Source organism: Shewanella sp. Iso12, assembly GCF_012030025.1.
GTDB classification, from domain to species: Bacteria; Pseudomonadota; Gammaproteobacteria; order Enterobacterales; family Shewanellaceae; genus Shewanella; species Shewanella algae.
Window position 1 is genome coordinate 230687 of sequence record NZ_JAAUHW010000002.1, and the last position, 115343, is coordinate 346029.

The 115343-nt window shown below is 53.9% G+C and carries 97 protein-coding genes, 10 tRNA genes and 1 pseudogene (2 of these 108 running past the window's edge); 64 read left to right on the plus strand and 44 right to left on the minus strand.

From position 1 onward, the window contains the following. Positions 1-276, plus strand: the 3' end of a protein-coding gene (locus HCX89_RS05005) for a sodium ion-translocating decarboxylase subunit beta (protein ID WP_028781526.1). The gene continues 858 nt to the left of window position 1, outside the view; 276 of the gene's 1134 nt are visible here — the last part of the coding sequence; its start codon lies off the left edge, out of view; it ends in the stop codon at positions 274-276. A gap of 173 nt (positions 277-449) precedes the next feature. Here the strand turns inward: HCX89_RS05005 and HCX89_RS05010 are convergent, their stop codons facing one another. Both HCX89_RS05010 and HCX89_RS05015 read right to left on the minus strand, forming a co-directional pair. Further along, entirely contained in the window at positions 450-617 is a 168-nt protein-coding gene (locus HCX89_RS05010; protein ID WP_025010950.1) for a hypothetical protein, read from the minus strand. A 49-nt stretch (positions 618-666) separates the two neighbouring features. Next, complete coding sequence (locus HCX89_RS05015; RefSeq protein ID WP_174840027.1) at positions 667-1632, minus strand: PD-(D/E)XK nuclease superfamily protein; 966 nt, start codon at positions 1630-1632, stop codon at positions 667-669. 202 nt (positions 1633-1834) lie between these two features. Between HCX89_RS05015 and HCX89_RS05020 the strand changes: the two genes are divergently transcribed. From HCX89_RS05020 to HCX89_RS05040, 5 genes are all read left to right on the plus strand, one after another. Further along, positions 1835-2260 carry a YqaA family protein gene (locus HCX89_RS05020; protein ID WP_167715276.1) on the plus strand — a complete coding sequence of 142 codons (426 nt, stop codon included), beginning with the start codon at positions 1835-1837 and terminating at the stop codon, positions 2258-2260. Between the two features lie 38 nt (positions 2261-2298). Further along, positions 2299-5154, plus strand: a complete 2856-nt coding sequence (locus HCX89_RS05025) for a pitrilysin family protein (RefSeq protein WP_167715278.1) — start codon at positions 2299-2301, stop codon at positions 5152-5154. Positions 5155-5453: 299 nt separating this feature from the next. Beyond that, positions 5454-7019 (plus strand): glutamate--cysteine ligase, encoded by a 1566-nt coding sequence (gene gshA, locus HCX89_RS05030; RefSeq protein WP_167715422.1) that lies wholly within the window; start codon positions 5454-5456, stop codon positions 7017-7019. Continuing rightward, entirely contained in the window at positions 7016-7441 is a 426-nt protein-coding gene (locus tag HCX89_RS05035) for a hypothetical protein (protein WP_044734843.1), read from the plus strand. Before gshA ends, HCX89_RS05035 begins: the two co-directional genes overlap by 4 nt. A gap of 103 nt (positions 7442-7544) precedes the next feature. Next, positions 7545-8177 (plus strand): hypothetical protein, encoded by a 633-nt coding sequence (locus tag HCX89_RS05040; RefSeq protein ID WP_028781530.1) that lies wholly within the window; start codon positions 7545-7547, stop codon positions 8175-8177. Between the two features lie 86 nt (positions 8178-8263). Here HCX89_RS05040 and HCX89_RS05045 read toward each other — a convergent pair whose 3' ends face one another. The 8 genes from HCX89_RS05045 to dauA all read right to left on the minus strand — a co-directional run bounded on the left by HCX89_RS05045 (position 8264) and on the right by dauA (position 19508). Then, the gene (locus HCX89_RS05045; protein ID WP_306440265.1) at positions 8264-10552 is read right to left on the minus strand and encodes a toxin-antitoxin system YwqK family antitoxin; all 2289 of its coding nucleotides are present in this window, start codon (positions 10550-10552) and stop codon (positions 8264-8266) included. 74 nt (positions 10553-10626) lie between these two features. Next, the gene (locus tag HCX89_RS05050) at positions 10627-11847 is read right to left on the minus strand and encodes a sensor domain-containing diguanylate cyclase (protein WP_045282616.1); all 1221 of its coding nucleotides are present in this window, start codon (positions 11845-11847) and stop codon (positions 10627-10629) included. A gap of 67 nt (positions 11848-11914) precedes the next feature. Further along, positions 11915-12994 (minus strand): 5-(carboxyamino)imidazole ribonucleotide synthase, encoded by a 1080-nt coding sequence (purK, locus tag HCX89_RS05055; protein WP_071239233.1) that lies wholly within the window; start codon positions 12992-12994, stop codon positions 11915-11917. A 1-nt stretch (position 12995) separates the two neighbouring features. Beyond that, positions 12996-13487, minus strand: coding sequence for a 5-(carboxyamino)imidazole ribonucleotide mutase (gene purE / locus HCX89_RS05060; protein ID WP_028781534.1), 492 nt, complete (start codon positions 13485-13487; stop codon positions 12996-12998). 241 nt (positions 13488-13728) lie between these two features. Next, the gene (locus HCX89_RS05065; RefSeq protein ID WP_167715280.1) at positions 13729-14895 is read right to left on the minus strand and encodes a sorbosone dehydrogenase family protein; all 1167 of its coding nucleotides are present in this window, start codon (positions 14893-14895) and stop codon (positions 13729-13731) included. Positions 14896-14993: 98 nt separating this feature from the next. Further along, positions 14994-16385, minus strand: a complete 1392-nt coding sequence (locus HCX89_RS05070; protein WP_167715283.1) for an SPFH domain-containing protein — start codon at positions 16383-16385, stop codon at positions 14994-14996. Positions 16386-16395: 10 nt separating this feature from the next. Further along, positions 16396-17481 carry an alpha/beta hydrolase gene (locus HCX89_RS05075; protein ID WP_167715285.1) on the minus strand — a complete coding sequence of 362 codons (1086 nt, stop codon included), beginning with the start codon at positions 17479-17481 and terminating at the stop codon, positions 16396-16398. 230 nt (positions 17482-17711) lie between these two features. Continuing rightward, positions 17712-19508 (minus strand): C4-dicarboxylic acid transporter DauA, encoded by a 1797-nt coding sequence (gene dauA / locus HCX89_RS05080; RefSeq protein ID WP_044734838.1) that lies wholly within the window; start codon positions 19506-19508, stop codon positions 17712-17714. Between the two features lie 371 nt (positions 19509-19879). Between dauA and HCX89_RS05085 the strand changes: the two genes are divergently transcribed. From HCX89_RS05085 to HCX89_RS05105, 5 genes are all read left to right on the plus strand, one after another. Beyond that, positions 19880-21781: a VWA domain-containing protein gene (locus HCX89_RS05085; RefSeq protein WP_167715287.1), complete on the plus strand. Its 1902-nt coding sequence runs from the start codon at positions 19880-19882 to the stop codon at positions 21779-21781. A gap of 140 nt (positions 21782-21921) precedes the next feature. Continuing rightward, complete coding sequence (locus tag HCX89_RS05090) at positions 21922-22500, plus strand: sigma-70 family RNA polymerase sigma factor (RefSeq protein WP_071239230.1); 579 nt, start codon at positions 21922-21924, stop codon at positions 22498-22500. Beyond that, positions 22497-23342 carry a hypothetical protein gene (locus tag HCX89_RS05095; protein ID WP_167715289.1) on the plus strand — a complete coding sequence of 282 codons (846 nt, stop codon included), beginning with the start codon at positions 22497-22499 and terminating at the stop codon, positions 23340-23342. The genes HCX89_RS05090 and HCX89_RS05095 overlap by 4 nt, the downstream gene beginning before the upstream one ends. A 104-nt stretch (positions 23343-23446) precedes the next feature. After that, positions 23447-23917: a cupin domain-containing protein gene (locus HCX89_RS05100; RefSeq protein ID WP_167715291.1), complete on the plus strand. Its 471-nt coding sequence runs from the start codon at positions 23447-23449 to the stop codon at positions 23915-23917. 271 nt (positions 23918-24188) lie between these two features. After that, positions 24189-25022, plus strand: coding sequence for an ABC transporter substrate-binding protein (locus HCX89_RS05105; RefSeq protein WP_157824673.1), 834 nt, complete (start codon positions 24189-24191; stop codon positions 25020-25022). On the opposite strand, the gene HCX89_RS05110 is transcribed toward HCX89_RS05105, so the two are convergent. Together HCX89_RS05110 and HCX89_RS05115 are read right to left on the minus strand one after the other, a co-directional pair. Continuing rightward, positions 24961-25425 carry a DUF2809 domain-containing protein gene (locus tag HCX89_RS05110; RefSeq protein ID WP_071239226.1) on the minus strand — a complete coding sequence of 155 codons (465 nt, stop codon included), beginning with the start codon at positions 25423-25425 and terminating at the stop codon, positions 24961-24963. The genes HCX89_RS05105 and HCX89_RS05110 overlap by 62 nt on opposite strands. Beyond that, positions 25422-25760, minus strand: coding sequence for a helix-turn-helix domain-containing protein (locus HCX89_RS05115; protein WP_071239225.1), 339 nt, complete (start codon positions 25758-25760; stop codon positions 25422-25424). The genes HCX89_RS05110 and HCX89_RS05115 overlap by 4 nt, the downstream gene beginning before the upstream one ends. 206 nt (positions 25761-25966) lie before the next feature. On the opposite strand from HCX89_RS05115, the gene HCX89_RS05120 reads away from it, so the two are divergent. Together HCX89_RS05120 and HCX89_RS05125 are read left to right on the plus strand one after the other, a co-directional pair. After that, a complete protein-coding gene (locus HCX89_RS05120) occupies positions 25967-26281 on the plus strand; it encodes a monooxygenase (protein WP_025010933.1) in 315 nt (104 codons plus the stop codon). A 134-nt stretch (positions 26282-26415) separates the two neighbouring features. Further along, positions 26416-29682, plus strand: coding sequence for a S41 family peptidase (locus HCX89_RS05125; protein ID WP_071239224.1), 3267 nt, complete (start codon positions 26416-26418; stop codon positions 29680-29682). A 101-nt stretch (positions 29683-29783) separates the two neighbouring features. Here the strand turns inward: HCX89_RS05125 and HCX89_RS05130 are convergent, their stop codons facing one another. Continuing rightward, positions 29784-30227, minus strand: a complete 444-nt coding sequence (locus HCX89_RS05130) for an OsmC family protein (protein WP_045282626.1) — start codon at positions 30225-30227, stop codon at positions 29784-29786. Positions 30228-30569: 342 nt separating this feature from the next. On the opposite strand from HCX89_RS05130, the gene HCX89_RS05135 reads away from it, so the two are divergent. Then, positions 30570-32132, plus strand: coding sequence for a S8 family serine peptidase (locus HCX89_RS05135; RefSeq protein ID WP_167715293.1), 1563 nt, complete (start codon positions 30570-30572; stop codon positions 32130-32132). A gap of 82 nt (positions 32133-32214) precedes the next feature. Here HCX89_RS05135 and HCX89_RS05140 read toward each other — a convergent pair whose 3' ends face one another. From HCX89_RS05140 to HCX89_RS05150, 3 genes are read right to left on the minus strand one after another with little or no spacing between them, the layout of a single operon-like run. After that, positions 32215-32538: a DUF3325 domain-containing protein gene (locus tag HCX89_RS05140; protein ID WP_167715295.1), complete on the minus strand. Its 324-nt coding sequence runs from the start codon at positions 32536-32538 to the stop codon at positions 32215-32217. Continuing rightward, positions 32535-34142, minus strand: coding sequence for a PepSY domain-containing protein (locus HCX89_RS05145; RefSeq protein WP_167715297.1), 1608 nt, complete (start codon positions 34140-34142; stop codon positions 32535-32537). Before HCX89_RS05145 ends, HCX89_RS05140 begins: the two co-directional genes overlap by 4 nt. Before the next feature lies 1 nt (position 34143). Beyond that, positions 34144-34446, minus strand: a complete 303-nt coding sequence (locus HCX89_RS05150; RefSeq protein ID WP_025010929.1) for a hypothetical protein — start codon at positions 34444-34446, stop codon at positions 34144-34146. A gap of 350 nt (positions 34447-34796) precedes the next feature. Here HCX89_RS05150 and raiA point away from each other — a divergent pair, with 350 nt between their 5' ends. Next, the gene (gene raiA / locus HCX89_RS05155) at positions 34797-35153 is read left to right on the plus strand and encodes a ribosome-associated translation inhibitor RaiA (protein WP_025010928.1); all 357 of its coding nucleotides are present in this window, start codon (positions 34797-34799) and stop codon (positions 35151-35153) included. Between the two features lie 74 nt (positions 35154-35227). Here raiA and HCX89_RS05160 read toward each other — a convergent pair whose 3' ends face one another. Then, the gene (locus HCX89_RS05160) at positions 35228-35950 is read right to left on the minus strand and encodes a YebC/PmpR family DNA-binding transcriptional regulator (RefSeq protein ID WP_025010927.1); all 723 of its coding nucleotides are present in this window, start codon (positions 35948-35950) and stop codon (positions 35228-35230) included. A 263-nt stretch (positions 35951-36213) separates the two neighbouring features. On the opposite strand from HCX89_RS05160, the gene HCX89_RS05165 reads away from it, so the two are divergent. Further along, on the plus strand, positions 36214-37788 hold the full coding sequence (locus HCX89_RS05165; RefSeq protein ID WP_254428353.1) for a methyl-accepting chemotaxis protein: 1575 nt from the start codon (positions 36214-36216) through the stop codon (positions 37786-37788). 43 nt (positions 37789-37831) lie between these two features. Here HCX89_RS05165 and HCX89_RS05170 read toward each other — a convergent pair whose 3' ends face one another. Continuing rightward, positions 37832-38413, minus strand: a complete 582-nt coding sequence (locus HCX89_RS05170) for a TetR/AcrR family transcriptional regulator (protein WP_167715299.1) — start codon at positions 38411-38413, stop codon at positions 37832-37834. Positions 38414-38596: 183 nt separating this feature from the next. Between HCX89_RS05170 and HCX89_RS05175 the strand changes: the two genes are divergently transcribed. Beyond that, on the plus strand, positions 38597-39640 hold the full coding sequence (locus HCX89_RS05175) for an alkene reductase (protein WP_167715302.1): 1044 nt from the start codon (positions 38597-38599) through the stop codon (positions 39638-39640). Here the strand turns inward: HCX89_RS05175 and HCX89_RS05180 are convergent. Further along, positions 39558-40496 carry an ABC transporter substrate-binding protein gene (locus HCX89_RS05180; RefSeq protein WP_052658093.1) on the minus strand — a complete coding sequence of 313 codons (939 nt, stop codon included), beginning with the start codon at positions 40494-40496 and terminating at the stop codon, positions 39558-39560. The two genes, HCX89_RS05175 and HCX89_RS05180, sit on opposite strands and share 83 nt — an antisense overlap. A gap of 189 nt (positions 40497-40685) precedes the next feature. On the opposite strand from HCX89_RS05180, the gene HCX89_RS05185 reads away from it, so the two are divergent. Continuing rightward, positions 40686-45635, plus strand: coding sequence for a S8 family serine peptidase (locus HCX89_RS05185; protein ID WP_167715304.1), 4950 nt, complete (start codon positions 40686-40688; stop codon positions 45633-45635). A 300-nt stretch (positions 45636-45935) separates the two neighbouring features. Here HCX89_RS05185 and HCX89_RS05190 read toward each other — a convergent pair whose 3' ends face one another. From HCX89_RS05190 to HCX89_RS05200, 3 genes are all read right to left on the minus strand, one after another. Then, positions 45936-47129: a porin gene (locus HCX89_RS05190; protein WP_045282632.1), complete on the minus strand. Its 1194-nt coding sequence runs from the start codon at positions 47127-47129 to the stop codon at positions 45936-45938. 64 nt (positions 47130-47193) lie between these two features. After that, on the minus strand, positions 47194-49062 hold the full coding sequence (locus HCX89_RS05195) for a methyl-accepting chemotaxis protein (protein ID WP_044734824.1): 1869 nt from the start codon (positions 49060-49062) through the stop codon (positions 47194-47196). 246 nt (positions 49063-49308) lie between these two features. Then, positions 49309-51096 carry a flavocytochrome c gene (locus HCX89_RS05200; protein ID WP_167715306.1) on the minus strand — a complete coding sequence of 596 codons (1788 nt, stop codon included), beginning with the start codon at positions 51094-51096 and terminating at the stop codon, positions 49309-49311. A 116-nt stretch (positions 51097-51212) separates the two neighbouring features. On the opposite strand from HCX89_RS05200, the gene HCX89_RS05205 reads away from it, so the two are divergent. Beyond that, positions 51213-52166, plus strand: coding sequence for a LysR substrate-binding domain-containing protein (locus HCX89_RS05205; protein WP_167715308.1), 954 nt, complete (start codon positions 51213-51215; stop codon positions 52164-52166). A 43-nt stretch (positions 52167-52209) separates the two neighbouring features. On the opposite strand, the gene HCX89_RS05210 is transcribed toward HCX89_RS05205, so the two are convergent. Beyond that, the gene (locus HCX89_RS05210) at positions 52210-54588 is read right to left on the minus strand and encodes a Lon protease family protein (protein ID WP_071239211.1); all 2379 of its coding nucleotides are present in this window, start codon (positions 54586-54588) and stop codon (positions 52210-52212) included. Positions 54589-54815: 227 nt separating this feature from the next. Between HCX89_RS05210 and HCX89_RS05215 the strand changes: the two genes are divergently transcribed. The 8 genes from HCX89_RS05215 (at position 54816) to HCX89_RS05250 (ending at position 63067) form a co-directional block, all read left to right on the plus strand. Beyond that, a complete protein-coding gene (locus HCX89_RS05215; protein WP_071239210.1) occupies positions 54816-56039 on the plus strand; it encodes a DEAD/DEAH box helicase in 1224 nt (407 codons plus the stop codon). Positions 56040-56155: 116 nt separating this feature from the next. Next, positions 56156-57268: a nuclease-related domain-containing protein gene (locus tag HCX89_RS05220; RefSeq protein ID WP_071239209.1), complete on the plus strand. Its 1113-nt coding sequence runs from the start codon at positions 56156-56158 to the stop codon at positions 57266-57268. Between the two features lie 103 nt (positions 57269-57371). Continuing rightward, on the plus strand, positions 57372-58133 hold the full coding sequence (locus HCX89_RS05225; protein WP_025010914.1) for a phosphatase: 762 nt from the start codon (positions 57372-57374) through the stop codon (positions 58131-58133). A gap of 68 nt (positions 58134-58201) precedes the next feature. After that, a complete protein-coding gene (locus HCX89_RS05230) occupies positions 58202-59476 on the plus strand; it encodes a sugar nucleotide-binding protein (protein ID WP_167715310.1) in 1275 nt (424 codons plus the stop codon). Positions 59477-59664: 188 nt separating this feature from the next. Continuing rightward, positions 59665-60426, plus strand: coding sequence for a 3'(2'),5'-bisphosphate nucleotidase CysQ (gene cysQ / locus HCX89_RS05235; RefSeq protein ID WP_167715426.1), 762 nt, complete (start codon positions 59665-59667; stop codon positions 60424-60426). Positions 60427-60454: 28 nt separating this feature from the next. Then, complete coding sequence (mak, locus tag HCX89_RS05240) at positions 60455-61357, plus strand: fructokinase (RefSeq protein WP_028781561.1); 903 nt, start codon at positions 60455-60457, stop codon at positions 61355-61357. Positions 61358-61544: 187 nt separating this feature from the next. After that, entirely contained in the window at positions 61545-62324 is a 780-nt protein-coding gene (locus HCX89_RS05245) for a YdcF family protein (RefSeq protein ID WP_337587090.1), read from the plus strand. A gap of 68 nt (positions 62325-62392) precedes the next feature. Next, positions 62393-63067 (plus strand): DUF2982 domain-containing protein, encoded by a 675-nt coding sequence (locus tag HCX89_RS05250; protein WP_025888336.1) that lies wholly within the window; start codon positions 62393-62395, stop codon positions 63065-63067. Positions 63068-63173: 106 nt separating this feature from the next. Here HCX89_RS05250 and HCX89_RS05255 read toward each other — a convergent pair whose 3' ends face one another. The 6 genes from HCX89_RS05255 to galU form a co-directional block, all read right to left on the minus strand. Next, a complete protein-coding gene (locus HCX89_RS05255) occupies positions 63174-65441 on the minus strand; it encodes an OmcA/MtrC family decaheme c-type cytochrome (protein ID WP_071239205.1) in 2268 nt (755 codons plus the stop codon). Positions 65442-65727: 286 nt separating this feature from the next. Beyond that, the gene (locus HCX89_RS05260) at positions 65728-66702 is read right to left on the minus strand and encodes a LysR family transcriptional regulator (protein ID WP_045282639.1); all 975 of its coding nucleotides are present in this window, start codon (positions 66700-66702) and stop codon (positions 65728-65730) included. Between the two features lie 154 nt (positions 66703-66856). Continuing rightward, on the minus strand, positions 66857-67261 hold the full coding sequence (locus HCX89_RS05265) for a polymer-forming cytoskeletal protein (RefSeq protein WP_025010908.1): 405 nt from the start codon (positions 67259-67261) through the stop codon (positions 66857-66859). 117 nt (positions 67262-67378) lie between these two features. Then, positions 67379-67858: a ferredoxin-type protein NapF gene (gene napF / locus HCX89_RS05270; protein WP_071239204.1), complete on the minus strand. Its 480-nt coding sequence runs from the start codon at positions 67856-67858 to the stop codon at positions 67379-67381. 2 nt (positions 67859-67860) lie between these two features. After that, entirely contained in the window at positions 67861-68874 is a 1014-nt protein-coding gene (galE, locus tag HCX89_RS05275; protein WP_025010906.1) for a UDP-glucose 4-epimerase GalE, read from the minus strand. Continuing rightward, a complete protein-coding gene (gene galU, locus HCX89_RS05280) occupies positions 68871-69782 on the minus strand; it encodes a UTP--glucose-1-phosphate uridylyltransferase GalU (RefSeq protein WP_025010905.1) in 912 nt (303 codons plus the stop codon). The genes galE and galU overlap by 4 nt, the downstream gene beginning before the upstream one ends. A gap of 286 nt (positions 69783-70068) precedes the next feature. Here galU and phhA point away from each other — a divergent pair, with 286 nt between their 5' ends. The 7 genes from phhA to HCX89_RS05315 all read left to right on the plus strand — a co-directional run bounded on the left by phhA (position 70069) and on the right by HCX89_RS05315 (position 78108). After that, entirely contained in the window at positions 70069-70860 is a 792-nt protein-coding gene (gene phhA, locus HCX89_RS05285; protein ID WP_025888339.1) for a phenylalanine 4-monooxygenase, read from the plus strand. A gap of 54 nt (positions 70861-70914) precedes the next feature. Next, complete coding sequence (locus HCX89_RS05290) at positions 70915-71253, plus strand: 4a-hydroxytetrahydrobiopterin dehydratase (protein WP_025010903.1); 339 nt, start codon at positions 70915-70917, stop codon at positions 71251-71253. A 198-nt stretch (positions 71254-71451) separates the two neighbouring features. Beyond that, a complete protein-coding gene (gene tyrR, locus HCX89_RS05295; RefSeq protein ID WP_045282641.1) occupies positions 71452-72990 on the plus strand; it encodes a transcriptional regulator TyrR in 1539 nt (512 codons plus the stop codon). Positions 72991-73251: 261 nt separating this feature from the next. Then, positions 73252-74241: a fumarylacetoacetate hydrolase family protein gene (locus HCX89_RS05300; RefSeq protein WP_025010901.1), complete on the plus strand. Its 990-nt coding sequence runs from the start codon at positions 73252-73254 to the stop codon at positions 74239-74241. 157 nt (positions 74242-74398) lie between these two features. Further along, entirely contained in the window at positions 74399-75058 is a 660-nt protein-coding gene (gene maiA / locus HCX89_RS05305) for a maleylacetoacetate isomerase (RefSeq protein ID WP_025010900.1), read from the plus strand. 460 nt (positions 75059-75518) lie between these two features. After that, positions 75519-77636, plus strand: a complete 2118-nt coding sequence (locus tag HCX89_RS05310; protein WP_115390149.1) for a S8 family serine peptidase — start codon at positions 75519-75521, stop codon at positions 77634-77636. 10 nt (positions 77637-77646) lie between these two features. After that, positions 77647-78108 carry a hypothetical protein gene (locus HCX89_RS05315; protein ID WP_025010899.1) on the plus strand — a complete coding sequence of 154 codons (462 nt, stop codon included), beginning with the start codon at positions 77647-77649 and terminating at the stop codon, positions 78106-78108. A gap of 56 nt (positions 78109-78164) precedes the next feature. Here HCX89_RS05315 and HCX89_RS05320 read toward each other — a convergent pair. Together HCX89_RS05320 and HCX89_RS05325 are read right to left on the minus strand one after the other, a co-directional pair. Beyond that, positions 78165-78329, minus strand: a pseudogene (locus HCX89_RS05320) (IS4 family transposase); the annotation flags it as partial. A gap of 109 nt (positions 78330-78438) precedes the next feature. Then, positions 78439-79320 carry a LysR family transcriptional regulator gene (locus tag HCX89_RS05325; protein ID WP_028781271.1) on the minus strand — a complete coding sequence of 294 codons (882 nt, stop codon included), beginning with the start codon at positions 79318-79320 and terminating at the stop codon, positions 78439-78441. 148 nt (positions 79321-79468) lie between these two features. On the opposite strand from HCX89_RS05325, the gene HCX89_RS05330 reads away from it, so the two are divergent. Further along, positions 79469-80731 (plus strand): MFS transporter, encoded by a 1263-nt coding sequence (locus HCX89_RS05330; protein WP_045282643.1) that lies wholly within the window; start codon positions 79469-79471, stop codon positions 80729-80731. Here HCX89_RS05330 and HCX89_RS05335 read toward each other — a convergent pair. The 6 genes from HCX89_RS05335 to HCX89_RS05360 form a co-directional block, all read right to left on the minus strand. After that, positions 80710-82077 carry a sigma-54 dependent transcriptional regulator gene (locus tag HCX89_RS05335; protein ID WP_096142300.1) on the minus strand — a complete coding sequence of 456 codons (1368 nt, stop codon included), beginning with the start codon at positions 82075-82077 and terminating at the stop codon, positions 80710-80712. The genes HCX89_RS05330 and HCX89_RS05335 overlap by 22 nt on opposite strands. Next, on the minus strand, positions 82074-83870 hold the full coding sequence (locus HCX89_RS05340; protein WP_167715313.1) for an ATP-binding protein: 1797 nt from the start codon (positions 83868-83870) through the stop codon (positions 82074-82076). Before HCX89_RS05340 ends, HCX89_RS05335 begins: the two co-directional genes overlap by 4 nt. A gap of 87 nt (positions 83871-83957) precedes the next feature. Next, positions 83958-85355: a TRAP transporter large permease gene (locus tag HCX89_RS05345; RefSeq protein WP_144132365.1), complete on the minus strand. Its 1398-nt coding sequence runs from the start codon at positions 85353-85355 to the stop codon at positions 83958-83960. Positions 85356-85363: 8 nt separating this feature from the next. Further along, positions 85364-86002: a TRAP transporter small permease gene (locus HCX89_RS05350; protein ID WP_144133698.1), complete on the minus strand. Its 639-nt coding sequence runs from the start codon at positions 86000-86002 to the stop codon at positions 85364-85366. Between the two features lie 45 nt (positions 86003-86047). Next, positions 86048-87067 (minus strand): TRAP transporter substrate-binding protein, encoded by a 1020-nt coding sequence (locus HCX89_RS05355; protein WP_028781275.1) that lies wholly within the window; start codon positions 87065-87067, stop codon positions 86048-86050. 261 nt (positions 87068-87328) lie between these two features. Continuing rightward, positions 87329-87556, minus strand: coding sequence for a hypothetical protein (locus tag HCX89_RS05360; RefSeq protein ID WP_025890110.1), 228 nt, complete (start codon positions 87554-87556; stop codon positions 87329-87331). Positions 87557-87821: 265 nt separating this feature from the next. On the opposite strand from HCX89_RS05360, the gene gltX reads away from it, so the two are divergent. From gltX to HCX89_RS05415, 11 genes are all read left to right on the plus strand, one after another. Further along, on the plus strand, positions 87822-89231 hold the full coding sequence (gene gltX / locus HCX89_RS05365) for a glutamate--tRNA ligase (RefSeq protein WP_167715315.1): 1410 nt from the start codon (positions 87822-87824) through the stop codon (positions 89229-89231). Between the two features lie 106 nt (positions 89232-89337). Further along, a tRNA-Ala gene (locus HCX89_RS05370) sits at positions 89338-89413 on the plus strand. A 51-nt stretch (positions 89414-89464) separates the two neighbouring features. Continuing rightward, positions 89465-89540: transfer RNA gene (locus tag HCX89_RS05375), tRNA-Glu, on the plus strand. 61 nt (positions 89541-89601) lie between these two features. Continuing rightward, positions 89602-89677, plus strand: a tRNA-Glu gene (locus HCX89_RS05380). Positions 89678-89889: 212 nt separating this feature from the next. Continuing rightward, positions 89890-89965: transfer RNA gene (locus HCX89_RS05385), tRNA-Glu, on the plus strand. A gap of 35 nt (positions 89966-90000) precedes the next feature. Then, positions 90001-90076 (plus strand) — tRNA-Ala (locus tag HCX89_RS05390). A gap of 37 nt (positions 90077-90113) precedes the next feature. Then, positions 90114-90189, plus strand: a tRNA-Glu gene (locus tag HCX89_RS05395). A 61-nt stretch (positions 90190-90250) separates the two neighbouring features. Further along, positions 90251-90326 (plus strand) — tRNA-Glu (locus tag HCX89_RS05400). 35 nt (positions 90327-90361) lie between these two features. Then, positions 90362-90437 (plus strand) — tRNA-Ala (locus HCX89_RS05405). 37 nt (positions 90438-90474) lie between these two features. After that, positions 90475-90550 (plus strand) — tRNA-Glu (locus tag HCX89_RS05410). Positions 90551-90585: 35 nt separating this feature from the next. Continuing rightward, positions 90586-90661 (plus strand) — tRNA-Ala (locus HCX89_RS05415). Positions 90662-91049: 388 nt separating this feature from the next. Here HCX89_RS05415 and HCX89_RS05420 read toward each other — a convergent pair. Next, complete coding sequence (locus HCX89_RS05420; RefSeq protein WP_167715428.1) at positions 91050-92879, minus strand: ABC transporter ATP-binding protein; 1830 nt, start codon at positions 92877-92879, stop codon at positions 91050-91052. A gap of 278 nt (positions 92880-93157) precedes the next feature. Between HCX89_RS05420 and HCX89_RS05425 the strand changes: the two genes are divergently transcribed. The 7 genes from HCX89_RS05425 to HCX89_RS05455 all read left to right on the plus strand — a co-directional run bounded on the left by HCX89_RS05425 (position 93158) and on the right by HCX89_RS05455 (position 100907). Continuing rightward, positions 93158-94771, plus strand: coding sequence for a DNA-3-methyladenine glycosylase 2 family protein (locus tag HCX89_RS05425; RefSeq protein ID WP_167715317.1), 1614 nt, complete (start codon positions 93158-93160; stop codon positions 94769-94771). A gap of 193 nt (positions 94772-94964) precedes the next feature. Then, complete coding sequence (locus tag HCX89_RS05430; RefSeq protein ID WP_167715430.1) at positions 94965-95447, plus strand: methylated-DNA--[protein]-cysteine S-methyltransferase; 483 nt, start codon at positions 94965-94967, stop codon at positions 95445-95447. Positions 95448-95535: 88 nt separating this feature from the next. Then, the gene (locus tag HCX89_RS05435) at positions 95536-95997 is read left to right on the plus strand and encodes a dual specificity protein phosphatase family protein (RefSeq protein ID WP_025889437.1); all 462 of its coding nucleotides are present in this window, start codon (positions 95536-95538) and stop codon (positions 95995-95997) included. Between the two features lie 84 nt (positions 95998-96081). After that, positions 96082-97599 carry a phospholipase D family protein gene (locus HCX89_RS05440; protein WP_167715319.1) on the plus strand — a complete coding sequence of 506 codons (1518 nt, stop codon included), beginning with the start codon at positions 96082-96084 and terminating at the stop codon, positions 97597-97599. A 75-nt stretch (positions 97600-97674) separates the two neighbouring features. After that, the gene (locus HCX89_RS05445; protein WP_028781045.1) at positions 97675-98571 is read left to right on the plus strand and encodes a chemotaxis protein; all 897 of its coding nucleotides are present in this window, start codon (positions 97675-97677) and stop codon (positions 98569-98571) included. 141 nt (positions 98572-98712) lie between these two features. Then, positions 98713-99933 carry a serine/threonine transporter SstT gene (gene sstT, locus HCX89_RS05450; protein WP_025012087.1) on the plus strand — a complete coding sequence of 407 codons (1221 nt, stop codon included), beginning with the start codon at positions 98713-98715 and terminating at the stop codon, positions 99931-99933. 638 nt (positions 99934-100571) lie between these two features. Beyond that, complete coding sequence (locus HCX89_RS05455; RefSeq protein ID WP_232786082.1) at positions 100572-100907, plus strand: hypothetical protein; 336 nt, start codon at positions 100572-100574, stop codon at positions 100905-100907. 97 nt (positions 100908-101004) lie between these two features. Here HCX89_RS05455 and HCX89_RS05460 read toward each other — a convergent pair whose 3' ends face one another. Both HCX89_RS05460 and HCX89_RS05465 read right to left on the minus strand, forming a co-directional pair. Continuing rightward, positions 101005-101658, minus strand: coding sequence for an RluA family pseudouridine synthase (locus tag HCX89_RS05460; protein ID WP_167715321.1), 654 nt, complete (start codon positions 101656-101658; stop codon positions 101005-101007). Between the two features lie 99 nt (positions 101659-101757). Continuing rightward, the gene (locus HCX89_RS05465; RefSeq protein ID WP_028781043.1) at positions 101758-102351 is read right to left on the minus strand and encodes an ACP phosphodiesterase; all 594 of its coding nucleotides are present in this window, start codon (positions 102349-102351) and stop codon (positions 101758-101760) included. A gap of 146 nt (positions 102352-102497) precedes the next feature. Here HCX89_RS05465 and HCX89_RS05470 point away from each other — a divergent pair, with 146 nt between their 5' ends. The 10 genes from HCX89_RS05470 (at position 102498) to HCX89_RS05515 (ending at position 110689) form a co-directional block, all read left to right on the plus strand. Continuing rightward, entirely contained in the window at positions 102498-102659 is a 162-nt protein-coding gene (locus HCX89_RS05470; RefSeq protein WP_156029248.1) for a hypothetical protein, read from the plus strand. Between the two features lie 58 nt (positions 102660-102717). After that, the gene (queA, locus tag HCX89_RS05475) at positions 102718-103755 is read left to right on the plus strand and encodes a tRNA preQ1(34) S-adenosylmethionine ribosyltransferase-isomerase QueA (RefSeq protein WP_044734801.1); all 1038 of its coding nucleotides are present in this window, start codon (positions 102718-102720) and stop codon (positions 103753-103755) included. A gap of 149 nt (positions 103756-103904) precedes the next feature. Beyond that, complete coding sequence (gene tgt / locus HCX89_RS05480; RefSeq protein WP_028781041.1) at positions 103905-105029, plus strand: tRNA guanosine(34) transglycosylase Tgt; 1125 nt, start codon at positions 103905-103907, stop codon at positions 105027-105029. A gap of 28 nt (positions 105030-105057) precedes the next feature. Next, complete coding sequence (yajC, locus tag HCX89_RS05485) at positions 105058-105390, plus strand: preprotein translocase subunit YajC (protein WP_025011473.1); 333 nt, start codon at positions 105058-105060, stop codon at positions 105388-105390. Between the two features lie 17 nt (positions 105391-105407). Then, positions 105408-107258 carry a protein translocase subunit SecD gene (gene secD, locus HCX89_RS05490; protein WP_044734800.1) on the plus strand — a complete coding sequence of 617 codons (1851 nt, stop codon included), beginning with the start codon at positions 105408-105410 and terminating at the stop codon, positions 107256-107258. Between the two features lie 11 nt (positions 107259-107269). Then, the gene (gene secF, locus HCX89_RS05495; RefSeq protein WP_096142294.1) at positions 107270-108217 is read left to right on the plus strand and encodes a protein translocase subunit SecF; all 948 of its coding nucleotides are present in this window, start codon (positions 107270-107272) and stop codon (positions 108215-108217) included. A 249-nt stretch (positions 108218-108466) separates the two neighbouring features. Continuing rightward, positions 108467-108784, plus strand: coding sequence for a DUF2007 domain-containing protein (locus tag HCX89_RS05500; RefSeq protein WP_025011475.1), 318 nt, complete (start codon positions 108467-108469; stop codon positions 108782-108784). Between the two features lie 30 nt (positions 108785-108814). Continuing rightward, entirely contained in the window at positions 108815-109174 is a 360-nt protein-coding gene (locus HCX89_RS05505) for a rhodanese-like domain-containing protein (protein ID WP_167715324.1), read from the plus strand. Then, positions 109174-110085 carry a bifunctional precorrin-2 dehydrogenase/sirohydrochlorin ferrochelatase gene (locus tag HCX89_RS05510; RefSeq protein ID WP_167715326.1) on the plus strand — a complete coding sequence of 304 codons (912 nt, stop codon included), beginning with the start codon at positions 109174-109176 and terminating at the stop codon, positions 110083-110085. Before HCX89_RS05505 ends, HCX89_RS05510 begins: the two co-directional genes overlap by 1 nt. Before the next feature lie 55 nt (positions 110086-110140). Beyond that, a complete protein-coding gene (locus HCX89_RS05515) occupies positions 110141-110689 on the plus strand; it encodes a YaeQ family protein (RefSeq protein WP_167715328.1) in 549 nt (182 codons plus the stop codon). A gap of 82 nt (positions 110690-110771) precedes the next feature. Here HCX89_RS05515 and HCX89_RS05520 read toward each other — a convergent pair whose 3' ends face one another. The 3 genes from HCX89_RS05520 to HCX89_RS05530 form a co-directional block, all read right to left on the minus strand. Then, entirely contained in the window at positions 110772-112214 is a 1443-nt protein-coding gene (locus tag HCX89_RS05520) for a carbon starvation protein A (protein WP_167715330.1), read from the minus strand. 134 nt (positions 112215-112348) lie between these two features. After that, a complete protein-coding gene (gene btsR, locus HCX89_RS05525) occupies positions 112349-113059 on the minus strand; it encodes a two-component system response regulator BtsR (RefSeq protein WP_025889454.1) in 711 nt (236 codons plus the stop codon). Continuing rightward, a complete protein-coding gene (locus HCX89_RS05530) occupies positions 113056-114732 on the minus strand; it encodes a sensor histidine kinase (protein ID WP_167715332.1) in 1677 nt (558 codons plus the stop codon). Before HCX89_RS05530 ends, btsR begins: the two co-directional genes overlap by 4 nt. Before the next feature lie 121 nt (positions 114733-114853). Here HCX89_RS05530 and HCX89_RS05535 point away from each other — a divergent pair, with 121 nt between their 5' ends. Further along, positions 114854-115096 (plus strand): YecH family metal-binding protein, encoded by a 243-nt coding sequence (locus tag HCX89_RS05535; protein ID WP_025011482.1) that lies wholly within the window; start codon positions 114854-114856, stop codon positions 115094-115096. On the opposite strand, the gene HCX89_RS05540 is transcribed toward HCX89_RS05535, so the two are convergent. Beyond that, on the minus strand, positions 115090-115343 hold the 3' portion of the coding sequence (locus tag HCX89_RS05540) for a hypothetical protein (RefSeq protein WP_025011483.1). Its footprint extends 97 nt past the window's final position; the window shows 254 of its 351 coding nt (coding positions 98-351); its start codon lies off the right edge, out of view — the gene reads right to left on this strand; the stop codon is at positions 115090-115092. The two genes, HCX89_RS05535 and HCX89_RS05540, sit on opposite strands and share 7 nt — an antisense overlap.

A 115343-nucleotide genomic window follows, 5' to 3' on the forward strand; every position in this document is an offset into this window, starting at 1 on the left:
ATCTTGCTGCTCGGGGCGGTGGCTTTCAGCATTGGCACCGCTGCCGGGGTCTTGATGGCCAAGCTCATGTGTAAACTCAGTGGTGGCAAGGTCAACCCCTTGATTGGTGCCGCCGGGGTCTCGGCCGTTCCCATGGCCGCCAGGGTGGTGAATAAGGTGGGGCTAGAGGCCAATCAGCAAAACTTCCTGTTGATGCACGCCATGGGCCCCAATGTGGCCGGGGTGCTGGGCAGTGCGGTCGCTGCCGGTATTCTGCTGGCGGTATTGGGGAACTGAGCGCTTTGCGCGCTGAATCGCTGAGAGCCATGACGTTCAAAAATAACCGGCGTAGCCAGTGTGCCGCGCCGGTTATCGGTTTTAAGGTTTGCTGGAGGGCAATCTGCAACGCGCGGGTTTTGGTACACTCTGAGTCGATTCAAGCATTCATTTCAAAGGCTCATATCAAAAGCTTAGGCCGTCAGCCAGATGGCCAGTGACAGCAGGGCAATCAAGGCACCACTGACGCCTATTATCCAAATAAAACCGCGTTTCCCCTGCGCCAAAGGGACATTGTTGAAGTGTAAAAACGCTATCCAGAACAGGGAAAGGATAATAGGTAGAAACAAAAGACGGGCCATGATTGCTCACTATTCAAAGAGATATGGCTTAATCATAGACCGGGGTTCTTCAAGAGTACCAGTCAGATGCTTGAATATTGCTCGCTGCAATTCCTTTATCCGCCAGCACCTGAATTAACATCTGTCTCAGTTTCTTGGCTTGGGCAATGGATTGTTGCACTTGCGGTTGGACATCTTCGAATTTGTCTTTAAAAGGGTCAATGGGCGGCGTAGGCAGTTCCATCACGACAGACTTGCCGGAGCGTTTGATCATGAGTCCTGTGCTTGCATAAGCACCGAAGGCTTGCGTGAGTATATCAAGCTGCTCGGCTGCTCCCAGAAACATGATTTTGACCAGGCTTCCTGCCAATTGATGAACGATGCGGATTTGCTTATTGGGCAGTAGCGGGTAGAAATGCAGCCAGGAATGTCCGGCGGCGCGGTTTTTGGGTGTTTCCGGGTTCAACTCCGGGTGATGTCTTTTCGCAAACTCAAGATAACACCTGGCAAACTCTGTGACTTCGGGGCTAATGCTGGGAAGGTATCCACGTCTTTGCTTGTTGATGCTCTCGGCCATAAGCCGTGCCCGGTACCATGCCCCTTGGGCGACAAAGTACGCCATGAGTTCCTCATAGGCGATGGTTTTATCATAGGGCTCATTGTTGGATGCCAGGTATTTTTGCGGAGCCAACAGACAGGTGCGAAAATCGACCCAATAGCCCTGTTCTATCCCATGTTCGCCGCGGTAGCGATACCTTAACCCTTGTTGCTGTTGTGGCGTTGCATCTATCTTGTTTTCGATAAGAATGGCTTGATGGGAGCCGTCATTGGCCTTGAAAATCACCACGAGATCCGACTCACCGTATTGATTGTGAATGACAGAATGCCAGGCGCCGATAAACTCTACGGAGTGGGGGAATTCATATACCCGGGAAACCAACCAATTGCAGAAGGCCATTGAAGTGTGGCACTCCTCCAGCAACATCAAATCAATATCCCGCTCCTGAACAGATTGAATAAAGTTCAGCTCCTGCATTTATGACTCCTTTCCTTGTCCATTTAAGGGCTGGTTTTAACCCCTGGTTTTGTGGCTTTCTATCGCGATTGTATGATTTAAACTCTTGAGACTTAGCTGGGCAATGACATTGTTTTCTTATATCTTTCAGCGCTAAAAACTATTTATCTTTGAACTTGCCTGGACGGGCCTTTGATTCAGGCAGTATGCAGGAAGGTATCTTATGTGGGAACTCTGGCTGATGTTCAGCGGCGCTTTTTTGGCGGCGACATTGCTGCCTGGAGGCTCGGAAGTCTTGTTGCTGGCTTTGCTGGACAAGCAGCCGGAGATGGCATTGTCGCTGCTGCTTAGCGCCACTATAGGTAACACCTTGGGGGCATTGAGCAGTTATCTACTTGGGCTTTTGGGGCGCAAGGCGGTCACGCCCGAGCAACTCGACAGCGGTCGTCACAAGCAGGCGCTGGCGCTGCTGAAGCGCTACGGTTATTGGGCCTTGTTACTTTCCTGGATGCCGCTGATCGGCGATATTCTGTGCCTTTTAGCAGGTTGGATGAAACTTCCTCTTACAAAATCCACTCTGATGATTTTGACAGGCAAGGGCCTGCGCTATTTGATAATTGTGTTGTTGGCTTTAGAGTGGCTGCAATGAGTTATTGGGTTTCAGTCTCTGGTTGAAGGAGTAACGTTTTGAAGAAATGGTTATTGGCGGCGGCAATTTCGGCCGCATTGGCGGGTTGCTCAGTGCAGACCGACACAGGATTGGCTGAGGTTTCCTCGGTACAACTGCCGGCAGGCGTGACTCTCATCGAGTCGGTCACCCCCAAGGCCGGTGAAGTCGGTATCCCTTACAGCAAGTATCGCTTGGCCAACGGCCTGACAGTGATACTGCATCAGGACAATTCTGATCCTCTGGTGCATGTGGATGTAACCTATCATGTGGGCTCGGCCAGAGAGCAGGCGGGGCGCAGTGGTTTTGCCCATCTGTTTGAACACATGATGTTCCAGGGCTCCGAGCATGTGGCCGATGAACAGCATTTCAAGATAGTCACCGAAGCCGGCGGCACCTTGAATGGCACCACCAACACTGATCGCACCAACTATTTCGAAACCGTTCCCAGTAATCAGTTGGAAAAAATGCTTTGGTTGGAGTCGGACCGCATGGGTTATCTGCTTCCGGCCCTGACCGACAAGAAATTTGAAGTGCAGCGGGAAACCGTGAAAAACGAACGGGCCCAGCGCATCGATAACCGTCCTTATGGGCGGATGAATGAACGTTTCAATCAGGCGTTTTATCCCGCCGGTCATCCTTATTCCTGGCCTGTGATAGGTTGGCCCGAGGATCTCGACCGTGCCACGCCCGATGATGTAAGACACTTCTTCCAACGCTGGTACGGCCCCAACAATGCCACCCTGACCATAGGCGGTGATATCGATACCGCGCAGACGCTGGCCTGGGTCAGCAAGTACTTTGGCGATATTCCCAAGGGGCCTGAGGTGGCGACCGATGCCAAACCTCTGGTAACGCTGGACAAGAGCCGCTATATCTCGATGGAAGACAATGTCCATCTGCCACTCATCCGTATTGCTTTCCCAACCGTTTACGCCCGTCATCAGGATGAGGCCGCGCTGGATCTGCTGGCCAATATTCTCGGCGGCGGCAAGACCTCGCTGGTTTACAAGAATCTGGTGAAAGATGGTTATGCGGTGCAGGCCGGGGTCAGTCATCCTTGCCAGGAGCTGGCCTGTCAAATGTCTATCTACGCCTTGGCCAATCCGGCCAAGGGCGGAGCACTGGCGCCGATAGAGGCCAAGATCCGCGAATCGATCGCCGAATTTGAACAGCGGGGCGTCACAGATGAAGATCTGCAGAAGGTCAAGGTGCAGTTCCGCGCAGACAGTATCTTCTCGCTGCAGAGTGTCTCGGGCAAGGTGTCCAACTTGGCCTATAACCAGACATTCGCCGGTGATCCCAATCAGATAGCCAAAGATTTGGCCCGCTATGATGCTGTGACCAAAGAAGATGTGATGCGGGTATTCAAGCGCTACATCAAGGATAAGCCCAGCGTAGTGATGAGCGTTGTGCCCATGGGCGCCAAGGCGCTGGTGGCCAAGGCCGATAACTTTACCCCGCCTGAACCAAGGGTTGCCGCCAACGCCGTTGCCGGGTTGCAGCAGGTCGTAAGTGCCAACAGCAGTTTCGATCGCAGTAAGATCCCCGCTGCCGGCAAGGCGCCCTCCATGCAGGTGCCCAAGCTTTGGTCTGCCCAACTGAACAACGGTATCAGTGTCATGGGCACTGAAAGCCATGAAACGCCTACTACCGAGCTGGTCATCTACCTCAACGGCGGTCACAGACTGGTGCCGGTGGAAAAGGCCGGGCTCGCCGGTTTGACGGCGGCCATGCTCAATGAGTCCAGCGCCAAACGCAGCAGTGAAGAACTAGCCCAGGCGCTGGAGCTGCTGGGATCTTCCGTGGTGTTCGACAGCAGCGGCTATCAAAGCAGCATCCGGATCTCGGCCTTGACCGAAAACCTGGATAAGACCCTGGCAATAGTCGAAGAAAGGCTGTTTGAGCCAGGCTTCAAGGAAACCGATTTCGAGCGGGTAAAACAGCAGCAGTTGCAAAGCCTGCAACATCTGGCCTCGGATCCCAACTATCTGGCCGAAGAGGGTTTCAGCAAGTTGCTGTTTGGCAGCCAAACCAGTCTCGGTGTCAATGATAACGGTACGCTTGAGAGTGTCAGCCAACTGACGCTCGATGATATCAAGGCTTTCTATAAGGAGCAGTATCGCGCCGGCAACGCCCAACTGGTGGCGGTAACCGATCTGCCCCGCGATCAGCTAATCGGCAAGCTAAAAGGATTGGAGCCTTGGGGCGGCCAGGCTGTGTCTCTGCCGACCTTGGGTGAGATGCCCGAGGGTAAACCCGGTGTGGTGTTCCTTATCGATAAGCCGGGAGCGGCCCAGTCGGTTATCAGCATAGGCAAGCGCGCCCTGCCTTACGATGCCACGGGCGACTTCTTCAAGGCTTACCTGATGAACTATCCCTTGGGCGGCGCCTTCAACAGCCGCATCAACCTTAATCTCAGGGAAGACAAGGGCTACACCTATGGTGCCCGCAGCTTCTTCAGTGGTGGTATTGAGCAGGGGTACTTCAAGGCGGGCGCCAGCGTTCGCAGTGATGTCACCGCCAAGGCGCTGGCCGAGTTTATCAAGGAGCTCAAGGCTTATCATGATAAGGGGATGACGACACAAGAGCTTAGCTTTATGCGGGCCTCAATTTCGCAGGGTAAAGCACTGGATTATGAAACGCCTTACCAAAAGGCCGGCTTTATCCGAATGATCCAGAAGTACGGTCTGAGCGATGATTTTACTGCCCGTCAGGATGAGATTATCAACCAAACCAGTATTGATACGCTAAATGAACTGGCTAAAGAGTGGTTGGATCCTGCCAGCATGCAAATATTGGTGGTCGGGGATAAAAATCTTATCGAGCCCGGGATTAAGGCAATGGGTTATTCAGTGATCAATCTGCCCTTGTAAAACGGCCACTTTGACCCCATATTGATCTTAACCGCGGCGGGTTACGACTCGCTTGCCACTATGCAAGGCGGTGATGCTTCAAGGAGCATCACCGCCTGTCTCTTTTAAATTACACTTGCCTGAAAGGCCGCTTAGGCTTTATTTTGGGCAGCAGTCACACAGAGCAGTCCTGTGCCTTTTGGTGATGAATCACCAAGAGATGAAAGCGGAGCAGGTATGCCCGGGTCTATTGGCCAGATAAAGGCCTAGGCCGCCAAGCAGAGAAAAAGAATTTGAAGTCATTTACCGAATCTGTCGCAATGCTCAAAGGAGCCGAAGGACGCGCCGCACTCAAGGATATGCGCCGTGGGATTGAGCGAGAAGCCTTGAGAATTGATGCCAGCGGGCACCTGGCTATGGATGGTCATCCCAAAACCTTGGGCTCGGCCCTGACCCACTCGAGGATCACTACCGATTACAGTGAGGCGTTGCTCGAGTTCATAACGCCTGTTACCCACAGCATAGATGAGCTGCTGACCGGTCTCACCGAGACTCATGCCTTTACCCTCAATCAGCTTAAAGGACAAAAGCTTTGGCCCGTGAGCATGCCTTGTTATGTTGGCGACGAGAAGGATATTCCCATCGCCCAATACGGCAGCTCCAACTCAGGGCGGATGAAGACCCTCTATCGCAAGGGCCTGACCTACAGATACGGCGCTTTGATGCAGATCATCTCAGGAGTGCACTTTAACTTCTCGGTTTCTGACGAGCTTTGGGATCTGCTCTATGCCCAGAGCGACAAGTCGGTTTCCCGCTGTGACTTTATCTCGGAGCGCTACTTTGGCCTTATCCGCAACTACCGCCGCTTGGTGTGGGTGTTGCCTTATCTGTTTGGCGCTTCACCGGCGCTGTGCGGCTCTTTCATCAAAGAGCAGCAGACAGAACTGGATTTTGAAAAGATGGGCCGCGGCACCCTGTATCTGCCTTGGGCCACCTCACTGAGAATGAGTGACCTGGGTTACACCAACAAGGAGCAGGAGCGGCTCAGTATCAGCTATAACTCGCTGGCGGATTATCTCAAGGGGATCCGCGCCGCCATCAAGTTGCCTTCGGACAACTTTGCCAACATAGGGGTGAAGGTTGATGGCGAATATCGCCAGCTCAACGCCAATGTGTTGCAGATAGAAAATGAGTTTTATGCCCCCATTCGCGCCAAGCGTGTGACCCGCAGCGGTGAAAAGCCTTCCGAGGCACTGGCACGCGCCGGGGTGGAATATATCGAAGTGCGGGCGTTGGATGTAAACCCCTTCAGTGCCATAGGCATAGAGGCCTCTCAGGTGCGCTTCCTGGATCTGTTCCTGCTTCATTGTTTGTTGAGTCCATCGGCGACGACCGATAGCACAGGTGAGCAGGAGATAGCTGCCAACCTCAAGGCCGTGGTGTTGGAAGGGCGTAAGCCCGGCTTAATGCTGAGCCAAAATGGCGAGCCTGTGGCGCGTGAGCAGTGGATGCTGGCACTGTTTGCCGAGCTGCAGCAGTTGGCCACGCTGCTCGATGGAAAGGATGATGACCAGTATCAGCTGGCACTGGCCAAGTGGCATCAAGCCGTTATCGACCCGAATGAGACGCTGTCAGGGCAGGTGATGAAGACTCTGGCAGACAAGGGGCTGGATCACGGCGCCTGGGTGATGGCATTGGCGAAAGAGTATCAGCAGCAGCTGCTGAATTATCCGCTGAGTGCCGCAGCGCTGGCTTCCTTTGAAGCCGAAGCCCAGGCCTCAATCGAGAGTCAGTTGCAGATGGAAGCCGCTGATCGTTTGAATTTTGATGATTTTCTGGTTCAGTACTTTGCCGATGAACCAGCCAAGGAAGCAGTCAGTCAGTGAAGTCTTTGTTGTTAATCTCGGCCGCAGCCCTGTTGCTATCGGCCTGCGCCAGTGCTCCCGAGCCCGGGCGCGAATGTGGTACGGTTTCAGGTTATCTGGAGCCGGATCGGGAGCAGCAGTTTTATCGCTTGGTGGTCACCCATCTCGATGGCCAACCCGTGATTTCCAAACCCAACTATCAGTTGCCACCGGGTGAACACAGCTTTACCGTCTCTGAGCTGATAGATTCACCTGAGCTCAAAGTGCGATTGTCGGCCCGCACGCCCAAGGAGCTGAAGTTGCTGGTGGAAGCCGGGCAACGTTATCACCTGGCGGCCAAGTTCAATACCGACAGGCGCTATACCGGCAAGGATACCGGTTACTGGGAACCTGTGGTCTGGCAGCAGGAAGTTCATGAATGCGAGCTGCCGGAGCCGCAATAAAGCTCACTTTTTCAGAGGCTCAGGTTGCATTTGATGTTTGACTCGGGCGACACTGAGTCCAAGTTCAACCAAAGGCCTGGCCTTTGAAAGCCGTGAGATTTTCGTGAAGCGACAGTTTCTATCCAAATTTGCCCCGGCGCTTGCTGTTTCCGCCTCCCTGTTTTTGGGTGGCTGCGCCACTTCACCTCCCAAAGAGCCCGACAATATCTGTTCCATCTTCAAAGAGCACAGATCTTGGTACAACGCTGCCAAGGATGCCCGTGAAAAGTGGGGCGTTCCCGTGCATGTGCCCTTGGCCATGATGTATCAGGAGAGCTCCTTCAAGCATAATGCGGCGCCACCTATGGAGTATTTCTTGTGGATCATTCCCATAGGACGCGCCAGTGATGCTTATGGTTATGCCCAGGCCAAGACCATGACCTGGGATGATTATGTGCGTGAGACCGGCAACAGCTGGGCCAGTCGCAGCGATTTTGATGATGCAATGGATTTTATGGGCTGGTTTATCTACAAGAGCCATAAGATCAATGGTGTGTCCAAGTGGGATGCCCGCAACCAGTATCTCAATTATCACGAAGGCTGGGGCGGCTACAAACGCGGCAGTTACCGCAGCAAGGCCTGGTTGGTAAGGGTGGCCGACAAGGTGGACAATCGTTCCCGCCGTTATGCGGCGCAATATAATCAGTGCAAGGAAGACCTGGACGCCTCTTGGCTCTGGCGTTTGTTCTTTGGCTAGGGAAGGGGAAACTAAGCTGTTCCTCGGTAAAAGCGCACCCTTAAGGTGCGCTTTTTGGGTTCTCTACAGATGAGCCAGCCGTTTTATCAGCCGTGGTGTTCTGTCTTTATCAGCTTGCCGAACTGGTCGTAGAAGTTCCAGTCGCCGGATTCACGATTGCTGATATAGCTGCCTTCGGTACGCTTCTCGCCATTGGTCCAGAAAGTCTGCCACAGCCCCTCTTTTCTGTCCCTGAGGAAGGTGCCTTTCTCGGCCAGCTTGCCGTTGTTGTGGAAGTAACTGGCTTCACCCTCTTTCTGGCCCTTGACCCACTGCTCATGGCTCTGTGGTTTGCCATTTTGGAAGTACTGGCTCAGTTTGCCATCGAGTTTTCCCTGCCAGTAGTTGGCCTGCTGTTTTAACTGGCCGTTACTGTAGTACTGCTCAGATTTGCCGTGCAGTACATCGTCCTTGAATTCTTGACTGGCGGCGAGCATGCCATCTTCAAACCAGCTTTGCCACTGGCCGGTTTTGGCCCCTTTTAACAACTCACCGGCCAGTTTCTGCTGCCCATTGTCGACATAGTATTCGCTATAGCTGCCGGTCTTATCGCCATTGTCATAGGTTTCCTTGCGATAAAGGATGCCCTTGAAGCTGTAGTGCTCGCGTGCACCATGTAACTTACCCTGTTGCCACAGGCTCTTGATCCTGATATTGCCTTCTGGGATGGTGCCGAAGGTAGGATCGTCCTCTTCGTAGCGGTAGTCTATCCAGGTACCTGTCTTCTTATTGTCCAGGTATTCCCCAGTAACCCGGCGGCGGCCATGGTAATACTCGGCATATTTGCCATTGAGTTTGCCTTTGACAAAGGTCTGCTCCCGGCTCTTGACCCCTTCGCGATACTGAATCCAGAGCCCGTCCTTGTCGCCGTTGAGATATGCGCCTTCCTCATTGGGATCGCCGTTGGCGTACCAGCGCTTGAAGGCACCATCGAGCGGATAACGATAATCCTTGGCGGCCTTGTCTTTGGCATAGTGGGCCAACTCCCTGGGCTTGCCATTGTCGTAGAAGCTCTCATATTTGCCGACCCACTTGCCTTCAATGACATCGCCCTGCTCCTGCACAGTGCCATCTTCAAAGTAGCGGATGGATTTTCCGGTTTGCTTGTCGTGCTGGTATTGGTTCAGGCTGCGTTTTTTACCGTTCGGGAAGTAACGGATAAAGTCGCCGTGACGCTCACCCTGCTGCCATTGGCTGGACTCTTGTAAAACACCGGCGCTGAAACGCTGATGCAAACCATCCAGCAGGCCCATGGCAAACTGGGACTTCTCCAGTGGCTTGCCGTCGATATCGAAACGCTCATACTTGCCATGGCGGGGATATTGACCGTTGTCACTCAATTGGCTGTCGTGGAAGGTTTCCAGCTCAGCCAACTGGCCATTGGGGTGAAAACGCTTCTGTACACCGGTTTGCAGGCCGTTTTTGTAGTGCTGTTCTATGACCAGCTTGCCTTCACTGTTGAAGTACTCCTGGGTGCCATCTCTTTCGCCGTCACTGAAATGCTCATTGCCCAGCAGTATCCCTTTGTCGTCAAACGTCTGACATTGGCCCTGGCGCTTACCCGCGCGGTAAGCACATTTGACTGCCAGTTCGCCGCTTGGGTGATATTTCAGGCTTTCGCCGTCCCGCTCGCCGGCACTGAAGCTTATCTCACTCTCTTTGCTGCCATCATCAAAAAAGCTCTGCCAGACGCCCTGACGTTGGCCATTGGCATCGAATTTGCCCTTGACCTTGATTACCCCCTGGGCGTTTTGCTCCAGATAGTCGCCTGACAGTTGGTTGTTGGCGTATTGCTGGCTTTGGGCCAGGGTGCCGTTTTCATAGAAGCTCTGCCACTGACCATGGCGCAGGTTGTCGGTATAGGTTTCGCTGGCCTTGAGTTTACCACTGGCGTAGAAACGCTTGACCTGCTCTTTGTTACCGTCGCGGTAGAAGACGCTTTCACTGAGACGGCCTTTAGTGTCGAAGGTTTGCCATTCCCCTTCCGGCACGCCCTTGTTGAACACCTGCAATTCGGTCATCTGGCCGCTGATGTCATACATGCGCCAACTGCCATTTTGATAGCCCTGGAAATATTGGCCCTCAATCAATTTGGCATTGTTGGAGTGAAATACCTGCCAGCGCCCATGGGGCACGCCCTGGGAGAACTCCGCCAGGGTATAGCCTTGATTGTCCCGGACGATGGATATTTCACCATTGAGGGGCATACCACTGGCCAGATTGTAATAATGGGGGATACCATCCTGCTGGCGAACTTCCACCATTAAGGAAGAGAGGTTTTGTGCCGCCTGCGCCTGTTGCAGCACGGGTAGAGTGCTTGCGGCCAGCGCCGCCATAATTATGAGCTGTTTGTGCATCGGTTCTCCTTGTCACCTACTGCAGCAATCCCGTCATTGGGAGCCAGGTTTCTTTATTCGTGCCCACCCTTGCGGGCTCTTTTCTGCCGGTACATCTGGCTGTCTGCCAGTTTCAGGCTGTACTCCATATCGCCGTTGAAAGGCGCGATGCCGGCACTGAAATAAACGGCAACCTCATCGGCTGCAAGCCTGGCCTCGGCCTGCTGTAAACGTTCTCTGAGCCAGCTTTCACTGCCGTAGCAGAGCAGCACAAATTCGTCGCCGCCAAATCGGCTCACCAGGGCCGGTGGCGGGCAGCTGCGTTTCAGCTCGGTTGCCAGACGCTTGAGGGCAAAGTCACCGGCACCGTGCCCCAGGTTGTCGTTGATCTTTTTCAGGTTATCCATATCCAGCAGCACCAGCATGCTTTCCAGCTTGGTCTTGGGCTGCCATTTTTGCGCCTGTTCTTCAAAATACTTGCGATTGGCCAGTCCGGTCAGGCAGTCAAAATTAGCCAACTGGTGGATCTGGCGGGACTTTTGATACAGGGCAATGGCATTGGCAGCTTCACGGGTCAAAATAGCCACCAGATCCCTGTCATAGGTGCTGAAACAGGCCAGCAGTGAGCTGTCTAGGTTGAGCATGGCATAGAGCTGACCATCGATATGGATTGGGCTGGACAGGGTGGCCCGAATGGGAATGCTGGCGGCACTCAGCAGCAGGGCCTGATCTTCGGCGCTCAGGCTACTCTGGGCGTTGATTTTGCGCATATCGTTGACCACGACTACCCGGTTGCAGCGGCCATCGGTCAACCTGTATTCGAAAGACTGCTCCAGGGTCATATTCAGCTGTTGCAGCTTGGCCAGATCCAGCCCGAGTGCAGATTCAAAATGCAGCTTATTGCTGCCGGGTTCCACCAGTATGATGGAGCCCATTTCGGCGCCATCAACCATGGCGACTGCCTTACCGAGCAGGGCGTTGAGAAAGGCGTGTTCGGTTTCGTATTGACTGGAAAGATGCACTAATTCGAAGGTGGCTTCGTTGATCCCCAGCACCTGCTCCAGGTGTTGCCACAGTCGGCCCAAGCGCCCTTGATGGACAAAATAACCCAGGCTGTAGGCCAGGAAATAGATGATAGAAACCCCACCCCACTGCAGCCAGGGAAGCTCACCGGCCGGGCTGGTGACCCAGAACAGTAAGGCTATCAGCAGCAGAGGCAGTAACAGAAGCAGCAGATGATAGCGCAGATCCAATGTGTCTATCTTCTGCTTTCTGAGTCCGTTCTGATCCAACAAATCCTGAGAATCCTAAAGTTATACCTTGAATCAAGGTCAGAGGCGGGCGAGGGGGCCCGCCCGTTTGTCAGCCAAACTCCGCCAGTATCCACATAAGTGGCGCCTGATATTGCGCCGGCATCCACTGCTGAAGCCTGGCAATGCTGTCGGCCAACGCGTTTTTATCCAGTACCGACAGGTTCAGGTGGCCTACCTTGCGGCCGGGGCGCACCTCTTTGTCGTACCAGAATAGCTCGGCATTGGCCAGGCTCAGCCAACGGTCGTCCTTATCTATGCCTATCAGGTTGACCATCACACATTGGAAGTTAACCTGAGGCGTCATCAGTGGCAAATCGCACAGGGCCCGCAGGTGCAACTGGAACTGATCCATATGGGTGCCTGCCTGAGTCCAGTGCCCTGAGTTGTGCACTCTGGGCGCCAGCTCATTGACCAGCAGGTGATCGCCCACCCGGAAACATTCCATCGCCATCACCCCCACATACTCAAGCTCATGCATTATGCTGCTGAGCATAGTCTCGGCCTCGGCCTGCAGTGGCTGCAGACGCGCCAGGGGGGCTATTGATGCCATCAGAATGCCATCCTGATGCAGATTGAGTGTCAAGGGATAAAAGAAGCACTCGCCGCTGCGGCTGCGAACCCCAACCAGAGACACCTCTTCATCGAAGGGGATCGCCTGTTCGGCAATCGCTTGATTGCGCCAATCGGCCGGGATAGTGGTCGACTCGGCTTGTTTCAGCCAGTGCTGACCCTTGCCATCATAGCCGCCGGTGCGGCGTTTCAGTAGAACTCTTTCACCGTATTTGTGATAAAGATCATTAGCTTGGGTGTTATCGTCCAGCAGTTCCCAAGGCGCAGTGGCCACCTTGAGCTGATCCAGCAGGGATTTTTGGGTGTATCTGTCGGCGAGGCGGCCAAATACCGGGCCATTGATGAAATGACAGTGCTGCGACAACTGCAGGCTCAGAGGGGACTCCGGCCACTGCTCACGCTCGGCGGTAATAATATCTGTGTCTGTCAGCGGCAACTTTTCATCGCTTGGTGCCATGATATCCACGGGGCGGACATCTATGGCCAGCGGTTGGCCGGCATGACGCAACATGGCACCCAGTTGGCCATCGCCCAGTACCCAAACTCTCTTGTCAGCCATCTCAGTCTTCCCTCGGATCCGGATTATCGAGTACCGCGCGGGTCTGAGCTTCGCGGAAGGCTTCAAGGCGCTCGGCCAGTTGAGAGTCTTGAGTTGCCAGCATCTGGCAGGCCAGTAGCCCGGCGTTGAATGCCCCGGCTGTACCTATGGCCAGCGTTCCCACGGCAATACCCTTGGGCATCTGCACTATCGACAACAGGCTGTCCATGCCGCTGAGAGCCTTGCTTTGTACCGGCACGCCCAGTACAGGCAAGCGGGTCTTGGAAGCTATCATACCCGGCAGGTGAGCGGCGCCGCCGGCACCGCCTATGATGACCTTGTATCCTTTGTCTGCTGCTGATGCGGCAAATTCCATCAATTTGTCTGGGGTTCTATGGGCCGAAACCACTTCGACATGGTAGGGCACCTTGAGATAATCCATGATCTCTGCGGCCGCTTCCATGGTGGGCCAATCACTCTTGGAACCCATTACAACAGCAACGAGGGCTTGCATGATAACTCCTTAACTACTGATTTTATTTATAATATTTTGCCTGTTTCCAGGTCGGGTACAGTAACGGAAGGTGCAAACCAGTCCCATGCGTGCTCTGCGTTGGCTTACAGACCTGGATGCAAGGCGTGGTTCGCAGCTTCCTTAACCCGGCGTTGTTCCCAAGGCCGGGCGATAATGGCTGCAGATAATATCATGACAGGACGGCGCGCGCTGCCCTTGAACACTGTGTTTCGGACAAAAATCAGCCCGAGTAAAAGATGCGATAGAGGCGGCCTTGGGCATCATCGGCTATCAGCAAGGAACCATCCGGTAACTGCAGCACATCGGCGGGGCGTCCGGATACGGTTTCGCCCTTGAGCCAGCCTTCGGCAAACACCTGAGGTTCACCGGCCTTGCCCTGTTTTAACGGCACGAAACGCACTCGATATCCCACCTTGCTGGACCGGTTCCAGGAGCCGTGCTCGGCAATAAAAATGCCGCCGTGATAGGCCTTGGGGAAGCTGTCGCCGCGATAGAAGGTCATCCCCAGCGCCGCTACATGGGCGCCCAGCTTGACTTCAGGAGGGCTGAAATCGGCAGGCTGCTTACCTTTGCCGAATTCAGGATCCAGGGTATCCCCTTGATGAACGTAGGGATAACCAAAATGTTGGCCGCGCTGACTCAAATGATTGAGTTCATCGGCTGGCATATCGTCTCCCATCATGTCGCGGCCATTGTCGGTAAACCACAGCTGGCCACTGACAGGGTCGAAGTCGAAACCGACACTGTTGCGCACACCGGCGGCTTCGAGCCTTGGTTGTTTGCTTTGGAGGTCCAGGCTGATTATTTTGCTGTAGTCGCTGCCGGCATCACAGGTATTGCAAGGCGCGCCTATGGGTATATACAGGCGACCGTCGGCGGCAAACTTGAGGTATTTCCAGCCGTGATGCTTATCTGAAGGTAAGTCATCATAAAAGATTCGATAACTCGGGGAAGCACTCTGGCTCAGCTGCTGCTCGATATTGTCAAAGGCGAGAATTTGGCTCACGGCGCCCACATAGAGAGTCTGGTCCCGAAAGGCTAGCCCGGAAGGCATATTGAGCCCAGAGGCGATCACTTTGACCTTGTCGTGGCGGCCATCGGCATCTGTATCTATTGCCGCATAGACTTTACCTTCGCCGCGACTGCCGATAAAGAGTGTGCCCTGGCTGCCAAGCGCCATCTGGCGGGCATTGGCGACATTATCCAGATAGACTTCTATCTCAAAGCCCTGGGGCAGGCGGATATCCTTCAGTACCGATGGCGCTGAATTTTCAGCCAGTGCAGAGCCACTCACAGTAGCTGTCAGCAAAGCCGCCGTCGAGAGAGCCGCTGCAAGCGAGATAGAGCGGCGCAGCGGGCGCAGTGAAAGGGATGAATGCTTAGACATAAGGCCTCCTTGCGGTTGGGCATATCAGTATGACCTGAAATGAAGGCGAATAAAAAGGGAGGCTAAGCCTCCCTTCAATTTACCTTCTAACCAGCTCGTTATTTGGCGGATGCTTTGCTGCCAAGGGCGGTGCTTTTTTCCATCATCCCCAACGCCGACAAGCCGGTGATCACGTCCAAATTGGAGGTCATGCCGTTGCCGCCACTGCCGTTGATATAGTTCTTCGGCATATCCACCTTGAAGTTGGGCAGGTTCTGATACAGGGAGTTGGCCACATCCCGGTTCAGCTCGGCCAGATACACCTTCTCATGGGCACCCAGGGCCTTGTATTTCGCCGCCAGTACGTCGGCTTCGGCGATCCCTTTTTCACGGATCGCCTTGGCCTCAAACATGGCCGAGGCCGAGTTGGCTTTCTGGATCTCCAGGTTGGCCTGGGCGATTTCCAGCTCTTTGGCCTTGCTCAGGGTGGCGATATCTTTCTTCTTGCGTTCTTCCACCAGTTCACGCTCGGCGATTTGCCGCGCCACTTCAACCTCTTTTTGCTGGGCAATAACCGCCAGCTCCTTGGCACGTTGGGCATCCTGTACTTCGCGGGTACGCTGGATCTCTTTGCGCAGCTGCTCTGTCTTGGCCTGGGCCTTGGAGGTTTCCTGCTCCTGAATGGTGCGGATCCGCTCGGCAACCAGTTTTTTCTTATCAGTCAATAGCTTGTCAAGCTGATCTTCCGGCTTGGGATCGCCGATAGTGACCTGGGTGACCGTGATGCCATAATGTTTGAGCGGGTTATCCTGACGTACCGGATTACCGCTCTTGTCGGTAATAGGTACTGTCTTCCACACCAATTGTTTGGTGGCTTGCAGCTTGTTGGAATCTTCCTGATCGAAGCCAACCGGCACCAGATCCACCTGCTCGACTTCAACCTGGCGCCGCTCAGTGGTGTAGATACCGTTGCTGAGCTGATCTGACAATTGTGCCTTGAACTGATTGAGGCCGCCCTGGAAAAACTCCTCGCCGGTATATTGGGTCGAGGTGATCACAGTGACGTTGCGGGCGTTCTTGATCAACATGGTGTCAATCAGGTTGTCGTTGGAGCGAAACTCCCGATGCATCGTCTTGAGCTGCTCGGGATCATAAGACAGCTTGAAGCGGAAAGTGGCCGGTACCTGGCCTGTGTAGGTATCGGCAAAACGTACCTGCAGCGCCGGCAGACGTTGGTAGAATACCTCGCCCTGGTTGTTGCCAAAGGAGACGGTAACGACCTGATCATAGCGGGTTATTTTCGACAGAAACGGCATGCGAAAGTGGATGCCGGGCTCGGTGAACACATCCAAAGAGCCGGTAACATTGTTCTGATGCACATAGGTGTAACCGGCATCAGTCATCAATACTGAGCTTTGGGCAATACCCAGGGCCGCCAAAACGCCCACCCCAATCAGAATGCGCTTGGGGGTAAAATAGGATTTAAAACCTGAGGCACTTTTCAGTTCCATCTAATCTTCCTTAATTGAGTTCCAATACGAAATTGACATAATCCGGGTATTTCTGCTGCCAGGCATCATCAAAGAAATGCCCTCCCTGATGCGGTTTGACCTGCAGTTGATTACCCGGGCTAAAAAATTGTTCCAGCTGTTTATCCAGCGCCAGATTACTGCTGTGCTCCTGTTCGCCGTATGAGATAACCAGTCGCTTACCGGCGGGCGCCGAAGCCTTGATTTCGGTTTGCATACCGCCTGCAGACAGCAGCAGGGCGCCGACATAATCATTCGGGTGTTTGGCCAGCAGGTGAGCGCTGTGAAGGGCACCCTGGGAAAAGCCCATCAGTGCCACTTTCTGCTTGTTGACAGGGCTGTTCTTTGCCGCCTTGGCCAAAGCCTGCTGCACTGCCTGATGACTGGACTCGGTTTCGGTTCTGGCCCAGCGGAAGCTGTGCTCATTGAGTTTTTCCGTGCCGTTGATCCCGATAAATATTGCCCGTTCACTTGTCAGCAGTTTGGCCATATGGGCGCTGTCACTGCCTTCTGTGCCATAGCCGGATAACCAGACCAGCACAGGCCAGCCACCTTCAGGGGCAGCCCCCTGAGGGCGGTAGATATAAGCTGTACCGGCATCTTTTGCATGCTGAGGATAACGGCGTTTAACCTTATCCAACACGGCGCGGTATTCATCCGAGTCCTTTATGCCGGCAAGTTCGTCGTCTTCCTCAAGCATTATCTGTTGCCACAGGCCGCGGCTGTCGGCCAACTGCAGCATTTCGATTGCCTGGTCTTTAAGTTCCAACATTGCCAGAGTACCGGCGGCTTGATAGGGCGCCCAGATATTGCTGCTATCGCGCTCTGTGGCCATCAGGTAATAGGCGAGGGCGCCAGCGTAGTTGTCGTAGCGGTTTTTTTCTTCATCCCCCCTGGCGATAAAGTCTTCCGCATTGGCGTGACTCAGATACAGGTTGGCTATCGGGCTCAACGCCTGCCAGCGGATCTCCGCTTCCGTTTTACCCTCATCAGCCTGCGCCAATTGGCTCATGCAGAGCAGTCCCAGCCCGGCACCCAGCTTCAACAGGTTACAGAGCTTTGTTTGTTTGGCTTGCATCCCCAGTCCTTTGCAATGTATGGCGGCAATTCAATATTGCGCCTTTTTTATCCTGTGCTTTTTAATCAGCGCCCTTTTCATCAGCGCGCATACTAGCAGATTAACTTTAGTGGGGGGATAGCCAATTTCTTACAGTTGTGTCAGTCAGTTGTGATTGAAACTGCTGACGGGATAAACAAGCGCCCGGATAACTCCGGGCGCAGGCAGAAAAAGAGCTCGGCGTTGCCAAATTATTGGGCGGGTTTCTCCTTGGCGGTAGCGCTTGAGTCCGGTGCCGTGGAATCGACGGTTATCTGTGGTACCTGCTCTTCAATCAGCTCTCTCAAGGTGGGATAGAACTTGAGCACACCTTCGATAGGCTGAACCTTGGCCTTGGCCAGTGTTCTAATGGGCTGGAACTGCAGATCGGCAACCAGCAGACGGGTATTGTTGCTCTGGCATTTGCGTATCAATTTATTCAACGCGGCCATACCACCGGCATCGAGAATGGACACTCCATCCATATAGAGCACTATGACTTGCTTATCCTGGGTCATCTGCGCGATTTCAGCGAAAATGCGCTCAGCGGCGGCAAAAAACAGTGGCCCGTTGATCTTCAGTACTACCCAGTCGTCCGGTAGTGGCCGGTCGATGTAGCGCTTATTGTTGCTGATATCGTAGAGACGGGTCATCTCGGCGATCTCTTTCATAAACAGCAGGGCCGCCAGCATGATCCCGAAGGAGATGGCGATCACCATGTCGAACACCACAGTCAGGAAAAAACAGCTTAAGAATACCCAGATATCGCTGCGCGGCGCGGTTTTCAGCAGTTGCCAGGCCTTGGGGGCTTCGCTCATGTTCCAGGCTACAACCAGCAGCAAGGCCGCCATGGCAGCCATCGGCAGGAAGGACAGTAAGCCGGCCAGTGCCACCAGCCCCAGGAGTACCACCAGGGAGTGGATAATCGCCGATACCGGGCTAAAGGCACCGGCCTTGACGTTGGCCGCACTGCGGGCAATGGCAGCTGTAGCCGTGATACCGCCAAAGAATGGGGCTACTATATTACCTATCCCCTGGCCAAGCAATTCGCTGTTGGCGCTGTGACGCTTGCCAGTCATGCCATCAAGCACTACGGCGCAAAGCAGGGATTCGATGGCGCCCAACATGGCGATGGCAAAGGCAGCCGGAGCCAGCGCTTTTACCATCTGCCAGGAAAGCCCCAGAGGTTCGCCATCCGGCCCAGGTTGCAACCAAGGCCACTCAAAGCTCGGCAGGAAGGGGGGAATACCATTGCCCTGGCTACCATCTGGCAACAGATAATGGAAGCGGCTGCCTATGGTTTCTACTTCTTGCCCCAAATTGCCGAGCAGCAAAGCCAGTAGACTGCCGACAATGATGGCCGGCAGATGCGCCGGCACCGGCAATTTCAGTTTTGGCCACAGCAGCATGACAGCCAGAGTGACCAATGCCACCACTAAGCTGGGAAAATCGGTTTGTGGCAGCGCCAGTGCCAGCACCTGCAGTTTTTCACCGAACTGCTCCGGCATGCTGTCTATGGGCAGACCGAAAAAATCTTTCAGCTGCAAAACTGCGATGACCACACCTATCCCGGCGGTAAAGCCCAGCGTCACCGACTGGGGAATATATTGGATCAGGCGACCAAGGCGCAGCAGCGCCATGGCTATCAGGATAACGCCTGACATCATCCCCGCCATCAACAGGCCGGCGAGGCCAAACTCCTGGGCTATGGGATAGAGCAGCACCACAAAGGCGGCGGTCGGGCCAGAGATTGAGTAGCGTGAGCCGCCGGTGATGGCGATGATAAAGCCGGCTATGATAGCGGTGTAGAGACCATATTGAGGGGCTACGCCACTGGCGATAGCCAATGCCATGGCCAATGGAATGGCGATAATCCCCACAGTGACCCCGGCCATCAGATCCTGGCCAAAGTGCTTTCCACTATAGCCTTCCTTGGCGATGACTTCACGCAGGGCATGGCCCAGGCGCAAAGAAAAGAGTTGGGTTCTGAAATTGCTTATGTGAGGCACGTCGACAGGGCTCCAGAAAATCAAACCGGCTAAAGGCCGGGAAAAAGAGCCGCTATTTTAGGCTTCTGCAAACTCGCCTTGTGTGATGCGTGACTCAAAAGCTAAATTTTAAGCTTTTTTTTGAGCCAAAAGTGTGTTTGGTCGAGGCGGTTGTGCTTCTCACGTTTCCCCATCTCTTTTTCTCTGTCTTGGTCGCTTGGTGTTTCTCCGCCATCATCCAACGGCGCTTTGGCTTATTTGCAAGATTTGTTGGGGACTCAATAACCCTTTTGCTTCTGCTGCCCGTTTGCAATAACAACAGCCGAATAAGGAGAAGTGTTATGAAGGCGATAATGTTGCCTGGCAAGTGCAAGGTAAATCAGAAAGGGAAGATGAGGATAAATCAAAGCGCCGCCATTGCCGGGCGCCGCTATCATCTTAGCCTGTTGGCCATCTTAGTTGGCAGTTTGGGGTTGGCCGCTTGCCAGCCACTGCAGTCCCATGAGCCACCCAAGGTCGCCAATCAAGCGAGCGAGGCTCAATTCCCTGAGGTTGAAACAGAGGTACTGCCAAGCAAAGACCCCGGGCAGGATATGGCGAACGCTGTCACCCATGCGCAAGCCCAGAAGTTAGCCGTCAGCGCTGCTGCATCGCCGCGGGCTTTGTACAAGCCGAGTGTCCAGCCAAGAAGCTTGAGCGTGCCCTCTGAATTGACTCTGGCGGATGTGAATTATCCCAGCGCCACAGTGCTTGCCAATGGCTCGGAGGTGTATATCGCCAACGGCATCATGGTGGCGGGCGAAACGCCGTTATCGACCTTTTCCGTCGACGTGGACAGCGGCAGTTACAGCCTGATGCGGCGCAGTATCAACCTGGGAATATTGCCCCCCAAAGGCACAGTGAGAGTCGAGGAGTTGATTAACTATTTCGACTACAACTACCCACAGCCGGACAAAGGCGAGCCTTTCTCCGTCAGTACTGAGCTGGCACCGTCACCTTACAATGAAGGCAAGATGCTGCTGCGTATCGGGCTTAAGGGCTATGAAGTGCCGGCCAGTCAGATAGGCGCCGCCAACCTGGTGTTCTTGCTGGATGTTTCCGGCTCCATGTCATCGCAGGACAAGTTGCCGCTGCTGAAATCGGCCATCAAAATGCTCAGCGATACGCTCACCTCGCAGGACAAGGTGTCGATAGTCGTCTACGCCGGTGAGGCCGGCGTAGTACTGGACGGTATCAATGGCGCCGATAGCGAGAGCTTAGACGCCGCTTTGGCTGAGCTTAAGGCCGCCGGTGGCACCAACGGCGGTGAAGGCATCCAAACAGCTTACCGTTTGGCCCGCAAGCACTTTATCAGTGGCGGGGTAAATCGAGTTCTGCTGGCCACCGACGGCGACTTCAATGTGGGCCTGACCAGCAGGCAGGAGCTGCTGGCGCTGGTTGAACAACAAAAGCAGCATGGGATTGGCCTGACGACTCTGGGGTTTGGCCTAGGCAACTACCGCGACAGCATGTTGGAGCAGTTGGCGGATAAGGGTAATGGCCAATACGCTTATATCGATACCCTGAACGAGGCCCGCAAAATCCTGGTGGAGCAGCGTAGCGGCACCCTGCTGACCATAGCGTCGGATGTCAAAGTGCAGCTTGAGTTCAACCCGGCGCTGGTGGCCGAGTATCGCCTCATCGGCTATGAAAACCGCGCCCTCAAGCGGGAGGATTTCAACAACGATAAGGTCGACGCCGCCGAAATGGGCGCAGGGCATGTGGTGACGGCCCTGTATGAGCTCAGCCTTACGGATTCAAATAATCTGGCCAACGATGCATTGCGCTATGGTCGCGACCCTGTCAGCGGCAAGGAAAAATATAGCCGTGAAGAGCTTGGCTATCTGAAACTGCGAGCTAAACCACCCTTGAGTGACAGCAGCAAAGACAGCAAGAGTCAGCTTTATACTCATGCCATTCGCCTGGACTCGGCCCAAAAGTCGCTTGCGCTCGCCAGTGATGATCTGCGCTTTGCCGCGGCGGTAGCCGGGCTTGGGCAACTGCTTAACGGCTCAGTGTATCTGCATGACTTTGACTGGCGTCAGGTCGCCGAGCTTGCCGATTCGGCCAAGGGCGAGGACCCATACGGTTATCGACATGAGTTTGTCAGCCTGGCTCGCAGCGCCGCACTCTTGGCCGAGCAAGGCGCGCTTAAACCCGGACGCAAAACCGTGGCAGATAAACTCAGCGCCGAACCTATGTCCGAACCCATGCTTGAACTTATGCCGGCCTCCGGATTTAAGCCGCTGGAATAGGGGCATAGGCAAAACTGAGACCCAGAGTCACGCCATTGGGGTTTACAGTCCAATGGCGTGGGGGCAAACTCTCATCCCAATAGCCAATATATAGGCCCGGCCAGGGGAGAGAAAATTTGGAACAGCAAAGGCAAACGGGAATGCCAAATGGAGAGGATGAGACCTGGATGCTGGCTTATGCCGCCGGAGATGCTCAAGCCTTTGAGCGCCTCTATCTTAAACACAAGGGCGGACTCTACCGGTATTTTGTCCGCCAGTTAAGCGATATGACCTTGGCTGAAGACTTGTATCAGGAAACCTGGAGCCGGGTGATCAAGGCGGCGCAGAGTTATCAACCCAGTGCCAAGTTTACCACCTGGTTGTACCGGATAGCCCACAACCTGCTGATTGACCATGTGCGGGCGGTTAAACCGGTCGACAGTCTCAGCATAGATGAGGATGAGCCCGATGCGCAGGCCAATCTGCTGGGTCCACAAACCGCCGAGCCGGATAGCGAGCTGCTGCGAAATCGTCAGGTCGCCTGGCTCAAGGAGTGCATCGGCCTCTTGCCCCAAGTGCAGAAGGAAGCCTTCTTGCTGAATCAGGAGTCCGGGCTGACGGCGCAACTGATCAGCGAAGTGGCCGGGGTGACGCTGGAGGCCACCAAGAGCCGGATACGTTATGCCTATCAGAGCCTGCGTGACTGTTTGGGGCGCAAGACCCAGGAGAGCATTGAATGACAGAGAACAAACGCGATGATGCTGCCACGTCAGAGTCGCAGATAGATGCGCTCTATCGTGAAGGTGCTGTCGAGCAGCCGCCCCAGGCCTTGGATCAGCAAATTCTGCAGCAGGCGAGGGACAACTGCCGCCAAGCACCAGAGGTGATCCGTCCGGCGCCCGGTTTCTGGCAAAAGCACAGATATGGCCTATCCGCCGCGGCTTCTGTGATGCTGGTGGCAGGGCTGTTTATTCTTAATCCCGAACTGCGAAACTCATCGCCGCCGCAGCTTAGTGCTCCGGCCAGTCTGGAAATCAGCCCGCAGGCAGATAGCGCTGAACATGCGGCGCAGCCCGCCAGGCTGCAACCTATGGCGCCGCCGCAGCCCATGACCGCCAAGCGAGCGGCACCTCAGGAACAAGCTGTTCAGCAACAGGATATGCCTCCTCAAGAAAGTGCTGCAAAGAATCGCGCCGTGGCAGAGGACACTGTGCAGCAAAGAGCGAGAATGGCCCCCAGGCAGCAACAAGCTCTGGCTGCGTTGCCAAGGGATATCGACGGCCGTTTGGATCTGCTGACAAGTGCCATCGAAGTCGGTGAACTTGAGCAGGCGGCAGTGCTGGTACGAGGCATAGCCGCAGATTATCAACTGACGCTGCCGGATACCTTGGCCAAGATCTTGAGCCCAAACGAATCGGCCCTGGTGGAAGAGGCGGCCCAGTTGCAACTGAAGCAGCAGTCCTTTATCCATCAGGATACGGCGCCCGAGAATGCGCAAGCGCTTAATAAGGAGCAGAGCGAGCGCTGGCAAGCCTTGCTTGAGCGTCTCGAGCAGAGTCTCGAAGCCAAAGAGAATCACTGAGGCTAAAGACTGAGCTTAACTTCAAAAGAGTTATCGGGAAGCCAGTCAGTTTCAATCCATCACGGGGCAGGGAGCCTGCCCTCATTTTAATAACAGGAGTTTTTATGTTGACCGCCGATGATGTTATCCAGGCACTCGAGCTTGAGCCCCATGTTGAGGGCGGGTATTTCGGTCGTTCATTCGTCTCGGACAGCCGCTATGATGACAGCCGTAACCTGTGGACCAGTATCTACTTTATGCTCAAGACGGGGGAAGTGTCCCACCTGCATCAACTGACGGCCGATGAGATGTGGTATTTCCACAGCGGTGAGTCGCTGACCATCTATATGCTCTCCGAGCAGGGTGAGCTGACCGAGGCGCAACTCGGGATGGACTTGGCCAAAGGTGAGCGGCCACAGGTCTTGGTGCCCAAAGGCACTATTTTTGGTTCGGCAATGAATAATCCAGGTTATTCGCTGGTAGGTTGTATGGTGGCACCAGGCTTTACCTTCGATGACTTCAAGCTGTTCGACCGTGATGAACTGCTTGAGCGTTTCCCTGAGCATCAGGCGTTGATAAACCGCCTGACCCGCTAACGGGCGTTACAAGGTTAAGCTTATTTTGAGCCGTAACCTTTAAACCGCTATTTTTGAACCGTCAAATCCCCGGGGGCAGGTGCCAACCTGCTCCCTGTCATCTTGCGCCTATACTTGAAACATGAGTTGCAGCATAAGTGCTACATGCCCATTGCATAGGTGCTGACTCAAACCTATGTATCTATGGTCATCACTTGTATCTACGGTCGTCACTGTTCGGCTCAAAGGCTTGGACCGACTCAAGTGCTTGGATTGTCCGAAGGGGGTCTGCGTGCGCTGTCTGTGTTGTCTGCTGTTGTTGCTGTTTGCCCTCCCGACATGGGCTAAAGAGTGCCAGCAAGGCCTGACACTGGCCTACAATGATTGGCCTCCTTACGCCTGGACAGACGCTTTTGGCCAGCCGCAGGGACTGGACATTGAGGCCAGCCGTTTGATCAGCGGCAAGGTGGGGTGTCCGCTGAGTATAGAGGCGATACCGGCCAAGCGGGCACATCAGATGTTGAAATCCGGCCGTATTGATCTGCTTGCCGGGGCCACCAAATTGCCACAGCGGCAGCTTTATGCTCACTTCAGCCTGGCTTATCGAAGTGAAGAGGTGCGTATCTTCGTCAAACAGGGGCACCAAGCCGTCACCCAGGTGCGGCAATGGCAGGACGTGTTCTCGCAAAGGCTCAGGCTTATTCTGCCCGGTAACGGTTGGTATGGCGCCGACTATCAGGCATCCAAGCAGCGTTTGAGTCAGGCTTCGCTGTTAATCATCAGCCCCAACGCTTCCCAGGCGGTACAGATGTTGGCCTACGACAGGGGCGATGCAGTAGTGGGTGACTCTCTCTCAGTACCTTTTATTGCCGGTGAGCAGGAAAAACTGCGGTTGGAGGCGCTGCAACCTGTGTTGGCGCAGGACGGGATCCATCTGATGTTGAGCAAGGTCTCGGTTGATGAAACCTTGCTCGAGCGTTTCAATCTGGCCATTGAGGCACTGGAGGCCGATGGCTCTCTGCCGGCGCTGCGGCGTAAGTGGCAGCAGATCTCCTACGCCAGACTCAGCCTGACGCCGAGCGTCGAGAGCGATCTTCATTTTGGGGATTATCCCCGGGCCCCTTGATCTTGGCTCTTCCCGGAAAAGACAGCGCCATGGAACCCGGGAGTAACAGCAAACAACCCAGGCTGTATGCAAGCAGATCCAGCCAGTCGAAGTGGCTGCCGATAACGATTCGTGCCAGGCGAATATGGCCCAGTCCCAGCTTATCCACTAAGCCAAAGGCCTGGCCAAACTCTATGGCGAAGGCAAATGCCAGTACCAAGGGAAGCAGCAGCCGACTTGCCCAGGGGCTCACGGTTTTAAGGGCGAAAAACATCAATATCACTACCAGCAGATCGCCGATAAACCCGCGGATGAAGCCGGGCGGGGCGTAGCGGGCTATCAATACTTCAATACCGAACAATAAAACTGTGGCCAAGGCAAAATGCCAGCGCTTCAAACCATCGAACCAGGGCACAGGTTTCATTGGGGCTCTCCCGTCAGCAAGTCGGCGTTTTGCTCGGCAAAAAGGTGCATCTGCTCCAGCAGCGGCAACAGTGCCATTCCAAGCGCGCTGAGACGATAGTCGACTCTGGGTGGCACTTCAGGGTAGAGAGTACGGGTAAGTACGCCGTCTTGCTCCAGCTCCTTTAGCTGAGCGGTCAGCACTTTTTGACTGACACCGGGTAGATGCCGTTTTAGGTAGCTGAAGCGCTGTGGCTGCTGTTGCAGCAAGAACAGGATGGCGGGCTTCCATTTGCCGCAGATCAGCCGCAGAACCTGATAGGCCGGGCAGAGAGGGGCTTGCTGATTGAGTGTCATAAGGCTGGGCGCAAGTTACTTTGGGGTAACTATGCCACCAATTTGTGCCTCCTTGTAGCGAACGCGCAGCAGTTTTATGATTTTATCAGGAAGGTCCTCACGGCGCTCTCTTGAAAGAGAGCGGCTAAAACAGTGACAGGCGTTCAAGGCCTATGACTTGTTTGCATCTTCCCTGACATTAATCCGCAAACCAAGGGGAGGGTTGAATGACCACTCTATTGCAAATTGATTTTGAATTTCCCGCCGAAATGATGGGCGATGCCCTGACTGAGCAGGCCAAACCTCTGGCCGAGTCCATTACCCGGGAGCCGGGTTTCATTGCCAAAATCTGGACCGAAAACCCACGCAGCGGCGAGGCCGGTGGCATTTATCTGTTTGAAGATGAAGCCAGCGCCGAAGCTTACGCCTGTATGCACTCACAACGAGTGGCGGCCATGGGCGCCCACAACATACGCATAAGGCTGTTCGATGTGAATGAATCCTTGAGCAAAATTACCCACGGCTGGCCGCTATCAGTTTGATTTTTCAGTATGCCTGCCGACACATTTGCTAAAACTTCTGTCGTCGGCAACAGCTGAATCCCGCTGCTTTCTCTGCTAACTTGTTGGACTCGCAAAACCGCGCTAACAGACTAATAACAGAGATAGAGGCATTCATGAAACTTCGTCACTCCGTGGCCTGCTGTATGCTGGCATTGGGAACTTTGGGCAGTGCAGCCGCCTACGCCGCAGAAGCGGGCCAAGGCTATTACCGTTCGCCAGCGATTCATGACAACACCCTGGTGTTTACTGCCGAAGGGGATATCTGGACTCAGAAGCTCGGGCAGGACAAGGCCGCCCGTTTGACCAGCCTGCCTGCCGAAGAGTTGAATGCCAAGATCTCTGCCGATGGAAAATCGCTGGCGTTTACCGCCAACTATGACGGTGCCCAGGAAGTCTATGTGATCCCCATGAGCGGCGGAATAGCCAAGCGCGTCAGCTTCGAAAACAGCCAGGTACGGCTGCAGGGCTGGACCGCAAATGGCGAAATTCTCTATGCCACAGACAATGCCCAAGGGCCGGCGAATTACTGGGTGCTGCGTTCGGTAAACCCGGATACCCTGACAACCCGTGATCTGCCGCTGGCCGATGCCATAGAAGGCGTGGTTGACCCACAAGGCGAGTATGTCTACTTCACCCGCTTTGGGCTGCAAACCACAGGGGATAATGCCAAGGTGTACCGCGGCGGTGCCATGGGCGAACTGTGGCGTTATCAACTGGGGCAGGACAAAGAGGCCGTGCGGCTGGGCAAAGAGCATCAGGGCTCTCTGCGTCATCCCATGCTGTGGCAGGGGCGGGTCTATTTTGTCTCGGATGCCGATGGCAATGCCAACATCTGGTCTATGGCCAGCGATGGCTCAGATCTTAAACAGTTGACTCAATATCGTGATTTCGAAGTGCGCAGCCCCTATCTGGACGGCGGGCGCATAGTGTTCCAGCTGGGCGCCGATATTCACATGTGGGACCTGGCTTCCGGGCAGGAGCAGAAGCTGGATCTGCGTCTGGCCTCCGACTTCCCCGAGCGGCGTGAACATTGGGTTAAAGATCCGCTCGATTTTGCCACCAGTGCCAGGCTGGCCCCGGCAGGAGACAAGGTGGTCATCACTGCCCGCAGCCATGTGGCGCTGGCGACTACAGATGGTTCCCGCCTGGTAGAGCTGGACTCGGACGGCAAGCATAGAATGCGCAACGCACTGATGAGTCATGACGGCCGTTGGGTCTATGCCATCTCGGATGCTTCCGGTGAGCAGGAGATCTGGCGTTATCCCGCCGATGGCAGCGCTGGCGCCAAGCAGCTGACCCAAGATGGCAACACATTGAGAATGAGCCTGGAGCTGTCGCCCAATGGGCGTTATTTGGCACATGATGACTATGCCGGTAATTTATGGTTGCTGGATCTCAAAGACGGCAGTAACAAGAAGATAGTGACCAACAACGAAGGTCTTGGCCCCTATGCCGATATCCGTTGGTCGCCGGATAGCCGCTTCCTGGCCTTGACTCGCTCGGAAGTCGGTGCCCAACGAAGCCAAGTGATGCTTTACTCGCTGGAATCCGCCAAGGGCGAGATGCTGACCAGCGACAAATACGAGTCTTTCTCGCCCAGCTTCAGCCCGGATGGTCAGTGGCTCTATTTCCTGTCAAACCGTGAGTTCCAGGCCACCCCTTCTTCGCCTTGGGGCGATCGCAACATGGGCCCCGTATTTGACAAGCGTAGCCAAATATTTGCCCTGGCATTGAGTCAGGATGCTCGTTTCCCATTCCAACGTCCCAACGAGCTGCAAGGCGTTGCTGCCGGTGATGAAAAGGCCGCTGACGATAAGCTGAAAGTGGATTGGAAAGGCCTGAAGTCGCGGCTGTGGCAAGTCCCCATCGAGGCGGGCAATTACCAGAAACTGCAGGTGTTGGGCCCGGGCCTCTATCTGCTCGATAGGGATATCACAGGCAAACAGTCGGCGCTCAAGCTGGTGAAGTTTGACCCTTTGAGCCCCAAGTTGGAAACCTTCGCTGATGATGTGCGCGATTATCAACTCTCGGCCGATCAGAGCAAGGTATTGCTGCGTAAGCAGAGCAATCCCAAAGAGATGGTGATAGTGCCAGTGGGTGACAAACTGCCGGGCGATCTCAGCAATGCCGTGGTGCAAACATCCCAGTGGCAACTCGCCATTCAACCGCGTCAGGAGTGGCAACAGATCTTTGAAGATGCCTGGCTGATGCACAGAGACTCCTTCTTCGACAAGAAGATGCGCGGTGTCGATTGGCAAGCCGCCAAGGCCAAATATCAGCCATTGCTGGACCGGCTCACCGACAGACATGAGCTGAATGACATCTTTACTCAGATGATGGGTGAGCTCGATGCGCTGCACTCTCAAGTGCGCGGCGGTGACTTTGCCAAGGATCCCGACATGCCCAAGGCCGCCGAGCTGGGTGCACGTCTGAGTCAGGTGAAAGATGGTGTCAAGGTCAGTCATATCTATCGCACCGACCCTGAATTGCCGATGCAGGCCTCACCGCTGGCGCGCCCCGGGGTCGATGTCCGTGATGGCGACATCATCACCCATATCAATGGCCGTAAGTTGGCTACCCTGGCGCAGCTCACCTCCATGCTGCGTAATCAGGCCGACAAACAGGTGCTTTTGGGACTCAAGCGCGGCAGCAAGCAGCACAAGGTAATAGTGCAGGCTATCAGCAACCGTGACAATGCCAAACTCAGGTATCTCGATTGGGTCAATGCCAATGCCGATAAGGTGGCCAAGGCCAGCGATGGCAAGATAGGTTATCTGCATCTGTATGCCATGGGCAGTGGTGATATTGAGAGCTTTGCCCGCGAGTTTTACGCCAACTACGACAAGGATGGCCTGGTTATCGATGTGCGCCGCAATCGTGGCGGTAATATCGACAGCTGGATCATTGAAAAGCTGCTGCGTAAGGCATGGGCCTTCTGGCAACCCACAACAGGCGCGCCTTATGTCAACATGCAGCAGACGTTCCGCGGCCACCTGGTGGTACTGACAGATCAGTTGACCTATTCTGATGGTGAAACCTTCTCTGCCGGCATAAAGGCGCTGGGACTGGCGCCCTTGGTGGGTAAACAGACGGCGGGCGCCGGGGTTTGGCTCTCGGGGCGCAACAGCCTCACCGACTGGGGCATGGCTCGGGTTGCCGAGTATCCTCAGTATGCCATCGATGGTCGCTGGGTGCTTGAAGGCCGAGGTGTCAGCCCGGATATCGAGGTAGACAACCTGCCACTGGCAACCTTCAAAGGCAAAGACGCCCAGCTCGAGCGGGCTATCAGTTATCTCAAGGATGAACTGGTACGCGAACCCATACCGGCATTGAATGCTCGCCCCATGCCTCCCAAGGGTGAAGCGGACGATATTAAGTAAGCAGTGATAAAAAACAGGGGATGCATTTTGCATCCCCTGTGCAGGTGTTAGGGTGTTATCGGCCACGTGGTTCCCAGGCCGGTAGCACCCGTTTTTATTGCTCAGAAATTAATTTCCACTTCGGTATCGGCCGCCAGTGAGTTGGCGATAAAGCAGTTGGCATGCGCCTTTTCGTGGATCTTTTCCAGCGTTTCCCTATCTATCTCAGTGCCTTCGGCAAAACTGACTTCAGGGTTGAGGCTCATGCGGGTCACGGCAATTTTACCAGACTCCTTCTTGCCGATTTCTGCGGTGGCGTTATCCCGGTAGCTCTCTACCGGTAAGCGCTTCAAGTGAGCTATGGTCAGGAAGGTCAGCATATGGCAGGACGATAATGCCGCCAGCAGACTCTCTTCCGGATTGACCTTGGCTTCATTGCCTTTGTATTCGAGGGCTGCTGATGCCAGCAGTTGTTGGCCTGTACCAAAGTCTATTTGATGATCGCGATTGAACTCTCCCTCGGGCGCCGGGCTGGTTTGCCAGGATACGGTCAGATGAAAACTCAATTGGATGCTCCTTGAGACGGTTTGCAAAGTAGCGGCCACTATAGCCTATTTGCCAAACCCTTGTCTGCCACAGGTCATCACGATTCCACCCGGCTCGATTTTTCTCAGTAAACCCAAGAGCTGTTTCTTATTAACTAATTGTTTTAAATTGAATATTTGTGTTTTTTAACTTTAATGCTTTGGTCTTATCTCTTTGGTCATTCCACCTACTTTAGTCTTGCATCTGTCGTCTGGCGGCGCTATAACAACAGTGTGTGTAAACACAATGTTTCAAATGTTAATAAAAATGATATTTCGAGATGGATCGAAATACTGATCAAAGACAAATTGCAGGAGAACATTATGCAGGCATTTTACAAGCCCCTCGCGGCAGCGGTTACCCTGGCGCTGTGCGTTGGTGCACAGGCTGCAGATAACGAACGTTACATCGTTAAGTTCAAGGAGGGGAAAGGCCCCAGCACTATGGCGCAGATGAAGGCCATGGGCGCCAAAATGGAACTGGATCTGTCGGTCCACAACGCCGCCGCCTTTTCCATCCCGGCTCAGGCTCTCAAGGGCCTGGCCAACAATCCCAACGTGGAATATGTCGAAGCGGATGTGAAACGTTTCCCGCTTTCACAGGTAGTGCCTTACGGTATTCCCATGGTACAGGCCGACCAACTCAGTGACGCCCAGACCGGTAATATGAAGGTCTGTATCATAGACTCAGGTTACCAGTTGGCCCATGAAGATCTGTCGGGCAACAATGTCGATGGCACCAATGACCCCGGTACCGGCAACTGGTACACAGATGAAAACCATCATGGTACCCATGTGGCCGGGACGATTGCCGCACTCAACAATGGGGTTGGTGTGGTTGGCGTAAACCCCAACGGCAATCTTAACTTGCACATTATCAAGGTGTTTAATGCCGATGGCTGGGGTTATTCATCCAGCCTGGTTGCCGCACTGGACAAGTGTGAGCAGGCGGGCGCCAAGGTAATCAACATGAGTCTGGGTGGCAGCTTGAAGAGCCGCACCGAGGACAGCGCCTTTGCTGCTGCCGACAGCCGCGGCATTCTGAGTATTGCCGCCGCCGGTAACGACGGTAATACCCGTCACTCTTATCCGGCATCTTATAACTCTGTGGTGTCGGTTGCCGCAGTGGATGCCAACAAGCAGCATGCGGATTTCTCACAACGTACCAGTCAGGTTGAACTCTCCGGCCCGGGTGTCGGCGTGCTTTCCTCCGTGCCTATGGGCACTGCGTTGGTGGCTGCGGCCTCAGTGGCCGGCAATGGTTACGAAGCCATAGGTATGGAAGGCTCACCTACAGGTAGTGCCGCCGGTACTCTGGCGGACTGCGGCACAGGTGAGAGCCAGTGTGATGCCGCCGGTAAGGTGTGTTTAATTCAACGCGGTAATATCGCCTTCTCCGACAAGGTGCTCGCCTGCGAAAATGGCGGTGGTGTTGCGGCCATTATCTACAACAATGAGCCGGGGGCCTTAAACGGGACTCTGGGTGAGGTGGTTACCGCCATTCCGTCTGTTGGGGTGAGTGATACTGATGGTGCGGCCATGTTGGCGGCAGTTGGCAGCAATGCCAGCGTTGATATCGGCGCGGGTAACTATGCTTACTTCGACGGTACTTCGATGGCGACACCTCATGTGGCAGGGGTTGCGGCCTTGGTGTGGAGTCATTTCCCTCAGTGCAGCAACAGTGACATTCGTGCGGCATTGCGTGCCACAGCCGAAGATCTCGGCGCTGCCGGCCGTGATGATGAGACGGGTTACGGTCTGGTGCAGGCCAAGGATGCAGTGGATTACCTGACCGCCAACGGTTGCTCGGGCGGTGGTACCGGCGGTGGCGGTGACACAGGTGGTTGTAAGGGCAAAGGCTGTAAGAGTCCTAAAAATCCTCGCTGATTGTTGGCTTTATTTTGAGATACGCACTAAAAAGCGCTGCTGTTGCAGCGCTTTTTCATGGCAGAGTTTGAGCCAAAATTGGTTAGATAAACCAACCCACAACAAAAACAACCGGCGCCAACATAAGCGCTTTAGGCATACTGCGACCGAGATAGCTGAGCTGCAAAACCACAGGCAGGGCAGCCAGCGTCATCAGGCCGAAAAACAGTATGCTGCCATAACCCCAGCCATACCCCATGCCACAAAGCACAAAGCTTGCCAGCAGGGCCAACCAACCGCCCGCATACAGCAGGCGGCTTTCCAGAGTTTTGGGAGCGCGCCCCATGGCCTCACGGAAATGACCAAACATGGATATGGCCAGCAGGCCAAAGGCGAGATAAGTCAACGCAATAAGTGCAATCATCATCCGCGCACCGCCTGAAGTTTTTGGGCCCTGGCCGTTTGTTTCATTGGCTGCCTCCCCAAACGCTTGAAGGCAAATAAGCCAAGGGCAGCGAAGGCCAGCGCCAGCAGATCAAATCCCGCCAATTGCCACTGACCGGCCGCGAGGTTGCTCAGCAGGTTGGCTGGCGAGGTCAGGGCGTTCAGCAGCGGCAAGAACGCCAGTGCGGCTGCCAGCACCGCCAGTTGAGCGCGCCACATGGCTCTGTCTCTGCGCCAGATAGCCAGCAGGCCACTGATCACCAGCAGAATAAAGAAGCTGTGAACCTCCCATTGACTGCGGCCAGGCAAAGAGGCCGGCAGCAGGCGATTGGCATAGAAAAAGGCCACTGTACCCAGGGGCAGACCGAGGATAAACATCAGGTTCAGCGTTTCCACCAGGCGCAGACCCAGGCTGGGCTTGGCGCCCTGACCGATGGCTTTTTGTTGTTTCTGGCGAATCTTTACCGCCCACATCAAGGTGCCGCTGGCTATCATCACGCAGCCGCTCAGCCCCAGAAGGAAGAAGAGCCCCCGCAGTGCGGGGCCGGAGAAACGGGCTGTGTGCAAGGACATCATGGCGTCGTGAGTCGCCTTGGCGGCGCTGATGTCACTGTCCGCGCTGTAGAGAAGCTCGCCATCAGTACCGCTGAACACCATAAACAGCTCCCGCTCTGTGACTTGTTCGCCTGTGTTGAAAGTGACCATGACCCGGCTGTTGACATCATCCGGGTTGATCACTGATACCGACTTGAGCGGCAGTTCGGCAAAGGTTTGCTGCACCTTGGGCAGGAAGCTTGCCAGTGGCAATTGAGGCGCGGCTTCATTGGCGGCAGCTATGCGGGTAAAGCTGCTGCCGGGACGGGCTTCATTGATAAATTCCCGGCGGTCACTGTCATAGTTGACCAATATGCCCCAAGGCATATAGATGATCATCAGGGTGATAAGCCCGGTATAAGTGATCATCAGATGAAACGGCAGCGCCAGTACCGAACTGACATTATGGGCATCGAGCCAGGAACGGCTACCCTTGCCGGGACGGAAGCTGAAGAAGTCCTTGAAGATGCGCTTATGGATCACTATTCCTGAGATGATCGCCAGCAACATAAACATGGTGCAGAAACCGACAATCCAGCGTGCCGTGATGGCAGAGATATAGTGCAGATCGAAATGCAGGCGGTAAAAGAAGTTACCGCCGCGGCTCTCCCGCACTTCAGTCACATAGCCGCTATTATCGGCCTTGACTAGATGTTCACTGAAGGCGCCGCGGCGCTGCCCCGGCTCCGGCGGCTGTTGCCAGCCATAACTCAACATGGGGTGGCGCTCTGTGGGGAATTCAATCAGCCAGCGCTGGGCGTTGACCGCATTCTGCCTGAGATAATCCTCACCCTGACTCAATTGCTCAGCAAGGCGGGTGTTATCGTAGGATTGGAACACCTCCTTGTGTAGCTCGGGCTGATTCCACAGGCTGATTTCATGGCGATAGTAGCTCAGGGTTCCGGCAAAAAACACCAGTAGCAGCACCCAACATACCAGCAGGCCCACCCAGGTGTGGAGCCAGGTCATGGTTCGGAAAAAACTGTCTTTCATCTCAAACCCCCAGCAGTTTCAGCATGCCAAACAAGGCGGCTGCCAGCAGCAGGAGTTCTTGCCAGGCCCGCAAACTGCGTTTGACGCAAAATACCCTGATAACCACCATGGCGTAGATCAGAAAAGACAGCATCATGGCACTCACTGTACTGTCGATACGGCTCATAGGCAGGCTCACAGCCAACAGGGCACAGGCCAAAGACGCGATAAGATAACCGCCAACAATAGATGCCAGCGCCCGGCTGATAATGGTCAGGGCTTGGGGATAGCGCCTGGGAAACTGTAACAGAGATAGAGATTTCATGATTGCTGCGGATAGTCATTGACCACCAAGGGAAACAGATGTGCTGATTCTAGCTTAATAATAATTAATGATAAACATTACCATTCGTGTTTTACCTGTAAATAACGCCTGTATCGAACCGGCAGCTGACTTGATACAGAAGGGGCTGGAAATACTGAACTGAATTAAAACAGGCCAATAACCGGCGATAAAAACAGCACTAAACAGGGAACAAGATGAACTCTGGATTAATTTTGACCATACAAGAGCAGAATGAGGCACTGATCGAGCTTTATTTGAACATTGGCCCTTGTGTTTTACGCTGAAAGCCCCAAGCTCTATAAGTGAATCAGCAGAAAAAAGGAAAACCTATGAAAATTCAGCTTTCAGGTCATCATGTTGAAGTCACAGCAGCAGTACGTAGCCATATCGAAGAGAAGTTTTCCAAAATCGCCAAGCATTTCCCCAGCCTGTTAGGCTTGGACATCATCATTGCCAAAGAGCATGGCGTACATCAGGTTGATATTCGAACCAATTACGAGGGGGTGGCAGTCGCGGCCTCCGGCAAGAACGAAGTCATGTATCCGGCCATCGCCGAAGCAGGCAAAAAACTGGAAGCGGCGCTCAAGCACAGAAAGGGGCAACTCAAGGCCGATCTTCATGAAAAACCCGAGGTGACCACCCCGGAAATTGCCCACGAGATTATCCAGGAAATGGAACTGCGTTAATTCAAGTGCATTAACATTTACGTAGAAATAAAAAGGGACCATCTGGTCCCTTTTTATGTTTCAAAGCCTTGGTCTTATTCGATGATCTCGGCGTTGTGATAGACATTTTGCACGTCATCACAGTCTTCCAGTGCGGCAATAAACTTGTCGAACTGGGCGACATCTTCACCGGACACTTCCACCATGTTCTGTGGTACGAAAGTGATCTCTTCCATCTCAAAGTTGACCTCGGGGAAGGCTTCCAGCAATGCCGTCTTGGCCTTGTAGAATTCGGTGTTGGGGGCGTAGACACTGATCATGCCGTCTTCCAACTCGACATCGGCAACATCGACATCTGCCATCATCAGGGCCTCGAGCACCACTTCATCATCTTCACCGGGGAAGACAAATACCGCCTGGTGATCGAACATATGGGCCACAGTGCCTGGGCCACCCAGCTTGGCATCATTCTTCACAAAGGCCTGACGAACCTCGGTGAAGGTGCGCTTGCCGTTGTCGGTCAGACAGTCGACAATCACCATGCAGTTACCCGGGCCGAAACCCTCATAGCGGGCAGTATCATAGTCTTCACCGCCACCACCTTTGGCCTTGTCGATAGCCCGGTCAATAACGTGTGCCGGTACCTGATCTTTCTTGGCGCGTTCAATCAGGCGCCGCAGTGCCAGGTTACCGTCGGGATCGACACCGCCACCCTTGGCACACACGTAGATCTCTTTACCGTAACGGGAGTAGACCTTGGTTTTCTGTGCGGCCGTCTTGGCCATGGATTCCTTGCGGTTTTGATATGCTCTGCCCATCTTTGCAATGTCTCATCAATGCGTTGAAAAAGAGTGGCAGATTCTAGCAGCTTTCCCGCACTAAATGCACCTGTCCGCCCGCTGGGCTGCCGGCAGTGTGAAGCCACGCCTGATCATGCTTACCGTCTCCCGCCGAAGAAGCTCATTACCTCACTATAGACTTATGTCCAATTCGGCAGAGCGCCGTGCTTTGGGTTATGCTGAAAAACTCAAGGATCCCTTGTTTGGCACAAACCAACAATAAGGATAGGAAGGGAGGCTGCATGTCTGAGGAAAACCGTATTTTGCCTATGCTGGCAGGGTTGCTGCTCGGCGCGCTGGCGCTGGGTTGCGCTCTGCTGGCTTTAAGTGCCGACAATCTATTGCTTTCACTGCTTGGATGGAGTCTTGCGCTTATTGGCCCTGTATTGGCGCTGCGCTGGGCTTCCCGCCCTGTGGCCCAAGGCGCCAAGCAGACATCCGGTGAGGGCGCAGGTGATGAAAAGGCGGCGCAGCAACTGGGCCGGGATGCAAGCCGTATCGCTATCGGCGCTGCCGAAGTGTCTCACTTTGTTGACCAACTCAAGTTCACTCTGGACTCCAGCGGTCAGCAAGCCGGGCAAATTGCCGTGGCGGCCAGTCAACTGAGCCATACCACCGTGGCTTTGAGCGAACATGCCGAAGTGGTGCTCAATCAGGCACAGGCATCCCGCAGTGTCAGCATGGAAGGGCGCCAGTATGCCGCCAGTGGTTTTCGTGCGGTTGAAGCCTTGAGTCAGGATGTCGACAAGGCCGCCTCCGGCGTGGGACAACTCAAGGCGCAGGCCGATGCCATAGGCAAAATCACCGAAGTGATTGACAGTGTTGCCGCTCAGACCAATCTGTTGGCGCTCAATGCCGCCATTGAAGCCGCCAGGGCCGGAGAGGCGGGTAGAGGCTTTGCCGTGGTGGCCGATGAAGTGCGCAGTCTGGCGGCCAAGACCGCAGAGGCTACCCAAAACATTGCCGCCATGTTGACCCAGATTAGAGAGCTGACCGATGGCACCTCACAGCTAATGAATCAGGTGGTTAGCCAAACGGCCGGCGCCGTGGATGCCATGAATTCACTGGAGCAGAGGTTTGACAGTATCGCTTCGGGTGTCGAGGACTCGGCGCAGGCGTTGGAGCAGATTGAGGCCGCGTTGCGTGAATATCGCGGCACTACGGCGGATATTTCCAATGCCATTACCCATATCAGCGAGTCGCTGACAGATACAGGTCGTCGCAGTGAGCAGATCTCCCGTCAGGCCTTCGGGCTGTCGCAGACCACAGAGGGAATGTTCCGGGCGCTTTCGCATTGGGATACCGGCAGTTTCGATCAGCTTATTCTCAAAGAAGCGCAGCAGGCCGCCAAGGCTTGCGGCCAGGCGCTGGAGCAAGGGTTGGCGGAAGGCAAGTTTACTGAGCAGCAGTTGTTTTCGCCGCAATATCGGCCGATAGCGGCGACAGAGCCACCCAAATACAACACCGCCTTTGACGGTTTTACCGACAAGCACTTTCCGGCCTTGCAGGAACCGATACTGGAGCGTCACCGGGAGGTGATTTACGCCGGTGCGGTCGATAAGAAGGGCTACTTTCCGACTCACAATCAGCGTTTTTGCCAGCCGTTGACCGGTGATAGGGAGCGGGATATGCTGCAAAACCGCACCAAGAGATTGTTCAACGACCCAACTGGGATCCGCTGCGGCCAGCACACAGAGCCGGTGCTGCTGCAGACCTATAAGCGTGACACGGGTGAGGTGATGCACGATCTCTCTGTGCCCATCTATGTTAAGGGCAAACACTGGGGTGGCTTTCGGATAGGCTTCAAGGCCCAGTGATGCTGTGCGTAGGCGCCTTGGGCGCTCCAGGCTTGCGGCTGGCTCAGAGACTCAGATGCTCATACAGCTCTGTGGCCAGGGCACTGAGTTCATCGGCGCTCGGGTGAGTATGGGCATAAGTGCGCAGGCCATAAATACCCATCATCAGAAACCGGGTCAGTTGCGCCGGATCTTTATCGGCGGCCAGTTCACCTTGCACCTGGGCCTGCTGCAGTATCTGCTGCAACGCCGTTTGCCATTGCTGTAGATGTTGGCTCACTCTCTGTTGTACAGCCAGATCTTGCTCACCCACTTCGCTCAAGGCCTTGACCAAAAGGCAGGCCTGGCTGGCATCACAGCTGAGGCACTCGCCGACTATGTTGTCCAGATAACGCCGCAGGCATTCGAGCCGTGAACCCTCGGCCGGGAAAAAGCCCTGCAGCTGCTGCTCGCGATCGGCATGGTACTGATCAATCGCCGCCAGAAACAGTCCGTGCTTATTGTCGAAGGCACAATAGATAGACCCCGGATGCAAGCCGGTTGCCCGGGTCAGATCCTGCATACTCGTCTTGCTGTAACCCTTGGCCATAAAGGCATTCATGGCGCTGCGCAGCACTTTCTCGCGATCGAATTCGGCGTTTCTCATAAGATGATTTCCCACTGTGATGCGCCGAGTTTACTGCAATTTGAATATTTGTTCAAAAAAGGCTTGAATGATCATTCAACAATCTTTATCTTGAACGAACATTCAAATAGGGGCTCAGCTCCTCAGGCTCTGAATAAGGCGAATGCCAGTGACTGAGCCGTTAACTCGCCAAGGGCAGGAACCATGTACCAGAACTTGTTTGAACAGTATCGTCTCAATGACAGCATCACACTCAATAACCGCTTTATGATGGCGCCGCTCACCCGTTGTATGGCCGATGCCGATTTGGTGCCGACAGATGCCATGTTGGCTTACTACGCCCGCCGAGCCGAGGCTGGGCTGATCATCAGTGAAGCCACCATCATTCGCCCGGATGGGCAGGGCTATCCCAACACTCCTGGGCTCTTCACCCAGGCTCAGATTGCCGGTTGGCGCCGGGTGACAGATGCCGTGCATGAAAAGGGCGGTAAGATTTTTGCCCAGCTGTGGCACACAGGCAGGGTCGCGCATCCGCACTTCTTTAATGGTGAACATGTGTTGGCACCATCTGCCGTGGGCGTTGAAGGTACAGTGCCGAGAATGCGCGAGCTGAGTTACCAAACCCCAAAGGCGGCCAGCAAGGCCGAGATTGCCGAACTGGTGCGTGATTACGCCAAGGCGGCAGAAAACGCCATTGAGGCCGGTTTCGATGGCGTTGAGATCCACGGTGCCAACGGTTATCTCATTGATCAGTTCCTGCATTACGACAGCAACCGACGTGAAGATGAGTACGGCCAAACGCCTGAAAACATGAGCCGCTTTGCCCTGGAAGTAGTGGATGCCACCATAGCCGCCATAGGTGCAGATCGCACGGCGCTACGTTTGTCACCCGGGGCATACTTTAATATGAGTGTCGATCCCCGTGATCGTCAGGTGTTCGATTATCTGCTCGCCGAGCTTGGCTCACGCCGATTGGCCTATCTGCACGAGGGCATGTTTGACGACAACATGCGCTTTGACTTCCTCGATGGCCGGGTATCGGACTACATGCGCCGTCACTACCAGGGAAATCTGGTGGGTGTGGGTGGTTACAGCCCGGAAACGGCTGCCGAGGCGATTGCTGCCGGGCGTTTTGACCTGGTCGCCATAGGCCGCCCCTTTATTGCTAACCCTGACTATATCGCCAAGGTTCGCAGCGGCGAGAGCCTGCAGGATTACTCGGATGAGATGCTGGCCACTCTCGACTGAAACAGGGTATCCCGGCCAGAGTGCCCTTAACCCGCTTAGCCATGGCGCCATCGAGATGCAGTATTGGCGGCGCCTGGCGTCCTTGTAGAATTGCCCCATATTTGGCGAGTATTTTGGCATACTCGCCGTTTTTTTTGATTGTCTCCAGCCCTTGATTGAACTCGGCTATCAACTTAGCGCCATGGGGATGAAGGCGACTGGTGCTCAGGTGCAGGTTGCGGATATCCAGTGGCGGACCGGTAAAGTCGAAGCTATCTTCCTGTTGCAGACGCCAGAATGTATCTGTGGCGACAATCTCATCCTCCAGAGTCAAATCCAGACGACCCACTGCCAACATCTTCAGATTGGACTCCAGACTGTTGTTGGGCACGCGAATAAAATCGCTCGCGGCGCGAAAACCGGTTTGATAGCTGTATCCGCGTACCACGCCGATTCTTTTCCCCTTGAGGCTGTCGAGATCTGTGTATTCAAAGGGATCGCCACGGCGCTTGATGAAACGCTGGCGATTTTGCAGATAGGGCTCGGAAAACAGCAGCACTTGCTCTCGCTCCGGCGTATGCCAGGTGGCCAGCAGCAGATCGGTTTTGGCCTCCTTTACCGACCTCAGTGCCCGGGCCCAGGGCTTTAACTCCACCTGCAAGCGATAACAATGAACCGCCAGGGCGCTCTGAACTATTTCCAGTGCCAAACCGGCTTTGCCATCGGCCTCAATAAAAGGGGGCCAGGGATCATTGGTCAGTGTCAGATGCAGCGGTACTGCCGGTTCAGAAGTCGAAGGGGATGCTGGATTACAGTTGGCGCAAGCCAGCCATGGCTGTAGCAGAAACAGCAGAGCAAATACCCAAGTCAGTTTCATATTTGACCCTTCATATCAGAGGCTTGGAACCCAAAAGTGCTGAAAGAAAGCTGCAGGTGTCGTCAGCATCCCATAAATCCGCATGTAATTGCAACGTTACCAAATGCTACGAAATTGTTTGTTTTTGTTTGTTATATCTGGAGGGCAGATTTTCTGCGTAATTGAAAGCAAGAGTCTTAAAGAGGACCTATGACTATAACAAATAATCAACTTGGAACGCGGTTCCGGCAGACGGCGTTGGCCAGTCTGACCGCGCTCTATTTCGGGGGCATGATGAGCGCCACCGCCCAGGTTCAGATGCAACCCGTGGGCAAAGGCAATTTCTATCAGCCGAGTTTTACCAAAGAACAGGTGTTGGCGGCAGACAAGGCTCGTAAGGCGAGCCTTGAAGGCGACATCTATGCCGGTCAGCCGGGTGTGCTCAACCAGGTATTGCGCCAGCGGACGCCGGAACAGATATTTCAGCCGGATCCATCTGTCAGCGGCGTTCAGAGCTATATAGTGCAGCTTAACGAAGAACCTCTGGCAACCTACGACGGCAGTATTTCCGGGCTGGCGGCCACCAAGGCACCGAAAAATCGCTCGCTGATCGCTAAAGGTCGGGTCAGTGTCAATACGACTGATGCCAGGGCTTACAGCCGTTTCCTGGAAAAGCGTCAGGACAGTTTCGTAAATCGCGCCCGTCAGGCCGGTGCCAATCTGCAGTTGAAACAGCGCTTCACCATTGCCAGCAATGCCATGGTGGTGGAGATGACTCAGGAAGATGCCAAAATTCTTGCCCGTCAGAGCGGCGTCAAACGGATAACCCCCAACCGCATTTTCCAACTGCGTACCGACAGAGGGCCTGAGTTTATCGGTGCTGACCGAATCTGGCTTGGCCAGGACCCGAGTACAGGCCTGGCCGCCAAGGGCGAGGGCATGTTAGTCGGGATCATAGATACCGGGGTTAACACAGATCATCCGGCCTTTGCCGAGGATCAAGACTATGTGCGTTTGAACCCGCTCGGCAGCAACAAGTTTACCGGTGATTGTGTCGCCAGCCCTGAGTTGTGTAACAACAAACTGGTGGGGGTACATTCCTACCCCGAGATTACAGATGTTTACGGGGCGCCGGAATTTCAGGCCAACCCCTGGGGCACACCTGTCATGTTGCGCCCGGCCAATGGTGAGGACTATAACGGCCATGGCTCCCACACTGCCAGCACAGTAGCAGGTAACCATCTGGACAATACGCCTTTGCAGGCTGCAACCGGTGATGCCACCAGTGATGGGGTCAATGTGCCCTTTAACTTCCCGGCTACCAGCGGTGTCGCGCCGCGGGCGCATATCATCTCTTACCAGGTGTGTTGGCCCGGCAACGGTGGTGATCCCTATGCCGGTTGTCCCGAGTCGGCGATTTTGGCGGCCTTTGAAGATGCCATTGCCGACGGAGTCGATGCGATAAACTTCTCCATCGGTGGTGCCGAATCTTTGCCCTGGGCCGACCCTATGGAACTGGCGTTTCTGGCCGCCCGTGAGGCGGGAATTTCTGTGGCTGTCGCCGCCGGTAATGCCGGTGCTTATTGGAGTGCGGATCACAGCTCTCCCTGGGTGACGACAGTTGGCGCCACCACCCACGACAGGGTGCTGGAAGCCGGTAACAAGCATATCGACAATTTCGGCGGTAACGAACGCTATCGCCCGTCCGAGCCTATTGTGGGCAAGAGCTTCTCCGGCGGCATTACCGGCGAAGTGGTGCTGGCTGAAAACTATGCCGACCCTGACCCCAGCGATGATTTCAACGCCGCCTCCTGTAACGTACCTTTCCCCGCCGGAACCTTCCGCGATGACCAGATAGTCATCTGTGAGCGCGGTGACATTCCCAGAGTGGATAAGGCCAAGAATGTGGCGGCCGGCGGCGCCGGTGGTTTTATTCTGCAAAACGTGGACTATCAGGTCGACAATCTGGTGGCCGACAGCTTTGTGATCCCTGGGATCCAGGTCAAGCAGAGCGACCGATACAAGCTGAAAAACTGGGTTAGATACAGTGATCCCGGCACGGCCATAGCGACTATCTCGGACTTCAGCAACGAGTATCTGTTTGATGATGCCCTGGCCAATAACCTGGCGCCTTTCAGCTCAATGGGCCCGAGCCGCACCAACAACACCCTGGTGCCGGATCTCACTGCTCCCGGGGTACAGATTTACGCTGCCAACGCCGATGATCAACCCTTTACCGGCGCGCCGGATGCCTCCGACTGGACCTTTATGAGCGGCACCTCAATGGCGGCGCCTCATGTGACAGGTGCCATGACGCTGCTGATGCAGCTGCATCCCGAGTGGACCCCGGCCGAAGTGCAGTCGGCGCTGATGATGACTGCCGGGCCTGTGTATCTCAACACAGGTTATGAGTTGCTGGAGCCTTTCTATCACTTTATGGCCGGCGCCGGCGCCATTAATGTTGCCCGTGCGGCCGATACCGGCCTGGTGATGGATGAGACCATAGAAAATTACCGCAATGCCAATCCGGAGAACGGCGGGATAGTCAATTGGCTCAACTTGCCTTCCATGGTGGAAATGGCCTGTGAGCAAAGCTGCAGCTGGATGCGCACAGTTACTGCCACCCGTGACGGCAGTTGGAGTGCCGAGGCTTTGGGTAAGGAGCAGGGCTTTGAGCTCAGTGTTTCTCCCGAGAACTTTACCCTGGCCAAAGGCGAAAGTCAGACTCTGGTGATCAAGGCCAAAGTGCCGCCGTTGATTGAGTCCAACGTCAATCCGGGTGAGCCGGGAGCGCCTTGGCAGCAGGTACAAAACAAGGACGCATTCTTCAACGGTGAGCTCAGACTCACTGAAGCGTCAGGCACTTCCCCTGAGTTGCATATGCCGGTAGTCGTGGCCAGTAAGGCTGATCAGATGCCGGTATCCATGGACCTGGAGATCAGCCGGGCTCAGGGCAGTGAAACCCTGAAGATGAATACCTCGGCCTATGCTCAACTGACGCCTCGTTTCTACGGCCCGGTGCAGCCTGAGCTAAAAACTGCCACTCTGGAAGCCGTGGCGCCATTCCTTGATCTGGAATACATAGAGAAGGGCTGGGATATTCAAACCGTCACGGTTCCCGAAGGCGCCAAGCGTTTGGTGGTGGAAGTGCAGAGCGCCAAGCGCACCAGCACGCTTGAGGAGATGAACCCCCGTTATTCAGGGGTGTTCCCCTTTGTGATCCTGGGGCGGGATGCCAACGGCAATAACGGCTTTATCCCTTCGCAAGAGGAGATGGAGCAGGATGACAGGGCGCTCAAGGCAGAATACGATGCCGAGCTGGTGTGTTTCTCTTCCAGCCAAGCCGAGCACAACCTCTGTAGTCTGGAAAACCCGGCCCCCGGTACCTATTGGTTTGCCACCGCCATGGCCTATGGCAAGGGGGAAGTGGAAGCTGTGACCGGCCATGCGGTGATCATGGCCGATGACGATTTCGGTATGTTGAGCCTGGATGGTCCGGCGTCGCATGATGGCAATGGTGACTATCAGTTGACCCTCAACTGGAATATTCCCGATGCCAAGCAAGGGGATGTCTTCTATGGCGGTATGGATCTCGGTGCCGGCCCCGGCGCTGAAGGTTCTTTCGGTTTCAGTGCCCTCAATATCCGCCGCGGCGAGGATGCCGTAAGCTGGTCAGTCAGTCAGGACAAGGCGCTGAGCGAAGATGTGGTGGATGTTACCGTTAAACTGGCGGCCAACCTGGAATCCCGCGATCGTAACTATGAGTTGCAGCTCAAGTTACCCGAAGGCATGCGTTTGGCACCGGCGACCATCAAGAGCAATAATCCTGCGGTTGCCGAAGCGATTGTTGCCGATGAAAGCGGCCTGACGCTGACAGGCCAGCAGCCCAGCACTCGATTGGTGGAGCGGCAATACAAGGTCAGTACCAACCTCAACGATGCCATGTGTCGCACGCCTATGATTGATGAGTACTCCACCGGTGGCTACATAGATCTCTTCGGCGAGTTTGGCATGCAGCCCAACGCCGACTGGTTGGCCGGCGACTCTCAAGCCAGTGTCGATGTGCCTATCGATTGGCTGTTCTATAAAGAGGGCGCCGAGTTCAAGGTATACAACCAGGCCAATGCCGGTTATATGCGGATGCATACTGTGGGCGCGTTGCAGTTTAACACTGCCTACTGGTATATGGGCGCGCACCGCGGCCCTGGTTTCCTCTACGAGGCGCTGGCCCCCTTCTGGCGTGGCAGTTTTGAGATGAAGTACCGCCGCCATTGGGAAGAGCCTTGGGGCTTGACCATAGCCACTCAGTACAAGGAAGAGCGTCCGGATTTGGGGGACTTGTTGTTCCTCGAGTTTGATAATGTTACCGACCGCCAGACAGGCCAGGAGTTTGACTTCCAGACCATACTGCGCAGCGGTATCGACGATCATCCCGGCATGTACGAGATCATCTATGCCTACCAGAACCTGGGGGCCGATGTGGCCGACGGGGCTGTGTTTGTCGAAGGCTTTGACAGTACCTGGTCCAGCGGCGCGGGGCCGAAGAATGGCTATCTTTATGAGATGCTGGGCTTCGATAACCTGGATACCTTGCTTAAGGACGATCTGGTGATCTGCTTTGATTACACAGGGCCTGAGCAGAGCCGGGTCGAGCTGAGCTTCAAGGCGGCGATTCAACCCGGCGCTACCGGGAAGGCGCTTGCCATGACGCTTAATTACGATCTCGAAGGCGGCGAGCCGGGCACTTTGAGCCATCAGATTGCGGTTAAAGGCAATATCCAGCTGGCGCCACTCAGTGACATGAGTGTTGCCGAAAATGGCCGCATAGACGGTATTGCCGTGACCTATATCGATGCCGATAAAGTGCCGAATCTATTGGAGGTCAGTGGTGAGCACATCAGCGCCGAGATTAACGGCGACAGCTTCAACTTGATCCCGGAGGCAGATTTCCACGGTGAAACTCTGGTCACGGTAACTGTGCGTGATAGCCTCAACAGTGGCGATGCCGCCAGCACCAGCTTTATGCTGAAGGTGGAGTCCGATGGGGTTGACCCTGTGAGCCCTCCAGAGCCGCCGCTGGAGGAGTCAGACTCGGGTGGTTCGCTCGGCTGGAGTCTGCTGGCGCTATTGTCTCTTGGCTTGTTACGGCGCAAGCGCTGAGGCTGAACTAAACAAAAGCCAAAGCTAGATCCAAAGCCAAACCTGAGTCCGGGTTCTCACTTGGGCCAGCTGCCAAAAACTGCTGACTAAGCAGATAAAAATCCCCGCAGGTTGCATCAGCGGGGATTTTTATTGCCAGGGTTCATTGAAAGCGGTTATTTACCGGGCTAATCATCACGATTGATACAGATTGACTTCAACAGGCCCCGGCATGGCTTCAGTCAGAAGCCTTGAACACCAATTGTTGTGCAAGACACTCTCTACAAAAGAGAAGGCCACGAGGACTTATTGGCACCTTCCCTAAGGAAGACGCCAATTGAGATCGAAGTCATAGCGGATACCGGCAGCCACTATCGACTCATCCTCTCGGTTGTCATAGTTTTGCGCCAGATATTCAAGGTGCAAACGTACATTATTCAGCGGCTGCCATTCCAGTGTCAGGTTGTAACCGTCATAGTCCAGACTGCTGAAATCTTCTATGCCATCTTTGAACCAGAAGTAACCCAACTTGAGTTTGTAGTCCTTGCCAAGCGGCAGTGCCAGCGCGCCATCAAAGGTATCGCCATCTCGATTGTTAGCACTGACAAAGTCATACTCCTTGCGTTGGTAACTGGCGGCGGCATAGATGCCGTTGTGCCAGGTATAGGCTGCCACCGCGCCCCACACCTGCTCATCACCCTGCTTGATATCGCCGGCATATTTATCCTGGGCCAGCCAGGTCAGCCCCAGATGCAGCTGCTGCCAATCGAATCCCGCCCCCAGATTGATGATATCGGCGCCGCTATTGTATTCGCTGTCATCAAATACTGCCGAAGCCATCAGGGTGAAAAGCTCAATGTTAACTTGATATATTAAAGCGTTGTCGACAAAGAAGGGGCTTTCCTGATTGTAGCCAAAGGGGCTGTTGGCATTGTTGAAAATGTCAGTGTATTCCGCCACCAGGGTATATTGCACCGGGCGTTGCCGCCCCAGAGTCAGCTTGCCGTATGGCGAGTCGACTCCGGCAAACGCCAGTCGCGCCTCACCGAAGCGGCCATTATCATCGATACGGATTTTCCATTCCCCTTGCGCCAGAGCGCGCCAGCCGGGAAGAAATTCAGTTTCTGCCTTGACTCCAATTCGCGACAGTGCATCGCCTATGTCCCACTGATCTTTGCCGCGATCCCTGTATTCCAGTGTTGGGCGCAGCGAGCCGTAAAGAGTGAATTGGCTGGCGCCAAGGGAGGAGGTCATAGAAGGAGACTTATCCTGCATCGTTTGACTGGCGGCAGGCTCAGGCTTGCTGGCTTGCTGCGACGATGCTGAGGTTTGGCTTGTGTCATGGGCCATCATTGGCGAGTGAGTGCCGGATTGTTGCAGCTGGGCTTGCAGTAGCTGCTCCAGTTCCATGACTCTTTGTTCCAATGCCTTGATGCGTTGCTCTTGGCTGCTGTCTTCGGCATTCGCCAGCAGCGGCAGCAGACAGGCGCTCAATATCAGGAGTTTGCCTTTCATATCGACTCTCCGGTAGCTGTGGATACGGTGCGCCCGGGCTTGTTACCTGGGCGCACTGGCGGTTTCAGACAATAAACTTGTTGAGTATGGCGTCCTGCTGCCGTACCTGTTCGGTTTGGGTATGCATGGCTGAGTTGGCCTGTGTCGCCGAATCCGATACCTGCACCGACAGATCCTTGATCCTGACCGTGTTGTTATTGATCTCTTCAGCCACCAGGCTCTGCTCTTCGGCGGCCGAGGCGATTTGCAGATTCATATCGGTGATCTGCTGAATGGCATCGCGGATACGGTTCAGCGCCTCATTGGCACCTTCTGCCTTGGTAACGGCTTCCTGGGTGGTGTCCTTACTCTGATTCATCACGTCGGCCACGGCGCGGGATCCGGCCTGCAACTGCTCTATCATGGCGCGAATTTCTGTGGTGGATTCCTGGGTGCGCTGTGCCAGAGTGCGCACTTCATCAGCCACCACGGCAAAACCTCGGCCCGAATCACCGGCTCTGGCGGCCTCAATGGCGGCGTTGAGTGCAAGCAGATTGGTTTGATCGGCAATATCATTGATAACACTCAGAATCGTCGCGATATTGCTGGTGGCGGTTTCCAGCTCTTTGACCTCTTGCACTGCCATATCAATCCGCTCTGACAGGGCATTGATTGCATCTGTAGTGGCGCTGACCACCTGAGTGCCTACACTGGTGGCGCTATCGGCGTCTTTGGCTGCGGTAGCGGCGCCCTGGGCATTACGGGCAACATCCGACGAGGTGGTGGCCATTTCGTGCATGGCGGTGGCCAACTGTTCCAGCTCATGCAACTGGGATTTCATGGCGTCTGTGGATTGCTGCAGCTCGGCCGAGGTCATTTCAGAACTCTGCAATATCTGCTGCCCTATGGCCTTGGACTGGGTGATGAGCTGTTGCAGACTGGCGGTAAAGCTGTTGAAGCCAGATGCCAGTGCCGAGAATTCGGCGTCAGTGTCCGTATCCAGTCTCTGGGTCAGATCCCCTTCGCCCGAGGCGACATCTTGAATCGCCTTGTTAAGGGTTTCCAGAGGCCGCATCAGGGTCTTGATCAGCATCAGCAGCAGTGTGATGCTGACTATGACGGCGATAATGGCGTACAGGACAGAGCTGTTGCGCAGTTCGCTGACGGCGGCATAGGCGATATCTTCATCCAGCAGGGCGCCGACATACCAGTTCTCACCACTGACCTTGGCAAAATCCAGGGTATAAGGTTTACCGTCCAGCATTACCTGCTGCGGATCTTCACTTAACGACACCTTGGGCAGAAAGTTGCTCATGGGTTTGCCGTTCAGCTCTGACTTGGGGTGGGCTATGGTGGTGCCATCGCCCGAGACGATAAACACATAGCCGGCATTGAAGAGTTTGACTTGATTGACCAACTCCGCCAAGCCGACCAGGCTGACATCATAAAAAATGGCGCCGATAAAACGGCCGCTGTCTTTGACCGGAGTGGCGATGGAAACCAGGATTTCCCCTGACGCCGAGTCGGCATAAGGCGCTGTGATAATCAAAGCGTCGGCTTGTTTGGCGTCCTTGTACCAGGGGCGCACCCTGGGGTCCCAACCGGCTCCGGGATCCCAGGCGGGATTGTTGTTGATGTTCGAGCCATCGCTTTCATAACCGAAACCGACCAGAAGGAAGCTGTTTTTTATTACTGGACGGGTGATCACATCGCGGATATGTGCGGGCGAAAGATCGGTTTCCAACATACTGGTTGAATAAGCGGCCAGTTTCTTGCGCGAGTCCAGCTCAGAAGAAACCGTGTTTTTGAGTCCATCCATGATTTCGGTCACGCTGGCTCCTACCTGAGCCTGCATCTGTTCCTGTACCGCAAAGTATTGCTTGGTGGAAAGCAGTGCAACTGTTACCAAAAGCAATGCAGAGGAGGCGGCGACAATCTTATGGCTGAACTTCATTGTTTATCCTCTGATAATGTTGACGTATCCCATAAATATATAGACATAAATCTACCCAGCGGCCATTGCGACCGGGACAATCTAGTACATTTGTTTAACAAGAATAGTGCAAGCCGAGGAGTTTTAACTGAGGATGTTTAATAAATGTGAACCAATAAGGCTTTCCTGCGCCATATTCTAACTGGGGCTGCTGGAAATATGGCTTAAACAACGCCCCTTGCGCATTTTCCCAAGGGGCGATACAGATTACTGGTTATCGGTTGCTGTTTGTTTGATAAATTCGGCGACGTTTTCACCGGCTATGCGACCAAATACTATGGTATCGGCTATCGCATTACCAGCCAGTCGATTGGCACCGTGGACGCCACCTGTTACTTCACCGGCGGCATAAAGGCCGGCAATAGGCTTGCCGTCTTTATTCAATGCCCTGGTGTCAGTGGCGATTTTAAGGCCGCCCATAGTGTGGTGAACCGCAGGCTTAACCTGCACGGCATAGAGCGGGAAATGCAGATCGTCGGCCATATTCTTGCGGCCAAAATCGCTGTCCTTGCCACTGGCCTGAAAACCGTTATAGCGTTTGACGGCGGCTGCCGCCGTTTCGGCATTCATTTGGGTTTTGGCGGCCAGCTCTTTGGCATCGGCGGCTTTGTAGATGATACCCAGCTCCAGCATGCCCCGCAGTTGCCCCAGACGTTCAAACACGGTTTCATCAAATACCAGCCAGGCGTCTTTTCCGGGTTGAGCCCAGATGCACTCGGAGACTTTGTCCCTGGGGCCCATCTCGTCACAGAATCTGGCACCATCGCGGTTCAGCAATATGGCACCGGCGCCGCGTGCTGTGCCTGAAATAACCATTTTACCGGCCGCTGCTGTGGGGAAGGCCTGGATTTGGTCGACATCCACAGTATCCACGCCAATGGCGGTGGCAAAGGTGAGTGCATCGCCGACATTGCCCGGGTTATTGGTAGAGTCTACGCCCTTGAGATCCGGTCTGTATTTGGCGACCAAGGCATTGTTGCGAGCAAAGCCGCCGGAGGCGATCACCACGGCCTTGGCCGCCAACAGGTGCACTCCAGTGTGCTTGCCTTGCACCAATACTCCGGTGACTCTGCCTTGCTTGTCTTCAACCAAGCGTATCACCTTGCTGTTGGTGCGGGTTTCAACCCCGAGTTTTTCGGCCGCCCTTTTCAGGGTATTGATGATTTCCGGGCCGGACTTGGCACCGCCGCTGGGCCGGTGCAGACGTTCGGCACTGTGGCCACCGGCACTGGCCGCAGAAGTCATATCTGCGCCCAAGGCCATCAACCAGTCGATACCGGCACTGCCGTTGTTGACCAGGGTATGCACCAGATCCGGGTTGTTGAGCTGGTGGCCACCCTTCATTGTGTCCTGATACCAGAGCGCCTTGCTGTCCTGATAACCACGAAACGCCTGGGTCAGGGTCTCTGCCGAAGCCATGCCACCGGCGGCCAGCATGCCATTGCCACCTATGTAAGGTTGTTTCTCAAGTAATACCACATCTTTGATACCGTGCTGGCGGGCCGATACGGCGGCGGCGTGTCCGGCAGCGCCGGCGCCAATGACCAGAAGCTCATGCCGTTCCACCGGACCTGCGGCCAGCGCCTTGTCTATGGCTTGCTGAGATACTTCGGGGAAGACATAGGTATCCGCTACCTTATCGCTCGCGGAGAAGGGGATATGAAAACTGCTCTTGAAGCTGTCATGGCAGGTCTGACACACCATCACAGGCTCCTTGTGGCCCGAGTGGCAACTGGTGCAGGACAGGTCAATAAGATGACTGTGGTGGGGCGAAAGCGGTTGCTTTGCCTGCTGAGCCAACTCCTGCAGCGAGCCGTGGCAACTGATACAAGCCTGGTTTTCCCGAGCCTCGTTGTCTTTTACCTCTATGGGCCGACTGTGGCAGGACTGACAATCGGCGCCCGCCAGTTTGATATGGTGCTCGGCCAGACCCGCAGCAGGTACCATGCCGGTATACAGAAATGCAGTACCGGCCAATAACATTATTCTTTTCATGAATATCCTCACACATGGTTTTGTTATGCCTTGATAATATTGTTAATGCATGGGTGAGTTATCAAACCAATCGTTTTCGTCTGTGACGTTAAAAAACTAAAGTGTTAAGAGAAAATATGAGAATAATTCCACCAATGAAGGCGGTGATTTGTTTTGAAGCGGCCGCAAGACTCAAGAGTTTTAAATTGGCAGCGGTTGAACTGAATGTGACGCCGGGCGCAATCAGTCACCAAATCGCCGCATTGGAAAACTTTGTCGGTAAAGAATTGTTTGACCGTAGTCACAGGCAACTGGAACTCACTCACAGCGGCCGAAAATATTTCGCCAGAGTCGCGATTATTCTACAAAATATGGAAGAAGCCACCATAGACCTTGGGGTGCAGGGGCACAGCCCCTCATTGAAAGTGGCTGTGCCGCCGTCGCTGTTGAAAAACTGGCTATTGCCAAGAATGAGCCAGAGTCATATTTATCATAAGGGGATCAGTATCGAGTTTATCGATACCCTGGAATATCTTGATTTTGGAAGTACTGGTCTGGATCTGGCAATTAGATATGGTTATGACTCCTGGGATAATTATTATTCCGTTCATCTCTTTGATGAGGAAATGGTTGCCGTTTGTCACCCTGAATACTGTGCGGTTAATTATGATTCTTTAACACAAAAGGCCGTCGATAATATGACCTTGATATATACCAATAATAGGTTGGTACAGTGGGATATAGTATTACAGTACTTTGGCATTGAACGGCGGGCACAACAGTCGAGGCTGGTATTTCAAAATTCAGTTCAGGCCATAGAAGCCGCGGTCTTGGGCGCGGGAATTGCCTATGTCAACCGCTTGCTGGTGGAAAAGGAGCTGGAGAAACAGCGTTTGGTGATCCCGTTTGAGATCCGCATGCCTGAGCACAAATCGCCTTCATATCATCTGGTCAGCACCTTCGAGCGAATGCAGCATGAATCTACTGCGCTGATTTATCAGTCTATTCTGGAAGAGGTAAAACGTATCCCTGAGCGTTCTTCTGTCAGCACAGGTCGGCAGCGGTTGGGGTGTTCAATCCCTTTGGGATAATCAAACGCCGCCCTTGAGCGGCGCTGCTTACTTTAGCGTTGGATTACGCTTTATCTTTGGCTTTTAAAGCTGACAGCCTGGCCGAGGCCAGCCCCAGTAAACTGCCATTCGGGTAATGACCGCGCTTGTCGGCCTTGCCGGTTTCCATATCGCACAGCAATGCCATCGCCTCGGTTACATGCTCGACCGTCCAGATATGGAACTTGCCCTTGCTGATGGCGTCCACCACAGGCTTTTTCAGCATCAGGTTGTGGGCGTTGGCCGCGGGAATGATCACCCCTTGGGTATGTCTGCGCCCCTTGATGGCACAGACATCGAAAAAGCCTTCAATCTTTTCATTGACCCCGCCTATGGGTTGGGCTTCACCGAACTGGTTCATTGAACCTGTGATGGCGATATCCTGGCGCAGGGGAACCTGGGCGATTGCAGAGATAATGGCACAGCATTCGGCCATGGAGGCACTGTCGCCATCGACCCCGGAATAAGATTGCTCGAAGGTCAGGGAGGTGGTCAGCGGAATATCGGCCTCGCGTCCCAACAGGGTTTTGATATAGGCCGAGAGGATCCACACCCCCTTGGAGTGAATACGGCCGCCGAGGCGCACCTTGTGTTCAATGTCCAACACTTCGCCCTTGCCAAAAGCTGTGGTCGCGCTGATACGGTTGGGCAGGCCAAACTGATGATCTGTGGTGGCGATGACCGACAGGGCGTTGACCTGGCCGCAGACTTTGCCGTGCACATCAATCAGGGTGGTGCCCTTATGAAAGCTCTGCATCAGTTGATCTCTGAGACGCGATACCCTTTGCTCCTGCTGCGCCAGAGCCTGCTCTACATGGGCGAGGCGAATACTGCGGGCGTTGGCCGCCTTGGCGCAGTAGTGGGTCTCCCGCAGCAGATTGGCGATATTGGCCGAGTGCAATGACAGCTGGGTTTGGTCATCGGCCTGGCGCGAGCTGAATTCGATTATCCGCGCAATGGCGCTGCGATCGCAGTGCAACATCTGGTTATCGTGCACTATCGAGGAGATAAATCTGGCATAGAAACATTCGGCCTTCGGACTTCTTGGCATCACATCTTCAAAGTCGGCGGTTACCCGAAATAGCTCGCTGAAGTCGGGATCATAATGCTGCAGTAACTGGTAGGTCTGGTTGTCACCGAAGAGCACGATTTTGACATCCAGGGGGATAGGCTCCGGCGCCAATGAAACTGTGCCGGACAGGGAGACTTCACGCTCCAGCGAGCTGAGATCCAGACTGCGGGAACGCAGTGCCCGTTTGAGCCCGTCCCAAACGTAGGGCCGTTCCAGCACCTTGACCGCATCCATCAGCAGCACCCCGCCATTGGCCTTGTGCAGGCTGCCGGGGCGGATCAGCGAAAAGTCGGTAAAGACGGTGCCGCGGTAAGTGGCGTTTTCCACATAACCGAATAGGCCGTGATAGGTGGGGTTTTCCTCTACCACCACAGGGAATTTCTGCTCCTCCTGACCCACCAGCAGGTTGACCTGATAACGCCTGGGCATTTTCTTTTCCAGCGAGGCATAGGCCAGTGCCAGTTGGTCTTCACTCTCCTCAAGGAAGATATCCAGGTTACCGAGCATATCTTTCTGCATCGCCGTCAGAAAAGAGCGGATCTCCGGCAGGCTGCGGTATTCATCCTTGAGCGGCTTGAAGAAATGGCTCAGTACTTCGCGGGCCACCTGTTCATCGTGCTCCTGCTGCTTGGTGCTGAACTCCTCTTCCCATTCGGTCAATTGACGGATAATGCCCCGCAGGCGCGATTCCAAGTGTTTGATATTCTGTTCAAACGCCTGCTGCTCGGCTTCTGGCAGGGCGTGATAGGTTTCCTCGGTATGCGGCTCTTCGCCGTTCAGCGCCATCAACTGATACTCGCCCTGAGTGTTGATGGAGAGGCTTATTTTCATCCCCTTGGCTTCTTCGCTCAGAGCCAGCAGCGCCGCTTCCTGTTTTTGCGCCAACTGACTCTTGAGCTTGTCGGCGCGGCGGTAATACATCTCGTTGTCAAACGCCAACGGCAGCGCCTTGACCAGCCGGAGAACCAGTTTTTCCATCTCTTTCTTGAAAGTGACGCCCTTGCCGGCGGGCAATTTGAGCACCTTGGGGGTACGGGTCTGGTCGAAGTTGGCCACATAACACCAGTCGTTAAGTGTCTTGTCGGTAAATTCATGGCGCTTGAGATAACGCAGCATCATGGTGCGTTTGCCCAGACCATTTTGGCCTATGGCATAGATGTTGTAGCCCTTCTCCTTGATGGACATGGCAAATTCCACCGCACTCTGGGCCCGCTCCTGACCTATGATGTCATCCAGCGGCTCCAGTTCGCGGGTAGACTTGACCTCATCTCCCAGATTGTCGAGATTGGCGGGACGATATACCTGACTGGCATCTAAGCTGGTGACGGCCATGGGCGCTTCCTTGTTCAAATAGGGCAGAGAAAAGTAAAACTGCTTTTTATGACAATAAGATGCGCTGCAGCCTAAAGCAAACGTCAAGTCGAACAAGTCTCTCGGGCGGTTAATTTTTCACCCGTAAGCCACGTTTGCTGCCCGAACGCAGGGATAACACCTATCCGGCACCGGGTAGCAGGGTATAATGGCGGTTTGCCCTAAGCTTTATCTTTGAAGGACTCTCCATGGAATTTGCCGCTTTTTCTCTGCCCGAACCGCTACTGACCAATCTGGCCGGACTGGGTTTTAGCAAGGCAACCCAAGTGCAGGCAGAGGCCATTCCTTTGGTGCTCGCCGGCAGCGATCTCCTGGTGCAGGCACAGACGGGCACAGGGAAAACCGCCGCCTTTGCCTTGCCGTTGCTGGCGCGTTTAATGCCCGCCACGACTGAGAGAGCAGTAAAACCCGCAGCGCCCAAGGCTCTGGTGCTGGTGCCTACCCGGGAGTTGGCGCAGCAGGTTTTCGATAACATTAAAAGCTATGCCAAGGGCTGCGAGCTGAAGATTGCCATTGCCTATGGCGGTGTGCCACTCGATGGGCAGTTAAAGAACTTCAAGGATGGCATCGATCTCTTGGTCGCCACGCCCGGGCGCCTGCTGGATCATCTTAAAAAGCGCAGTCTCAGGCTGGATAAGGTTGAGACCCTGGTGTTTGATGAGGCCGACCGCATGTTGGATATGGGGTTTGAAGATGAGATCTCGGCGCTGATGAAAAAGATGGCCAAACAGCGCCAGACTCTGCTGTTTTCCGCCACCTTCAACGACAACATCTGGCGTCTGGCAAAGACTTTGCTGCAGTCTCCCAAAGTGCTGGAGCTGCAAGCATCAGAGCAGGGTGGCAGTATCAAGGAGCGATTGATTGAGCTCGATAGCGAGCGTAAGGCCGCCGCCGTTGCCGCCCTTTGTCGCCGGCACGACTGGCGTCAGGTGTTGCTGTTCAGCCGCACCAAGGAGGGCGCCGACAAACTGGTCTGTGAGCTCAGTGCCGAGGGCTTGGCCGCCAGTGCGCTGCACTCAGATCTGAGTCAGGCTCAGCGCGAGCAGACCTATCAGGCGTTCAAGGCGGGTGAATGCCGTTTGCTGGTGGCCACAGATGTTGCCGCCAGAGGCCTGGATGTAGCGGCCTTGCCTTGCGTTATCAATCTGGAGCTGCCGTTCAAGCGCGAAGATTATGTGCACCGCATTGGCCGCACCGGCCGCGCCGGCATGGAAGGGCTCGCCATCACCCTATTCAGTCGTGACGACGAGCGCCTACTCGAAGAGCTGGAAGCCATGCTCGACAGACGCCTCCCCAGAGAATGGCTGCCCGGGTTTGAGCCGGATCTCAACCGCAGTTTTGACGCACCGAGAAACCAGCGTAAAGCCGCCCAAAAGCAGCGGGCCCGCAAGAGAGCGCTTGGTAAAAGATAACAAGCGATAAATAACAGGGGATTACTTGTATCACTGCGCCTTTCTGGCAAACTCTGAATAGGTAGAACATCAACAGTGTTGCCTGAGTCGGCATTGGCCATGAAAAGGATTTATGGGTGAAAGCGTATTGGATAACAGTCGTACTCGGGATCTGTCTGAGCTTTGCCACTATTGCACCGAAAGTGGCTATTGCACAGGAAGTTGCAGCCTCTACCATCGAGGCCCAAGATGGCGGCAACGGCAGTCTGTTAATAACAGAGAGCAGTTCTCCAGCCGGTGTGCTTTCTGGATCTGCTGAAGCTTATGAGCAATACACCCAGGCAACCTGCCTGCTTATTCGCCACGAGATGGGGGAGCGAAACCCTGACTCGGCCAGATACCTTGAATTGTCCCGTAACCTGCAACGTCATTGTCAATCACCCATCATTTCGGATAAGGCTCCGCTTAATATCAGTGGTTCGATAACCAATGCCGCGCCTCCCGAGCGGAAAACGGCATCCTATGCCGAGCCTAAGGTTAATTATTCCAGCGCTCATCCCCAGCGGGTTGAAGTGCCTGTTGCGGGAAAGCCTCAGATATTACTCAGCTTGGAACTCAAGTGGTTTTTGGTAGCCTTGTTGCTGGCCGCTGGGATATTGGGATTTCCCTTTTGGCGGCGAAAGCGGGGAAATTCTCTGGGTGAAAACGGGGAAGAGGCGATAGCGCAGTGTATTCGGGAAACCTTGGTTGGCGGTTATTTCAAGTTATATCGCAATCTATTATTGCAGACCGCCGACGGGGATGAGACAGAAATAGATCTGTTGCTGTTAACCGTCAACGGGATCTTGGTTATCGAGAGTAAGGATTACAGCGGCTGGATTTTTGCCGCCCCCTATTCAAAGCATTGGGTGCAACATCTTTATCGCAGCAAGTGCCGGTTCCAGAATCCGCTGCACCAAAACTACAAACACTGCCTGGCCGTTGCCCATATTCTGGGGACGAACCGGGGAATAAGGTCTTTGGTTGTTTTCGGCCCCAGAGCCAGTTTCAAGACCGCTGTTCCGCAAAATGTTATCCAGTTGGCGCAATTGGATGATTATCTGCAGGGATTTCGGCAAACACTGTTTACCCAAGATGAGTTGATGCAATTCGAACTCTGCTTGCAGCAAGCCAGTGAGGCATCCACAGTAGAGGCAAGGGAAAGGCATATCGCCAGGCTCAAGAGTCGCCGTATTGAACCCAGTTTGTAAATCATTACTGAGATGCTGCTCGCTATTGGGTTCATTCGCCAAAGTGGGTCAGTTGCGCTAAGCTAGTGGCCCGGTTTTCAAGAAACAGTCTCCTGGGGGAGCCATGTTCGCAGTCGATACCCATACCCACACAGTTGCCTCTACTCACGCCTACAGCACGATCCATGATTACCTGGCAGTCGCCAAGCAGAAAGGGATCCGTTTGTTTGCCACCACAGATCATGGCCCGGCGATGGCCGATGCGCCGCATTTCTGGCATTTCGTGAATCTCAGGGTGTTGCCGCGGATAGTCGATGGCGTAGGGATATTGCGCGGAATTGAAGCCAATATTACCAATCTGGAGGGGGAAATTGACTTCTTTGGTGAGTTCCTGGAAGAGCTGGACTTGGTGCAGGCCGGGTTTCACGAGCCGGTATTCCCTCCCGCCGACAGTGACAGCCACACTCAGGCGCTGCTGAACTGCATTCGCAGCGGCAAGGTCGATATCATTACCCACCCAGGCAATCCCAAGTATCCATTGGATCAGGAGCTGATTGTCCGCACCGCCGCCGAGCATAATGTGGCGCTGGAGATCAATAACTCCTCTTTTGCCTGCTCCCGCAAGGGCAGTGAAGACAGCTGCCTCAATATTGCCAAACTGGCGAAACGATTCGATGCCCAGTTGGTGATGGGATCAGATTCCCATGTTGCCTTCAGTCTGGGGGAGTTCCCGCTGGCGCTTGAGATAGTGGATGCCGCCGGTTATCCAAGAGACAGGCTGCTCAATCGCGAACCATTGGCGCTGCTGAATTTCCTGCAGCAGCGAGGCCACAAGACGCTTGGTGAGTTAATCGACTACTTTAAGAGTGAGGCGGCCGCGGGCTAACCTGGTTCGCCTGCCTTGAGGATACGAGCCACAAAATCCATCAACTGATTAGCCATGAATCCCGAATCGTGAAAGCCAAGACTACCCGAATATTGATCACCGGCGCTCATGGCCAGCTCGGACAGGCACTGCTGGCGAATTTGCCTTGGTTGCCCGAGTTTTCGCCTTCCAGGCTGCGAATGGAGATACCTGAGGCAAGCCTGGTGTCCGGCAGTGCTGTAAAACCCCACAGTGCTATAGCACCTGGCAGCGCAATTGAAATTGTGGCGCTCGGGCATCAGCAGCTGGATTTAACCTCAGCAGATTTGCCCGAGCGGCTCAGTGAAATCAATGCCGATGTGATAATCAACTGCGCCGCCTACAACGCCGTGGATGCGGCCGAGCAGGATATTGCTGCCGCCATGGCGCTTAATGCTGAGGCGCCGGAGCGTTTGGCCATCTGGTGCCGGCAACAGGGTGCTTGGCTTATCCATATTTCGAGCGACTATGTATTCGGGAATGTCTTCGGAAATGTCTTCGGGAATGATTTGGGAAGTGTTTTCGGAAACGTTTCTGGGAATGTTTCTGCCAATATGCTCGGGAATGCGCCCAGAGCCTTGACCGAGAGCGATGTTTGCGAGCCTTTGAGCCTGTACGGTCAGAGCAAGCTTGCCGGCGAGCAGCGCTTGCTTAAGGCCAATCCCGGCGCCCTGGTGCTGCGAACCTCTTGGCTTTACAGCCGTTTTGGCAGCAACTTTGTGTTGACCATGCGGCGATTGCTGACCGAGCGCCCCGAGCTCAAGGTGGTGGCGGATCAGGTCGGCACGCCAACCTGGTCCGAGGCGTTGGCGCGGCTTATCTGGCAGTTGCTCATCTGGTTTCATCTTAATCCAGAGAAGTCCGCGGTGCTGAGCGGCTGCTTTCATTACGCGGCAACGGGGCAGTGCAGCTGGTATCTTTTCACCCAAGAGATAGCCGAGCAAATCGCCAAGCAGCAGTGCAATTCTGCACCAAGCTCTCAGGCGGCGGTGCCATTGCAAACCGCGTCGCCATCTCAAACCGCGTTGCAATCTCAAGCTACATTGCATGCTCAAGCTGCATTAGCAAACCCGGCGCCAATCACGCCAGGGTGCCGGATAACGCCTGTCAGCACAGTAGAATACGGCGCCTTATTAAATCGAGCACAGGCGCCGCGCCCGGCGTATTCGGCGCTCGACTCAAGCGCTCTCAAATATGCCATGGCGGCCATGCCTTCGGCGTTTCGCTGCTATTTGCCAAAAGATTATCAGTCACCCATCTGGCTTTCCTGGCAGGCGCAGCTGGCGCTGATGCTTTCGGGGCTTGGTGCATCTTCCTTGGATTGAATCGGCTTAAACAGGATGAAAAGTAAGGCAAAACCGGCTGTAGATTATAACCAGTAGCTAAAGGTTATACCCGCCAAAGCCGGGTGGCTGGCATAATAAACTATCTTGTTGATCCAAAGGATGAAACCTTGTCGAATAATCCCCCCAAGACCTTGCTTGATGCCAAGCAGCTGACACTTTTGGCCGAGATGGCCCGCGCCGCCGGTGAGGCGATAATGCAGTATTATCAGGGCGGCGAACTGGCGATTGAGCGCAAGGCCGATGACAGTCCGGTCACGGCTGCCGATCTTGCCAGTCACGCCGTGTTGCAACAGGCGCTGGCGCGTGAGTTTCCAACCTGGCCACAGATGTCGGAAGAAGCGGCGGATATCCCCTGGGCGCAGCGGCAGGGATGGGAAACCTATTGGCTTATCGACCCTCTCGATGGCACCAAGGAGTTTATCAAGGGCAACGGCGAATTTACCGTCAACATTGCGCTTATTCACCGAGGCCAGGCGGTCGCCGGTGTTGTCTATGTGCCCGCCACAGCCGTGTGCTATTTGGGCGCGCTGGGACTCGGTGCCTGGCGTGAGACCCCAAATGCGACTGGGTACCAGCGTGTGGAATTGAATGCCAGGGCCGGGGTTAAGCGCCAGATCCCTGTGATTGTCGGCAGTCGCTCGCACTCGAGCCCGGGGCTTGGCGAGTATCTGCAGCAGTTTGGCGAGCACGAAATGAAGAGTGTCGGCTCATCACTCAAATTCTGCCTGCTCGCTGAGGGCAAAGCGGATATCTACCCCAGATTGGGCCCTACCAGTGAATGGGACACGGCGGCGGCTCAGGCCGTGCTTGAGAGTGCCGGTGGCCGAGTTTTGGAATATCCAGCCGGCAACAACTTAAAATATAACCAAAAAGAAACTATCCTCAATCCTTGGTTTATCGCATACAGTGCCGATTGGCCTTGCGATTGAAGCAGATATAAACACCGGAGTTGAAAGCATGATGCGTATCGGCGTTGATTTGGGCGGCACAAAGATTGAATTGGTGGCTCTGAGTGGCGAAGGGAGTGAGCTGTTTCGCAAGCGAATTGCCACCCCCAGAAACTATCAGGCGACCATTGAGGCCATCTGTGCCTTGGTCGATGAAGCCGAAACGCAGCTGGAAATGACAGGAACCATCGGCATTGGTATTCCCGGGGTGATCTCGCCCTTTTCCGGTTTGGTGAAAAACGCCAACTCCACTTGGTTAAATGGTCATCCGCTCGATAGAGAGCTCGAGCAGCACCTGGGGCGCAAAGTGCGGGTTGCCAATGACGCCAACTGTTTTGCGGTCTCCGAGGCGCTGGATGGCGCCGCCGCAGGCAAAGAGGTGGTGTTCGGGGTGATCATAGGCACAGGCTGCGGTGCCGGCATTGCCATCAATGGCAGGGTGCATCAGGGGGGCAATGGCATAGGTGGTGAGTGGGGCCATAATCCCTTGCCCTGGATACGCGCCGAGGAGTTCAACAGCACTGAGTGTTTTTGCGGCAAGCATGACTGCATCGAAACCTTTATTTCGGGAACCGGATTTGTCCGCGACTATAACCAGGCCGCTGGGGCGCAGCTCAGCTCGGGCGCCGAGGTGATGGCATTGCTGGAGCAGGGGGATGCCGAGGCTAGCGCGGCCTTTGAGCGCTATCTTGACCGTCTGGCCCGTTCTCTGGCCCATGTGATCAATCTGCTGGATCCTGACGCCATAGTACTTGGCGGCGGCATGTCCAATGTGCAGGCTATCTATCCGGCATTGCCGGACAGGCTCAAGCACTATGTGGTCGGCGGCGAGTGCCGAACCCCAGTGTTGGCCAATCACTACGGCTGCTCCTCCGGGGTACGCGGCGCCGCTTGGCTGTGGGGCCGGGACTGAGTTTGGCAAGGCGCTCTGGCCGTATTACTGATATTCGACTTAGGCACTCTAGGCACTTTAGACAAAAGGGAAAAGCACTCGAACATGTATTGGGGCGAGTGAGCCTATAGCCCTTCGCCAATCACTGGTCAGCCGAGTAACGCTTCTGTAAGCTATGGCTACTTTTGCCAACCTTCGGATATCAAGCGTGTTCTGGCTGAAAAAAATCCTCTCTCAATTCTTTATGCCCATTCCTCTAACCTTGGTCACTCTGCTGCTGGCTTGCTTTTATATCCGTCGCAGGCCGGGAGTAGCGCGCGCCCTGGTGGTTTTTGCCATCACTTGGGTGCTGCTGCTTTCCAGCTCTATCGGCAGCAACACGCTGCTTGCGTGGCTTGAGCGTCAGTATCCACTTTATACCGCTGCACCGGCGCGCTCCTGTGTGGTGATGGTACTGGGTTCTGGCCATGATGATCAGGTTGGCGGACTCGCGCGACATATGTTGTCGGCAACGGCGCTTGAGCGTCTCAGTGAGGGGGTGGCGCAACTCAAGGCGGCCAACAGCAAAGATTGCCTGCTGGCGGTCAGTGGTTGGAGCGGCGGCCTTGAGCAGCAGAGTCATGCCCGGCGCATGGCCGAGGCCGCCATCGAGTTGGGGGCCGAGCCATCGCGAATTCTAATGCTGGAGTCGGCCCGCGATACCATAGAGGAAGCCCTGGCGTTGCGGCAGGCCTTCGGTGCCGACACAGACGATAAAGGAATAGATGCCTTGGGTGGCAGACAACTGATCCTGGTCACTTCCGCCAGCCATATGCCAAGGGCGATGCGAATATTCCGCTCGACCGGGCTTGAACCTCAGGCGGCACCGACCGACTTTCTGCTTAGGCGCGATCACTGGTGGCGCCTGACTACATCCAATCTGGATGATTCACAAAAGGCGCTGCACGAATATCTGGGATTGGCCTGGTTGACTGTCAGCGGCCGCTAATGGTCCTGAACCCTGGTCATGAAATGAATAAACGGCTGACAAGCCGCTGACAATAGAGCGAAAGCGTTATGGAAACTATCACAATAAGGCCGGGCAGCAAGCGCAATGGCATTACACTGACCCTGGCCGGAGGGCTGGGCGTTGTCCTGGGTTTGGTACTGTTTATCGGTTGGCCCTGGATGTTTGCGCCCGGACTGGTTTGTTTCGCCCTCGGGGCCGTGTCTTTGGTGCTGGGAATTGCCAAGCAGCTCGAGCCCCATGTCAGTCTTGAATTCAGCGCCGAAGGGTTGAGGTTCTTTCATCGCCGCGGCAGCTTGTTTGTGGCCTGGGATAATATTCAGCGGCTGGATCAGCCCAGAGTTACCCAAGGTATGGAGCAACTGACACTGCCCTATGTCGGGCTCAAGCTCAAACGTATCAATCCGCTGCTGGATGCCATTTCACCCAGGTTGGCGACCGGGCTCTTGTCGGAGCAGCGGCCCTTGCTGATGACAGCTGCCGCCCAGGATGAAGAGCTGCAGACATTGGAAGCGGCACTCAGCGCCGAGTTTGAGCCCCTGACGGTCAATGATGAGCGTTACCGAGGTGTATTGGCCATGTTTGGCCGCCGCTGCCTGACGCTGGACAAGTACTTGGGTTATCACCTCTATATTCCCGTGGATGCTTTGGATCAACCGCCGGAAAGCTTTGTCCGTAAACTGCGGCAACTGTGGCAGCAGAGGTTATCGGATACTGAGTTGTAATTTCTGGCTTGAGTAAGTTGAGAAAAGGCAAGGGGACCCGGTTGGGTCCCCTTGTTGTTGCAGAGTTGAGGGAGGGCCTTGCAGGGACAGCCCTCAAGGTACGGTACTAGTGAGCACCCCCTGCGTGTACCTTATCTACGCCATAGGTCTTGCCTTCGGCGTGACAGGTGGCACAGGACTCAACCGGCAGGTTGGCGTCTGTGGCAGCATCACCGGCAACGAAGGCACCATTGCTCTTGAAGTGGGCCAGAGCGGCCGCGTCAGAGTGAGCGTGACAGGTACGGCAGGATTCTGCAACCGGAGAGATATACTCGGTAGCCGAAATCTTGATTGCACGCTTGGCGGATGTCAGGCCACCATCGGCGGCGAACAGCGGTGTCTCGTCTTTGTGGCAGGCGGCACACTCGGTTTCCACACCTGGGTAGCCGTGCAGCTCGCCTGAAGCGTCACGGAAGATGGCGGCTTCACCCCAGTTACCACTGTGGAAGCGGTGGGCAACTGTCATCAGATCCCGGTTGGCATACAAGAGCTCGGGTACTTCAGCAAATATAGGATTGCCATCGGCATCCAGATTACCTGTGTTGTACTCGGAGGTGCCGTGATAGGAGCCGTAATAGCTGTTGTTATGGCAGTCCATACACTGATCGAAGGTGTAGGTGCCGTGGCGGGTACCCTTGATATAGTCCAGGGTGCCGTGACAGGCATTACACTTGGCTTCACTGGCGCTCATCCGCTCAGCAATGGCAAAGCGGGCTGTTACTGCATCACCACCGTCAAGGTTATAGAACTTAACGCTTGAAGTGGCGCCAATCGGATTACCGGCATCGAAGGGCATGCCTTCGGCACAGGCGGCTATCTTACCTGAGTTATCGACACAGAAGTTGGCCTCGGTACCGACGTAAATGGTGCCCATCGCCTGAGTTTCCGGTACATCAGCAGTCAGGGTCAGCACGCCATTGGCGGCGCTGCCGCTGGCAAGACCGGGCCTGCTGCCCCAGCGGGTGACTTCACCCTTGGCATCCACATTACCCATCAGAGTGGCGTCTTTGTTGAGCACCGCCAGTTGAGCTGCGTCAGTCAGTGGTTGACCATTGAAGCTGACATTGGCTGTGATGGTGACCAGTTTATTGCCCGCCGTGGTAGAAGCGGCAGCAGTGGCAGAGGTGAACTCAACAGTCAACAGCTCGGCATATTCAGCTCGTTTACCCACCTTGTGAGCCTGGGTTGGACTGAGTGCTCCGCTGCCATGACAGGACTGACATTGACTGTCGTCGGTCTGGGCCAGGTTGAAGTCAGAGTGGCCTACGCCGGTTTCAAAGTTGACATTGATATGGCAGCCGACACAGGCTTCGCGGTAGATATTGGCGTTCCAGGAGTCACCGTTGTTGTGGCAACTGGCGCAGTTGTTGAGTTCTGCCGGGAAGCCGATTTCACCGAAGTACTCTTTGGCTTCACCGGAGAGGAAACCTGCGATGTGATGGCCGGCATGCAGCCTGTGAACCATGGGGCCGAAATCAAATACCCAACCTTCGGCTTTTTGGGCTTCGTCCGGTACCAGAGCCGGGTTGTGGCAGGCAACGCACTTCTCAGTGCTTTGGTAGTTGTGGTGTGCGTTTATCTTGGCGATGCGGCCTTCGACTTCGCCGTGGCAGGCGATACAGGCGGCATCTGTTACCGTATCTTTACCTGTGGCTTCAACCAGCTCGCCGGATGCCGGAATATAATCCAGCGGCGTAGAGAGCACCTTGTCTGCAACCGCTGTGCCGCTGGCATCCTTGAGGTTATAGGCGCGCAGGAACAAGCGATGAGGTGCGCTGAGGTTGTCGTTGGCATTCATAATGGGGGCGACCCCGTCATGTTCCCAAGTGCCGGTATAGGTACCTGGCTCGGCCGGATCTTCAACCAGAAGACAGGCATCGCCAGTCTGACCTCTGGAGCTATAGGTGCCATCCAGGGTGCAATACATGGAGCTGCCCAGTTCCTGAGCCGTGGCATTATTGACCCATTGCAGCGGCGCACCGCTGCCCGAGTCATTGCTCATGGCGGTAATAGAGTAAAGGGCGACCTGATCCAGGCCAGTCAGAGGGACTCGCTCCCCTGAGCTGTTGGTGGCCGAGGCCTTGAACTTGAGGGCGAAGGCTTCGCCGCCTGCCAGTGTGTTGTCGGCCGGCACTATCTCGAAACTGACATCGCCGGCACTGATAATGGTGGAAGTACCTGAACCTGCGGGGGCTCCTGGCTGTCCGGGTTCGCCTGGTATGCCAGGTTCACCGGGGGCTCCGTCTTTTCCGTCCTCACCGTCCCCGCATGCGGTAAGGCACAATAGACTGGTCAGAGCCAGCGCCAGTAATGACTTATTATGGTTTTTCATCATAGCGTCCCTTTATTCAAATTATGGGTACTGCTTGTGCAGTAACTTGAATATACATACATCTAAAGTAGTAGTTTTGACTTATTGTTTTATTTGTGAATTGGGGGTTAAAAAATTGATAAAGAAATAACTGATGGTGAAATGGATAATTTCAGTTTTTGAAATTGCCGAATCTACAGGGCAGAAACCCTATACCAGGGACAAAGCGGTCAGCGGCTTTTGAGAGGTGGGCGAAGGGTGTCGGTGCTGGTGCGAGTAAAGGGGTCAGGCACAGGACCTGACTCAGTTTTCAATACTCGGCTTTGGGGTAGAGTTCTTGAGTGACCAGAGCCAGTAGCTGCTTTCTTTGTTGCTCGGAGTAGCGGCGGTAGCTGGGGGCTTTTTCCACCAAGGAGTAGCTTGGCAGCGAAAATGCCCGGTGGAGTTTGGCCACCTCGGTTTCGGGCAGATGTTGCACCCGCAAACCCGGCATGCCCTTGATAAGCGCCATTTCGTTGGGAGTGCTGAAGGCTACACTGCCCATGGTAAGCAGGTGAGCGTGCCATTCTTCCCTGTCGTGTACGGCATGTACCTGGGATAGGGGTATGCCTTCTTGCTGACAGAAGAGCTCCATGGGATCCATGCGTTCGTTGAAGCCCTTGATGGTCAAGTAAACGAAGGTGTATTGGCTGATATCTTCGAGGGTGATGGCCGGCGATCTCTGCCACAGGGGATGATCTTCTCGGCTGACCACACATACGCCCATGGTCTGCCCAAGTGAACTCAGAATGAGATCCAACTGCTCAGGGTGTTCGAGACAGATCCCCAAATCCAGTTGCCCACGGTGAATCTTCTCTGCCGAGTCGTCCTGCCAGGGGTAGAGCCTGACCTGACCCAACTGCTGTTGAATGTTTTTCAGCCCCAATTTCATCGCCAGTGCGGAAAGCAGTCCATGCGCCACGGCAATATGAATACAGATGTCGTTCGAGGGCTGACGGCTCTGATGAACCTGTTGCTCCAGCCGATGCACTGAGTGAATGAAATCACAGACGGGCTGATACAGGCTTTCAGCCAGTGGGGTGGGCTTGAGTTTTTGCTGGCGGCGATAGAAAAGCTCGTCATCAAAGGCCAGCCTGAGCGCGGCCAAACAGCGACTGACCTTGGGGGCGGAAACCGCCAAATCTCTTGCCGTACAGTTGGCATGCCCTGTCTCATAGATGTTCTTGAACACCATGAGAGTAAAGATATCCAATTCGCACAACTGCTTGAGTAATCGACTCGTCACTTACATCCATCCCGCGGCTTTATACCACTTAGGAGGTAGATGTTAGCTCTCCGAGCAACGCATTACTGTGACTGAGCACCATTCTGTGCTGCTTTTGTATATTTTGTGAACAAAGTGTGATGGAGATCCTGTTGCAGGATCCCATACTTTAAACTCATTCCTGGGTTTGCAGCCTCAACTCGGTAGCCGTTTCGCTGTCATTACCCAGCTGTTTCAGCAGATTGACCTCTTCTTTGACTCTCATGCCGATAAATTGGCCACCTTCGAAGATCTCCATCGACTTACTGGCCACTTCACCTTCGACAGTCCCTGTGCCGCAGATGGTCAGTTTTTCACAGCAGAGCTTACCGCGAAACAGTCCGGAGACCTTGAGCTCCTGGCAGGTGAGTTCGCCATCAACCAAGCCGTTGGCTTCTATGGTCAGCTTGCTTTCGGCGTTGATTTTTCCATAAATGGCACCGCCAACCAGAGTCTCGCCATCGAAGTGACTCTCACCGGTGATTTTGCTGCCCTGGGCAATATATGTGAGCCCCGTCGTTTTTTTGCTTTTACCAAACATAATGCTTTTTAAGAGTTTTTTCTCAGGGAAGGCCCGATGTTACCCGTTATTGAAAAAGAACAAAACCACTAAAATTTGGCGCTGTGGGAGTCAGATTTTTGGCTCCCGGATGGGAAGTCAAGCGGGGTCTGGCTCTACCAGCTTGATGGCAGAGGCGGGGCAGGGGGCAACGCAGGCGCCGCAGCCGCTGCAGCGCTCAGCATCCAGTACAGGTAGAGCGGTAGCCCCTAAAAGGGGCGGAAAGCGGATCGCCCGCTCGTCGCAGGCATCCTTGCAGCTTTGGCAGACAATACCCTGGCGGGCGAGGCAGTTGTCGGCAAATTGGGCTATAAGCTGCCAAGGCGCTTCGCTAAGAGGCCTGAATGCCGGTTGTTCACAGCTGGTGACACAGGCTTGGCAAAAGCTGCATTCGGCGCGCTGGAAGTTAAGCTCCGGAAAGCCGCCATCCCCCTTGATAAGCACTTGGGTCTCGCAGGCATCCACACAGGCACCGCAGCGAGTACAGGCGTCGATAAATTCCGCTTCCGGTTTACTCCAGGGCGGCCTGACCACATTACTCTTGCGGCGACTGAACAGATGTCTGCGGGATAGATCCATGACTAACCCTTGTAACCGTTAGGATTGTTGGATTGCCAGTTCCAGCTGGAGTCGGCCATATCCTGCAGGCTGTGCTCAGCCTTCCAGCCCAGCTCTTTGGTAGCATGGGTAGGGTCGGCATAACAGGCGGCGATATCGCCGGGACGACGCGGGGCAAACTCGAAGGGGATCGCCTTGTTGCAGGCTTTCTCAAAGGCTTTGACCATCTCAAGTACGCTGTAGCCCTGGCCTGTTCCCAGATTATAGGTGACCAGGCCCGGATTGGTAGCGAGTTTATCCAGTGCCTTGAGGTGGCCTATGGCAAGGTCAACTACATGGATATAGTCACGCACACCTGTGCCGTCTACCGTGGGGTAGTCATTGCCGAATACGCTGAGTTTATCGCGCTTGCCGACGGCAACCTGGGCGATAAAGGGCATCAGATTGTTGGGGATATCGTTGGGATCTTCACCGATGCGGCCGCTCTTGTGGGCGCCGACCGGGTTGAAATAACGCAAGCGGGCGATGTTCCAGCTGGCATCGGCCGCGGCCAGATCCGCCAGAATATGTTCCACCATCAGTTTGGACTGACCATAAGGGTTGGTGGCGCCGGTGGGGAAGGCCTCGGTGATCGGCAGACTGGCGGGATCGCCGTAAACTGTGGCCGATGAGCTGAATACCAGGTTGCGAACGCCATATTCTTTCATCACCTGGCACAGAATAAGGGTGCCGGTGACATTATTTTCATAGTATCTCAGCGGCTGGGCGACGGATTCACCCACCGCCTTAAGGCCGGCGAAGTGAATAACGGCTTCGAAGCTGTGGTCACTGAAGACTTTCTGCAGGAATGCCTTGTTGAGAATATCGCCTTGATAAAAGAGCACGCTCTTGCCGCTGATCTCTTCGACTCTGGCCAAGGCTTCGACACTTGAATTGCTCAGGTTGTCTATCACCACAACCTCTTTGCCCGCGGCCAGAAGTTCAACCAGAGTGTGGGTGCCAATATAACCGGCTCCACCGGTGACCAAAATTGTCATGCTTTACTTCCTTTAACCAAATCGCCCAGATAGGCGGCAAATTCACGTCCAAGCTCGGGGTGGCGCAATGCATGTTCCACCGTTGCCTGCATATAACCCAACTTGTTGCCACAGTCATGGCTCTTGCCACGCATGTAGTAAGCGTTGACCTGCTGGCTTTGCATCAACATGGCAATGGCATCCGTGAGCTGGATTTCATCACCGGCACCGGCCGGCGTCTTGCCAAGCAAGGGCCAAATGGCGGCAGGTAGCACATAGCGGCCCACTACAGCCAAGTTAGAGGGGGCTTCGTCGACATCCGGTTTTTCAACCAGTTTGATAAGCGGCTGGGATTCGCCCGGCTTGAGATCGTGGCCGTTGACATCGGCTATTCCGTATTGGTCTACCTTCTCGTGAGGCACACCTTCCACCATGATCTGCCCGGTTCCTGTGCGGTCAAACAGGCTGACCATTTCGGCCAGATTATCGCGGGAAAGATCGCTGGCGGCATCGTCTATCAACACGTCCGGCAGCAGCACGGCGAAGGGCTCATCACCTACTACCGGACGGGCACAGAGAATGGCGTGTCCCAGCCCTTTGGCCTGAGCTTGGCGGACGCTGATAACAGTGACATTTTGCGGGCAGATGGACTGCACTTCATTGAGCAGTTGCCGCTTTACCCGGCGCTCAAGCTGCGCTTCCAGTTCAAAACTGGTATCGAAATGGTTTTCAATGGAGTTTTTACTGGCGTGGGTAACCAGCACGATTTCCTTGATGCCGGCGGCAATGGCTTCGCTGACAACATATTGGATCAAGGGTTTATCTACTACCGGCAGCATCTCTTTGGGAATGGCCTTGGTGGCCGGCAGCATTCGGGTGCCAAGACCCGCAACGGGGATTACCGCCTTGCGGATGGTGGTCGATTTTATCGGCATTCAGATACCTTGGGTGCTCGGGATAAATCAGCCCCTATTGTAATGCAGTGGCACCGAAAAGCCATTTGCAAAAAGGGCTAATTTCCCTGTGAATATGCAAAAAATCCTGTTCGGAGCACAAAAATAAGCTTCTGAGTTCACAGAGTTAAATACCAATTTGTAACTCAATCTTTACAAATTTTCTTCACTGGTCGCCGGAAATAAAGTGTGACCTGGTTAACAAAAGTGCGGCCTTGAGTGAACATGAAATCAGAAACGATTCAGGCAGTGAGTATGGACTATGAGTAAAGCAACTCAATATGTGGCCCGTCACCCGGGCAGTGATGGCCGAATAGATTACCCGCAGGACGAGCACGCCATCTGGCAGGAGCTGTATGCCCGTCAGGAACACAACTTGCCGGGACGTGCCTGTGACGAATACATGCAGGGACTCAAGGCGTTGGACTTGCCCAAAGACAGGATCCCGCAACTGGGTGAGCTGGATGCCGTGTTGCAGGACACCACGGGCTGGAAGACGGCGGCGGTGCCGGCGCTTATCTCATTCGGGCGCTTCTTTGAACTCCTGGCCAACAAGGAGTTTCCGGTGGCAACTTTTATCCGCAGCAGGGAGGAGTTTGATTACCTGCAGGAGCCGGATATCTTCCATGAGATTTTTGGTCATTGCCCCTTGTTGACCAACCCGGCCTTTGCTCATTTCTCCCATATTTATGGTCAGCTGGGGCTTGATGCCAGCAAGGAAGACAGGGTCTTTTTGGCGCGTCTTTACTGGTTTACCGTGGAGTTTGGTTTGCTGCGTACCCAGACCGACGGTCTGAGAATTTACGGTGGCGGCATTTTGAGCTCGCCGGGCGAGACGCTGTACGCCTTCAGCGACACACCGGAGCGCAGACCCTTTGAACTGCTGGATGTGTTGCGCACTCCCTATCGGATAGACATTATGCAGCCCATCTATTACGAGATAGAACATATCGATTTTCTGGATGAAATCGCCCGCATGGACATTATGAAGGCGATTACCCAAGCCAAACGACTGGGACTCTTTACCCCCAAATTTCAACCCAAAGCCAGCTGATACTGGCGGTAATGGCCTGCGTGCAAGAGTGCAGGCCACTTTCAAGGAGATGTTATGACTGAACTGGCCAATATGAAGTGCGAAGCATGCCGCGCCGATGCTCCCAAGGTGACAGATGCCGAGCTTGCCGAGCTTATTAGGATGATCCCGGATTGGGGCGTACAGGTGCGCGATGGCATCATGCAGCTGGAGCGGGTTTACAAGTTTAAAAATTTCCGGCAGGCAATGGCCTTTAGCAATAAGCTGGCGGACTTGGCTGAAGAAGAGTTTCACCACCCGGGGATCCTGACCGAATGGGGCAAGGTGACTGTGACCTGGTGGTCGCATTCCATTAAGGGGTTGCACCGTAACGACTTTATCATGGCTGCCAAGACAGACCAGTTGCTGGATTAATCTTTTCCTAATATATTCAGTGTGTTGATTGTCTCTTCACACTGAATCCTTTCCCTTTGTTACAAATCCGCTGTAAAGCGAGCTTGCCACTTGTGTCAGAACCTTCTAACGTATAGGGCGCATTTTTACATCGCCTGCCGACCTCTTCATGCAGGCGATAATCCCAAAGAATCTGAATTATAAAAGGGAATGACAGTTATGCGCTTGGAAGTCAGTTGTCAGGATCGCGTTGGTTTAGCCAAGGATATTTTAATGGTGCTGGAGCGATACGGGATTAACCTTATCGCTATCGACGCCAGTAACAAGGGATTCTTATATTTGCAGTTTGCCGAGGTCGGCTTTGAGACCTTGAGTGAGTTGATGCCCCAAATCCGTAAGGTGGAAGGGGTGCACGACGTCAGAACCGTTTCCTTTATGCCCTCGGAGCAGGAGCATTACGCCCTCAAAACTCTATTGAAAACCCTGCCGGATGCCGTGTTTTCCCTCGACGGTAAGGGACGTATTCGTATCGTCAACGAGTCGGCCTTGCTTATTCTGGAAATGGCCGAACATGAAGTAATAGATGAATCCCTCAATCACTGGGTGCAAGGCTTCAATTTTGGTCGCTGGCTCAGTGAGCCCAAGGTGTTGGCGCAGGCCACCCGGGTTGCTATTGGCAGCAACGAGTATCTGGCCGAGATGCTGCCCATTTATCTGCCGGATGAAAACGACAAGAGTATTCTCGCCGGCGCCGTGGTGGCACTCAAGTCACCTGCGCGGGTGGGCAAACAGTTCAACGCGCTGCAGAGCCAGAGCAGTGGCTTTGATTCCGTGCTGGCCGTCAGCGACAAGATGAAAGAGGTACTCAAGCAGGCCAAGCGTATGGCACAGCTGGATGCGCCTTTGCTGATCACCGGAGAAACCGGCACAGGCAAAGAGCTGATGGCCAGGGCTTGTCACGATGCCAGCATGCGGCGGGAGAAACCCTTTATTGCTATCAACTGCGCCGCCATGCCCGACAGTGCTGCGGAAGAGGAGCTGTTTGGTTATGTCAGTAAGGGGGAAGTGGTTAAGCGGGGTTTCTTCGAAGAAGCCAAGGGCGGCACCGTCTTCCTCGATGAAATTGCCGAGATGTCCAAGGCCGCTCAGGTCAAATTGTTGCGCTTGCTGCAGGATGGCAGTTTTCGCCGTATCGGCGGCGATGTAGAGGTGCGCGCCGATGTCCGTATCATCTGCTCGACCCAGAAGAATTTGGCGGAGCTTTGTCAGACCGGTGAGTTCCGTGAAGATCTCTACTACCGAATTCACGTACTGAGTTTCCATATGCCGGCGCTACGTGAACGCAGGGTCGATATTATCCCGCTGACGGAAATGTTCCTTGAACACTACAGCCTGCAGCTTTCCAGCCCGGTGCGGCGGATCTCAGCGTCCTGCCGCGATCACCTGTTGACCTATGCCTGGCCCGGTAACGTGCGGCAACTGAAAAACGCCGTGTTCAGAGCGGTATCCATGTGGGACGGTTCGGCCGAATTGACTATAGAACAGTTGAAACTGCCTTCCTATGCCGAAGGTTTTGGCTATTTCGACAAGGAGTTTGAAGGCACCTTGGATCAAGCCATGAAACAGTTTGAAGCCGGTTTGCTGCGGCGTCTCTATCCGGCGTACCCCAGTACCCGCCAGTTGGCGAAAAAGTTGGGGGTATCCCACACCGCCATTGCCAATAAACTCAGGGAATATGAGATCAGCAAGAAGCGCTGAAGCCCTGTAAAGCGGATTTGCCGCCGGAACGGCTGAAATTTAGGCTATCTTTGAGCGCAAAGCCTTTGCCGGCGCTTGCTGATGGCAAGCGTCAGTGAAAGTTTACAAACTCGTTCCCGTGCGGGCTAAATGTGAAGTGAGTCACAGAGTTTTCATTCCCCGCGGCATGAGGTATTACTGGCGGGATAACAGAAACGGATTGAGCCGGGCACATAGCCTGATGAAAACCATTAATCCGGGCAGAGACAGGAAGGAGCAGGTATGAAATTAGCGACATATGACAATGGACGCCGCGATGGTCAACTCATGTTGGTCAGCCGAGATTTGAAGAAGACAGTGGCTGTCCCCGCCATAGCCCAGACCATGCAGCAATTGCTTGACAGTTGGTCACTGCTGGAACCTCAGCTCAGAGAGCTTTCCGATGCCCTGAATGCCGGCATGTTGGATAACACCCAGGACTTTGACGAGAGCCGTTGTTTGTCACCTTTTCCCCGCGCTTACCAGTGGGCTGACGGCAGCGCTTATGTCAATCATGTTGAGCTGGTACGTAAGGCCCGCGGCGCCGAAATGCCGGAGTCTTTCTGGACAGATCCCCTGGTCTATCAGGGCGGTTCAGACAGCTTTATCGCTCCCAGAGCCGATATCCCGCTGGCAAGCGAAGATTGGGGCATAGATTTCGAGTCGGAAATTGCCGTGGTTACAGATGATGTACCCATGGGCGTGAGTGCTGAAAACGCCGCCTCTCACATCAAGCTGTTGATGCTGGTTAACGATGTGTCGCTGCGTAACCTGATCCCGGCCGAGTTGGCCAAGGGCTTTGGCTTTTTCCAGTCCAAACCTTCCAGCAGTTTTTCGCCGGTGGCAATCACACCGGATGAGCTGGGGGATAAATGGCAGGATACCCGGGTTCACCTGCCGCTGATCACCCATCTGAACAACGAACTGTTCGGCAAGCCCAATGCCGGGGTGGATATGACTTTCAACTTTGCCGAGCTGATCGCCCATGTCACCAAAACCCGCCCCCTGGGCGCCGGTGCCATCATAGGTTCGGGCACCATTTCCAATTATGACAGAAGCGCAGGTTCCAGCTGTTTGGCCGAAAAGCGCATGCTGGAAGTGATTGCCGAGGGCAAGGCGGTGACGCCATTTATGGGCTTTGGTGACAGGGTCAGAATCGAAATGCTGGATGATGCCGGGCACAGCATCTTCGGCACGATAGATCAGCAGGTAGTTGAGTATATAGCCGAGTAAAATAACTCGATAACAAAACGGGGCTCTCTGAAGCCCCGTTGGTTTTTATACCGGCTTGGTATTGCCTTCGAATGTGTCAGCGTTAAGGCTTTGGATAAAACATCACCAGGACGGAGTCGCAATCTAAGGTTAGCGAGCTTTGGGAGAACAACGTATGTTGAAATTATATGGTTACTGGCGCTCCAGCGCCGCTTATCGGGTGCGAATTGCGCTCAACCTCAAGGGGCTTTGCGCCGAGCAGCTCTCGGTTCATCTGGTGCGCAATGGCGGCGAGCAGCATCAGGCTGCTTTCAAGGCGCTTAACCCGCAGGAGTTGGTACCGGCTTTGGTGGTGACGGATGAAACCGACGAGCGCGCCGAGTTGGTGTTGTCCCAATCGCTGGCGATCATTGAATATTTGGATGAAGCCTTTGGCGGTGAGGCGCTGTTGCCGGGTGATATTGAGCAGCGGGCGCTGGTCAGGGCCATGGCGATGGGGATTGCCTGTGAGATCCATCCTTTGAACAACTTGCGGGTGTTGCAGTATCTGACCGGGACGCTCAAGTTGGATGACGCGGCCAAGAATGATTGGTATCGCCACTGGGTCGAACAGGGCTTTGGTGCATTGGAGCAACAGCTGCAGCAGTACTCGGGCCGGTATTGTTTCGGCGACCAGGTCAGCCTGGTGGATATCTGTCTGGTTCCCCAGGTTTATAATGCCAAGCGTTTTAATATCGATTTGTCTCCTTATCCCAATATATGTCGTATTAATGATGAGTGCCTGACTCTGCCGGCCTTTATTGATGCAGCACCTGAAAATCAACCAGATGCCCAGTAGTTTTATTATTTTATAGTCATCTATGCGGTGACTATAAAATAACCTTAAAAATACCCCGCGCTTGAAAAACCTCTCTTATAAAATGATACCTTTCTGTTAATAACAGGCTTTTGAAAATAAAATCTGCTTGGCAATTTGTAACTAATTGTTTAAACAACATGCTGTTTTATTACATTTGCGATCTGGCTTATATAGGAAATTGTTTTTAGATTTATAGGTTTACCATTTCTTTATTTAGTCTTTCATAAAATACATCAAATAACGTATTTCGTATCATATGTAGGATTTTTCCTGCTTGTTGTTTTTCTCTTATTGAATTAGCTGTTACATGTGATACATATGTTAATGCTTGATTTTGACCAAGCTATAACAATAAAAAATACGCCATACCTATTAAAAATCTGCTTCCGAAAACCTGTTTTCGGCGGTATGGCGTTTTATTATCAAAAGGAAAAGAAGTATGCATAAGTCGATTATTGCGCTGAGCATAGCCGCAGTCTTATTGGCGGGGTGTGGCAGTGACAACAAGAAGGCACCTGAGCCGGTTAATACAGCCCCTGAGAGTCAGGATGTGACCTATGACGTTCGTCAGTCGGTACGCCTGGATGGTCAACTGGAAGGAAGAGATGCCGAAGGAGGGATAACCTTTTCGTTAGTGGATCCCGGCGAAGTCAAGTTAGGGACTTTGACCATCAATGATGCGGCCAAGGGCAGCTTCAGCTACCAGACCGATGCGTTGGAAGGCACAGAAGTCGTGCGCTTCAAAGTCAGTGACGGCAAGAGCGAGTCTATCTCAACGCTGACATTGCGTATCGACGGTGGCGACCCTTTGTATCAGCATCAGTGGCATTTGAAAAACACAGGCCAAAATGCCTTTGCCAAGAATCGCGGTGTGGCCGGTGAAGACATGAATGTCAGTGATGCTATTGCCTCAGGTGTTACCGGTAAAGGCGTTATTGTTGCTGTGGTAGATGATGGTCTGGAGATTAGTCACCCGGATCTCAAGGCCAATGTTATTGAAGGCGGCTCCTATAACCTGATCACCGGCACTATCGATCCTACGCCATTTGCCGACAGTGCTTCGCACGGTACTTCTGTTGGTGGGATCATAGCCGCTGCCGGTTGGAATGGCCTTGGTGGCCGCGGTGTTGCCCCCGATGCCAACCTTATCGGCTTTAACTTCCTGGATAAGGATCCCAGCGGTAAGGTCAAGAGCGTACAAACCTTTGAGAACTTCGCCAAGTCCCACGGTGCCAGTGCTTACAGTGACAATGCCAGGGTGTTTAACCAGAGCTATGGTTATTCAGTGCCTTTCCCCCATGGATTTGATGAAGATGAAAATGAGGTCTATGGTGCTATTACCAAAGACAGTTTTGACGGCAAGGGCAGCATCTTTGTCAAGTCTGCCGGTAATGGCTACAAATATTACAAGGCGTTCAATACCTTCTGGATCCCCGGTGATTATTTCAGTGCGCCAAAAGAAGGCAAAGTGCCCAACCACGGTTTGCCCTTCCATAATGCCAACATGTCCTCCGACAATGCCAACGTATATAACCTCTTGGTATCGGCAATCAATGCAGCCGGTAAGCGCTCAAGTTATTCTTCTGTAGGTTCCAATGTGTTCGTTACTGCGCCGGGTGGGGAATATGGTGAGGATGATCCCGCCATTGTGACCACGGACAGAGCCGGCTGTGACAAGGGGAGTTCGGTTACCGAAGAGCGCCCATCAACGCCTTTTGACGGCGGCCTGCATCCACTCAATCTGGAATGTGACTATCGTTCTACCATGAACGGAACATCGTCAGCAGCGCCCAATACCAGTGGTGCAGTCGCCATGATTATGAGTGCCAACCCCTCTCTTTCCTGGCGTGATATTCGCCATATCTTGGCTTCGACTGCCACCAAGGTGGATGCCGATATACCCGCCAAGACGGTTGCTATCGGTGAGGGGGACAAGGCGCCTGTCTATGAGGCTATCTCAGCCTGGCAGGACAACGCCGCAGGATTTCATTTCCACAATGAGTATGGTTTTGGCAGGGTAGATGTCAGTGCGGCTGTAGCTATGGCCAAGGACTACAAGGCAGACTTGGGTGAGTATCTGTTGACTGACTGGATTGCCAGTGAAAAGGATCTTGATAAGGCGATTCCGGATGCCAGTCTTGCCGGGGTTTCAGACTCTCTTGAGGTTGCCGAGGATTTGGTGGTGGAAGCGGTGCAGATTGAGCTCAGCGCCGATCATCTGCGTCTTCCTGATCTGGCGGTTGAGTTGGTGTCTCCGGCAGGTACCCGCAGTGTGTTGATGACGCCTTTCAATGGCCTGGTGTATCAGGGCGTGATGGATCCCAACGATCCGGATGACCTGGTCAAAGGCTATGATAAGACGCCTATGCTCTCAAATGCTTTCTATGGTGAAAACACCAAAGGTGTGTGGACCATTAAGCTGATAGATGTGAACAGCGGTGAATATCAGTTCCTCAAATATGACAAGGGTTATATCAGTATTCCCAATGAGAGTAACGGTATGTTGAAGGGCTGGTCCATTCGTTTTCATGGCCACAAGGCCAAGGCAGCATCTTAAGGAGTAACAGATGAAGATTTCAACAGCAATGATGGCCATGGGGCTGACACTTTTGGCGGCTCCTGCAATGGCGCATGATAAAAATCCTTTTGAAGATAACGGCAAGCAGTATCAGCAACAGGGCGATAGAGCCGACTTCCTCGGACTGAAGGATACCTTTTATGTCAAGACAGACAAAGGTGTGCAGAAAGCCAGCAGGCTGAGCCAGGGAGAGCAACTGGTGACAGAGGCCGGCGAGCCTTTTGCGACAGTGACCGGAAAGCTGGTGGTCAAACTCAAGCCTGGTGTTGATGCCGCGGCCTTTGCTGCCGATTCAGGCCTGAGGTTGGATTGGCAAAATGACACTCAGCTGATGGTGTTGGCCGCCAGTGAAGGCAGCGATCTCCTGGCTGTGCTCGAAAAGCTGAAGCGGGATCCGCAAGTGATGAGAGTCAAGCTGGATAGGGCGGTACTTAAACACGAGCCTATGTGATCCACTGAGATGATCCACTCAGACGCAAAAAGGCCCGGGTTCCACCGCAACGTAGTTCACTTAAGCGGAGCTGCTTTGTGATTAACAGGATATCGGGTCTTTGATATTTTTACCGCCCTAGGCCGATTTGGCTTAGGGCGTTTGTCTATAAAAAGGATGGACAAGTCTCCTCGCAGACTGTTTAGACGCTTCGGCGTATTACCTGGTGACACCGCTTTTGAATAGACATAAAAAATCGGAAACCTACAAACAGGTTTCCGATTGTCTCTCATCAGGAGGATCGGTCAACCGATCCTTATCTGATCTACGTTGCGGGTTCCACCGGGCCTTTTACTTATTGGCCAGCAAAAACTCCACAAAGGCCCGGTCGGCCTGGCTTACCGGGCGCTGTTTCTTCCAGGCAATATGCAGGTCGAGATGTACAGGAGGTGCGAAGGGCAGGGCTATGATGTCATCTCTTTCATTGACCACCATTTCCAACACACTGGTGACGGCAAACCCTTGACTTACAATCTGTTTTATCAGGTTTATCAGGTTGGTTTCAAAGGCGATCCTAGGCTCGAGTTGCAGCTCTCTGGCTCGGCTCAGCATCCATTCACGATGAAAATAACCGGGTTTGAACATCACTAACTCATGGGCGAAAAACTGCTCCAGCGTTACGGCCTCATTTGTGGCCAAGGGGTGTTCAGGGCTTGAAGCTACCACCATCTGCTCTCTAATTAACAGACAGGACTCGAACTCAGGCTTGAGATCCTGGGCCGTGATAATCGCTATATCCACCTCTTCCTGCTCCAGCATCCTCAGGGCATCGCGGGTGCCTCCCTCAAACAGAGACAGCTTCAAATCCGGATACTGATGGCGAAAAGCCATCACCCGTGACGGCAGGTAGAAAGAGCCCAACATACCGGGCACGGCAATTCGCACTTCGCCCTTGGCCAGCTCGGCCATGGCCCGGATATGGGCCTCTGCCTGACTCAGCTGTTTGAGGATCAATACCGCATGTTGATGCAGCGCCAGCCCTTCGGCAGTGAGGCGAATGCCGCTTTCCTGGCGGCTGCCACTGCGGTCGACCAGAGTGACGCCGAGAGATTGCTCCAGTCGCTTGATACTCTGACTGAGGGCGGGTTGGGCCAAATTCAGCTTCTCTGCTGCTCGGGTAAAACTGCCGTACTTAACCAGGTTATCCAGGTGTTTTAGTTGTCGGATGTCCACGTCTCGCCTTACTCTTGCGGATAATCTTGAGGAAGTTTTTCAAGCATAACAAAAATTGATGAAATCGATATTATTTATCTATTATTGTTATGCATTGCCCGGTGCTAACCTTGTTGTGGTGAATCCTTTGCTAATTTAAGAGGTCGGAGTGACTAAGGTCGAAGCCGTTGGCCGGCATGCGCGTGATACCCGTTTGATTTGGGCACTGTGCGTGGCATCAGTGGTGGTTTATATCAATCTGTATTTGATGCAGGGGATGCTGCCCTTGATTGCCGAGCATTTTCAGGTAACGGCAGCCAAGTCGACTCTGGTGCTTTCTGTCACCAGCTTTACGCTGGCGTTTTCCTTGCTTGGCTATGCCATAGTCTCGGACAGGATTGGCCGTCACAAGCCGATAGTTATCAGCCTCTGGGCCCTGGCGCTGTCCAATATCTTGTTGGTATTTGTTAAAGATTTCAATGCACTAGTGGCGGTAAGGTTGCTTCAGGGGATATTGCTGGCGGCTGTACCGGCCATCGCCATGGCTTATTTCAAGGAGCAACTCAGACCTGAGACCATGCTCAAGGCCGCGGCGGTTTACATTACCGCCAACAGTTTCGGTGGCATTATCGGTCGGCTGTTTGGCGGGCTGATGTCGCAACATCTATTATGGCAGGATGCCATGTGGCTGCTGCTGGCGGTGAGTCTGTTTGGGGTGGCACTGGTCAGCTATTTACTGCCCAATGCCGTCAGCGCCGCCAAGCGAGAACGGCTGCCGAAACAGTGGCGTTTCTGGCGCGGTGGCAGTGAAGACTTACGGGGCTTTGTGCATCACCTCAAGGATAGTCAGATGCGACTGGCTTACCTTATCGGTGGGCTGGCATTTATGATGATGGTCAACCAGTACAGCTTTATTCAGTTGCACTTGATGGCACCGCCTTATGATTGGAGCCGGTTTGAGGCGACGCTGATTTTCCTCTGCTACTCAAGCGGCACACTGGCGTCTTATTACACCGCCAGGTGGATTGCCCGCCATGGGCAGTTGCCTCTGTTCAGAATTTCCTTGCTGCTGATGTTGTGCGGCAGTCTGCTGACTCTGCTGGATACCCAGGTGTGGATCTGCGTAGGCTTTTTGCTCACCTCCTGCGGTTTCTTTATTACCCACAGTTGCTGTAACTCCTTTGTGGCCATGCGCGCCAGCAGCCACAGGGCCAAGGCCACTTCATTATATCTGTGCTGCTATTACCTTGGCGCCGCAATGGGAGGCCCTTTTTTGATGCTGTTCTGGCAGCGAGGCGAGTGGCAGGGCGTGGTGATGGGATCCATGGTTTTGCTGTTTTTGACTTCGCTGGCGGTTTGGCGCCTTGGCTGGCGGCAAAAACAGCCGCTCAGCCAGGAGATGGATACGCCTCAAGGGGCATCGTTGAGGTAATCTTTACGCTCAAGACCATATTTGCGCATCTTGTCGTAGAGGGTCTTGCGCGGTAGCTCCAACTGTTCCATGGTCAGCTTGATGGAGCCCTTGTTGTGCGCCAGGGCTTCTTCAATCAGCAGTCTTTCGAAAAACTCCACCCTTTGAGTCAGTGACATGCCGCTTTGCAGGCTGTCACTGCTGCCTATGGCGCCGGCAAAGGCTGCCTCGGCGCCAAGCAGAACATAACGTTCCGCCAGATTTCTCAATTCGCGCACATTGCCGGGCCATTCATGGGTACTGAGACGGGCCTGCTGCTCACCGCCAAGGGCAATCAGCGCCTTGTGGTAGCGGGCCGAAGCAATACGGGCAAAGTGCAGAAACAGCAAGGGAATATCTTCCCGTCGCTCCCTCAGCGGCGGAATGGCCACAGTCACCAGATTGAGACGATAGAAGAGATCTTCGCGAAAGCTGCCCTGGCGGCAGAGTTCTTTGAGGTCGACCTTGGTCGCGGCAATCACCCTGATGTCCAGCGCTATGGATTTATTGGAGCCCAGACGCTCGACTCTCCTGTCTTCCAGTACACGCAGCAGCTTGACCTGCAATGCCATAGGTGTGCTTTCAATTTCATCGAGGAACAGGGTACCGCCGTTGGCGTACTCAAATTTGCCAATCCGGGTCTTGTCGGCGCCGGTAAAGGCTCCTGCTTCTGCACCGAACAGCTCACTCTCTATGATGTTTTCCGGGATAGCACCACAGTTGATGGCGACAAAGTTGGCGCCGTGTCTGGGGCTGTGATCGTGCAGGTAACGGGCAACCAACTCTTTGCCAGTGCCGGTTTCACCCTCGATCAGGATATCGGCCGGGGTATCCAGCACCTGGTGGATGAGATGGCGCATCTGACGGATACCCGGACTGTTGCCGAGGATCCTTGGGCCTGGCAGGCTCTGGGATTCCAGCTCCTGCTTGAGCTTACGGTTCTCCAGCGTCAGGCTGCGCTTGTCCAGTGCCCGCTTGACGACATCCAGAATATGCTCGTTGTTGAAGGGTTTTTCCAGAAAGTCATAGGCGCCCTGTTTAACGGCGCTGACCGCCATGGCGATATCGCCAAAGCCGGTGATCAGTATCACCGGCAGATCGGCATCCAGCTGTTTGATTTGCTGCATGACACTGATGCCGTCCATGCCGGGCATGTTGACATCGGTAATGACCACTCCCATCCAGTTGCGGCTGAGGTGGCGCAAGATCTCTTTCGGTTGGGTCGATGCCTTGGCACTGATGCCTTCGAGTTCAAATAATTGGCTCAGCACTGTGCCTATATGGGGTTCGTCGTCCAGGATCAGGACTGTGTATTCTTGTTCGCTCATTGGGTTTCCTCGCCGCGGTACAGAGGCAACAGGATCTGAAATACAGCGCCACCTTCGGCGGCGTTGGCGACGCTGATGGAGCCCTGCATGGACTCGACAATTCGGCGGGAGATGGAGAGTCCCAGACCCAATCCCTGTCGTTGGCTGGTGGTAAAATAGGGTTCGAAAATTTTCTCCATCTGGCTTTCGTTGACGCCTGGGCCGGAATCCTGAATACGGATACACAGCATCTCTTCTACGCTGATGCTGATGGTCAACAAACGCTCATCGACTCGTTGCATGGCGACTATGGCGTTGCTGATAAGGTTCACCAGTACCTGTTGCAGGCGTATTTTATCGCCGTAGAAGCACCAGGGCTTACCCGGGAGCTGCAGTTCGAGCCGGACCCCCTGCTTGTCGATTTCCGGATGCACTATGGTCAGCGCCTCCTGCACGGTTTCATTGATACTGGTGGGCTTGTCCTGGCCCTGGCTCTTGCGGGTGAAGCTCTTGAACTGGGCAACTATTTCCGCCAAGCGGTCGGTTAGGCTGATGATGGTGACCAGGTTTTCCTGTGCCTTGTCATGCATGCCCCGACCAAGAAAGGTTTGAGTGTTTTGGGCATAACTGCGCAGCGCCGCCAATGGTTGATTGATTTCATGGTTGATGCTGGCAGACAGACTGCCGATGACAGTCAGCTTGGCGGCCTGGATCAGTTCATCCTGGGTTTGTTTCAGTTGGGTGTTGGCATCTTCCAGCTCCCGGGTACGTTCTTTGACCCTATGTTCCAGCTGGCTCTGGGCCTGGCGCATGCGTCTTAGGTTACGGCGCCGCTCGAGACTGAACAGCAGCCCCAATGCCAGCAACAGAAAGATACTGGCGGACAGCAACATCACAGGGGGCAGTGAACGATACAAAGGTGCCACAGGTGTCAGCACATGCACATACCAGCCTACCTTGGTCATTTCATTGCGGGTATCCAGATATTGGGCCCGGCCCTGATCGTTTTCTATCCGATATAGTGTCCTGTGTGCGGGTGTTTCCTGCCGGTAGGGCGGATCTATCCTGAGTTCCTGCAGCTTACGGTCGGCATAACGGCGGCTAAGGGTTATCTGTTGCAACCTTTCCGCAGCCAGGGGTTGCAGTGACCTCAGACGCCAATTGGCAATACTGGCCAGAAAGATGACTTCATCCTCACCGCTGATGGCCAGTTCATACTGGCCCGCCTTGGCTAGCCCCGTCATCTGCTCTTCAATATCGGCAATATCGACCTTGACCACTATGACACCGAGTACTTTACCCTGATCGTAAATCGGGTAGGAGAAATAAAACCCCCTGGTGTTGGACGAGGTGCCGACGGCGTAATAGCTGCCCAGCCTGCCGGCTATGGCTTCTGTGTAGTAGGGACGAAAGGCATAATTCTGACCGATAAACGAATAGGCTTGCTGCCAGTTACTGGCGGCAATAGCATCCCCTTGGCTATTGAGCAGATAGATATCAGAGGCTTCGGTGACATGCTGTATCTCTTCAAAGTATTTGTTGATTTTGCTGATTTCGCTCTTGTCTGCGCTACTCTTGATTACCCGGGCCAGCATGGGGTTGGTGGACAGCACATGGGGAATACTCTCATAGCGAATGAGTGCGCCTTCAATAAAGCTTATGACTTCGCTGAGCTGTTTGTCTGCCAGGGCCTGGTATTGGGTGAATCCCTTATCCAGATGGTACCAGTAGGTCAGTTTGAGGGTAATAAACAGACCCGTCACCAGCATGGTGGTGATAAGCAGGCGCTTTCGGGTCTTGTTGTTGAGCGGCATCTTATTGTCCCGGCGTTATTCGGTGTAGTTCCGGCGTAAGAAATCGGCGAGTCTTAGACTCGCCGATAGCCCTGATGATTTCAAGGATTAAAAGCTCCGCAGCGAATCCAGATACTCAGGCAGGAACAGAGATACTTGAGGAACATAGGTGATCAGAATAAGGAACCCCAGTAACAGCAGCAGCCAAGGCAGGCAGGCATGGATTACCCAACCTATGCTCTTGCCTGTGATCCCCGAGGTCACAAACAGATTAAGCCCCACCGGCGGCGTCAGCATTCCTATCTCCATATTGACCACCATGATGATCCCAAGGTGAATGGGGTCGATCCCCAACTGGGTGGCGATGGGGAAGAGGATGGGCGCCATAATAAGCAAAATGGCTGATGGCTCCATAAAGTTACCTGCGGCCAGCAACAACAGGTTGACTATGATGAGAAAGCCCCAGGCAGGCAGGCCCATGCCGACTATGTTTTCGGCAATCATGTGAGGGATCCGCTCTGTGGTCAATACATGGGCGAACAGCATGGCGTTGCCTATGATAAACAGCAGCATGATGCTGACTTTGGCGCCATCCCTGACGACGGCGCGTATCTCTCTGTCGGCCGGTGTCTTGAGTAACCCCAGTAAGCTGTATCCCAGATTGCGGCCTATGGCTTTGACTATAGGCTCACCAGGATTGCGCCAGGCGACATTTTTCAGTGGCCCGATATCGCGATAGCCGAAGACGGCAATGAAATAGGCATAGATACAGGCGACCGCCGAGGCTTCCGTGGGGCTGGCGACCCCGCCGTAAATGGAACCCAGCACTATGACAATCAGCATCAGGCCACCCAGCGCCTTGGCCGTTGAGATAGAGAGCTTGCGAATGCCGGGGAAGGGCAGGGAAGGTAGTCCCTTGATACGGGCCACTATATAGATGGCCAGCATGATCAGCATCCCCGCCAGTAACCCAGGGATCAGCCCGGCCATAAACATCCGCGCCGCGGACACTTCGGTGGCTGCCGAATAAACCAGCATCACAATCGATGGTGGGATCAGTATTCCCAGGGTACCTGAGGTGGTAATAACCCCGGCGGCAAATTTTTCCGGATATCCGGCGCGGATCATGCCGACGATAACTATGGAGCCGATAGCTGCCACTGTGGCCGGAGAAGAGCCGGAGACGGCGGCAAACAACATACAGGCCATGACCGAGGCCATGGCTAAACCGCCGCGGATATGGCCGACACTGTCCATGGCGAAGTCGATGATCCGCCTGGCGACGCCGCCGGTGGAGAGAAAGGCCGAGGACAGAATAAAGAAAGGGATCGCCAGCAAAGTGTAGTGCTCTGAAGTGGACTCATAGAGTTTCAGGGCCACAGAGGCCAGCGAATCGTTGGAAAACAGTAAAATAGTCAGCATGCTGGAGAAACCCAGTGCAATGGCAATGGGCATGCCGAGCAGCATACAAACAAATAAGACGATAAAGAGGGTAGCTATTGTCATGGCGTTACCTACTCATGCTTGGAGTTGTTTTTGTCTTCGCCGGCTTCGTTTTCGTCTGCCAGGTGCATGCTTTCCTTGGCTTCATCGTGGAAGCTGAATCCTTGTGAGCGGTTGGTCAGAATGGCAAAAAACAGTTCAATGAAACGCCAGGTCAACATGGCAAAACCGATAATCAGAATGCTTTGGGAGATCCACAGTGGTACTGCCGGATCTTCCACATCTATGCGCAAGGTTTCCCAGGCAAAGTCGGGGTCCAGTTTGGCAACCAGGGCATGGGGGAAGTCGATATCTTCCATGGGTATCCCAATCTGATACATCTGGCTGAGATAATCCCAGCTGCCTTTAAGGAACAGGCAGCAATAGATCAAACAGATGACAGCAGCCAGCATGGCGGCGTATTTGCGGCCTGTCCTGGGAAGCTTTTTGACGAAGGCATCGACACCTATATGGGCACCGACTTTAACGCCGTATGACATGCCAAAGAGGACAAACCAACCACAGAGGGTCAAGGTCAGCTCCTGCATCCAGAGAAACCCTGTATTGAAAAAGAAGCGGGCAACGACTTCGACAAAGACAAGTACCGTCATCAGGGTGATCAATAAGTTGAGAAAGCCTTCCTCAAAGTAGCCCAAGGCGCGTGAAATCATATTGCTCTCCGCAGAAATTGCGGGGGCCGGAGCCCCCATACTGACTTACTGGTTGGCGGCCACGGCGGCATCTATCACGTCTTTGCCGATTTGGTCTTCAAATTTGGCCCATACCGGCTTCATTGCATCAACCCAGGCCTGGCGTTGCTCTGGGGTGAGCTCAACTACCAAAGAGCGTTTGGAGTCGATGATCAACTGGCGGTCCTGGTCATTCTTGTCACCGGCAATCTTGTTGCCATAGGCAATGGCTTCATCGAGCGCTTCTTTGATGATTTTCCGCTTATCGCCGGGCAGACTCTTCCAGAACGTGTTGGAGGTCACCACCATGTAGTCGAGCACACCATGGTTACTTTCGGTGATATGGCTCTGCACCTCGAAGAATTTTTTGGAGTAGATATTGGACCAGGTGTTTTCCTGACCATCTATGGCGCGGGTTTGCAACAAGGTGAACACCTCGGAGAAGGGCTTTTTAACCGCAGTTGCATCAACGGCGGCAAACTGGGCCGCCAGAACGTCAGAGGCCATAACCCGGAATTTTTTGCCGCTGGCGTCCTTGGGCAAAAGCAGCGGCTCATTGGCAGAGAACTGCTTCATACCATTGTGCAGATAACCGAGGCCAACAACGCCTTTTCGCTTCATGGAGTTCAGCAGCTTTTGCCCGGCTTCACTCTGCTGGAACTTGTCGACAGCGGCCATGTCTTTGAACAAAAACGGCAGATCGAACAGCTGCAGTTTTTTGGTGTAACGCTCGAACTTGGAAAGTGATGGCGCAACCAACTGCACATCGTTGAGCAGCAGTGCGGCCAGTTCATTGTTGTCTCCGAAGAGTTGTGAGTTGGGGAACACACTGACCTGATATTCACCCGGCAGGCGTTCTTCGACCAAGGCCTTGAACTTCAGTGCCATCTGGCCCTTGGGGGTGTTTTCTGCCACAACGTGGGAAAACTTAATCTCTACCGGTTCTGCCAGAACCGAGAAGCTCGCCAATGCGCCGGCCAAAGCCGTCACTTTGGCAAGGGTTTTCAGTGGCTGGGTAAAGAGTTTGGATGGATTGAATGCACTCATGATGTGTCCTTTTTATATGCTCTTGAGTTATTGAAAAATACGTACCCCAAAGTGCGTATCTCCAGCGGGAATACAGCCGACTTTCCCTAAGGTCTGTATTGGGTAAGGCAAGTAGTGCGCCAACTTGATTACTTTTTTGTAACTCATTGGTTGCTAAAGTGTAGTTTATTTGATGGATGTCACGCCTTTTTGCTGTTTGGGTGAGATCTTGCTCACGGTGTTGTCGACTTTGGGTGGAAAACCGCCTATTGCGACTTTGATTTACTTGGGGGGATCTATGCGCTTGAGCACGGCGTCACTGGGCAGTAGCTCCAGGTGCCCCTGCTCGTCAAAGTACCAGCCGGTAATAAAGCCTTTCTGACGCATAGTCACCAGGTTATGCATCACTTCTCTGGCTTCTTTTTGCGCCGTTTGCTCGTCATAGTCGTTGGTGTGCTTCAAATAGGCCGCAATGCTGGCGAGGGAAGCCGATTGACTGATTCCTGTCATAGCCTCTGTTCCACAAAAAAGATGCTTTCCTGAAGCGTAGTTGAAAATTTAGCCAGCGTGAAAGAAGCGCTGGTATTACAGCCTGGAGCGCTATCCGGGTGTGTCTTACCCTGGATATGGCTCGGCAGGGCAATCCAGGGCCGCAATATCTATCTTGTGACTGTCGGCCAGAGCTCTTTTCCCCTGTAGGGTTAGGCTGCTAGAATATGCGCACTTTTCATTTGCCTGCCTGGCAGGCGTTTATTCTTAAGGTTAGTGTTCAATTATGACCACCAAGACGCGTTTTGCTCCCAGCCCTACCGGCTTTCTTCATGTGGGCGGTGCCCGTACGGCTCTATACTCCTGGTTGCACGCTCGTGCCAATAATGGCGAGTTTGTGCTGCGTATCGAAGATACGGATCTTGAGCGTTCTACTCAGGAGGCGGTTGATGCCATTCTGGAAGGGATGGAATGGTTGGGCCTGAATTGGGACGAAGGTCCTTACTATCAGACCAAACGCTTCGATCGATACAACGAGATCATCGCTCAGATGTTAAAAGAGGGCACGGCTTACAAGTGTTATTGCTCTCGTGAGCGCATTGAAGCTCTGCGTGAAGAGCAGGCCGCCAAGGGTGAACGCCAGAAGTATGATGGCTGCTGCCGTGATGCCGCTCCCCGTGATACAGATGAACCTTATGTAGTGCGTTTCAAAAACCCACAGGAAGGCAGCGTGGTTTTTGATGATCATGTTCGCGGCCGGATTGAAATTGCCAACGAAGAACTGGATGACCTAATCATTGCCCGCAGCGACGGTACTCCTACTTATAACTTCTGTGTGGTGGTTGATGATTGGGATATGGGTATCACTTGCGTGGTTCGCGGTGAAGACCATATCAATAACACCCCAAGACAGATCAACATTCTCAAGGCCCTGGGTGCACCCGTTCCTGAGTATGCCCACGTATCCATGATCCTGGGTGACGATGGTGCCAAGCTTTCCAAGCGTCACGGCGCAGTGAGCGTAATGCAGTATCGTGATGACGGTTATCTGCCGGAAGCCTTGCTGAATTACCTGGTGCGTTTAGGCTGGTCTCATGGCGATCAGGAGATCTTCTCTCTGGAGGAGATGAAGCAGTTCTTCAAATTGGACGATATCAACAAGGCGGCTTCGGCATTCAATACCGAAAAGCTGATTTGGTTGAACCAGCACTATATGAAGTCGCTGGATCCAGAATATGTGGCCGGTTTCCTCGAATGGCACATGCGTGATCAGCAGATAGATCCCAGTAATGGCCCGGCACTGGCTGAAATCGTTACTGCATTGGCAGAGCGTAGCAAGACACTCAAAGAGATGGCTACCTCCAGCCGTTACTTCTATGAAGACTTCGAGGCGTTTGATGAAGCACAGGCCAAGAAGCACTTGCGTGGGGTCGCATTGGAACCCTTGCAACTGGTGCAACAGAAGTTGGCAGCTTTGCCTGAGTGGACTGTGGAAGCGATTCACAATGCCATTGAGTCAACTGCGGCCGAACTGGAGGTGGGAATGGGTAAAGTCGGCATGCCTTTGCGGGTTGCCGTGACAGGTGCGGGCCAATCTCCTGCTCTGGATTTAACCTTATTTCTCATTGGGAAAGCTCGTTGCGAGCAAAGAATCTCCAAAGCGGTTGAATTTGTAGCAGCCAGAATAAATTCCTAAAAAAGGCGTTGACACATTTGGGTGTGCTGCATAGAATGCGCCTCGCAGTTGAGGCACAGGGCAGCAAGTTGCTGGCAGTACACTCAAACGTAATGAGAGATAGCTTGGGGCTATAGCTCAGCTGGGAGAGCGCTTGCATGGCATGCAAGAGGTCGACGGTTCGATCCCGTCTAGCTCCACCAACTTCTCTCAATAAGCTCTTTTTAAGCCGAGTTTAAATGCTTAAGTCCGGGGTCCCCTTCGTCTAGAGGCCTAGGACACCGCCCTTTCACGGCGGTAACAGGGGTTCGAATCCCCTAGGGGATGCCAATTTTCGCAGTGTTTAGTAAAACCTGTACTCTTATCACAGAGGTTAAACAGTGAGTCCGGGGTCCCCTTCGTCTAGAGGCCTAGGACACCGCCCTTTCACGGCGGTAACAGGGGTTCGAATCCCCTAGGGGATGCCATTTTCGCAGTGTTTAACAAAACCTGTACTCTTATCACAGAGGTTAAACAGTGAGTCCGGGGTTGGCTTAGCCTAGAGGCCTAGGGCACCGCCCACTTTCCTTGGGTAGAGAGTCGGCGGTAACCGTGGTTCGAATCCCCTAGGGGATGCCGCATTTTGCAGCGTTTAGTAAAACCTGCACTCCTTTCACAGAGTCTAAAACGTGAGTCCGGGGTCCCCTTCGTCTAGAGGCCTAGGACACCGCCCTTTCACGGCGGTAACAGGGGTTCGAATCCCCTAGGGGATGCCACATTTTTCGAGAGATTTTGTTTTTGACAGAATTTCGGGGCTATAGCTCAGCTGGGAGAGCGCTTGCATGGCATGCAAGAGGTCGACGGTTCGATCCCGTCTAGCTCCACCAAATACTCTTATCACAGAGGTTAAACAGTGAGTCCAGGGTCCCCTTCGTCTAGAGGCCTAGGACACCGCCCTTTCACGGCGGTAACAGGGGTTCGAATCCCCTAGGGGATGCCAATTTTCGCAGCGTTTAGCAAAACCTGTACTCTTATCACAGAGGTTAAACAGTGAGTCCGGGGTCCCCTTCGTCTAGAGGCCTAGGACACCGCCCTTTCACGGCGGTAACAGGGGTTCGAATCCCCTAGGGGATGCCACATTTTCCAAGAGATTTTGTTTTTGGCAGAATTTCGGGGCTATAGCTCAGCTGGGAGAGCGCTTGCATGGCATGCAAGAGGTCGACGGTTCGATCCCGTCTAGCTCCACCAAATACTCTTATCACAGAGGTTAAACAGTGAGTCCGGGGTCCCCTTCGTCTAGAGGCCTAGGACACCGCCCTTTCACGGCGGTAACAGGGGTTCGAATCCCCTAGGGGATGCCACATTTTCCGAGAGATTTTGTTATTAACAGAATTTCGGGGCTATAGCTCAGCTGGGAGAGCGCTTGCATGGCATGCAAGAGGTCGACGGTTCGATCCCGTCTAGCTCCACCAAAGATTCTCCTTCAAGAGAAACACTAACCACCTTAGGGTGGTTTTTTGTTATTTATCTCTTCAACGTTTGCTTCCTATCGAAAACAGCACGCTCTAACCCCGAATGGACTGTTAGAGTATTTATCCAACCATGTATCGAGACATGGCCCCAAAATGCAGATCTTATTAACTGCTCTTATCAGGTTCAGGCTTCACTACCGATACGTCAGATTGTTTTGCCCGGATACCCGCCGAGTTACTACTTGAGTAAAAAGTCGCTACTCGAGTAAGCAAGTCGCAGTTAGTCAAGGTAAGTGTCTCTTTACATGGAAGGCTTAAAAAACAGGAAGCCGCGATGGCTTCCTGGAATGTTGTTCTATGCTGAAAAGCAGGGCGGTATATAGATATTTTAGTCTACACCAATAAAACCGCCTGTTTGGTGGGCCCACAGCTGGGCGTAAATCCCTTTGCTGCGGATCAGTTCCTGATGGCTGCCTTGTTCGACGACTTTGCCCTGATCCAGCACTATCAATCTATCCATAGCGGCTATGGTTGATAGCCTGTGAGCGATAGCGATAACGGTTTTTCCTTCCATCAGTTGATAGAGGCTTTCCTGAATTGCCGCTTCCACTTCCGAGTCGAGTGCCGAGGTGGCTTCATCCAGGATCAGGATTGGCGCATCTTTCAATAGCACTCTGGCGATGGCAATACGCTGCCTTTGACCGCCGGATAATTTGACACCCCGTTCACCCACCTGGGCATCCAGCCCGGTATTTCCCGACGGATCTGTCAAAGAGGCGATAAACTCACTGGCCTGGGCCTTGATGATGGCTTGCTCCAGTTCCTCTTCAGTGGCATCGGGACGACCATAAAGAATATTTTCTCTGATGGATCTGTGCAGCAAGGAGGTATCCTGAGTCACCATGCCTATCTGTGAGCGCAGCGAATCCTGGGTGACTTTACGTATATCCTGACCATCTATCAGAATTTTTCCCTTTTCCACATCATGAAAACGCATCAGCAGATTGACCAAGGTGGACTTACCGGCACCCGAACGACCCACCAGACCGACTTTTTCACCTGGCTTGATCTGTAAATCCAGGCCTTCCAGCACGCCGCTCTGTTCTCCATAGTGAAAGCTGACCTTATCGAAAACGATTTGTCCTTGCTCAACCAAAATGGCTTTGGCGTCTTCGGCATCCAGAATGCGGGTGGGTTTGGACAGGGTGCTCATACCATCGGCCACTGTCCCTATATTTTCAAACAGTGAGCTGATTTCCCACATTATCCATTGCGACATGCCGTTAAGGCGCAGCGCCAGGCTGACGGCGATCGCTATGGCGCCGACACTGATGGCACTGTCGCTCCAGAGCCAGATGGATACGGCTGCCACGCTAAAGGCCAGGAAATAGTTCAGCAGCTGCACACTGACGTTAATTCCGGTGACCAGACGCATCTGCCGGTGCACGGTATCCAGGAAGGTTTTCATGCTCGACTGAGCGTATTCGGCTTCCTGTTGGGTGTGGGAGAAGAGTTTGACTGTGGCAATATTGGTGTAACTGTCGACGATTCGACCCGTCATGGTTGAGCGGGCATCGGCCTGCTCGGTAGACACGGCTTTCAGCTTGGGCACGAAATACCACTGCAGGCCGATATATATGGCAAGCCATGCCAACATGGGCAGCATCAAGCGCATATCGGCACTGGCTATCATCACCAACATGGAGGTGAAATACACCATTATGTAGACCAGCACGTCCAAGAGTTTCATCACGGTTTCCCGCACCGCCAGAGAGGTTTGCATCACCTTGGTGGCTATGCGGCCGGCAAAGTCGTCCTGATAGAAGGAAACACTCTGTTTCAAAAGGTATTTGTGCGCCAGCCAGCGGATGGCCATCGGATAGTTGCCCAGCAGACTTTGGTAGACAATCAAGGCGTGCAGCAAGATGAGTACAGGCAAGAGCACGAGTACCAGCAAAGTCATGCCGAGTAACTTGAGTCCTTCATCCTGCAGCAGGGTTTGTGGATCCTTGTCTACCAGCCAGTCAACCAATTGTCCCATAAAGCCAAACAGCGACACTTCCAGCATGGCCAGAATCGCAGTCAATATTGACATCAATATCAGCGGTCGTTCGAAACCTTTGGTGTAGTGGCGGCAAAAAGCATAGAGCCCTTTGGGCGGCGGAGATGGATCTATATCCGGCAGTGGATCCGTCCAGTGTTCAAAGCGGGAAAACAACGTCTTTATCATGGCCTTCTCTTGGCAAACTGTTATGGGCGATTTATCTCTTGGCAAAGAATGATTCTTGCCCTGTTATGCGGGCAGACATCGGGCCTTGCGGATCTGGAGTGATTTTTATTCAAGCCGTTCCAGCATACCCAATTTTTATCTGTAGGGCAGCTATTATTCCGGATCAATAGTTTGGGTTTGGTCTCGGGGTTCAGTTCCGTTTTCCGCTGGTTTCCCCCGTGTTCGCGGGGTAATCTGCATCCAGGTTATAGACGATAGCGAAACAGATGATGACGATTTTTACCGAGCTCAGCACCGACACCTGTCGCCGGGCGAGACTTAGTCGCGATCCCAGGTTTGATGGCCGCTTCTTTATCGGGGTGAAGACGACGGGGATCTATTGCCGGCCTATCTGCCCAGCGGTGGCGCCGAAAGAGGAAAATGTCGATTACTTTTTCTCGGCCGCCGCCGCGGCAAATCAAGGTTTGCGCCCCTGTTTGCGTTGCCGGCCGGAAAGTGCGCCCGGCTCCTGTGCTTGGAAAGGCACGAGAACCACGCTGGAGCGGGCGGTAACCCTGATAGAGCAGGGCGCCTTGAGCGGCGAGTCGGCGAAAGGTGTCGAGCACTTGGCACAGCGCCTCGGGATCAGCAGTCGTTATCTGCGCAAGCTGTTTGTCGAAGCGCTGGGCCTGTCTCCCAAGCAATACGCTGCGTTTCAGCAATTGATGTTTGCCAAGCAGTTGCTGCACCAAACCCGGCTCCCTATCACGCAGGTGGCCTTGGCTGCGGGATACACAAGTATTCGCCGTTTCAACGAAGTGTTTCAGAGTCAGCTGCAGCTTACCCCGTCGGCGCTCAGACGTAGCGTTGATACGCAAATGGACGACAGTAACAGGCTGCAACTTTTTTTGAGTTACCGGCCGCCTTATGCCTGGCAAGCGCTACTTGATTTTTATCGCCTGCGGGCGGTAACAGGAATGGAGTGGTTTGAACTTAATGGCCGCCAGGGCTATGGTCGCAGCCTGTTACTCAACAGCGACAAAGGCGGGTTCAAAGCTTGGTTTTTTGCCGAGTTGCAGGCCTCGCAAAATAGAGTCGCAGTTACCCTGGCATTGGAAGAGGGCGCCGAGCTTAGCTTGTTGCCGGTATTGGTCAATCGGATAAGAAGGATATTGGATCTCGACGCTGATATGCAGCAGGTTGAGCAAGTGTTGCAACCTATCACACTGGCAGACTCCACCTTTGGTTGGGAGCCGGGGCTGAGGCTGCCGGCAGCAGGCTCTCTGTTTGAAGCCGGGGTGCGGGCTGTTCTGGGCCAGCAGGTCAGCGTTACCCAAGCCACAAAACTGTTGGGGCAGTTGGTGGCAGCCAGAGGTGAGAGGCGAGTTATCGCCGGGCGCGAAATCAGCTTCTTTCCCGAGCCAGAAAGCATGTTGGCGGCGGACTTTGACGAGTTGAAAATGCCCGCAAGCAGAAAGACGGCATTGGCTGAGTTGGCGCGTTTTCAGCTTGAGCATGGTGATACCGAGCCCGAGGCTTGGCTCAGTTTGAAAGGGATTGGCCCCTGGACCATAGCCTACGCCAGAATGCGCGGGTTGTCGGATCCTGATGTGTTGCTCGGCGGCGATTTGATAATCCGTAAACGTCTGCTCACGCTGCTTGGTGAAACGACAATCTCGACCGAGGTTAACGGGAACTTGGCTCAACTTAACCCGGATTCGGCTAAACAAGGTGCAGTTGGTCAGCATAAAGGCAAGAAAAGTGCTGACAAGAAAAGTATGGACAACAAGAGTGACGCCAAGAAAAGTGCGGCCCATTACCAAGCGTTACTGCAAGGTGTCACTGAAGCGGCGTCGCCCTGGGGCAGTTATCTTACTTTGCAACTTTGGCAGTCGGCATAGAACCCATTAATAGCAATGAATGAAGAGCTCTGAGATGGGTTGCAGAGGTGACAGGCATCAGGGTCAAACTCCTATTCAAAAGCCATAAAATCAAGGGATTAATCCTATGAATACACAAGATAAACCGAGCTTGGCCGTATCGCTGAGTAAAGAGTGGCCGGCAGCAGAATTGGTGCCGGTGGCGGAGCTTATCATGGATTCGGCTGTGGGCAGGCTGTGGCTTGCTGCGGGGCCGCATGGGTTGTCACATCTGTCGGTTTTGACGGGGGATGACAGAGAGCGCCGGATCCCGCTGGCGAGCGCGAGTGCGGCGCAAAAGGCGCGGGCTGAGGCGATATTGGCGCAGACCAAGAGCCAGCTATTGGAGTATTTTGCTGGCGCTAGACAGGTCTTCGAGTTGCCTTTGGCTCCCAAAGGGACACGCTTTCAACGCGCCGTTTGGCAGGCGTTGGTGGGGTTGTCCTACGGCAGCTTCACCAGTTACGGCGAGCTGGCCATAAAGATTGATAACCCGAAAGCGGTCCGCGCAGTCGGCACTGCCAATGGCGCCAACCCGATAGCGATCATCGTGCCTTGTCACAGAGTCATAGGCAAGGATGGCAAGTTGACCGGTTATGCCTGGGGCCTGGCCATGAAGCAACAACTGCTTGACTTGGAAGCAGGTCGTCCAAGTTAATCTTTTTGGCATAAATCAACGAAATCCTCTGGCGATTTGAGGTATTCTGAAGCCTGACTGAAGTCGCGTATTACTGAGGAAAACACAGATGCAACCACTCTTTTGGCTGGAAGAGGGAGAGTTGGCAGGAAGCCGGGGCCCAGCAGGCCAGAACTGGGATCTCGATGAGCTGCAGCGCTCCGGGATAGGCGCGATTCTTTCCCTGGCTGAAAATGTGGCGGCCGATTGGCCTCAGTCGCCATTTGAGTTTGCCTGTATCCCTTTGCCGAGTGGAGAAACCCCGCTGGATGCCGATTTACGGCTCTGTGTCGAGCAGTTGCCCAAGGCGCTCGACTTTATCAAGCGCCAGCGTGCAGCCGGGCTAGGGGTACTGGTTCATTGCGAGTCTGGGCAAAACCGTACCTGTCTGTTGCTGGCCTACTATCTGATGGAACATGGTGTGGCACCGCTGCATGCGGTTGCCCGTATTCGAGCGGTGGCCGATGCTGCCTTTGAATCCCATGGCTGGGATCAGTTTGTGTTCGATGTGCTCTATGCTTTACAGGAATAGCAAGCCAGAGCTGGAGGCGGGAATGCTGGATCCCGGAACGAATTAATGCTTGAATACTCTTCACTATTTCGAAGAATATTCAAAATGTTGCCACAGTTTGGAATACTGTTGATCCTCTTGTCCTTGCTGAGTGCCTGTAGCTCGGCACCGACACGGGATCCCGCTTACAGCGACTCCAGCTATCTGGCAACGCCGGAGAGTTCTGTCTTGCTGGATTATCTGGAACCTCAATTATCCATCCACCCATCGCAGACGGGTGTGCTGCCGTTGGCCGAAGGTGTCGATGCCTTTATTGCCAGGTTGGCGCTTATCCGCAGTGCCCAGAGCAGTATTGATCTGCAGTACTACATTTATCGGGCCGATGAAACCGGCAAAACCCTGGTGTGGCAACTGTTGGAAGCCGCCGAGCGCGGTGTGCGGGTAAGGCTGCTGCTGGATGACACCACGAGTGCGCCGCTCGAATCCGGACTGGCGGCCTTGAATCATCATCCCAATATTCAGGTTCGCCTCTATAACCCGGTATATTCCCGCACCTTCAGAGGCTTGTCTTGGCTGTTCAGTTTCACCCGCTTGAACCACAGAATGCACAATAAGTCGCTGACGGTGGACAACATGGTTTCTGTGGTGGGAGGGCGCAACATAGGCAATGAGTACTTTTCTGCCAACGATGAACTTGAGTTCGGTGACTTTGACTTGCTCGCCATAGGAAAAGCCGTCCCGGCTATCTCTGATCAGTTTGATCTTTACTGGAATGCGCCGCTGACCATTCCACTTGAGCAGCTGCTGCCCAAGCGTCTGACCCGGGAAAAACTGCTGCAGGCCGATGCCAAGATGCGGCAGGAGCAGCAGGCGATGCAGGATCACCCCTATTATCAGCGCCTGTTGCAGAGCCAGTTGATAACCAACATGGAGCAGCAGCAACTCGACTGGTATTGGGGCGAAGCCAAGGTGTTGTTTGACCCGCCCGATAAGCTGCGCAGCGCCGAGCCCGAGAGTTGGATGCTGGCCGATATCGGTCGTTTTCTGTCCCAGGTTGAAAACAACATACTGATCATTTCGCCCTATTTTGTGCCCACCGCCAAAGGGGCCGATGCCCTGGCACAGGCGGTAGCCAATGGCATTGAGGTTACTGTGGTGACCAATAGCCTGGCCGCCACAGATGTAGTGGCCGTGCATGCCGGCTACAAGAAGTATCGTAGGCAACTGCTGGAAGCCGGTGTCAGCCTCTATGAAGTCAAGGCCGACCCTGACCATAAGCCTTCTTCATGGCGCGGCAGCTCACGCACCAGTCTACATGCCAAAACTTTTGTGCTGGACGATAAAGATGTGTTCGTCGGCTCGTTCAATTTTGATCCCCGCTCTGCCTGGATCAATACTGAAATGGGAATTCTGCTACATCAGCCCAAGCTTGCCGAACACATGCAGCGGCAACTGGGCGGCGCCTTGCTGCACAATGCTTACCGATTGGCGCTGGAGGAGGATGAGCTGGTGTGGCACGACGATGCCAAACAAGAGGTGTTCTATAATGAGCCTGCCGCCGGTTTCTGGCGCCGTCTCAGTGCCGATATCCTCAGCCTTTTGCCTATTGAGTCGCAATTGTGAACTGCAGTAGGCCACCATAGGTTCAAGCCTGTGTTATCCTGAAGCGTTTAACTTATTGTCTGTTATGGTGTTGTTATGAAGAGTAAGGCCAATCAATCTCAGGGACTGCTGCTGTTTCATCTGTCGGCAAGCCAGCTGTTTGCCATCGGCACCTTGAAGATCCGTGAGTTGGTACCTTATATGCCACTAAACCAGATCCCCCAATCTCATTCGGCTGTGATGGGTGCGGTAAACTTCAGAGGACACACTATTCCCGTAGTGGATATGGCGGCGGCCGTCGGTTATCGCCCGGTCACCGCAGAGGAGCGCAAGAGCTGTTTTATCATCATCACAGATTGTCAGCGGATGGAGATAGGCTTTCTGGTTCGCGGCATAGACAAGATCCTCGAATGTAACTGGCGAGATATTGAATCACCGCCGGATAACCTGGGACGCAATGCCTATCTGACCGGGGTGACCCGCTACGACAATAAGCTGGTACAACTGCTGGATGTTGAGTTGCTGCTGTCGAAGATTTTCCCGATTGCGGCCCAGAGTGTGGCCATGCTGACCGATGTGCAAAGGGAAAGGTTGAAACCGCTGCGGATCTTGCTGGTGGACGACTCCAAGGTGGCCAGAAAGCAGCTGTCCGATGCGCTGGACTCCATAAATATCCCCTATGAAGTTACCTCAAACGGTGCTCAGGCTTTGGCCATCATGGAAAAGGCCGCGGCCGAAAAGCGCCCAGTGGATCTCCTGGTGAGCGACATCGAAATGCCAGGTCTGGATGGTTATGAACTCGCCTTTGAGGTGAGAGACAAACCGGCACTCGCCGGAGCTTATATTATTCTGCATACCTCGCTTTCCAGTGAGATCAGTGTCAGCCAGGCGCACCAGGTAGGTGCCAACGAAGCCCTCACCAAGTTCGATGCCCATGAACTCATCGAAGCTATGCTCAGAGGCGCCCAAATTGCACAAGATAGTCAAAAATGACATCACTGTTGCCAAAATGCGTGCTCAGGGTTATCCAGACGACACAAATAGGCTTCAAAGCTAGACATTAGCGGTTTCATCCGCTAAAAACGTAACTCCTGTGGCACTGGTGCCAGAAAGATAATAACGACAGGTCAGGCAATGAACCAATCTTCTTTACTTTTGGCCCGATTGGCCAAGAGCAGTCTTGTACTGCAAATCCTTTTGGGGATCATCGCGGGCATGGGGCTCGCACACTTTGCTCCGGAATGGGCAAAGAGCGTTTCTTTCCTTGGAGATCTTTTTGTCGGCGCGCTTAAGGCGATAGCGCCGATCCTGGTATTTCTGCTGGTGGCGGCATCGATTGCCAATCAGAAGAAAAATACCAAGAGCAATATGCGGCCAATTATCGCTTTGTACCTGTTCGGTACTTTTGCCTCGGCACTTACAGCTGTGGTAATGAGCTTTATGTTTCCCACCACACTCAAGCTCAGGGCGCCTGAACAGTTATTGTCGCCGCCGCAAGGTATTCTGGAAGTTCTCAATACTCTGTTGTTCAAATTGGTCGACAACCCAGTCAATGCTCTGATGAATGCCAACTATATCGGTATTCTGGCTTGGGGTATTGGTCTTGGATTGGCACTGCATCATTCCAGTGATTCGACCAAACAGGTATTTGCCGATGTCAGTCATGGGATCTCACAGATGGTGCGCTTTATTATCCGCTTGGCGCCGATAGGCATTTTCGGTCTGGTGGCCGTGACCTTTGCCGAGAGCGGTTTTGAGGAAGTGTACAATTATGGCCGTCTGCTCGGCGTCTTGCTGGGAAGCATGGCTATCATAGCCCTGGTCGTGAATCCGCTCTTGGTGTTCTACAAGACAAGACGCAATCCTTACCCGCTGGTGTTCGCTTGTCTGAGAGAGAGCGGCGTAACCGCCTTCTTTACCCGTTCGAGCGCCGCCAATATTCCGGTGAACATGGCCTTGTGTGAGCGCCTCAAACTGCATAAAGACACCTATTCGGTTTCTATTCCTCTGGGGGCCACTATCAACATGGGCGGCGCGGCAATTACCATTACAGTACTGACCCTGGCAGCGGTGCATACCACAGGCACCAGTGTCGACCTGCCTACCGCTTTGCTGTTGAGCCTGGTGGCCGCTGTGTCGGCTTGTGGTGCCTCCGGGGTAGCCGGTGGTTCACTGCTGCTGATCCCTCTGGCTTGTAGCTTGTTTGGCATCAGCGACAGCATCGCCATTCAGGTGGTGGCTGTTGGCTTTGTTATCGGGGTCATTCAGGATGCGGCCGAAACTGCACTGAACTCTTCTACCGATGTGTTGTTTACCGCGGCAGTCTGCCAGGCCGAAGAGCGCAAGCTAAGCTAAGGAAGGTGCGAACAAGTCCCATGCGTGCTCTGCGTCGGCTTACAGGCCTGGATGCAAGGCGTGGTTCGCAGTAAATGGCCCTAGTCCTTTGCAAGAAGCACAACACAGCAGGCAGGCCTGTAAGCCACGCCCTTCGGGGCTTTCACAGCAACCAGCTTTCTGCGTTATCCGACTTCGACAGGCCCCGGCATGCCTTCAGTCAGATGCCTTGAACGCCAATTGCTGTGCAAGCCACTCTCTACAAAAGAGAAGGCCACGAGGACTTATTCGCACCTTCCCTAAGAAATATTGTTGAAGATAAAGGGCGGCCTCGGGGCCGCCCTTTATTTTTGGCCCCATTTGCCATGGTGTGACCGTTTAAACGGCCGACGGGAAGGGCATTGTGTGAGTCATTTCATAAATTGCTTAAATTAGCTGCAATAAGTGATCTTGATCACACTTTTATTTTTTCACTGGGCTACACTGCGCACATTAGAGAGATTTCATTCTAACTTATTGGTTTTTAATGATTTTGAATCAAATTTTTCACTTTTCTGTTACTTTTGGCCGGGTAAAGGGGCACTATGAGTTCTATGCTTAATGTCATGCATTTGGGGTCAGTCAAAGAGGCTGGGCTGACATGGTTTAAGGGTATGGATATGTCTGGAGTAGAAAAGCGCAAGCGTCTGCACCGACAGAACGAACAACAGCGAGAATTTCTTGGTTGTTGGCAGGATAGTCGCCCCGGCAGTGGTGAAGAACTGACCCTGTATCGTGAAGGTGGCAAGCTGTTTTTGGAAACCTGGTTCAGCGATGGTTGCCACAGCGTGGATGAGATGAGGTCCAAACAGATCAATGCCGGTTTATGTCTGGAAGATATGGGTGGTAACCTGTTTGGTGAGTACTTTATTTTAACCGCAGAGGGCAAGCTGCAGTTTTGCACCGAAGGAGGCGATAGCTTCAGTCTGGAACCCAAATCTGTGATGAGTGCCTGATAGCAGTCTGATTAAGTCTTGAAAAGAAAACGTCCGCTAAGCGGGCGTTTTCTTTAGCTGTTTTTTCTAAGGCTTTCTTTATCAAGCCTTGCAAGGGTCAGAAAGGTGACAGGCTGACAAAATGCATCTCGGCGCCCGAGTAAGGGTGGCAAAATGCCAGGCTGGCAGCATGCAGACAGAGCCGCGGACGGGCATTTTCAATCTCACACCCACCATAGAAATCATCCCCTAAAATCGGATGCCCCAATGCGAGCATGTGGACTCTGAGCTGGTGAGTCCGGCCGGTTTCCGGTTGCAATGCCACCAGGGTGGAATCTTCACGGCGCTCAAGTACCTTGTAGTGAGTGACCGCTCTCTTACCTTGCTCCGAGACTTGCTGCAGAGGCGGATTGGCCTTATCCGCTGCCAGTGGCAAGTCGATAACACCGGCTGGCTGTTCAAGATATCCTGCCACCTCGGCCACATACAGTTTATCGCTTTGCCGCTCTTGAAACTGAGTCTTGAGACTGGACTCGGCGGCCTTGTTGCGGGCGAAAACCATGATCCCTGAGGTGGCGCAGTCCAGCCTGTGCACCAATATGGTTTCCGGATACAGGCGTTGCAAGCGGGTGAGGGCGCAGTCATGGGTTACGGCGGCGCGACCAGGGTTGGACAACAGCCCGGATGGCTTGTTGATGATGATAATATCGCGATCCAGATAGCGGATATCGAGCCAGGGCAGGGCCGGTGGGCGGTACTCAAAAACTTGCATGAACTCTCCTTCGTGAAGGCGCAATTCTAACAAAGCCATAGGCCCGGCAAAAGTGGCTTTGTGGGTTCACCGAACGTGGCAGTTGGCACTTTGCCTCAATCAGAGAAATTCTGCCGGGGTCTTTCTGGCCCATATCCGGCTGTAAGCCATCAATTGCGGGTAAAAGGTTCGAAAGGCGATTTCAATTTCGGTATCGAGTTTTTGCAGCGCCTGTTGGGCGCCGTTGAACAGCTCAGGTTTTGAAAGGCGGCGACTCACACCTGTCACCGCACTGTTGAGTCCCTGGCGGCTTTGATAACTCAATAGCCAATTCTGCTGTTCCATCACAGGCGCCAGTTTGGTTAAGCCTTCGGGTAGGGAGGGAGTTTGCCTTAGGCTCTCGTAGGCCTTGTTGCAAAAGGCAGCTAAAGGTTGATGATGATATTCCTCCCAGTATTTGGCCAGCATATGGTCAAAGGCCAAATCCATCAGTACAGGCGCCACTCTGGCAAGCGGCTTGGGGAAAGTACGCACTAACTCGCGGGTTAACTCGTGGCTATCGGTCAACTTGTCTATCTGTCTATGGAGCCAGAGCCCTTGTTGCAAATGTTTGGGAAACTGTTGGATATTGCCTTTGGCAAAGTCGCCGGCGAGATTGGCGCCGAGAGAGGTTTGGCTGATATCGGCCAGATGCAGGTGTGCAAGGAAGTTCATATTGGCTACTGGGTGTCGAATTCGCCCTCAAGTTACCATGACAAGCCGGCAAATGAAAACAGTCTCTGGCGCCTCGATGAATGTTCTCTTTTTGCTCAGTGAAATAAGATGCTACGCTTAGCGTTCGGTGACGCAGAGGATCAAGGATGATGTGGGACTGGTTCAATAAACTTATCAACAAAACGCCCCGGCCCCAGAGACGCAGGGTCGAGGTGGACATTCCGTTCGAGCAACTCGAATATCGGCGCGAGCCCTTCGATGACAACAAGCCCCTTGCCGAAACGGCAAACGAACCGCTGGAGCCTTGATCTTAACGCCTCAAATCCCTAGACTAGCCGCCGTTTCCAGCTAAGCCGAGGCCCATTCATGCGTGTAGCAGACTTTTCTTTCGATCTTCCAGAGGAACTGATTGCCAAGTTCCCTATGGAGAAACGCAGTGCGTCCAGATTATTGACTCTGGATGGTAACAGCGGGGCCCTTAGCGACTGCCGCTTCACCGAATTGTTGAACCTGGTTCAGCCAGGCGATCTCATGGTATTCAACAATACCCGGGTTATTCCGGCGCGCCTATTTGGGCAGAAGGCAACCGGCGGTAAGCTGGAAATCCTGGTGGAGCGGATGCTGGATGATAAGCGGGTGCTTGCCCATGTGCGCAGCTCCAAGTCGCCGAAAGAAGGCAGTGAAATTTTACTCGATGGCGGCTTCAAGATGTTGATGATAGCGCGTCACGATGCGCTGTTTGAACTTGAACTGGTATCCGGTCCGAGTGTACTCGAAGTGCTTGAGCAGGTAGGCCATATGCCGTTGCCACCCTATATAGACCGTCCCGATGAAGATGCCGACAAAGAGCGCTATCAGACAGTTTATAACCAAACCCCGGGTGCGGTTGCGGCGCCGACAGCCGGTTTGCACTTTGATGACAATATGTTGGCCGAGCTGAAAGCCAAAGGCGTGGATATTGCCTTTGTGACCCTGCATGTTGGCGCCGGTACTTTTCAGCCGGTGAGGGTCGATAACGTGCTGGAACACAAGATGCATTCTGAGTGGGCCGAAGTGCCGGCCGAGGTGGTGACAAAAATCCACAACACCAAGGCGGCCGGGAAACGGGTGATCGCGGTTGGCACCACTTCGGTGCGCTCGCTCGAGAGCGCAGCCCGCGCCAGTGAAGGCGAATTGCAGGCCTTCAAAGGGGATACAGATATTTTCATCTATCCCGGATATGAGTTTCAGGTAGTGGATGCCATGGTCACCAACTTCCACCTGCCGGAGTCGACGCTCATCATGTTGGTCAGTGCTTTTGCCGGCTTTGATGAGGTGATGAACGCCTATCGGCACGCGATTGCCGAAAAATACCGCTTTTTCAGTTACGGTGATGCCATGTTTGTGACTAAAAAAGCTCACTGATTATGACTTTTGTTTTAAAATACCCGCCTCAATGAGCGGGTATTTTGTCTTAAGGGTGAACCTTTTGCCTTTTTGACCCTCTGTTGTCTATACGCTGCGGCCTAAGTCCGCGTAATTAAGGTCAGACTGTTTCTCTGACGAGGTAAATCATGAAATTTGAATTGGATACAACTGATGGCCGCGCACGCCGGGGCCGATTGATTTTTGACCGTGGCACTGTCGAAACCCCGGCTTTTATGCCGGTTGGAACTTACGGCACTGTGAAGGGGATGACTCCGGAAGAAGTGCGCGCCACCGGAGCCGATATTCTGCTTGGGAACACTTTCCACCTCTGGCTGCGCCCAGGTGAAGAGATCATGCGTAAGCATGGTGACCTGCATGATTTCATGAACTGGCAACGGCCGATTCTTACCGACTCGGGTGGTTTCCAGGTTTTCAGTCTCGGTGATATCCGCAAGATCACCGAAGAAGGGGTGCATTTCCGCTCGCCCATTAACGGCGAAAAGATTTTCATGGATGCCGAGAAGTCGATGCAGATCCAATATTCGCTCGGCTCGGATGTGGTGATGATTTTCGATGAGTGCACGCCGTATCCGGCCACTCATGACGAAGCCCGCAAGTCGATGCAGATGTCACTGCGCTGGGCAAAACGTTCACGGGATGAGTTCGACCGCCTGGAAAACCCCAACTCACTGTTCGGGATTATTCAGGGCAGTGTCTATGAAGATCTGCGTGATGAAAGCCTCAAGGGCTTGTTGGAAATAGGTTTTGACGGCTATGCCGTCGGCGGCTTGGCTGTAGGGGAACCCAAGGCGGACATGCACAGAGTACTGGAGCATGTTTGTCCGCAGATCCCAACAGACAAGCCCCGTTATTTGATGGGGGTAGGCAAACCGGAGGATCTGGTTGAAGGCGTACGTCGCGGTATCGACATGTTTGACTGTGTGATGCCAACCCGTAATGCCCGCAACGGCCACCTGTTTGTCACAGAAGGTGTTATCAAGATCCGCAACGCGCGGCATCGTGACGACACATCACCGCTGGATCCGGAATGTGACTGCTACACCTGTAAGAACTACTCACGGGCGTATCTGTACCATCTGGACCGCTGTAATGAAATTCTCGGGGCCCGTCTCAATACCATACATAACCTGCGTTACTACCAAAGGTTAATGGAAGGTTTGCGCGGCGCCATTGAGACAGGTACATTAGACGCCTTTGTGAAGGACTTCTATGGTCGTCAAGGCCGTGAAGTACCTGAATTGGTGGATTGATTTTATTTGCTGATAAGAAGAGAAAAATATGTTTATTTCAAATGCTTACGCTAGTGCGGCCGGTGCTCCTCAGTCTGGCGGTACCATGGAATTGGTGTTCATGCTGGTGATCTTCGGTCTGATCTTCTATTTCATGATCTTCCGTCCTCAGTCCAAGCGTGTTAAAGAGCACAAAAATCTGATGGCGTCCCTGGGTAAGGGCGACGAAGTCCTGACCAGCGGTGGCATCATAGGCAAAATTGCCAAGATCAGCGACGAGAATGATTATGTTCTGCTGAGCCTGAACGACAGCACCCAGATCACCATCAAAAAAGATTATATCGCGGCGGTATTGCCAAAAGGCTCTATCCAGTCGCTATAAGCCAAGGGGGCTGAGGCGTGTTAAATAAGTATCCTTTATGGAAGAACTTGATGGTGGTGATTATCATCGCCATCGGGGCTTTCTATGCCGTACCTAACCTCTTTGGTGAGGATCACGCGGTACAAGTGGTGGGCACCCGCGGTGCGGATGTGACTGTCACTACCCAGACACAGGTTAACGACTTGCTGCAAAGCAAGGGGATAGGTGTCAAGCGTTCCGAGTTGGAAAACGGTCAGTTACTTGTCAGAGTCAACAATGCCGAACAGCAGTTGTTGGCCAAAGAAGCGATAGCCGAAGCCTTGGGTGACAAGTTCAGCGTGGCGTTGAACCTGGCACCGGCCACACCGGCTTGGCTTGAGTCTCTCGGTGGTTCACCGATGAAACTGGGTCTTGACCTTCGTGGTGGTGTGCACTTCCTGATGGAAGTGGACATGGGCGAAGCCATTCGCAAGATGGAAGAAGCCAAGATCGCCGATTTCCGCAGTCAGCTGCGGGAAGAGGGGATCCGCTACTCGGGTGTCAAGGCTACGGCCAAAGGTATTGAGATCAAGTTCCGCGATGCCGAGAACCTGGCCAAGGCCGAGAGTTTCCTGAAGAGTCGCTCCAACGATATGGTATTCAGCGATGCCAGCGAGGGCAGCAACTTTGCCCTGATGGCCACCATGAGCGAAGTCTACCTCAAGCAGGTGAAAGAAGACGCTCTGTCGCAGAACATCACCACTATTCGTAACCGGGTGAACGAACTTGGGGTTGCTGAACCCGTTGTACAACGTCAAGGCGCCGAGCGCATTATCGTAGAACTGCCTGGGGTACAGGATACGGCTCGCGCCAAAGAGATCCTCGGGGCGACCGCTTCCATTGAATTCCATATGGTCGATGAGAAAGCCGACATGAATGCGGCGCAATCGGGACGGGTGCCACCCGGTTCCGAGGTGTATCCTCGTCGTGAAGGCGGTATTGCCGTATTGAAGAAAGAGGTGATGCTGACCGGTGATCATATTACCGGCGCTCAGCCAAGCTTCGACCAATACAGCCGGCCTCAGGTGAGTATCAGCCTGGACGCCAAGGGCGGCAGTATCTTCTCCAACGTGACCAAGGACAACATCGGCAAACCGATGGCAACTCTGTTCATCGAGTATAAGGACAGCGGCAAGCGTAACCCTGACGGCAGCGTGAAGATGGATAAGATAGAGGAAGTGATCTCTGTCGCAACCATTCAGGCTCGCCTCGGCCGTAACTTTGTTATCACGGGTCTGTCTCATGGTGAAGCCCAGAACCTGGCGTTGCTGCTGCGTGCCGGCGCGCTGATTGCACCTGTATCCATAGTGGAAGAACGCACCATAGGCCCAAGCCTGGGTGCCGAAAACATTGAAAATGGGATGCAGGCGATGCTCTGGGGTATGGCCGTGGTATTGATCTTCATGCTGATCTACTACCGCGCCTTTGGTGTTATTGCCAACCTGGCGCTGTGTGCCAACCTGATCATGGTTGTTGGTGTGATGTCGATGATCCCGGGCGCAGTGCTGACTCTGCCGGGTATCGCCGGTATGGTGCTGACCGTGGGTATGGCGGTGGATGGCAACGTGCTTATCTATGAGCGTATCCGTGAGGAGCTTCGCGCAGGTCGCAGTGTTCAGCAGGCTATTCATGAAGGTTATGGCAACGCGTTCTCCACCATTGCCGATGCCAACATTACTACCTTCATCACCGCACTTATCCTGTTCGCAGTGGGCAGCGGCGCCATCAAAGGCTTCGCCGTGACCCTGATGATAGGTATCGCGACATCCATGTTTACCGCTATTGTCGGCACCCGGGCGATTGTAAACGCCATGTGGGGCGGCAAGCGCGTGAAGAAACTGTCGATCTGAGGAAGCTGATTATGTTGCAGATTTTATCATTTAAAGGCTCTATCAACTTCCTGCGTCACGCTCTGCCCATCAGTATTATGTCGGCAGTGCTGGTAGTGGCTTCCCTGGCTTCCCTGGCAACCAAGGGGATCAACTGGGGACTGGATTTCACCGGTGGCACCTCTGTCATCATGGAATTCAGTAAACCCGCTAACCTGGACGAGCTGCGTCTTGCCTTGGACACTGAGCTGACCTCGGGCGCCGTGGTACAGAACTTCGGTTCCAGCCGCGATGTGGTAGTGCGCCTGCAGGTGCGAGAAGGCATCAAGAGCGACCTTCAGGTCAAGGAAGTCTTCGCCGCTGCAGCCAAACAAGACCAGGCTGTGCAGCAAAAGAGCGTAGAATTTGTCGGCCCTCAGGTCGGTAAAGAATTGGCAGAGCAGGGCGGCCTGGCGGTACTGGTTGCGCTTATCTGTATTCTTATCTACGTCTCTTTCCGGTTCGAGTGGCGTCTGGCCATGGGCTCGGTTGCCGCACTGGCGCACGACGTGATAGTGACACTGGGCTTGTTCTCCTTCCTGCAGTTGGAGTTTGACCTGACGGTACTGGCAGGCTTACTGACCGTGGTGGGTTACTCGCTCAACGATACTATCGTGGTGTTTGACCGTATCCGTGAGAACTTCCTCAAGATGCGTAAGGCAACACCTGTGGAAGTGGTGAATACCTCAATCACCCAGACCATGAGCCGTACCATTATCACCACCGGAACCACGCTTATTACTGTGGTTGCGCTGTTCCTCAAGGGCGGCACTCTGATCCATGGCTTTGCCACGGCATTGCTGATGGGGATTTTGGTGGGTACTTACTCCTCCATCTATGTGGCGAGCTTCCTGGCAATTAAGCTTGGGATCAATCGTGAGCATATGATGCCGGTGGAAGTAGAGAAAGAAGGCGCCGATCAGCCCTCGCTGATGCCCTGATAAACCCAAGTTGAGAAAGCCACCCGCGGGTGGCTTTTTTGTGTCTGGATAGCTGGAAACGATTTTGAAGTCAGGCTCCCCAATCAGTTTTTGGTGTAGATTTGCGGTTTTGTTATCAAAAAGTAAATTCACTTAATTCTGTCACTCGACAGTCCAGGCGTTTATCAGTAGCATGGGCAGCGGATCCTTCCACAGGATCCATTCCTTAATTTCTCTGCTGCGGCAGAGCCTAAAGTTGTAGGAAGAAACATGGAAGAACGAAAAGTCATGGTAGCCGGTGGTAATCTGCTGCAGGCTCATACCTGGAAGGGAATGCTTGAGACCTCAGGATTGAGGGTCGAACTGCGTGGTGAAGCTCTGCTGGGCGGTGTGGGAGAGTTGCCGGTTGATATGCAAACCGTTGAACTTTGGGTCCCGGAATCTCAGCAGGAGCAGGCTCAATCGCAGCTGGCCAGTCTCAATGCCGATAGACCCCAGTGGCAGTGCCTGCAATGTCATGAATTCAACGATGCCAGTTTTGAGCTCTGTTGGCAGTGCAGCGCCGAACGCAGCGAGTGCCATAATTAAGTTATCGCTGGCACAGCCGGAGAGTGGCAAATGACAAACAGCCTTGATTTTATGGCCTTGGTCGAACAGGCAAGAGGCCAGGTCCGTGAGCTGAGCATTGAAGAGTATCAGCAGGACGACGGTTGGCAACTCATCGATTTACGTGAAGATCATGAGTGGCTCATAGATCGTCTGCCGCTGGCCAAACACTTGTCCCGCGGCATACTGGAGCGTGATATTGCCAAGCGATTTCCGGACAAGTCGGCCGCACTGTTACTCTATAGTGGCGGTGGGCAACGCGCCTTATTGGCAGCACTGAGCCTGCAACAGCTGGGATACCGAAATGTGGCCTCGCTTGCCGGTGGTTATCGAGCCTGGTGCGCCCACGAACTGCCTTTGGTACAGGATTAATGCAATATTTTCCCCTTTTTGTTGATACATCGCGGATAAGAGTGCTGCTGGTCGGTGCCGGTGAAGTGGCCAGCCGCAAACTGGATCTCTTGGCCAGAACCGAAGCCGAAATTCACGTTGTGGCGCCCAAGGTGAGCGCCGAGGTGGAAGCCTATGCGGCCAGCGGCCGAATTTGGCTGTCGCGCCGATGCGCAGAGGAGCGGGATCTTGCCGAGCGAGAGCTGGTTTATCTGGCTACAGCCGACAGTCATCTGAACCAAACCCTGGCGTCCAAGGCACGCGAGCTTGGCGTATGGGTCAATGTGGTCGACACCCCATCCGAGTGTGATTTTATCACCCCCTCAATCGTCGATAGAGGGCGACTGGTAATGGCTATCAGCACAGCAGGCGCCGCGCCTGTGTTTGCAAGAGACTTGCGAGCCAAACTTGAAACTCTGCTGCCGCCAAGCCTCAGCCCTTTGCTGGATTTTATCGCCGAGCACAGAGAGGAAGTGCAGCAGCGCCTGCCTTCGGTGGATGCCAGGCGGCGCTTCTGGGAGCATTTCTTTAAGCTCAATGGTGACAGGTTTGACGCCAGCACCCGGGAGAATTTCGAGTTGAGCTTTGCCTTAGGTGAAGCCCAAGGGGAGTTACTGCTGTTGACAGATGACTGTCATCTGCAGTTGTTGCCGCTGGCCGCGATGCCTATGCTGCAACGGATAGACAGCCTGATAACAGATGCTGCCCCTACGGCTGAGTTGCTGGAGCTTATCCGCCGGGACGCGTCACGCACTGCGCCCATGGCAGACAGTGGCCTGTTGGCATCCTATCAAGCCGGTATGCGGATGTTGCGTCTGGCCGACGCAAACGAAGTCGCCAGGCTCAAGGCGGCGTTTCCGTTCGCCAAACATTTGCGCCCCGGCGCTATTTAACCCCTTTATTTCCTTATTGAGGTAGCATCAGCCTCCTTATCACAGAGAAGTTATCATGGCCTTGAAGGCGAGTATTTTTAAAGTTCAGCTCAGTATTGCTGACATGGACAGGCATTATTATCAGGATCATCAGCTGACCATTGCCCAGCATCCGTCGGAAACCGACGAGCGTATGATGGTGCGCTTGCTGGCCTTTGCGCTCAACGCCACTGACAGTTTGGCCTTCAGCAAGGGCTTGTGTGTCGATGATGAGCCTGAACTTTGGGATCGCGAGCTCAACGGTGATATTCGTTTATGGGTCGAGTTTGGCCAGAGCGATGAAAAATGGCTGCGCAAGGCCAGCGGCCGCGCCGATGAAGTGCAGCTGTTTACCTATGGTGGCCGTAGCGTGCCTATATGGTGGCAACAGAATCAGCATGCCTTTAACCGTTATGCCAACCTCAAGGTTTGGGAGATACCCGAAGAGCAGGTGAAGGAGATGGCGCAATTGGTCAGCCGCTCAATGAAACTGGGCTGCAATATCAGCGATGGGATTATTTACCTGAGCAGCGACAGTGCCAGTGTGATGGTGGAGCCCAAGGTGTTGAAGCCCTTGGCGCTGTGATTGTTTCGGTTGCTGCGAGTTGTTTTAAATAACAAGAGCCGCCTCAAAAGGGCGGCTCTTGGGTTATGCAGGTTTCCTGAGCTTAACCCTCTTCAGGGATCACCTCATCGACCTCGTTACGGCCTTTGGTCTTTATTATCACCAGGGCGGTTACCAGCAGGGTCACCACTATGCCGCTGATGGTGGATACTGTCATTGGCAGACCGGCACCCAGGGTACTGGAGTTGAGCAGGAAGCTTATCACTACCGTGGTCATAAACATCGCCGGAATGGTACAGATCCAGTGCAGCTTGTTGTGGCGCAACAGGTAGGCCGAGGCTGTCCACAGCATCATTACCGCTGTTGCCTGGTTGGCGACCCCGAAGTAGCGCCAAATTACACCGAAGTCCACCTGGGTCAGTATCGCCCCTATGACGAACAGCGGAATTGCCAGCATCAATCGCTTGGGCATCTCTGTTTGAGGCATATTGAAGTACTCAGACAAGATCAGCCTGGCGGAGCGGAAGGCAGTATCGCCGGAAGTGATAGGCAGAATGATGACTCCAAGCACCGCCATAAAACCACCGACAGCACCGAGAAGACCGGTTGAAGCACCGTAAACCACGTTGGCAGGGTTGCCGTCCATACCGGCTTTAAGCCCTTCGACGCCGTCGAAGAAAGACAGGGCCACGGCACACCAGATAAGGGCAATGATACCTTCGCCTATCATGGCGCCGTAGAACACGAAGCGGCCATTGGATTCATTTTCAACACAGCGGGCCATCAAGGGAGACTGGGTTGCATGGAAACCTGAAACGGCACCACAGGCGATGGTGATGAAGAGCGCCGGCCACAGTGGGGCATTGTCCGGATTCAGGTTCTGCAGGAAGTCACCGGCTTCAAAGCCAGGCAGCAGAGTATGCTCACTGGACAGCACTATGGCTATGGTCAAACCGACAGACATGAACAGCAGCAAGGCGCCGAAGAAGGGATAAAGGCGACCTATAATTTTGTCTACCGGCACTATGGTGGCAATCAGGTAGTAAACAAAGATGATACCGACAAACAGGCCGACGCTGCCTCCGGTGAGTTTACCGAGCAAGCCGGCCGGAGCTGAGATAAACACCACACCCACCAACAACAGCAGTATGATGGCGAAGATGTTCATAAAATTCTTGGCGCCTTTGCCAAGGTATTTACCCACCAGGTTAGGCACTGACTGACCGCCGTTACGTACCGACAGCATGCCGGAGAAGTAGTCATGCACGGCACCGGCAAAGATACAGCCGATAACAATCCACAACATGGCCGCCGGGCCGTAAAGGGCCCCCAGAATAGGGCCGAAAATAGGGCCCACACCGGCTATGTTCAGCAGTTGGATAAGGTAGACTTTGCCCTTGGACATGGGCACATAGTCGACACCATCTGTTTGGGCGTAGGCGGGTGTTTGTCTTTTATTGTTAATCCCGAATATTTTTTCTACAAAAGTACCGTAGATGAAGTAGCCGCCGATCAACAGACCGACACACAGCAAAAACCACATCATAGTTGTTATCTCCCCGATTTGAGTTGACGCAATTGTAAACACTTTGGTTACAAGGCCCAGCGGGAACTGGGTTAGCGGTCAAAAGTCGGGGGTGAGCGGTTATCTAGGGTGCCGAGCGGTTGTTAGCTTGTGCTTTACTGGTAACCAAACAGCTGTTTCAGCGGCTTGAGAAAGCGTCTCGATACCGGGATCTTGGCGCCGCTGCGAGTGGTGACCTCGGCGCCTGTTTCCAGCAGTTCTATCTCGGCAATGGCAGTGGGCGCCACCAGATACTGGCGATGGCATCTGAGCAGCGGGGTTTTTTCTTCCAGTAGCTTCAGTGTCAACTGGGTATGAACCTTCTCCCTGGCGGTCGCCACATGCACCCCACCGAGATCGCTGAAGACAAACTCCACCTCGGTGACAGGGACCACCTTGAGACGGTTGCCGCTGAAGCAGGGCAGGTGTTGCAGTTGTTGTGGCGCTATGGCCGACAGCGACTGAGGCCTGAGATCCCGGCGAAGCTTATCCAGGGTCTGGCTGAGGCGCTTCTCATCCAGGGGTTTGAGCAGATAGTCGAAGGCATGGTTATCGAAGGCCTTGACGGCAAATTCATCGTAGGCGGTAACAAACACTACTCTGGGCATATTGTCGGGATCCAGCATGGCGATAAGCTCCATGCCGCTGATCCTTGGCATTTGAATATCCAGGAACAGCAATTGAGGCTTGAGCTTGGCTATCGCTTGCATGGCTTCTATGGCGTTGCCACATTGGCCGAGAATTTCAATGTCGCCGGCCTGAAGCAGCAGCTCTGCCAACTCTTCTCGGGCAAAAGGTTCGTCATCGACAATAAGACAAGTGATCACAGGGCTGTTTCCGTTATGGGTAAATGTATGCTGACGCTAGTGTAACTGTCGCGCCGGCATTCGACACTGACACCGTAATCTGTACCGAAGAGATTCTGTATTCTTTTGTGCACCAGGTTCATCCCCAGGCCGTCAGATTCTTCGGCGGGTTGATAGAGCCCTGCATTATCCGTGACTTCCAGTATGAGCCTGTCATCGGTGCGGCGGCCTTCTACCTGAATACGGCCAGTGTCTATCAGATGCGAAGTGCCGTGTTTGACCGCGTTTTCTATGATGGGTTGCAGGGTAAAGGCCGGCACTCTGATCGCCAGCAGAGATTCGGGAATGGCGATATCTACCTCGAGCTTGTCAATGAAACGGGCCTTTTCTATGGTGAGATAGGCTTCGATATGCTCAAGCTCATCTCCTAGGGTCACCAGGCCGGCAGTACGCTTGAGGTTAATCCGTAAAAACTGACTCAGCTGTTGCAGCAAGGTTCTGGCCATGGGCGGATCGCGACGAATGATAGCCCCTATGGTATTGAGCGCGTTGAACAGGAAATGCGGGTTGACCTGAGCTTGCAACAGTTTGAGCTCGGCCTGGGTTAGCAGGTTTTGCTGCTGCTCGAAACGGCCATAGAGAATCTGATTCGACAGCAGGCGGGCGATACCTTCCCCCAGAGTACGGTTGATATTGAGAAACAGCTTGTTCTTGGGTTCATACAGTTTAATGGTCCCTATGACCTCATTGTCGCTGCGAAGCGGGATCACCAAACTGGAACCTAATTTACAACCGGGGGAGATGGAGCAGGCATAGGGAACCTCTACTCCGTCGGCAAACATCACCTTATTCTGCTGTATGGCATCCAGGGTTATTTGGGACGATATCAGAGTGCCGGGCAAGTGGTGATCGGCTCCTATGCCGATAAAGGCCAAGAGTTTTTCCCTGTCTGTGATGGCCACGGCGCCGACACTGGTTTCCTCTATGACTATCTTGGCAACCTGGGTGCTGGTTTCCTCGTTGAAGCCGGAGCTCAAGAGGCCCACACTGCGCTCGGCGATTTTCAGCGCCTTGGTAGAGAAACTGGACGAGAGCTTATCGAACATGGTTTTTTGGTCCCGCACCATGCTCATGAACAGGGCTGCGCCTATGGAGTTGACCAGCAACATGGGTGGGGCTATTTGGCGCACCAAATCCCAGGCTTCATCAAAAGGCTCTGCCAGTAGCAGGATAATGCTCATCTGCATCATCTCGGCATAAAAGGTGATAAGACACACCAGAATGGGATTGAATACCAACTCGGCCTTGCCCTGACGGCGCAGATAATAGCTGATCATCCCGGCGGATAAACCTTCCAGGGTGGTGGAAACCGCGCAGGCCAGATCGGTAAAACCACCCAAGCTATACCTGTGTAAACCTCCCGTCAGGCCGACCAGCAAACCTGTTGTCGGGCCGCCGAGCAGGCCACCGAGTACGGCGCCCATGGCGCGGGTATTGGCGATGGCACCATGGGTCTGCTCACCAAAGTAAGTGGCCATGATGCAAAAGCTGGAAAATACCAGATAGAGAAAGATCTTATGGGGCAGCCGGGTCGATGCCTCAGTAAACAGCTTGAACAAAGGGGTCTTGCTGACCAGATAAACAATCACCAAATACAGGCTCATCTGTTGTGTCAGCAATAGAATAAGGGACATGAAAACTCCTCTTGCACAAGCAAACCGCCGCCATAATGACAAACAAGTTGCGCAAAATCAGGGAATGCTGCAGCAAAATCCGTTAAAAATCGGCAGCGACTCATTATTTTGTGGAGGATACATGAATTCTTCGGTACATGGCCATCAGGTGCTGCAGTTGTTGCTGGAACAAACCGCTCCCATTCAGAGGAACAATCTCAAGGCACTGATGCAGGAGCGTTTCGGTAAAGACGCCCGTTATCATACCTGCAGCGCAGAGGGAATGGATGCCGACGCCTTGCTCAACTTCCTGGCCGCCAAGGGCAAATTTATCGAATCACCTCAGGGGCTGCGCACCCTTGAGAGCAAAATTTGCCGTCACTGAGTTTCGCCTGCCTCATCTCGGGCGATCATTTCGGCCTGGGCTTTATCGCTCAGGTTATGAAAGTCGCGAATGAAGATCCGCAGTAGCCTGGATTTGGCAATACCTGTCTTACGGGCGATGCTGTCCAGCTGGCTGATGCTGGCTTCGGTCAAGGTAAAAGTGGCATGGCGATAGAGACGGGTGGATTTTTTATCCAGACCCGTTTGGGATTTGGCGGCCGCTATCCCGGTTAAGCGGCTGGGTTTCC

Excerpts from the sequence above, each read along its gene's own strand:
- tgt (WP_028781041.1), top strand. The coding sequence starts at position 103,905 with ATGAAATTTGAATTGGATACAACTGATGGCCGCGCACGCCGGGGCCGA.
- HCX89_RS05070 (WP_167715283.1), bottom strand. The coding sequence starts at position 16,385 with ATGGAACTGAAAAGTGCCTCAGGTTTTAAATCCTATTTTACCCCCAAG.
- HCX89_RS05265 (WP_025010908.1), bottom strand. The coding sequence starts at position 67,261 with ATGTTTGGTAAAAGCAAAAAAACGACGGGGCTCACATATATTGCCCAG.
- HCX89_RS05165 (WP_254428353.1), top strand. The coding sequence starts at position 36,214 with ATGTCTGAGGAAAACCGTATTTTGCCTATGCTGGCAGGGTTGCTGCTC.
- sstT (WP_025012087.1), top strand. The coding sequence starts at position 98,713 with ATGAACCAATCTTCTTTACTTTTGGCCCGATTGGCCAAGAGCAGTCTT.
- HCX89_RS05190 (WP_045282632.1), bottom strand. The coding sequence starts at position 47,129 with ATGAAAGGCAAACTCCTGATATTGAGCGCCTGTCTGCTGCCGCTGCTG.
- HCX89_RS05255 (WP_071239205.1), bottom strand. The coding sequence starts at position 65,441 with ATGATGAAAAACCATAATAAGTCATTACTGGCGCTGGCTCTGACCAGT.
- HCX89_RS05120 (WP_025010933.1), top strand. The coding sequence starts at position 25,967 with ATGACCACTCTATTGCAAATTGATTTTGAATTTCCCGCCGAAATGATG.
- HCX89_RS05465 (WP_028781043.1), bottom strand. The coding sequence starts at position 102,351 with ATGAACTTCCTTGCACACCTGCATCTGGCCGATATCAGCCAAACCTCT.
- HCX89_RS05100 (WP_167715291.1), top strand. The coding sequence starts at position 23,447 with ATGTTGACCGCCGATGATGTTATCCAGGCACTCGAGCTTGAGCCCCAT.
- yajC (WP_025011473.1), top strand. The coding sequence starts at position 105,058 with ATGTTTATTTCAAATGCTTACGCTAGTGCGGCCGGTGCTCCTCAGTCT.
- HCX89_RS05425 (WP_167715317.1), top strand. The coding sequence starts at position 93,158 with ATGATGACGATTTTTACCGAGCTCAGCACCGACACCTGTCGCCGGGCG.
- HCX89_RS05520 (WP_167715330.1), bottom strand. The coding sequence starts at position 112,214 with ATGATGTGGTTTTTGCTGTGTGTCGGTCTGTTGATCGGCGGCTACTTC.
- HCX89_RS05160 (WP_025010927.1), bottom strand. The coding sequence starts at position 35,950 with ATGGGCAGAGCATATCAAAACCGCAAGGAATCCATGGCCAAGACGGCC.
- HCX89_RS05435 (WP_025889437.1), top strand. The coding sequence starts at position 95,536 with ATGCAACCACTCTTTTGGCTGGAAGAGGGAGAGTTGGCAGGAAGCCGG.
- HCX89_RS05300 (WP_025010901.1), top strand. The coding sequence starts at position 73,252 with ATGAAATTAGCGACATATGACAATGGACGCCGCGATGGTCAACTCATG.
- HCX89_RS05470 (WP_156029248.1), top strand. The coding sequence starts at position 102,498 with ATGATGTGGGACTGGTTCAATAAACTTATCAACAAAACGCCCCGGCCC.
- secF (WP_096142294.1), top strand. The coding sequence starts at position 107,270 with ATGTTGCAGATTTTATCATTTAAAGGCTCTATCAACTTCCTGCGTCAC.
- HCX89_RS05250 (WP_025888336.1), top strand. The coding sequence starts at position 62,393 with ATGGAAACTATCACAATAAGGCCGGGCAGCAAGCGCAATGGCATTACA.
- HCX89_RS05045 (WP_306440265.1), bottom strand. The coding sequence starts at position 10,552 with ATGGCGGCGCTGGCCGCAAGCACTCTACCCGTGCTGCAACAGGCGCAG.
- phhA (WP_025888339.1), top strand. The coding sequence starts at position 70,069 with ATGAGTAAAGCAACTCAATATGTGGCCCGTCACCCGGGCAGTGATGGC.
- HCX89_RS05020 (WP_167715276.1), top strand. The coding sequence starts at position 1,835 with ATGTGGGAACTCTGGCTGATGTTCAGCGGCGCTTTTTTGGCGGCGACA.
- raiA (WP_025010928.1), top strand. The coding sequence starts at position 34,797 with ATGAAAATTCAGCTTTCAGGTCATCATGTTGAAGTCACAGCAGCAGTA.
- HCX89_RS05360 (WP_025890110.1), bottom strand. The coding sequence starts at position 87,556 with ATGACAGGAATCAGTCAATCGGCTTCCCTCGCCAGCATTGCGGCCTAT.
- HCX89_RS05200 (WP_167715306.1), bottom strand. The coding sequence starts at position 51,096 with ATGAAAAGAATAATGTTATTGGCCGGTACTGCATTTCTGTATACCGGC.
- purE (WP_028781534.1), bottom strand. The coding sequence starts at position 13,487 with ATGCAAGCCCTCGTTGCTGTTGTAATGGGTTCCAAGAGTGATTGGCCC.
- HCX89_RS05115 (WP_071239225.1), bottom strand. The coding sequence starts at position 25,760 with ATGACACTCAATCAGCAAGCCCCTCTCTGCCCGGCCTATCAGGTTCTG.
- HCX89_RS05535 (WP_025011482.1), top strand. The coding sequence starts at position 114,854 with ATGAATTCTTCGGTACATGGCCATCAGGTGCTGCAGTTGTTGCTGGAA.
- HCX89_RS05455 (WP_232786082.1), top strand. The coding sequence starts at position 100,572 with ATGTCTGGAGTAGAAAAGCGCAAGCGTCTGCACCGACAGAACGAACAA.
- HCX89_RS05530 (WP_167715332.1), bottom strand. The coding sequence starts at position 114,732 with ATGTCCCTTATTCTATTGCTGACACAACAGATGAGCCTGTATTTGGTG.
- HCX89_RS05180 (WP_052658093.1), bottom strand. The coding sequence starts at position 40,496 with ATGAAACTGACTTGGGTATTTGCTCTGCTGTTTCTGCTACAGCCATGG.
- galE (WP_025010906.1), bottom strand. The coding sequence starts at position 68,874 with ATGACAATTTTGGTCACCGGTGGAGCCGGTTATATTGGCACCCACACT.
- HCX89_RS05095 (WP_167715289.1), top strand. The coding sequence starts at position 22,497 with ATGACAGAGAACAAACGCGATGATGCTGCCACGTCAGAGTCGCAGATA.
- gltX (WP_167715315.1), top strand. The coding sequence starts at position 87,822 with ATGACCACCAAGACGCGTTTTGCTCCCAGCCCTACCGGCTTTCTTCAT.
- HCX89_RS05310 (WP_115390149.1), top strand. The coding sequence starts at position 75,519 with ATGCATAAGTCGATTATTGCGCTGAGCATAGCCGCAGTCTTATTGGCG.
- HCX89_RS05345 (WP_144132365.1), bottom strand. The coding sequence starts at position 85,355 with ATGACAATAGCTACCCTCTTTATCGTCTTATTTGTTTGTATGCTGCTC.
- HCX89_RS05340 (WP_167715313.1), bottom strand. The coding sequence starts at position 83,870 with ATGCCGCTCAACAACAAGACCCGAAAGCGCCTGCTTATCACCACCATG.
- HCX89_RS05225 (WP_025010914.1), top strand. The coding sequence starts at position 57,372 with ATGTTCGCAGTCGATACCCATACCCACACAGTTGCCTCTACTCACGCC.
- HCX89_RS05195 (WP_044734824.1), bottom strand. The coding sequence starts at position 49,062 with ATGAAGTTCAGCCATAAGATTGTCGCCGCCTCCTCTGCATTGCTTTTG.
- HCX89_RS05510 (WP_167715326.1), top strand. The coding sequence starts at position 109,174 with ATGCAATATTTTCCCCTTTTTGTTGATACATCGCGGATAAGAGTGCTG.
- HCX89_RS05140 (WP_167715295.1), bottom strand. The coding sequence starts at position 32,538 with ATGATGATTGCACTTATTGCGTTGACTTATCTCGCCTTTGGCCTGCTG.
- HCX89_RS05445 (WP_028781045.1), top strand. The coding sequence starts at position 97,675 with ATGAAGAGTAAGGCCAATCAATCTCAGGGACTGCTGCTGTTTCATCTG.
- HCX89_RS05215 (WP_071239210.1), top strand. The coding sequence starts at position 54,816 with ATGGAATTTGCCGCTTTTTCTCTGCCCGAACCGCTACTGACCAATCTG.
- queA (WP_044734801.1), top strand. The coding sequence starts at position 102,718 with ATGCGTGTAGCAGACTTTTCTTTCGATCTTCCAGAGGAACTGATTGCC.
- HCX89_RS05335 (WP_096142300.1), bottom strand. The coding sequence starts at position 82,077 with ATGAGCGAACAAGAATACACAGTCCTGATCCTGGACGACGAACCCCAT.
- HCX89_RS05430 (WP_167715430.1), top strand. The coding sequence starts at position 94,965 with ATGGATTCGGCTGTGGGCAGGCTGTGGCTTGCTGCGGGGCCGCATGGG.
- gshA (WP_167715422.1), top strand. The coding sequence starts at position 5,454 with ATGCTCAAAGGAGCCGAAGGACGCGCCGCACTCAAGGATATGCGCCGT.
- HCX89_RS05150 (WP_025010929.1), bottom strand. The coding sequence starts at position 34,446 with ATGAAATCTCTATCTCTGTTACAGTTTCCCAGGCGCTATCCCCAAGCC.
- HCX89_RS05205 (WP_167715308.1), top strand. The coding sequence starts at position 51,213 with ATGAGAATAATTCCACCAATGAAGGCGGTGATTTGTTTTGAAGCGGCC.
- HCX89_RS05350 (WP_144133698.1), bottom strand. The coding sequence starts at position 86,002 with ATGATTTCACGCGCCTTGGGCTACTTTGAGGAAGGCTTTCTCAACTTA.
- HCX89_RS05010 (WP_025010950.1), bottom strand. The coding sequence starts at position 617 with ATGGCCCGTCTTTTGTTTCTACCTATTATCCTTTCCCTGTTCTGGATA.
- HCX89_RS05290 (WP_025010903.1), top strand. The coding sequence starts at position 70,915 with ATGACTGAACTGGCCAATATGAAGTGCGAAGCATGCCGCGCCGATGCT.
- HCX89_RS05500 (WP_025011475.1), top strand. The coding sequence starts at position 108,467 with ATGGAAGAACGAAAAGTCATGGTAGCCGGTGGTAATCTGCTGCAGGCT.
- HCX89_RS05210 (WP_071239211.1), bottom strand. The coding sequence starts at position 54,588 with ATGGCCGTCACCAGCTTAGATGCCAGTCAGGTATATCGTCCCGCCAAT.
- napF (WP_071239204.1), bottom strand. The coding sequence starts at position 67,858 with ATGGATCTATCCCGCAGACATCTGTTCAGTCGCCGCAAGAGTAATGTG.
- HCX89_RS05110 (WP_071239226.1), bottom strand. The coding sequence starts at position 25,425 with ATGAAACCTGTGCCCTGGTTCGATGGTTTGAAGCGCTGGCATTTTGCC.
- HCX89_RS05185 (WP_167715304.1), top strand. The coding sequence starts at position 40,686 with ATGACTATAACAAATAATCAACTTGGAACGCGGTTCCGGCAGACGGCG.
- purK (WP_071239233.1), bottom strand. The coding sequence starts at position 12,994 with ATGGCTGACAAGAGAGTTTGGGTACTGGGCGATGGCCAACTGGGTGCC.
- HCX89_RS05355 (WP_028781275.1), bottom strand. The coding sequence starts at position 87,067 with ATGAGTGCATTCAATCCATCCAAACTCTTTACCCAGCCACTGAAAACC.
- HCX89_RS05440 (WP_167715319.1), top strand. The coding sequence starts at position 96,082 with ATGTTGCCACAGTTTGGAATACTGTTGATCCTCTTGTCCTTGCTGAGT.
- HCX89_RS05065 (WP_167715280.1), bottom strand. The coding sequence starts at position 14,895 with ATGTCTAAGCATTCATCCCTTTCACTGCGCCCGCTGCGCCGCTCTATC.
- HCX89_RS05515 (WP_167715328.1), top strand. The coding sequence starts at position 110,141 with ATGGCCTTGAAGGCGAGTATTTTTAAAGTTCAGCTCAGTATTGCTGAC.
- HCX89_RS05505 (WP_167715324.1), top strand. The coding sequence starts at position 108,815 with ATGACAAACAGCCTTGATTTTATGGCCTTGGTCGAACAGGCAAGAGGC.
- HCX89_RS05085 (WP_167715287.1), top strand. The coding sequence starts at position 19,880 with ATGAGGATAAATCAAAGCGCCGCCATTGCCGGGCGCCGCTATCATCTT.
- HCX89_RS05315 (WP_025010899.1), top strand. The coding sequence starts at position 77,647 with ATGAAGATTTCAACAGCAATGATGGCCATGGGGCTGACACTTTTGGCG.
- HCX89_RS05175 (WP_167715302.1), top strand. The coding sequence starts at position 38,597 with ATGTACCAGAACTTGTTTGAACAGTATCGTCTCAATGACAGCATCACA.
- HCX89_RS05145 (WP_167715297.1), bottom strand. The coding sequence starts at position 34,142 with ATGAAAGACAGTTTTTTCCGAACCATGACCTGGCTCCACACCTGGGTG.
- HCX89_RS05090 (WP_071239230.1), top strand. The coding sequence starts at position 21,922 with ATGCCAAATGGAGAGGATGAGACCTGGATGCTGGCTTATGCCGCCGGA.
- cysQ (WP_167715426.1), top strand. The coding sequence starts at position 59,665 with ATGGCCCGCGCCGCCGGTGAGGCGATAATGCAGTATTATCAGGGCGGC.
- HCX89_RS05170 (WP_167715299.1), bottom strand. The coding sequence starts at position 38,413 with ATGAGAAACGCCGAATTCGATCGCGAGAAAGTGCTGCGCAGCGCCATG.
- HCX89_RS05015 (WP_174840027.1), bottom strand. The coding sequence starts at position 1,632 with ATGCAGGAGCTGAACTTTATTCAATCTGTTCAGGAGCGGGATATTGAT.
- HCX89_RS05135 (WP_167715293.1), top strand. The coding sequence starts at position 30,570 with ATGCAGGCATTTTACAAGCCCCTCGCGGCAGCGGTTACCCTGGCGCTG.
- HCX89_RS05460 (WP_167715321.1), bottom strand. The coding sequence starts at position 101,658 with ATGCAAGTTTTTGAGTACCGCCCACCGGCCCTGCCCTGGCTCGATATC.
- HCX89_RS05125 (WP_071239224.1), top strand. The coding sequence starts at position 26,416 with ATGAAACTTCGTCACTCCGTGGCCTGCTGTATGCTGGCATTGGGAACT.
- HCX89_RS05075 (WP_167715285.1), bottom strand. The coding sequence starts at position 17,481 with ATGCAAGCCAAACAAACAAAGCTCTGTAACCTGTTGAAGCTGGGTGCC.
- mak (WP_028781561.1), top strand. The coding sequence starts at position 60,455 with ATGATGCGTATCGGCGTTGATTTGGGCGGCACAAAGATTGAATTGGTG.
- tyrR (WP_045282641.1), top strand. The coding sequence starts at position 71,452 with ATGCGCTTGGAAGTCAGTTGTCAGGATCGCGTTGGTTTAGCCAAGGAT.